Source organism: Enterobacter nematophilus (assembly GCF_026344075.1).
Taxonomy (GTDB): domain Bacteria; phylum Pseudomonadota; class Gammaproteobacteria; order Enterobacterales; family Enterobacteriaceae; genus Enterobacter; species Enterobacter nematophilus.
The window spans coordinates 57,672-173,014 of sequence record NZ_JAPKNE010000005.1 but is presented as its reverse complement, the minus strand read 5'-3'; the positions used below and the strand labels follow the sequence as shown (position 1 = coordinate 173,014).

Sequence of the window (115,343 nt, the reverse complement as noted above, 5' to 3'; positions counted from 1 at the left end):
TCCGCGCCTGGTTCGCGCCGCTCGGGATTGAGGTGGGCTGGCTTGCCGGGAAGCAAAAAGGCAAAGCGCGTCTTGCGCAGCAGGAAGCCATCGCCAGCGGCCAGGTGCAGATGATTGTCGGCACGCACGCTATCTTCCAGGAGCAGGTGCAGTTTAACGGCCTTGCGCTGGTGATTATCGACGAACAGCACCGCTTTGGCGTGCATCAGCGTCTGGCGCTGTGGGAAAAAGGGCTGCAGCAGGGCTTCCACCCGCATCAGCTGATCATGACCGCCACGCCGATCCCGCGTACCCTGGCGATGACCGCCTATGCCGATCTGGATACCTCCACCATCGACGAGCTGCCGCCGGGCCGCACGCCGGTGACAACGGTTGCGATACCGGATACGCGCCGCAGCGATATCATCGATCGCGTGCGCAACGCCTGTACCCATGAAGGGCGCCAGGCCTACTGGGTCTGTACCCTGATTGAAGAGTCTGAGCTGCTGGAAGCGCAGGCCGCCGAAGCGACGTGGGAAGAGCTCAAGCTGGCGCTGCCCGAGCTGAACGTTGGCCTGGTTCACGGCCGCATGAAGCCCGCCGAGAAGCAAGCGGTGATGCAGTCCTTCAAACAGGGGGAGCTGCATTTGCTGGTCGCGACGACGGTCATCGAAGTGGGCGTTGACGTGCCCAACTCCAGCCTGATGATCATCGAAAACCCGGAGCGTCTGGGGCTTGCTCAGCTCCACCAGCTGCGCGGGCGCGTCGGCCGCGCCGCGGTAGCGTCGCACTGCGTGCTGCTTTACAAAGCACCGCTTTCAAAAACCGCCCAGATGCGGCTGCAGGTGCTGCGCGACAGCAACGACGGCTTTGTGATTGCGCAAAAAGACCTGGAGATACGCGGCCCGGGCGAACTGCTGGGCACGCGCCAGACGGGAAATGCGGAATTCAAAGTGGCGGACTTATTGCGCGATCAGGCCATGATCCCCGAAGTTCAGCGCCTTGCGCGCCATATTCATGAACGCTACCCCGAACAGGCGGCAGCGTTAATTGAGCGCTGGATGCCGGAAACCGAACGGTATTCCAACGCCTGATCTCAGGCAAACATCGGCAGCATCAGGTACAGCTTGATCACCAGCGCGTTGACGATATCAATGAAGAATGCGCCAACCATCGGGACCACCAGAAACGCCATATGCGATGGCCCGAACCGTTCGGTGATCGCCTGCATGTTGGCGATAGCCGTTGGGGTAGCCCCCAGACCAAACCCGCAGTGACCCGCCGCCAGCACCGCCGCATCATAGTTTTTCCCCATCATGCGCCAGGTCACGAACATGGCGTACAGCGCCATAAACAGCGCCTGCACCGCCAGAATCGCCACCATCGGCAGCGCCAGCGAGGCCAGCTCCCACAGTTTCAGGCTCATCAGCGCCATCGCCAGGAACAGCGACAGGCAGACGTTGCCGAGCACCGATACCGCGCGGTCAAACACGCGGTAAAAGCCCATCAGCGCCAGACCGTTGCTCAGGATCACCCCGATAAACAGCACGCAGACGAACGTTGGCAGTTCAAATGCAGTGCCCGCCAGCCATTGCGCAACCACTTTGCCTACGGTCAGGCAGATGGCAATCATCGCGATGGTTTCAATCATCACCAGTGAGGTGATGCTGCGGCCAACGTCCGGCTTTTCGAACGCGGTCGGCACCATTTCATCGTCCGGTCTGCCGTTCGGCGTGGTGGAGTGCTTCACCAGATAACGCGCTACCGGGCCGCCAATCAGGCCACCCAGCACCAGGCCAAAGGTCGCGCAGGCCATCGCCACTTCCGTCGCGTTTTCAAACCCGTAGCGTTCGATGAACAGCTTGCTCCACGCCGCGCCGGTACCGTGACCGCCCGAAAGGGTAATTGACCCCGCCAGCAGACCCATCAGCGGATCCAGCCCCAGCAGCGTTGCCATGCCGATGCCGATGGCGTTTTGCATCAGCAACAGCCCCACCACCACAATCAGAAACACGCCGAGCACCTTACCACCCGAGCGCAGGCTTGCCAGGTTGGCGTTCAGGCCGATGGTGGCAAAGAAAGCCAGCATCAGCGGGTCTTTCAGGGACATATCAAAATCAATTTCCCAGCCCATGCTTTTTTTCAGTATCAGCAGGGCCAGCGCCACCAGCAGACCGCCGGCGACAGGTTCAGGAATAGTGTATTTTTTCAGAAAGGAAACGCTGTGGACCAGCTTGCGACCAAGCAGAAGAACCAGCGTTGCGGCAACAAGGGTCGACAACGTATCGAGATGAATCATAAAAGGCTCCTGTTATGCGCGTGTTCCATACACACGCGGCGTTATCCTGGGCCGGGTTGCGCTCGTCATGAGCCCCCGGCGCAAAAAGTGTAATTTTTTTTTCCGATGGGTTGTAAAAAACCTGCTCACATCGGCAGATTTTCTTCCTTTTTTTTGTTGGCAATCGTTTGCTTTTACCAGATGGTCAGATAAAATGCCCGCTTTTCCACCGTGGGATTGCCGCCGATGTCCGTTAACAGCATAGAGTCGCCCGATGCGCAACCGATTGCGCAGAAGCAAAATAGCGAACTGATTTACCGCCTTGAAGACCGCCCGCCGCTGCCGCAGACGCTTTTCGCCGCCTGCCAGCATCTTCTCGCAATGTTTGTTGCGGTAATCACCCCGGCGCTGCTGATTTGCCAGGCGCTCGGATTACCGGCTCAGGACACGCAGCACATTATCAGTATGTCTCTGTTCGCCTCCGGCGTGGCCTCCATTATTCAAATTAAAGCCTGGGGTCCGGTGGGCTCTGGATTATTGTCAATTCAGGGCACCAGCTTTAACTTCGTGGCGCCGCTGATCATGGGCGGTACGGCGCTGAAAACCGGCGGCGCAGATGTCCCGACGATGATGGCAGCGCTGTTCGGCACGCTGATGCTGGCAAGCTGCACGGAGATGGTCATCTCCCGCGTGCTGCACCTGGCTCGCCGCGTGATCACCCCGCTGGTTTCCGGCGTCGTCGTTATGATTATCGGCCTGTCGCTGATTCAGGTGGGCCTCACCTCCATCGGCGGCGGCTACGCGGCAATGAGCGACCACACCTTCGGCGCGCCGAAAAACCTGCTGCTGGCGGGCGTGGTGCTGGCGATCATCATTCTGCTTAACCGTCAGCGTAACCCTTACCTGCGCGTGGCCTCGCTGGTGATCGCCATGGCGGCGGGCTATCTGCTGGCGTGGGCGCTGGGCATGCTGCCGGAGAACACCGCGCCGACCAACAGCGCGCTGATCACCGTCCCAACGCCGCTTTACTACGGCCTGGGCATTGACTGGGGCCTGCTCCTGCCGCTGATGCTGGTCTTTATGATCACCTCTCTGGAAACCATCGGTGATATCACAGCCACCTCCGACGTCTCCGAGCAGCCGGTGTCCGGCCCGCTGTACATGAAGCGCCTGAAAGGCGGCGTGCTGGCGAACGGCCTGAACTCGTTTGTCTCTGCGGTATTCAACACCTTTCCGAACTCCTGCTTCGGCCAGAACAACGGCGTGATCCAGCTGACCGGCGTGGCCAGCCGCTACGTTGGTTTCGTGGTGGCGCTGATGCTGATCGTCCTCGGCCTGTTCCCGGCGGTGAGCGGCTTTGTGCAGCACATCCCTGAGCCGGTGCTGGGCGGCGCAACGCTGGTGATGTTCGGGACTATCGCGGCCTCCGGCGTGCGTATCGTCTCTCGCGAGCCGCTGAACCGCCGCGCGATCATGATTATCGCGCTGTCGCTGGCCGTCGGTCTGGGCGTTTCCCAGCAGCCGCTGATCCTGCAGTTTGCGCCTGACTGGGTGAAAAACCTGCTCTCTTCCGGCATTGCCGCCGGCGGTATCACCGCTATCGTGCTGAACCTCGTTTTCCCGCCTGAGAAGAACTGATCCCCCTCACGGCAGGCAGTCAATGCCTGCCGTGACATCTAATTACACCATTCCCGCCTTGAGCATTGCGCATAAATCGTGCATAACTCCCTTATGTTCGTTTTGCGGGATGGAAGACCATGAAATTTATTGGAAAGCTACTCGTCTATCTTCTGGTAGCCCTGCTTATTGTGCTGCTGGCGTTCTATATTTTGCTCCAGACCCGCTGGGGCGCGGCTCAGGTCAGCAGCTGGATAACGGTGAATACCGACTACGAACTCAGTTTCGATAAGATGAATCACCGCTTTTCGTCGCCTTCCCACCTCATTCTGGAAAATGTCACCTTTGGACGGGACGGTAAACCCGCCACATTAGTTGCCAAAAAAGTCGATATTGGCCTGAGCAGCCGTCAGATCACCGATCCGCTGCATATGGGCACCATCACCCTGTTCGACGGTACGCTGAATCTCTCGCCTCAAACGGCGCCGCTGCCCTTCCAGGCCGATCGTCTGCAGCTGAACAATATGGCCTTTAACAGCCCGAATACCGAATGGGATCTGAGCGCGCAAAAGGTCACGGGCGGCGTCAGCCCATGGCAGCCGGAAGCGGGCAACGTGCTGGGTAAAAACGCGCAGATACAGATGAGCGCGGGCTCGCTCACTCTTAACGGCGTACCGGCCACCAACGTGCTGATCGAAGGCCAGCTGAACGGCAAGGAGGTAGTGCTGAACACCATTGGTGCCGATATGGCCCGTGGCTCGCTCACCGGCTCCGCCCTGCGCAACGCCGACGGAAGCTGGATTATCGACACCATGCGCCTGAACGAGATCCGCCTACAGAGCGACAAAACGCTGAAGGCGTTCTTCGCGCCGCTGGCCACCATTCCCTCTTTACAGATTGGCCGTCTGGAAGTCACCGACGCCCGCCTGCAGGGCCCGGACTGGGCGGTGACCGATCTCGACTTAAGCCTGCGCAACCTGACGTTAAGCAAAGGCGACTGGCAGAGCCAGGAAGGCCGCCTGTCCATGAACGCCAGCGAGTTTATCTACGGCTCGCTGCATCTGTTTGACCCGATCCTGAATGCGGAGTTTTCCCCGCAGGGCATAGCGCTGCGTCAGTTCACCTCCCGCTGGGAAGGCGGCATGGTGCGCACGTCCGGCAACTGGCTGCGCGACGGTAAAGCGCTGGTGCTGGACGATGTTGCCATCGCCGGGCTGGAATACACCCTGCCGCAGAACTGGAAAACGCTGTGGATGGAACCGCTGCCGGAGTGGCTGAACAGCGTCACGCTGCAAAAATTCGGCCTGAGCCGCAACCTGGTGATCGACATCGATCCCGCTTTCCCGTGGCAGATCACCTCTCTGGACGGCTATGGCGCAAACCTGCAGCTGGCGAAAGATCGCCAGTGGGGCGTCTGGGGCGGCAGCGCAACATTAAACGGCGCGGCGGCGACCTTTAACCGCCTGGACGTGCGCCGGCCGTCGCTGGCGCTGAATGCTAACGCCGCCACGGTGAACATTACCGACCTGAGCGCCTTTACCGAGAAAGGGATTCTGGAAGCCACGGCGACGGTTTCACAGCTGCCGCAGCGGCAGACCACGGTGAGCCTGAACGGGCGCGGCGTACCGCTCAACGTGCTGCAGCAGTGGGGCTGGCCTGCGTTACCGATTACGGGCGACGGCAATATTCAGATGACCGCCAGCGGCAGCGTCCAGGCGAATGCCCCGCTTAAGCCGACGGTGAACGGCAAGCTGAACGCGGTGAATATGGATAAACAGCAGGTGCAGCAGACGATGACGGGCGGCGTGGTGTCGACACCACCCTCACCCCAGCCCTCTCCCTGAAAGGGAGAGGGAGTAAACCGTTCCCTCGCCCCTTTGGGGAGAGGGTTAGGGTGAGGGGAATTAAAGGTGAACCACCACCTCATCCCCCTCGGCTTTCACCACTACGCCCCACTCGCTGCCCGCGTGCGAGCCGCCCTTGACGCCGCTCACCTTCTGGACGTTGCGCAAGCATACCGACCAGTTTTGCGCGTCTCCCGCGCCGGTAAAGATCACAATGTCGCCCTGACGTGACGCCTTCAGCGTAAACACCACAGAACCATCCGCCGCAGGCACTTCGCTCACCGCCGTTGCGCCGTCGTCCAGGTTAAACAGCTGGAAGGCCGTCCCCTCGTTCCACGCGTAGTCCGGCTTCTGGTTGTTGCTGCCCAGCGCCAGCAGGGTGTTATCGCGCACGTAGACCGGCAGGCTCATGAAATCATGCCGCTGCTTATGCCAGCGGCTGCCCTGAATTTCGTCGTTGTGCCACAGGTGCGTCCAGCGGCCTTCCGGCAGGTAGAACTGCACGTCGCCCGCCTCGGAGAACACCGGCGCGACCATCACCGAATCCCCCAGCATGTACTGTCGGTCGAGGTAATCGCACGCCGGATCGTCCGGGAACTCCAGCATCATCGCACGCAGCATCGGCGTGCCAAACTCGCGGGCCAGCGCCGCCTGATGGTACAGGTACGGCATCAGCTGGCACTTCAGCTGCGTGAAGTGGCGCACCACGTCGCAGGACTCGTCATCGTACGCCCACGGCACGCGGTAGGATTTGCTGCCGTGCAGGCGGCTGTGGCTGGAGAACAGCCCGAACGCGCACCAGCGCTTGTAGACGTGCGCCGGAGCGGTGTTTTCAAATCCGCCGATATCGTGGCTCCAGAACCCGAAGCCGGACAGGCCAATCGACAGCCCGCCGCGCAGGCTTTCGGCCATCGATTCGTAGTTGGCGTAGCAGTCGCCGCCCCAGTGCACCGGGAACTGCTGCGCGCCGACGGACGCCGAACGGGCAAACAGCACCGCCTCTTCTTCCCCCACCGTCTCTTTCAGCACGTTCCACACCAGTTCGTTGTAGATGTAGGCGTAGTGGTTGTGCATCTTCTGCGGATCGGACCCGTCAAACCACTGCACGTCCGTCGGGATACGCTCGCCGAAGTCGGTCTTGAAGCAGTCGACGCCCATCGCCACCAGGCCTTTCAGCTTGTCGGCATACCACCGGCACGCGTCCGGATTGGTGAAGTCGTAAATCGCCAGGCCCGGCTGCCATTTGTCCCACTGCCACAGGGAGCCATCCGGGCGCTTGAGCAGGTAGCCCTTCTCTTTCAGCTCCTGGAAGATCGGGGATTTCTGGCCGATGTACGGGTTAATCCACACGCAGACTTTGAGCCCTTTCTCTTTCAGGCGGCGGATCATTCCTTCCGGGTCCGGGAAGGTCACCGGGTCCCACTCGAAGTCGCACCACTGGAAGGCCTTCATCCAGAAGCAGTCGAAGTGGAACACGTGCAGCGGCAGGTCGCGCTCGGCCATGCCGTCGATAAAGCTGTTTACCGTCGCTTCGTCATAGTTGGTGGTGAACGAGGTGGTAAGCCACAGGCCGAACGACCAGGCAGGCGGCAGCGCCGGACGCCCGGTGAACTGCGTATAGCGGTTGAGCACCTCTTTCGGCGTCGGGCCGTCGATCACGAAGTACTCGAGATACTCCCCTTCCACGCTGAACTGCACCTTGGAGACCTTTTCGGAGCCCACTTCAAACGAGACGTTTTCCGGGTGATTCACCAGCACGCCGTAGCCGCGGTTGGTCAGATAGAACGGGATATTTTTGTAAGACTGCTCGGTGCTGGTGCCCCCGTCGCGGTTCCAGGTCTCGACCGTCTGGCCGTTGCGCACCAGCGCGGTAAAGCGCTCGCCCAGGCCGTAGACCGTTTCCCCCACGCCGAGATCCAGCCGCTCGAATACGTAATTGCGATCGGTATTGCTGTCCTGTACGTAGCCGTTGTTTTTCAGCTGGCTGCCGGTAATGCGCTGGCCGTTGCGCAGGAAATCCAGCGCCCAGAACTCGCCTTTGGTGACGCGCACGCTGACGCTGCCGCTTTTCAGCTCGGCAAAATCGGCGTTGTTTTCAATCTCAACCTTTACATCCTTCAGAACGTTCAGCGGATAGTGCGGGCCGTTATTCAGCGCGCCCTGGAAGTGCTCGATGCGCACCCCAACTATGCCTTCCTGCGGGGAAAACAGGCGCACCGTGAACATCAACGTGTCAAGCTGCCAGGTGCGTTCGCGCACGTCGCGCGGCGCAACATACACCACCAGATCGTTGCCCTGCTGCTCCACGTCGAACACCTGAACCGGATACGTCACGTTCAGGCCCGGTTGAATGAGCCAGTTTCCATCACTGATTTTCATGCTTTCGTCCTCTTAGTTCTGCAATTCTTTGCTGACCGGCAGGTTTTCAAACTCCTGCTGATTGCGGCGTGCGCCCTGCGCCAGCTCGCCCAGGATTTTGGTCAGGAAGGGGGTTTTCAGCGTGTAGTAGCGTTTGGCGATAATGGCGCTCAGCACGTAGCAGACCGCCGGGGCCAGGGTAAACAGGCCGATGATGATGCTGATGGTCGCGCTGTTCTGGGTTTTGGCTGCCGCGTCGTAGCCGCCGCCTGCCAGCATCCAGCCGATCATCGCTCCGCCCAGCGCCAGGCCGAGCTTCAGCACGAACAGCGTGCCCGCAAAGCTGATCCCGGTCAGGCGCTTGCCGTTGGTCCATTCGCCGTAGTCGACGGTATCGGACATCATCACCCACTGAATCGGCGTCACCAGCTGGTGCAGCACGCCGATGACGAAGATAAAGGCGAACATCAGCACGGTGGCGTGCATCGGCACGAAGAACATCGCCACGCTGACCACCGCCAGCGCGGCGTTGGTCCACCAGAAGATGCTGACCTTGCACTTCCAGTCGGTGAGCGGTTTCGCCAGCGCGGAGCCGATCAGGTTGCCGACGCAGTAGGTGGTGAGGAAGGCGACGAACACCTCCGGCGAGCCCATGATCCAGGTGCAGTAGTACATCATCGCGCCGCCGCGCACGCAGACGGCGAGGATGTTGAGGATGGTGAGCACGCCGACGATGCGCCACTGGTCGTTTTGCCAGATATCACGCAGATCTTCCCGCATGGAGGTGGTGCTCGGCGGCACCTGGATGCGCTCTTTGGTGGTGAAGAAGCAGAACGCCAGCATCAGGAACGCGACCACCGACAGCACGGCGATCCCGCCCTGGAAGCCGAATGCCTTATCGTCGCCGCCAATCAGGTTCACCAGCGGCATCATCAGCACCGTGGAGAGCATGCCGCCCGCCGTCGCCAGCACGAAGCGCCAGGACTGAAGGGAGATACGCTGCGTCGGGTCGTTGGTGATCACGCCGCCCAGCGCGCAGTAGGGGATGTTGACCACGGTATAGAGCAGGGTCAGCAGCGTGTAGGTCACCGCGGCGTAAACCATTTTGCCGTTGAGGCTAAGGTCCGGCGTGGTGTAGGCCAGCACGCAGACGATGCCGAACGGGATGGCGCCGAACAAAATCCACGGACGGAACTTGCCCCAGCGGCTGCGGGTGCGGTCGGCAATCAGCCCCATGCACGGGTCGGAGATCGCATCCAGCGCGCGCGCCAGCAGGAACATGGTGCCGACAAACCCGGCGGGAATGCCGAAAATATCGGTGTAGAAAAACATCATGTATAACATGACGTTATCAAAAATGATGTGGCTGGCGGCGTCTCCCATGCCGTAGCCAATCTTCTCTTTTACAGACAATACTTCGCTCATCTTTTTTTATCCTTCACGCTGTAGGGGGCGCTGAGACCGGTTGCATTGGTTTTAAACCATTGTTTCAAAGGCGGGTATTGCGTTTTCTGGTTAGCAGATTACGTTTCTTGTTTTTTGTGATCGCGGTAAATGTCGGAGAGCACGAAAGGCTAACCTGAGGATTTTCTTAAGAATTAACTGAAACAGGGGTGTACAGGTCAAAAGAGAGGTGAAAAAAGTGTGCGGGGGGATGTGGTAAATGCCTGAAAGTAGCTATAATGCGCCCCGCCTCCATGTAGCAATGCAGGCGCGGAAGATCGTCATCTCCGGTGAGGTGGCTGGACTTCAAATCCAGTTGGGGGCGCCAGCGTTCCCGGGCAGGTTCGACTCCTGTGATCTTCCGCCAAAAATGTCTCTCTTACTCTCCTTAATTCAACAACCTCTAGTAATTACTGAATAAATCGCCACGGATAATCTAGACACTTCTGTGCCGTTGATAATATTGATTTTCATATTCAGTCATGCATCGAATAAATTTTACCGAGCGAGTTTCCGGTCCTTTTCCGGGTTAATGCATAGCCGATTTATCCTTTCGCACCGTAAGCGTCGCCAGTACCTCACTGGCGCTGCTGGTAAAGACGTTATGGTAAATCACCTGCTTTTAACAAGCCGATTGCATGGTCAAGTTGCTTGTAGAGTTTGTGTCTCAAATAATCTAACTCATCATTTTCTCGAATTAGAGGTATTCCATTTTTATGGAGGACAATATCGTTAAATGATCCCATCCCGCCGTAGAGTTTTTTCAATGAGTAAATGGATGATTCACAATCCACATCGAGCTCGATGGCCAGTTTTGCAAATGTTTTTGCCCATGAGTCCTCCTCATTTAAGGATAGTATTTTAATGATGTCGGTTACTGTTTTCTTTATTTCATTTTTCATTTCAAACCACCACTTCCAAGTATCTTAACGCCGGGTATTTTCCACGGTGTAGGTACAACAACTTGCTCAGAGCCACCGGAAAAAAGGTCTGTTTGATAACCTACTTCTCCAACATATACTTTCGTTCCTGCGGGTATTTGGATCTCGTGATAGCTATCAAGAGGGGATTCACTTCCATTAGGCCATTTGGGTAGCAGAGCCTTATCTATCCTGGTTTGGAGCACTCCTTGAGGTCGTTCATATCCGAAAAACTGACCTAATGGTCGTCCCTCAATACCCCCTCTATAAAAACTCGTATCTGTTGATAGAGTGATCTCTTTGTATGTACCACTGGAAAAGGTTTCTGCTAGCTCCTTAGGTAACGGTCCGGGCTTTATCATCGAGTATTCCCCCTCGACTTTTCCCAGAACATGGAGATTGTTAAGTTCACTCGCCGCCCCCAGTCTGCCAAGGCCAAGACCCGCAGCAACAGAAGCACCAGCAATGAGCAGCCCTTTATTGTCCATTACCTGATTGTAACCCGCTGGCGCATCGCCACCGAGCTGCTGTGCGGTCTGATGGAATCCCTCAATATTGCCATTATAGATCCCGCCTGCGGCCAACAACCGACCTGCAGCTTTGCTGTTGATGGTTTTTGCAGCCTGAGCATGCTGCGCAGGTGCCGCCTGGCGGGCGTGATATCTCGGGCGTCTCAGCTGCCGGGACAAGAGATGGCTAAGCCGGTTATGAAGGAAAAGGGGCAGATCGTTACGAAGATCACCGGATGTCGTCAGCACGCCCGAAATAGCATGTCCGGTTATGCCTTTTCTCAGCAGAACGAGTTTCCCGGATTTGATGTCGGCAAGAGTGTCACGGTATGCCATCCATGGATGCTGCCAGTGAAACGGTTGATAGCGGCTGAAAAACCGGGTGTAGCCCTGCGGTAAATTCCACTCCTGGATGATGCGATTGGGCAGTGCAGTTTCTGCGAGATATCCTGCCGCAGTGTCCGGGTGGATAATGTGAGGAATGTCCTCAAGGTAGATGTCGTCCAGTGACATGGCCTGGCTGTGATGAAGCATAGTGCCCCTTTGCGCTGCCGTTATGCGCCCCATTATTGCGCAATCCAGGCAACAGGCAAAGACCCCAATTACTCTCCATGGGTTGATTGAATTGAAAAAAGAAAGCGATGCTTTTTTATCAGGAGACTCCAGTACAGAATGGATTCATCAAGAGCAATACCGTCTCTTATTACTTCGCTGGCGAAAAAGTGCGTGGCGTAATCATCGGGCAAATTACCAGTAACTAGCTTGCAGACTCCCTCTCCTGAGGGAGAGGGCGTTAAGCCTGTCCACCCAACCGCATGTGCAACAACGGAAACGGATTCCCCTGCCCGTCCACTTCCGAGCGTCCGACCTGCTCAAACCCCATATGGCGGTAAAACTCGACGCCCTGCGGATTCTGCTCATTCACGTCAACTTCGTTCACACCGAACTCAGCTATGGCGTGTTGCAGCAGCAATTTCCCGACGCCCTTCCCCCGGCTCGCGTCGTCAACAAACAGCATTTCAATGCGGTTTTCATCCACGCCTAAAAAGCCGTGAATAACGCCTGCGTCATCGCGAGCCATCACGACCTTAAGGTTAGGCAGATAGGCGTTAAGCAATAGCGGGCGCAGCGCCACAATATCGCTTTCCTGTAAAAAGTGATGGGTGGCGCGGACGGAGGATTCCCAGATCGCGACCAGTCGTTCGAAGTGTTTGGGGTGTGCGGTTTCTATTTTCATGGGGGGATCATGTGCGGTTTAGAACGTTAATTCAAGTCACTCCTTGCGCTCTGTCCACCCTCACCCTAACCCTCTCCCACGGGGAGAGGGAACTGAACGTGCGGTTTTTCATCCCCTACCCTAATCTCCATCACCGCGTACACCCCGTCCTTCGGCACTACCACGGTGACGTTTTCCACCGGCACGCCCGCCGCGAGGTGTATATCCTGCAGCTGCTGTAACGACCTCGGGTAAATATCCTCCCAGCCGATGCCCCGCAGCACAAAGTCAATTTGCGGGCTGCTGGTCAGCATATTCGACACAATCAACGCCCCGCCTGGCTTGGCCAGCCGCAGCGCGCGCTGGAGAAAAATCACTGCGTCGGTATCGTTGAAGTATTCGAAAATCCCCAACGCGTCGACCAGTTCGGCCTGATGCTCGCCCAGCTCCAGCAGCAGGTCCTCGTTACGCACCAGCGTATGGAGCAGGTTGCGCCTGAGCAGCGTCAGCTGTTCGCCCACCACGATGCCCTCCTGCGCCGCCATGGTTTCGGCCCAACTGAGCGCCACCGGGTCTTTGTCCACCAGCGTAAGATACACCTGCTGGCCGTCGAGCTTTGCTTCGCGCAGCGCCTCCAGCACCGGGATGGCGGCCCCGCTCGCGAGGCTGATCCAGTTGTTCTCGCTCTCATTATGAATGTACTTTTCCACCAGCGCGGCCAGCACGCGGGCGCGGGAGCGCACGCCGACCGCGTCGTTAGCGTGGATAAACCACTGGCGGCTATCGCTGTCCATTTTAGTTCCGTCAGGCAGGCGATCTTCCAGCGGGTTTTGCACCACAAACAGCGCCAGCGCGGAGGGCACCAGCCGGGTGCGCCACGCGGCGAGCGCCGGACGGTTACGGAAGGCCTGTTCGGAATAGCGGTTCTGGGGGACCAGCATAGCCTGTCCCCCCTCTTCGTATTCCACCCTCGGCGGCCGGAGCGCTGGCTCGGCTTTCAGGGCGCGATCCAGGGTGGCGATTTCACGGGCAGCATCGTCTTTCATTGGCCACTGGTCGCTGACGTCGGGAAAGGACGCACTGAAAATCGTCATATTTTCCGGTACATCGCCGCGAAAAGGCTGCCAGTTCATATCGTCTTCCCTCCGTTAGGCTTTTAACGGAAGTCTATCCAGGCAAGCCAGTAACACCCTACGAAGAAAGCACGAAATCAGCACATCAGTTCTGCGACGTGCGCCATACTCCCGGCGTACAGCCATACTCGGCCTGAAAATGACGAATAAAGTGGGCGCAGTCGCTAAAACGCATCCGTCGCGCAATATCCGTGACGCTTTGATGAGAGTTCTTTAGCAGCCAGCAGGCATAGCGCAGCCTGGCGCTGCGAATAAATTCCCGCGCCGTTTTGCCAAACTCGGCGTGAAACAGGCGGTTGAGCTGACGTTCGCTCAGCCTAACGTCCTGGGCGAGCCTGGCGGCGTTCAGCGGGTAAGTCAGGTATTGTTCGATAATCATCACCGCCCTGCGCAGCCGTGAATCATGGATCATGGCGATATTCGCAGGCCGTGGCGTGGCGGCGTCATGTGGAGGAAGTGACAGACGCCGGGAGGTTATGGCCGCAATGTCATCTCCACCGTGGGCGCGGATCAGCGCCGTTGCCAGGGTGAGCGTTGAGATCCCACCCGGGCAGGTCAGCACATCACCTTCGTCGATAAAATCGAGGCCTTGCTCAGCATAAACCTGCGGGAACCGTTGCGTGAAAACGCCATGATGATGAGGATGGATCGAGGCGCGGCGCTCGTTCAGTAAGCCTTCCTCCGCCAGAATAAAGCTCCCGGTACCAATACCTATCAGAGGAACGTTGCTGTGATGAGCATCCGTGAGAAACGCTCTGTCGCCACGGTGTCCCTGGTGAAGATGCTCCAGACCTCCACCGATCGCTGCAATATAGTCAAAGTCACCGGGCGGCGCATGGGCGGCCTCTGGCCGCACGCTGAGCCCCGAACTGCTGACTACCGGTAAGTCGGAATAAGTGCTTATCAGGCTGAGTTTAAAGCGTATTTTCTGGCTACGCTTCTGGACGCTGGATGCAATACGTAACGCCTCTATCAATCCTGAATATGCCAAAAGAGAGAAATGGGGCCACAGGAGTAAACCAATATGCAGGGATTTATTCCGTGCAGGCGTCATTCTGACGCTATCATCAATTAAAGTTTTCATTAACTTGCCGAAGAATTAATAATTACATTATCGCAACATTATTGTTGCTGTTATATTTTCCTAAGATAGGTCCTGGCTGTTAAATCAAGCATAAATGATGCCCGCAAAAACTTAAAAACATTTCTCCCTGTCGCTATCCGTTTTTTGACGTGTGGCACACATAGGTCGGTAGCGTTCCCAGAATAAATAAATAATTCTCATTCTGCTGTTTCTTAATGCGCATATAAATATTCTTATTCGGATAGATAAAAAATAAGGGTTCGTACTTCTCCAGCCAGCTGTCGCTGATGTTGTCGTCCGGAAATTTCATATTGCGTATGGACGTCAGATTATAGACACTGTCTTTGCGCTCAATCTGAAAGAATACTTTGCGGTTCAACGTTTTCGCTGGGTCACTTTTCACCCGCCCATTCATACTGAGTATTCCGCTGTTACCCTCCACGGTGTAATTCAGCCACAGAGAGAGCGTCTCATCACGGTGATGCTGGATAAAGTTCACCTGACAGGCAAAAGGCTGGATGTAATAGCGATGCCAGAGGTAATACGCCGCCACGACAGCTCCCATTAACAGGCATAGACAGAGCGCAACAAGCGTTTGGCGATAGCGAACCATACTAGCGATCCTCTATAAAATAATCAGACATACAGCGGTTGGGTTCCGTCATCGGCCTGTCACAACGAATGACCGACGCGCGAGGCAGCAGGATGTATCCGCTCACATATATCCAGGGATAGTTCGCGCACTGGTCCTTAAACGGGGTGGCATAGGACAAGGCTTTATCCCGATCGCGTTGCGTTTCTATATCGCGAGAAAAATAGAGCTGACACTCGCCCATCTTCATCGCGAAGCGGTATCCGTCTACGAAATAGCTGTCATGCAGCAGGCTATGGCTGATAACGCTCATACCAGCCAGTACCAGCAATACCACCAGCGCGCCCGGCAGCCAGAAGCGGCGTGCAGAGATAGTCGGGGCGACAGCCTCTTCGCAGACATCCGGAGCAGCACATCCTTCCTCTTCAGCCTGCGGCTGCGTCTCTTTAATGGTGATTTGCGTATCGCTTGCGAGCGTCAGTCCAATGCGCGGGATAGTGACAATCGGATCGGTTTCAAACCCCACCTTCTTCAGCCCTTTACGCAGAATAGAAATGTTCTGGTAATAGGTATTAGGCGAAACCAGCATCCCCCGGCGCTGCCAGACAATATCCATGCACTCCTGTTGGGTCACAATACTTCCGACTCTCTCAATTAATAACAACAAGCAGCGGCCCGCCGGGGAATTTAATACCACCACCTGGTCAGGATTGTTGAGATTCCGTAATGTGCTGGCGGCTGGGTGAAACTCTACCAGGCCATTAATAATGTAATGCTTATGCATAGAATGGGCTAAATACCTCCGGTCAACGCCTGTTGCTCCAGTTGATTCCCTTCATGGTTAACCTGCGTATCCCTCGCCTGTGTAAGGATTAATGTGACGGATAAATGCGCAACTGTATATCCTGGCGCCTGGCGAAAAATCTTATTTTTCCTTTCTGTTTATCTGACTGGCCTGAAGTTTTCTTAACCGCCATTTAAAGCCCTCTTGACACTGACAAAACTCGACAAAGTCACCCGTTGAACGCTTTAGTCATCATTGTCTGAATTATTCAGCGTGCTTAATTTGTTTTTTTAACAAAAAGCAGAGAGGACGCGCTCTGTCAGCGGGTTTCGAAATTACGGCTCATTCGAAAGCTGTCGTCCTGATTAATAATTTCTGCACTAAACTGTTAGCCAGCGTCAGTAACCACCCGCCTCGCATGACGTCCTCAGACTATTTCCTTACAAAACATTTATTAAAGCTAACTTTTCAATAAAAACTACCGGTATGATTATTTACAGGCAGATAAGCAAAAGCCGGTTCAGCGAGGAGAAATTGACGCTACACCTAAACTGCACTTAAAACAAATTAAGATTAATTCAGGTTACCTCTTTTACGCCCTGGGTATAGTGGGCTCACACCGTGCAATGCTTAATTGCTTCGAAAATACAGGCATCGTTCTGCCCGGACGAGTCTCATTACAATTATAAATCGAGGGAATGACATGGCGAATAAGCTCAACAACACACGTCATTTAAATATCGCACTATTGGGTGGGGATCACTTTGCGCGCCAGGGGATCGCTGCGTTATTAAAAAATATTGCCCCGGCTATGCAGATTACAGCATCGATCGATAATTACGCGGAGATCGAAACAATACTCGCGGCAAAACCGGTAGACGTGATTTTCTTATCCGGCACGGAGAAATATCACGCGGGATATGATTGCCTGAAATATATCAGGAAGATGAAAGTCCTCTATCCCGGCGTACTTATTTGCATGTATTCCGCACCGGCAAATTCCTGGCTGTGGATACGTGGCGATATAGACGCCTATATCTCGCTTCAGGACCCGCTTTATCACTGGCGAGCCAGCGTATTAAAAATGGTCGATAGCCGTTATCGCCCAACAAAGAAACCCACGGCGTTATCGCTGACGCCGGGTGAATGGAGGGTATTGAAGGAGCTCCGCAAGGGTCTGGATATGCGTTACATCGCCGAAACAGAGCAGCTTTCTTACCGTCGTGTCAGCGCGTTAAAAAGCTCAGCGATAAGAAAACTTGAGCTCAGGAACAAGACAGATTTGCTGGTCTTTTTAACCAGTTAGACCTGCTGCTTTCAGAGCAAATCTCGACATAACAACATAATGGAATCAGGACAATGAAAGCTCAATTCAATACTAAAACGCTGCTTGCGATCGCTATTGCTGCATTACTGCCAGCAGGCACGGCGCTGGCTGCCGGCACCAGCGGCGGCACGGTGAACTTTAGCGGCAAAGTGGTGACCTCCGCCTGCGCCATCAGCGCAGGAAGCGCCAACATTGACGTGGATATGGGTGAAGTGCGTACCGCGACGCTGGCGAGCCCAGGCAGTGAAGCCAGCACGGCAAAAGCCTTTGCCATCACCCTGGAAGATTGTGAAATCGCCGATACCTCGGCCTCAACGGAAGAGAACCCGATTGCCGCAACAACCGTAGCGGTCACCTTCAGCGGAACGCCGGACGGTTCCGACGTTAATAGCCTGTCCGTCGGAGCAAACGGCAGCGCCAGCTCTGCGCAAAACGTGGCCATTCGCCTTTATGACGAACAGGGCAACGTGGTGAAGCTGGGTGAACCTGCTGCGGCCATTCCTTTGCGTAAGGGTGCCAACACCCTGAACTTCAGCGCGAAATATTACTCGCCGAAGGGCAGCGCTACCGCAGGTGATGCCAGCGCCGTCGCGACCTACACCGTGACCTATTCGTAATTTACAGGCCCGGTCTGCGGGCCGGGCCTGGCTTAGCGTTAAGGAGACGCACTATGCGCGTAAATACATGGATTTGCCTGGCGGGCGCAATATGTTCATCCGCCGTCTCTGCCGGCGGCGTGGGATTGGGCGCAACGCGAATGGTCTACTCCAGCGCCACCAATCAGGCCATGATGCAGGTGAGAAACACCCATCCCGACGCCACGTTCCTGATCCAGTCCTGGATGGAGAACGAGAAAGGCGAACGCACCAACGACTTCGTGATAACACCACCGCTGTACGTCATAAAACCTGCCAGCGAAAGCGCGGTGAAAATCATGTTTAACGGCAAAGCTCTGCCAGAGGATCGGGAGACGCTCTACTGGATGACGGTGAAAGCCATCCCACAGCAGGCTAAAAGCGGCGCCGGAAATACGCTGCAGTTTGCGTCGGCAAACCGCATCAAGGTCTTTTATCGCCCGGCGGGACTCAGTGAGAGCCCGGGAGAAGCGTGGAAAAAACTGGCCGGTGCCTACCGGGCCGGAAAGGTCACGCTCAGCAACCCCACGCCGTACTACCTCACCACCATCAACGTGAAAATTGACGGAATGCCGGTGCAGCCGGTGATGGTGCCCCCGAAAAGCAGCGTGACGCTGGCCGAAACCTTCAGCCATGCGGGCAGCATGAGCTATCAGACCATTAACGATTACGGGGCATGGACGCCCGCCACGCGCGCGTCGTTATCCCACTAATAAAAACAGTAAGGCGTGACCACGTGAAAATAAAAATCCTGTGCGCCACGGCGATCGCCCTGGTGATTCGGCAAGCCGTGGCTGCTGAAAGCGAATTGCGCTTTAACCCCGCGTTCCTCAACGGCGAGAGCGCAAACAGCGCCGATCTCGCCTGGGTCAACGCCGGGAGCGCGCTGCCGCCGGGTGATTACAACCTCAACGTGTACATCAATACCAGCTACGCGTTCACAGGTAACGTCACGTTCCGCCTTGCTGAAGACGGCACGGGTGAAGCGCTGCCCTGCCTCACGCCAGAGCAATTCGACGCGCTGGGCATCGATAGTCATCAGGCGAAGGGCGGCGCGCTGCCGCTGGCGCAACGCTGCATCTTCTTAACGAAGGCGTTTGCGGATGCGCAGTTTGATCTGGACCAGAAGACGCTCACCCTGAGCTTCACCGTACCGCAAAGTGCGATGCGCAATTTGCCGCGCGGGTACATCAGCCCGGAAAGCTGGGAGACGGGCATTCCTGCCGCGTGGCTGAATTATGTGGTCAATGGCTCGAACAATGAGTATCGCGGCGAGACGCGCACGCGGGAACAGCAGCTGTTTGCGAGCCTTAACAGCGGCGTCAACCTGGGCGCGTGGCGGCTGCGTGATTTCACCACGTGGACCAAAGACAGCAATGAGCTCACCCACGTGCAGACCTGGCTACAGCGCGATATCCGCGCCCTGCGCGCGCAGGTGTACGCCGGGGAAACGTATACCTCGGCGCAGGTGTTCGATTCCGTGGGCCTGCGCGGCATCGCCCTGAAAACCGATGACAACATGCTGCCCGCCAGCCTCAGCGGCTACGCGCCTGAAGTTCGCGGCATCGCGCGCAGCAACGCTACCGTAACGGTTCGCCAGAACGGTAACATCATCTATCAAACCTCCGTCCCGCCGGGGGCGTTTGTGCTGAAAGACCTCTACCCGACCTCCTCGGGCGGCGATCTGGCGGTCACCATTCAGGAGAACGACGGCAGCAAAACGCAATACACGCTTCCCTTTGCCAGCGTGCCGAACCTGGTGCGTAACGGACAGGTGAAATATGCCCTGGGCGCCGGGAAATACCGTCCGACGAGCAACCAGGATGCGCCCGCTTTCGCGCAGGGCGAGCTGTTCTACGGCTGGCGATACGGCCTCACGTTTTACGGCGGGGCGCAGTTTGCCGATCGCTATAACGGCCTGGCCTTCGGGTTTGGGCAGAACCTTGGCCGCTTTGGCGCCTACTCCATCGACCTGACCCACGCCCGCAGCCAGCTGGCGGACGATCGGCGCTACACCGGTGATTCGGTGCGCCTGCGCTACAGCAAGCTGCTGAACGATATCGGCACGCGGGTTAACTTCTTCTCGCTGCGCTACTCCACGAAAGGGTTTTATACCCTCAGCGATACCACCTACAAAGGGATGACGGGCGGAGCGCCAAAGCAGACTGTGGAAGACGACGGCACCGTGACCACCCATTACGACACCGTGTACAACCTGCATATGTCGCGCAAAGCAAAAAACCAGCTGCTGCTGTCGCAGCCGATGGGACAATACGGCTCGCTGTCGCTCTCCTGGGACCAGCAGACCTACTGGAACACGCCGAAAACCACGCAAAGCCTGCAGTTTGCGTGGAACGCCACATTTCGCAACGTGTCGCTTGGCGTCAGCGCCCAGCGGAGCTCGAGCCTGTATGACGACAAGAAAGATAACATCCTGTCGATGTCGATTTCTGTCCCGCTGGGCAACCCGGCGCTGTCGACCCGCGCGCGCTTTTCCACAACCCATGCGGACTCAACCGGCACAACCGCCAGTACGGGCGTGAGCGGTTACCTGCCGGGCCAGGAGAATTTGTTCTATAGCGTCAACCAGCGCTACAGCGCACAGCAGCACTACGGCGGGGATGCCAACCTGCAATACGAAGGCGCGTGGGGAGACTACAACCTGGGCTACAGCTACGCCAGCGACTCCCGCAACCTCAGCTACGGCATCAGCGGCGGCGCGGTACTGCATGAAGATGGCCTGACGCTGAGCCAGCCGCTCGGGAACACAAATATTCTGGTGAAAGCCCCGGGGGCCAGCAACGTCGCCGTACTTAACCACAAGGGCATTAAAACGGACAGCCGGGGCTACGCGGTGATCCCGTACGCCACGCCGTACCGCGTCAACCAGGTCGCGCTGGACGTAACGACCGTCGGCAACGACGTGGAGCTGGAAAATGCCATCGCCAACAAAACGCCTACCGACGGCGCCCTGGTACGCGCCACCTTCACCACGCACCGGGGGGCAAAAGCGATGTTTATCGTCCGTCACGGCAACGACGTGCTCCCCTTCGGCACGCTGGTCTCGCTCGATGATGACAAAACCAGCGGCATCGTTGGCGATGGCGGCAGCCTGTATCTCTCCGGTTTGCCCGCGAAGGGCACGCTGAACGCCGAGTGGGGTCGCGGCAGCGGCCAGCGCTGCGCCATTTCCTATGCGTTAAGCAAGCAAAACTATAACGCCCGCATCGGTCTCTATTCTCAGGAGGTGGTATGCCAGTAATGCTTCGAATCGGCTGCATCACGCTGCTGCTGGTTTGCACCCTTCCCGTTCGCGGCTATGACGTGCTGGTCTCCGTCACCGGCAATTTGATCGGCAATACCTGCGTGGTAGCAGAGGGCTCTGAGGAGCAAAACGTGCCGCTGGGGACCATCGGCATTAAGCAGTTCAGCCGGGCCGGGGCCGTAAGCAATATTAAAACGCCCTTTACGCTCAGGCTCGAAGCGTGCGGGCCGACTTTTGCAGGCGTAAAAATTCGCTTCAGCGGCACGCCGAATGACACTAATCCACAGCTGCTAAAAATTGCCGATGGCGGTGCCACCGGCGTGGCGGTGCAGCTCCTCGACAAAGAGAACGTGCTCGTTCCTCTCAACACGCAAACCACCGCGTATGGAACGGCGGGGGATGACAGCGTACAGATGACCTTCTACGCGCAGCTGGTGGCCACCGGCGCACCCGTGAGCGCCGGGGACGTGTCAGCCTTCGCCACCTGGACAACGGAGTATCTATGATGCGTTTACTGTTTTTTATCAGCGGGTTATTTTTCTGCGCCAGCGTGCAGGCGCTGGACTGGAAATCGGACATTACGCTCTCCCCTCAGCCGATGACCTACAGCGGTCCGGCGGATTCGGTTGTGCCGGGCAGCATTATCGGCTCGACCTGGAGCGCCACCGCCAGCGTACAGCAGGTGTTCTGGTGCGGGCTTATTTTTACCTGCAACAAAGGCACGCTGCAGCCCAGCAGCAGCGCCATCACGAGCGGTGCAACGGTCACCGTCGACGGCGTGAACTACACCATTTTTGAGACCGGCGTACCGGGCGTGGGATATATCATCGGACTGAAGGATTTTAAGAGTACAACATACATCCCCCTGCAAACCGGTATCACGCAAAGCTATCCGGCAGAGGGCACCAGTGGGTTTGCCCAGGATCTGGGCTGGTCGGCAAAGGTCACTTTCATTAAAACCGGTGCCGCCCTGAAATCCGGCGTCTATCAAATCCCGACCATCGAAGCCGCGGTATTAACCGCCTATAACAACGAGGTCAAAAAGGCGCAGGTGATTATCAGCCCGACCACCATCACGGTGACCGCCAGCGGGTGCACGGTCGGCAGTAAAAACGCCAGCGTGGCGCTGGGCACCATTGATATTCGTACCCTGCCCACGGTGGGAAGCACGTCGCCATCGGGGACGTTTACCGTTGGCCTGACCTGCGACACGAACGTGGCGGTTCACGCGGTGATGACCGATCAGACCACGCCGTCAAATACGTCGTCGGTGGTGACGCTGACCGGAGACTCCACGGCGTCCGGCGTTGGGGTACAATTTTTCTACAACGGCACCGGCCCGCTGATGATGGGGCCGGACAGCTCGGCAGCGGGCGCGACGGGCCAGTTCTTTATCCAGAGCACTGCCGCAGCACAAACGCTCACCCTGCCGTTCCAGGCGCAGTACATCCGAACCGGAGAACTGGTCCCCGGCTCGGCCAACGCGCTGGCCAGCATTACGTTTTCCTACCAGTAGGGGCTAGTGCTTCACCCACACCAGCTGGTCAACCCGGAAGCCCAGACTGCGCGCGGTGTTCAGGTAATCCTGCTTCACCGCATCCGGGATGGTCGGCGTGCGCGACAGGATCCACAGGTAGTCGCGGTTCGGGCCGCTCACCAGCGCATACTGATACTTATCGTCCAGCTTGATCACGTTATACCCACCGTAGAACGGGCCGAAGAACGACACCTTCAGCGCGGCGGTGGTCGGCTCGCCGGTAAAGTACGCTTTCCCTTCGCTCTCGTTCCACTTGTTCTTCACCGGATCAAAACCCCTATTCAGCACGCTGATGCCGCCGTCGCTGCGCTCGCCGTAGGTCGCCGTCACCTGCTCCAGACCGCGTTCAAAGCGGTTTTCCAGACGAGCGATTTCGTACCATTTGCCGAGATAGCGGCTGGCTTCAAAGTTGGTAATAGGCTGCACGCCTTTCGGCGGCGTGGGGGATTTACAGGCGACCAGCGTCAGGGCAATCGCAACACCGGTCACAACAGGCCATAGCTTCATGAGAATTCCTTTCATTTGCACGGTTGGAAGTTAAGTGTAGTGCACCCTTTCGGCGCTTCATCCCGTTCGGGAAAATTCGTAGTATATTGAGAGTATTCCTCCACTCTGGACACGGACATGGCTTACTCCATCGGCGAATTCGCCAGACTCAGCGGCATCACCGCCACCACCCTGCGGGCGTGGCAGCGTCGCTACGGTTTACTCAAGCCGCAGCGCACGGAAGGCGGCCACCGCCAGTACAGCGATGAGGACGTCCAGCAGGCGCTCAAAATCCTCGACTGGGTAAAAAAAGGCGTCCCGATTGGCCAGGTGAAACCGCTGCTGGAACGTCCGACGCCGGGGCGGACCAACAACTGGCAAACCCTGCAGCAGAGCATGCTGCAACGCCTGCAGGACGGCAAAGTCGAGTCCCTGCGCCAGATGATTTACGACGCCGGACGCGAATATCCAAGACCCGAACTGGTCGCGAACGTACTGCGTCCGCTGCGCAGCCAGGTCTCGGCCAACGTCGCCGCCGCCATGACCCTGCGCGCGATCCTCGACGGCATCATCATCGCCTACACCTCGTTTTGCCTCGAAGGCGATAAAAAAGCGCCGGGTGATAACATTCTGCTCAGCGGCTGGCACCTGAATGACCCGTGCGAGATCTGGCTCGAAGCCTTAACGCGCACCGGGCAGGGCCACCGCATCGACATCCTGCCGGTTCCCCCTGATGCGCTGGCACCGGAGATTTTCCCGGAGCGGAAATGGCTGCTGGTCACCAGCGGCAAGCTCACCGCCGGGCGGAAAAAGCAGGTGGAACAGTGGCAGCAGCAGGTATCGCTTGAAGTGATTATCCTCTGATAATTTTCTCCTGCGGGAATCTTCACGAAAAGTTGAATATTTTCCCGCGCCGCAGATGCTAACGTTTTCCTGTGACGACTAACTCAACAGGAAAACACCATGAAAAAAACTGCCCCTCTGCTGATCCTGGCCTCAATGGCCTTTGCCCCTGCCGCCTTTAGCGCCCCTGCCGGCACGCTAAGCGTCCACATTCTTGACCAGCAAACCGGAATGCCGCCATCAGACGTTACCGTTACGCTGGAAAAGCAGCAGCAGGAAAAATGGACTCAGGTCGCCAGCGGCAAAACCGACCACGATGGCCGTATCAAATCGCTCTATCCGCAGGATCAGGACATGCAGCCCGGCGTGTATAAAGTGACCTTCAAAACCGCAGAGTACTTCCACGGCAAAAAGCTGGATTCCTTCTTCCCGGAGATCCCGGTGCTGTTTACCGTGACCCGCACCAACGAGAAGCTACACATCCCGCTTCTGCTTAGTCAGTACGGTTACTCGACCTACAAGGGCAGTTAAGACGCATTGATTTTAAAGGATTATAAAAAATAGTTCCGCGAATACTTGGACAAATTAGTCATGTTGTGTAAGTTTTAGTTATATGAACGGGAGGACTACACCATGACAACGAAACCTGTGCTCGGTATTAGCGGATGTTTGACCGGATCCGCCGTTCGCTTTGACGGCGGACACAAACGCATGGGCTTCGTCATGGATGAGCTGGCCCAGTGGGTGAATTTCAGGCCCGTCTGCCCGGAGATGGCCATCGGCCTGCCTACGCCTCGTCCGGCACTGCGTCTGATCGTCACGACAGACGGTGAAACGCAGATGCGCTTCAGCCACGCGCCTCACGAAGACGTTACGCAGAAAATAGCTAACTTTGCGGCAGATTATTTGCCGAAAATCGGCGATCTCGCAGGCTTTGTTGTCTGTGCAAAATCCCCAAGCTGCGGCATGGAACGCGTGCGGCTGTACGAAGAAAACGGCAACCGGGGCCGCAAGGAGGGGGTCGGGCTGTTCACCGCCGCCCTCCTTGAAACCTTGCCGTGGCTGCCCGTGGAAGAAGACGGACGCCTGCACGATCCGGTGCTGCGGGAAAACTTCGTCGAGCGCGTTTTTGCGCTGCACGAACTGAACACGCTGCGTAAAAATGGCCTCACGCGCCGCGCGCTGCTGGACTTCCACAGCCGCTATAAGCTTCAGCTGCTGGCGCACCACCAGGCGGGTTACCGTGAAATCGGTCCGTTCGTTGCCTCGCTGCACGAGTGGGAAGACCTGGACGCCTTCTTTGTGGCGTACCGGGAAAAGCTGATGACCATCCTGAAAAAACCTGCTTCACGGAAGAATCACACCAACGTGCTGATGCATATTCAGGGGTATTTCCGTAACCAGCTGAACAGCCGCCAGCGCGGCGAGCTGCGCGACGTGATCCTGCACTATCGCAACGGACAGTTGCCTATCCTCGCACCGATCACGCTGCTGAAGCACTACCTGGCCGAATACCCCGACCGGTATCTGATGACGCAAAACTACTTTGATCCCTATCCTGATGATTTGGGTCTGCGTCTGGCAGTTAAGTGATCATAAAAATGCGAAGGCCCCATTGACCCGTAGAGGCCCAAAGCAGTACCCCGTTTAGACGACATCCTCACTGTCGTCTCTTTTTTGCATTTCATCTCAAAGACTGTGATTATATACAGGCTTATTCTGCAAAAGGGGCCTGCCTGTGATCAACACCCTGCACATTCAAAACTACCGCTCCATCCGCGAGATGTCGCTGGAGCTGGAGCAGCTCAACATCGTCTTCGGGCCGAACGGCACCGGAAAATCCAATATTTACAAGGCGATACACCTGATGCACAGCGCCGCCCAGGGGCAGTTTTCCCAGGCGCTGGCGAACGAGGGCGGCATTCTGAAGGTGTTCTGGGCAGGCAAAACCCGCAGCGACCAGCTGCGGCGGATGAATCTGGCGGTGGAAACCGAATCCTACGAATACGAGCTGCAGGTCGGTTTTGTGGAGAAGCTGCCCTATCCCTCGCAGTTTCAGCTCGACCCGGTGATCAAAGAGGAGTCCATCTGGCTGAGCGGCCAGCACCGTCGGCCTTCGTCACAGCTGATGAAGCGCAGGAATCAGGCCGTGTTTCTGAACAACGTGCATCATGAAAAAGTGACCCACAGCGGCACGCTGTACGAGAACGAATCGGTATTCGGGCAGCTCGGCGAACCGCATCTTTACCCGGAAGTGTCGCAGATGCGCGAGTCCCTGCGTAACTGGCGCTTTTATCATGAGTTTTCCGTCTCATCCGGCTCGGCGATGCGCGCCCCGCAGGTTGGCTTCCGCTCTCCGGTACTGGCCAGCGACGGCGCTAACCTGGCGGCGGCGTTTCAGACCATCGTGGAGATTGGCGACGAGCTGCTGCTGATGCGCATTCTCGACCAGGCCTTCCCCGGCTGCGTGTTTTATAGCGACAATACCGGCGGACGTTTTCGCATGATGATGCAGCGCGAGGGGCTAAGCAGGCCGCTGGAACCGGCGGAGTTCTCCGACGGCACCCTGCGCTTTCTGTGCCTGGCGGTGGCGCTGTTAAGCCCGCGTCCACCGGCGTTTATCGCGTTGAACGAACCGGAAAACAGCCTGCACCCGCAGATGCTGCCCGCGCTGGCGAGCTTAATCGCCGAGGCCAGCCGCTACTCGCAGATTTGGCTCACCAGCCACTCGCCGGAGCTGGCGAAGCTGATTGAGAAGCAGAGATCGTTCTCGCTGTATCAGCTGTCGATGGCGGAGGGGGAGACGAGGGTGGAGAGGCTGGGGTAGTCGGTAAGAAAAAATCGTCAGGAAGATCTCGTTTGTAGCGAAGTTATGCCTGGAAAGAACGTTTCCCAGGCATATCAAATGTCCATACAACCCGGATGGGCCTGTCAATTAGTGGCGATCTATTGAAGATGATTTTCTGGCTTTGCGTTCATCTACCTTTGCAAAGAGCCATACTCTGGCACCTGCGGCGACGCCAACAATAGCGCTCACCACAGACAAATAACTTAATGATTTTGATGAAAAATCAATCTTTCCAGAGCTTATAAACTCGATCAGCACATTGTTTACAATAAAAATAAGCGCAAAAAAACATACGCCGTAATAAAGGGTACTAAGCAGAAAAACCAAAAACGTAGCCCGATGAAACGTCTTTTTATTTGCCATTAACTTTATCCTTAACTTTATCGCCGATTAACTCCCCTCCCAAACCACCAATCAGATCATTAACTTCCCCAGGGAAAGGTGCCAGCTCACCGAATTTACCGCCAGCCCATGAACCTAATGCTGAACCAATAAGCGATCCCGTATCTGGGCCATCAGTAAAGAATGCCCCGCCCATAGCTATGCCGACGTTTTGCCAGGTATTCCTTCCCGGAGCAAGCATTCCTCCTACGCCAGCACTAATGCTGCTTTTATAATCCCATGATTTATTTTCATTGCCAGGCTGACTAAGACTAAACCACTGGTACCCTCCGTTAGCGATTTCCGCAATCACTCCCCCGCCAACAACTTTACCCACGGACGCTGCAGGTCCTAAATACCAGGCAGCTCCGATCATTACCCCATCCTGGTAACCTTCGACAATCACTTTTGTGATGTTAGCGCCCTCAGGTAAGTCGCCTTTCGCCAGTTTATCCAGACCGGCCTGTTTTTCTTCTACAGATAAGCCCTGGCTTTCAGCATATTGATTCCATGACCCCACGGCATTCATGTAGTTATCAAGGCCGGAGGGGAGCGGAATGGAGGTTGCATTATTCTCAGCCGCGTTCTTTCCCCCTTGCGCTCCAGCAGTTGCCGAAGCCGTACTACCTCCCGCCAATCCACCCGCCATCCCCGCCGATACTGAAGCAAGCGTAATGACCGTCTGCTTTTGATCTTCGCTCAGTTTCGACAGGTCTTTCACTTCCGGATAGAGCACGCTGGCTATAGCATGCGCAGCCAGCTCCCCTGACGCGGCCCCCGCAGCTCCCGCGGCAGCGCTGTTCCCCTGGAGAGCCGCCACAGCGCCGCCCAGAATAGCGTGCGCAACGGTATTGACGGTCGGATCGCCTTCGGTAGATTTAAGCATATGCGCCAGCTCCGGTGCCGATGCCCCCGCCAGCGCACCGGCAATATTGCCACCCGCCAGACCCTGCAGCGCTGCCGTGGCCGCCTGGATGCCGCGCTGCAGATCGCTGCCGGTTCCGTACGTCACCATCACATCTTTGTATGTCTGGGTATCACGCAGCTTCGCAAGATAGTTCTGGCGCTGTTCCTCTGTCGCATTTTCGGGAAGTGTCTCACCGGATGCTTTCTGTGCCGCCTTAAGCGCGTTCAGGTCACCCTGGGTTTTGGCAATATCCGCCACCTGGCTGCCAATATCGCTGATCATCCCAACTGCGTTCAGGCGGTTCTGCTCTTTCTCCTTGTCGAAGATCGGGCTGATGCTGTCGTTGGCATGTTCGGTGTCGCGGCTCAGATCGGCCACGTCCTGCTTCTGGTTTGCCTTGTCGCGGATGGTGAGGGAGCCCTCCGCCACAGCGGCCTGCGTGGTGCCCTCCTTATGGCCTTTATTACCCGCAGCGGAGATCATGCCGCCCGGCAGGTTGCCCTGGAATTTATCCCCGAAGCTGCCGCCGCCGCTCAGGCTGATACCGGAGTGCGAGGTTTTAAAGTCCGCCTCGTTGTGGATATCGCTGAAGCCCAGCGTCCCGGTGTCGAGGCTGTTTTTGTCCGGCGTGGCGGTAGAGGCGATAACCGCGCCATCAAGCTGGGTATGATGCCCCACGGTGATGTCGAATCCGCCGTCCCCGGCATACAGCCCGGTCTGTTCGGCCACCGAATCAAAGCGGCTCTTCATCTTGTCCTGGCTGGCGTTGATATAGCCTGACCCGGACATAGTGCCGAAGGTGAAGCTGCCCCCCGCCGCGACGCTGGTCTGCTTGCTGTCGTAGTCGCTGTTGTCCTGCTGGCTGCGCATCAGCAGATCGTGACCAACATCTGCCACGATTTTATCGCCGTTAACCTGAGCGCCATCAAGCACGGTGTCATGCCCGCTTTTAAGGGAGACGGTTTTGCCGCTGTCGATGGTGGTTTCGGTCCAGTCGGTCCCGTTGCCTTTATCCTTACCGTGCGCGGCGTTGACGTTGGCAAACACGCTGATACCCGCGCCGCTGCCTCCGGCGCCGATGCTCACGCCAATACCGCCACCGCTGCTGCTGTTCTTGCCGCTGGTTTTTTGGGTATTCGCCGCGCCGGACAGCAGAATGTCGTTCTGTGCATCCAGCGTGGTGTCGCCCCCGGCTTTCAGCTGGCTGCCCGCAATCACGATGTCACCGCTGTTCACGCCGTTGTTTTTGCCGTTCGCGGTGATGGAGAGATTATTGCCTGCGTTCAGCGTGCTGCCTGCCACCGCATCACTCTCAGCATGCTGCTGTGATTTCGACTTCTGGGTCGTCAGCGAGAGGCTCACCCCCATTGCGTTCGGGTCGCCGGTGGTTGCCGCCATATCCGCTGCCTGCCCGGCCTGCACGCCGGACAGCACCGTTTTGGTGGCCTGAAGGGCTTTCAGACGGCCGTCACTCTGCTCTTTGGTCTCCTGCGCCGCGCTCACGGCATTGTTAATAGCGCTGCCGACGGTGCCGGAGAGCGCCACGGTAAGCCCGCTTTTCTTCTGCTCGAAGGTCTCATCCCGGGTGCGCTTGTCGTGCCCCGGCTCGATGATGACGCTGTCGCCGCTGAGGCTTAAATCCTTCCCGGCGATAAGATCCGCACCGCCGACATGGGCCTGGTTTCCGGCAGAAATCGCGACGTTACCGCCCGTCGAGCCCACCGTACTAAAGCTCTGGCTCTGGGTGGTGCCCTTCTCACGGAGATCGTGCGTGCTTTTGCTGCTGCCGATGGTGAAGCCAATCCCGCCCGAGCCCATCAGGCCGGATTTCTTCTCTTCCTTAAAGCGCCAGGAGGTGTCGGTGTTGGTGGCTGCAACGATATCAACGTTGTTGCCCGCCTTAAGCTGCACGTCGCCATCGCCCGCCACGGCGGAGCCTGACACCCGCAGGTTATTGCCCGCCACCACCTGCACGTTGTCGCCGCTCAGCAATGAGCCGGATTCACGCGTCGCGCTGTTCTCCTCGATGGTATGGGTGGTTTTCTTGCTCAGGAAACCTTTTTTAGTTTTGGTCTCCTCTTTGTAGTGATAATCGCTTTCGGTTGCGGTATCGAGACTGACGTCGCGGCCTGCCGCCACGCCGATATCGTCCTTTGCCGTCACCTGCGCGGCTTCGGTGGTGACATCGCGTCCGGCGAGAATAAGCGTATTCGCCCCGCTGGCGATCTCCGTTCCCTGCTGGCGCACGGACTGGTTGATCTCGACTTTTTTCTTCGCGCTGTATTTATCGCTGGTTGTAGACTCTGCCGCCAGCAGATCGATATCCCGCCCAGCCTGCAGCCCCACGCGCTCCTGTGCGGCAAGCGCTGCGGCGTTACTGCGCAGATCGCGGCCTGCGGCCAGCGTCAGATCGTCGCCAGCGCTAATGACCGTACGCGTATTATCCGTCTTCAGGGAGTCCGTTTTCGCGGTCTGGCTGTGGCGGCTATTCTGCGCCACATCCAGCACCAGATCGTTGCCCGCCCAAAGCGCAGCGCTGCCTCCGGCCGTCAGATTGCTGCCCGTAACGTTCAGATCGTGCCCCGCCTGCAGTCCAAGGTTGCCCCCGCTGTTTACCGTACTGCCCTGGTTGGTGACGGTCTCATTAAGATTGCGGCCAAAACGATCGCGCGTCACCAGCTGATTCCCGGTAATAGAGATATCATCAAGCGCTTTTAACAACATATCGCCACCCGCGCTGAGGTTAGCGCCGGTATTGATGATATCTTTCCCGGCGCTCAGGGTCAGGCTGTCCGTCGCGTTGATGGAAGCAAGTGCGCCCAGGTCGGTTTGCGTCAGCGAGACGGCCTGGCTGTTCCATCCGTTCGTGGCGCCCGAGATAGTCCACTGGTTGGTCAGCGTCTGGTTAATAATGCTGCCCCCCACGCTCTCAAGGCTAACCTTCTGCCCGCTGATGGTTGACCCCACGTTATTGATATCGCCCAGGGCGCTAAGCTGCAGGCTTCCGCTGGAACCGATCAGGCCGCCATTGATGTTATTGATTGTGCTCTGGCTGCTGGCTGCCAGCAGGCTTTTACCCTGCAGCGTACTGCCGTCATTCGTGATGCTGCCGGCATTAAGGATCACCTGGTTCCCGGCGATAATGCTCCCTTTGTTAAACGCCACATCCTTCGCCGACAGGTACAGCCTTGGCACGAGGACATTTTGCCCCTCGATCACCGTGTTTTCCCACCACAGGATACTGGAATCCAGCGAGGCAACCTGCTCTTCCGACAGGCTGACGCCGAGCTGTAACCCCAGCTTGTCCCGGGCCTGAGCGGCGCGATCGATCAGATACTGCATCTGCTCAAGGTCGGAGCCCACGCCGTTAACGTAGCGGCTACCGGTCTCGTTCAGGATCTGATTGCTGACGTAGCGGGTGTCAAAGGCCGCATCGCCCAGGAAACGGTAATCATATTCCGGACGCAGATTCAGACGCGCCAGGAAATAATCCGACCCCAGGAACTGCGTGGCATCGGTATAGGTTGTACGGGTTTCCTGCGGCGCCGAAGGCGGCGTCGTCCCGGCGAGCTTGTACAAATCATTAAACAGGCTGCTGTCCAGCTGACCTAAACCCGCCAGTTTCGGGTTGGTAACAATGAGATACGGGCTTTTCGGATCGCGGTTTGCCACAAAATAGCCGTTATTATTGGCCGGTAGCGGATAGTCGCTCAGCTTAATCGGCGAACCATTGCGGGTCAGCGCTGGGGCAACTGACGAGATATCGGTAAGCGAAATAGGACGGTAGTTATAACCCGGTGGCGGAGGCGTTTTCCCGCCGCTGGAAAGCGAAATGATCTGAGCCGTTACCGCAGCGATTTCACCGATCTTATCGCGGGAAGCCAGAGAGGATGTCCCGCTTGTCCCCGTCTGCTGCTGCCCCGCCAGCGCCACGGCATCGCTGGCAATAGTCGTATGCTTGCCGCCCGCGCTGCCGGGAACCACCAGGGCTGCACCGGTCCCGTTCAAATCAACCGGCGTGCCGTTCGCACCGTTCTGGGTGGTTAAACCCGTTGCCTGCAGGTGAACGTCAGCCAGCTTGCCGCCGGACTGACCAAAATCACCGATGCTCTGGGGACGGTTATCAATCGATGCCAGACCGTTATTGCCGGCATTGCGACTGGTGAGCGCTTCCGCATTACCTATGCCATTCCCACCGCCGGGCAGGTTAATGGTTGCCTGCGGTGCAGTAACGCTCTGGTTGGTTGCCGCACCGAGTCCGGTGGCCTTAGCGCCAGACGCAACCGTCGGGCCGCCCGACAGGTTCAACCCGGGGGCACTGAGCTCAGGCTTATAGCCCGGAGCGTTCGCCGTGGTGGAGGTATTGCTTATATTGTTGCTGAAGCTGGCGACTACCGCACCGCCGGCCTGGATAACGGCGCGATAAACGTCTCCGCTGGTCCCTTCAGTGGTCACACTGTCAAGAACATAGCTAATCGATTTTGATACCAGCTTGTCATAGCTTCGCGTGGTCTCATCAGGTCTGGGGGCATATTTATTGCCTACCCCATAGCGATAAACGTTATAGACCGTCGACGTGCCGTTTAGCCATGACTGGTTATTTAAGGTACTTCCTGAAAGCTGAATATTTCTGTTCGCCAGAATCGACGACGCCATATTTTCAACGTTATCAGACCGGGCGATGATGTCTCTGCCGGACGCAATGCGGGACTGCTGCCCCTTCGCGCTCACGGAAACCGAAACAGTTTTAACGGCAACTTTTTGAACATCCGCGTCTTCATAAGGCGCATAGTTGCCAAGCATTTGGTACCAGTCGTCACCGTGGCCGTGAAAACGCTGTCCTTCCGTCACATACATACCGTACTTGCCGGTACCGGAAGACGAAATCCAGTCCACTGGAATATCCGCCGTTCCCCCCTTAACCCAGGACGGCGCGATATTCGTTTCGCTCTGCACAGCATTGAGCCCATCCCGCTCGTTTACTAAATGCCCGGTCAGAATCGAAATGTCGCCACGCTGGGTTTCAATACTGCCTGAAGTATTCACGACCTCCGCGCTAGCGTTACCTGCGCTGTCGCGCTGCATCCACAGGCTGTTGCCGGCCAGAATATCGCCGCGCGCGTTACGGATGCTGTTCGCCAGCAGGCTCATATTATTGCCCGCGTACAGCAGGGCGCTATTCAGCAGCGTGCTTCCGGCGCTGGCAATCAGATCGCCTGCGGTTCCGACAAACCCTGCGTTATTAATACCGTTCAGGCTGCTCAGGCGCAGCGTACCGCCCGTCTCGACGCTGCCTGTACCATTCAGGTTTAGCTGCCCTGCGCTGAGCTGGCTTTCACCATAGCCCGCCCGCAGCTGGCCGTTATTATTCAGCGTACCCGCAGCGGAAAGCTGTATCCCCTTGCCCTGCATCAGGCCATTGGTCGTGATATCGCCCTGGCTGGTGACGGACAACGTATTCCCCGCGGCCAGCGTAGTCAGCTGATTATAGGAAGCCTTGCTCGCGAGGGAGAGGTCCCCCAGCGCCACAACCTGCCCCTGCAGGCTGGTATTCCCGGCGTTAATCGCCAGGCTACCCTGGCTCAGCATCCGGGCTGCAGCAGCGTTATTGACCTGCGAGGCAGCGATCCCCAGATTCTGGGTGGCATACACCGTACCGTTATTATCGAGCCGACCCGGATTAACCGTCAGGCTCGCGCCCTGCAGCATACCGTTGTTTACAATATCATTGCCGCCCAGCGTTCCCTGCTGCTGCGCCAGCACCGTACCGCTGTTATTCAGCGAACCGGCATTGAGCCACAGGGCAAAACCCTGCACCCAGCCGCTGTTGCTCAACCCCGGCGTATTCAGCGTCAGCGTTGCGCCACTGAGTAACTGCCCCTGATTACTGCCGCGTTCGCGCAGGTCGAGCTGCGTATTACCGTTCCCCTGTAGCGTACCGTCATTATTCAGCGTCTGTGCGCCCAGCTGGAACGAGCCCTGACTCAGCATCACGGCATTGCGTCCGTTATCGACGTTACCGCGCAGCGTGGCGTTGAGCGCGGTATTGGCCTCCATGCGGCCCTGGTTATTCAGGCTTCCGGCATTCAGCGTCAGGATGTTCCCCTGAATATGGCCGAGGTTGGTCAGGATATTGGCGCCCACGCTGAGCAGGCCGTTGCTTAACAGCTTCGCACCCGTCATCTGGTCAAGATCGCCGCTGAGCGTGACGCCAAGGCCGTCAGCACCGCTGATGTTGCCGCTGTTACTGAGCGAACCGCCCGACAGCGACATCTTCTTCGCCAGCATTTGTCCCTGGTTTTTCAGCGTTGGGGCCCCGAACGTGGCCGTCCCGTTCGCCACCATTGAGCCCGTATTGATCAGTGAAGCGGTCAGCGCGAGATCCATATTTCCCGCGCTTTGCAGCGTGCCGTTGTTCTGTAACTGCCGCGCGTTAACCTTCAGGTATTGCGACTGCCACAGACCATCATTCGTGATGCTCTGTCCACCCGCCAGCAGCGTTCCCTGGGTTTTCATCGACGCACTGGCCCGGTTGGTTAGCCCCTGAAGAGGTTGAAGCGTAAGGGCGTTCAGACCAATCACGGAACCGGCGTTATCGACCGTGCCGCTATTTACCGTCAGGGTAGTGCCCTGAAGACTGCCCCCGTTTGACAGGCTGCCGCCGTCCAGTATCAGATCACCGTCAACCAGCAGCGAGCCCTGGTTATTCAGCGTCCCCGCAGTGACGCGCGTACTCCCCTGGCCAAGCAGGCGACCCGTGTTGGTCAACTGGTTATCAACCTGCGCGGTCACTCCGTCGATACCGAGCGCGCTGCCGCTGTTGTTCCAGCCACTCGCGTTCACGCCGAGCCGTTGCCCCTGCATTATCCCGCCATTCGCGAGCTGACCGGCCTTAAGCGTCAGCTGTCCGCCGGTCAGCAGTTTCGCGCCCGTCAGGTTGTTCAGCGTCGGTGCGGTAATCGACAGCCCGCCGTCGCCCTGAAGCACGCCGCGGTTATTCAGGATCTTGACTGCCAGCGTGGCATTACTCGCCGCCAGCTGACCTGCGTTATCCAGCCGTGCGGCCGTCAGAGTCACCCCCTGCTGAGCGAGCAGTCGTCCACTTTGCTGGTTCGTCAGCAGGTTGACGATGTTCAGGCCCAGATCGCGCGCCTGCACAATACCCTGGTTGTCGAGATTATCGAGATTAAGCGTGAGCCCCTGCTGCGAAAGCAGCAGCCCCTGGTTGGTCAACTGCGGCAAAGAGAGCGTCAGCGCCCCGCCGGTAATAATTTGCCCGCTGGTTTTATTGTTAATCGCCAGGGTGGATGGCGTGAGGGCGTTCAGCGCCAGCGCGCTGTTGCCCTGCAGCAAGCCGACGTTGGTCAACAGGTTGGTGATGATATTCACCGACTCTCCCGCTAACGTACCCTGGTTATTAAGACTGGCCGCGCTCAGGGTGAGATCTTTTTGTGCCACCAGGCGCGCATTACTGCGGTTCACGACGTCGCCGGAGAAGTTTAGCCCCACGCGGCTCCCTTGCAGCGTGCCCTGGTTATCCAGGGTAGCCCCGGATAGGATCAGCGCCTCTTTTACAGACATCAGCCCCTGGTTGACCATCTGCGGGATGGAGAGATTCAGCGAGCTGCCGCTAATAATTTGCCCATTCGTAAGGTTGTTGAGCCGCGGCGTGTGCAGCCCCAGCGCGCTGTCTCCCTGCAGAATACCGTTGTTGTCGATCTGGCCGCTGGTGAGATCGACACTCTTTGCGGCAAGCACGCCGTTATTCGTCAGGCCGGCGCTCTGGCTGCTTAGCTGACGGGCCGCCAGCAGCTTGCCCCCGCTCTGGTTATTTAGCTGTTGCGCAACGTTAAGGTTTAATGCCCCGGCAGACAACGTGCCCAGGTTGTTAAAGCTGCCGGTCGTCAGCGTCATGTCCTGGCTCGCCTGAACGAGCCCGCCGTTGGTAAACTGCGGCAGATCGAGATTGAGCGATCCGCCGGACAGAATTTGTCCACCGGTAAAGTTATCCAGAGCCCGGGTATTGAACGTCAACGCCGCGCTGCCTTGCAATAAACCGCTGTTGCTGATGCTGTCCGATTGCAGGTTAAGCGTGCCAGCCGCCAGCTGACCGCGGTTATCTAAAGCGCCAGCTTGAATATCAAACCCGGCCTGGCTGAGTAGCGTTCCGCTGTTTGCCAGCGTGCTGCTGACGTTCAGGCTCGCGCCTTGCTGGCCGAGCAATGTCCCCTCGTTATTCCAGCTTCCGGCCTTAACGTTCAGCGTCCGGCCCTGTAGCGTGCCGGCGTTGTCACCCTTATCCGCGGCAAGCGTTAAATCACCGCCGCTTAACAGCTGTCCGCCAATCAGGTTATTAATCACTCTGGCAGCAGGCGTCTGTGCGACGTTGGCACTTTTCAGACCCGAGGTCTGCGCCGCTTGTCCCTGGATCGCCAGCCCGCTGTTACCCTGCACCAGGCCGCTATTATTCAGGATCCCGAGAGCCAGACGCGCATTATCTGCCGCCAGCGTGCCGCTGTTGGTTAACGTATTGCCGTCAAAAGCCAGCGCCTGGGTTGCAAGCACTTTGCCCGTGTCCCGGTTGGTTAGCGCATTTTTTACCGCGAGGGTAAGCGTGTCGCCCTGAATCACGCCGCTGTTCGTCAGCATTGCGCTCGTGAGATTCAGCGCCTGTTTGGCCAGAAGCGTACCAACGTTGTTGAACGCGTCCGCCACGAGATCCAGGGCACCATTACTTTGCAGCGTCCCGGTATTGTTCAGCTCCCCGGTGCTCACGCTCACCGCATTCGCCGCCAGAATACCGCTATTATCAAGATGATTCGCAGCAAGCTGTAGAGTGCCCTGGCTCAGCATTTGTCCGGTGACGATCGCGGTATTATCCACGTTCAGCGTCAGATCGCCTTTGCCCGTCAGCGAACCCGCATTAGTGAAATCCGCGCCGTGCAGAAGCGTGCTCTGCCCCTGCATCAGACCATTGTTATTCAGCTCGTGGCCAGTGATATCCAGCAGCCCGCCGCTGACTATCTTGCCTGCTCTATCGTTATCGAGTCCGGTAACGGTAAGTTTAAGGCCGGTATCGCCCTGCAACAGGCCGCTATTTTGCCCCTGCCCGGACGTAATAATGACGTTGTTGCCGATAAGCTGTCCGTCGTTACGCCAGCTTCCGGCGTTAAGCGTCAGCAGGTCGTCAGCAAAAAGATGCCCCTCAGGCCGGTTGTTTACCTGACCGGACAGATTCAGCTGCACGTTCAGGGCTTCCAGGCCACCGCGGTTATCAAGAGACGTCCCGTCGAGACGCAGGTTTTTTCCCGTCGAAATCAGACCGTCATTGATTAGCGAAGGTGCCGTGAGCGCTATATCATCGCCTGCCACCAGCGAACCGCTCTTCTGGTTGGACAAGGAGGCGGCGGCGAAGCTGAGCCTGCCGTCGGCCTGAATTAACCCGCTGTTTTTTGCCTGCGCCGCCGCGCTGTCGACGTCAATCGTCGCGGCAGCAATGACGCCGGTATTCGTAACCCCTCCGCTTTTCAGGCTGAGGTTACTCTGGCTGATAAGGCGCCCGTCGTTGTTGAACGCTCCGGCGAACAGGATATTCAGCGCCTCGCGGCCCAGCATTTGTCCGCGGTTAACCCCGCCAGACTGTCCGCCCGTGAGCGTCAGTTTTTTCCCCTGAACCCGACCAGCATTCTCCAGGCGGGCAACGTTAAGCCCGACATCGCCATCGCTCAGCAATTGGCCGCTGGCAATGTTGTTAAGCTGGCTGCCCTGCATCCCGAGGGACTGGTTGCCCTGAATCAGCCCGCTGTTTGTTAAGCTGCTCACCGCAAGACGCGCGTTGCTGCTGATAAGCTTCCCGGCGTTATCACCGCTGGCGGCGTCAAGCGAGAGGGTATTGTCCGCCAGCAGTACGCCACTGGCCTGGTTATTCAGCATCTGTACCGACGTTAACGTCAGATTGCCCGCTTCAATATTGCCGCCATTCGTTAGCGTCAGCGCGTCGATAGCCAGCCCCTGGCTGACCGAGATCAGTCCGGCGTTGACCAACTGCTCAACATGTAAACTGCCCCCACTGCCGCTCATTTCTGCGCCAGCAGTATTATTCAACTCCCCGGCGGTGAGCGACAGGTCGTTGATAGCAAGCACCTGGCCGCTGTTATCCAGCCGCTCCGCATCAACCTGAACCGTATCCCCCTGCAGGCGACCGGCGTTTTTTCCCAGCACGGTATTCAGGGTCAGCGCACCGCCGCTCAGGAGTTGCCCCTCTGAAAGGTTATCCAGCGTCTGGCTGCTGACGGAAAGCCCCTGGTTTCCCTGCAGTAACCCCGCATTTGACAGGGTATCGGCAATTATCGTGCCTGAGCGGCTAATCAGCTGCCCCTGGTTGGTGAATACAGGCGTCGACAGATGAAGCGTATCATCCGCCAGCAGCACACCTTTCGCCTGGTTATTCAGCTGCTGGCGCAGCGTCAGCCTTAAATCCTTCGCCTCGATGTTCCCGGCGTTGTCCAGCGTCGCGGCCTCGATAGCCAGCCCCTGAATGACCGAAATCAAACCAGCGTTAACCAGGTCGGGAATGGCAAGCCTGAGCCCGCTGCCGCTGATAATGCTGCCCTGCTTCTGGTTATGGAGTGAGGAGGCGGTAAAACCAAACAGCTGGTCACCCTGAAGCAAACCGTTATTGGTCATCTGCCGGGTGTTGATATTCAGCTCGGGCGCCGCGATCTGCCCCTGGTTATCCAGCTGCTCGCTCGTAAGGCTCAGTTTGCCTTTGCTGAGCAAATTACCGCTATTGGTGAGGCTTTCGGTTCCGCTCAGGCTAAGTGCAGATAATCCCAGCAACTGGCCACTGTTATCCGCCTTTCTGGTATTCAGACCAATAGTCTCGCCCTGCACCTTACCGGCGTTGCTGAACCGCTGGGTCTCATTGAACGTAAGCGTACCGCCGCTGACGACTTCGCCTTCAGAAGCATTGTTAAACTGCTCACCGTCAGCGACAAGTGCCGCGCTCCCCTGCAGCAAACCCTTATTGACGAGCGTCTTCGCGTTCAGCGTCGCGCTTTCCGACATCAGACGTCCGTCGTTACTGAGCTGCGGCGTCGCGAGCTTCAGGCTACGCTGGGCCAGGAGGATCCCCTCAGCCAGGTTATTCAGCTTTTCGCGCAGCGTCAGTTGCAGATCCTGAGCTTCAATCCGCCCGTTGTTATCCAGCGTTAACGCATCAAGAGCAGCGCCTTGCTGAGCGGAGATCGCGCCAGCATTAACCAGCTGCTGTACGGTAACGGCCAGGCCGCTGCCTGCCTGAAGAGTGCCGGAAAGCCGGTTAGCCAGTGCGCCGACATTCAGATCCAGCGCCCCGCCGCTTTGCAACCAGCCGTCGTTAGTCAGGCTGTTGCCGCTAATGCGCAGATTGTCTGCCGTGACGCCGCCGAAATTAGCAAACCGCCCGGCGTTCACGCGGCCAGCCTGCTGGCTAACAAGCCGCCCGTCGGCGAGGTTAGTAAACGTATCGCGGACATTGACCGACAGATCGTCCAGCCCCGAAACCTGCCCCCCGTTGCTCCACTCCCTGGCGTCAATCGTCAGCGTTTTACCCTGAACGCTGCCCGCGTTATCAAACTCCGGGCTGCTCAACGCCAGCGACGCTTCTGCCAGCAGTACGCCGCCTTGCTGATTACTTAATTTCTGCCCCGCTTTCAGCGCCATTGACTGGGCTTCAAGATTGCCGCTGTTCGTCAGCATCAGGCTTTCAATGGTGAGCCCCTGCTTCACCGAAATCAGCCCGGCATTCACCAGCTGTGGGAGATTCAGCGTCAGCCCGCTGCCGCTGATGATTTTCCCCTCGCTCTGGTTAGCCAGCCTTTCGGAAGCGAGCTGCAACGTTTGCCCGCCCTGCAGCAGGCCGCTATTGTCGAGGGTATTCGCATTCAGGTTCAGAGCGGATGAGGCCACTCTCCCGGCGTTATTGAGTACCGGAGCGGTCAGGTCGAGCGTATTTTCGGCGAGCACGCTGCCGGAGGCCGTGTTAGTAAGGGCGTTATTCAGCGTCAGCGCCAGCGCGCTTGCAGCCAGCTGGCCGTCGTTAGTTAAGGTATTTCCCGTCAGCGTGAGTCCGTTGCGGGCCGTCATTTTGCCGCTCGCGTGGTTATCCGTATGCCCGGTAATGGCAAGCGCTAAGGCATCGCTATCCAGAGAGCCACCGTTGGTCAACTGGCTGGCATTAATCTGCAGCGCTTTCTGCGCCAGCAGCGCCCCTCCGGCCTGCTGAACAATGGTTTCGGCGCTCAGCGCCATGGCATTATCCGCCTGCAGGGTGCCGCTGGTGTCAATCTGGTTAGCCTGCAGAGAAACGTTGCTGCCGCGGCTCGTACCGCGATGCGTTAAGCTGCCGGTAGCGAGCGTCAGGTTGCCTTTTGCAGCCTGGACACCGTCCAGCCCGGCGGCGCTATGCGCTTGCAACAGCATATCGCCCTGCGACTGAAGCTGCCCGCTCGCCAGCGTCGTAAGCCGGTCACCGCTGAAGGACAGGCCGCCCTGGGCCAGAACCTCCCCGGCGATCTGCGCATCACCCGCATTGAGCTGCAGGCTACCCCCGCTGGTCAGCGTGCTCCCCTGAAGAGCGCTAAATTGACGGCTGGTGAGCGCGAGATTTTGTTTCCCACTGACCAGCCCGTTGTTTATGACGCTGTCAGACTGCAGTCCGAGCCTGCCGGTGGATAGCAATTGCCCGTTTTGCCCGATATTCAGCGCGCCGGTACCGCTAACGCTCAGATCGCTCTCGCTGCTGAGCATGCCGTCAATCCAGGCATCCCCCGTTGAGATCCCCAGCACACCGCCGGCCAGCAGCTGACCTGTATGGTTAAACGAGCCCAGATCGAGCCGGGTATTTTTCTGCGCCTGTACCGCACCGCTATTGGTAAAACCTCCCGCCTTCACGTTCAGATCGCCATTCGCGGTCATTTTCCCGCTGTTGGCGAGCTGGCCTGCGGAAAGGGTGATACCGCTGCCTGCCGCCATCTTACCCGCATGGTTTGCAGCACCTGCGACGTTAGCCTGAATGGCGCCAGCCGCATTAACCTCACTGGTGGTATCTGCGGTAAGCGAACCAGAGGTCAGGTTAATGTCTTTACCCGCCGTTAACGTACCGTTAGCGACGCTCAGCTTTCCATTTCCGGCAAGCGTAATATCCCCGTCGCTAACCAGTTTGCCGTTCGTCACCGCCACGTCTGAACGGCTGTTGATCAGCATCGCTCCCGTACTTTTATGATCGCCGCTGAGGACAACGCTATCCGCCTTCGCCGTCAGGCTACCGCTTGCAAGGCTGTTATTCACCACCAACTTACCGTTGGTATCCAGCGTGATATCCCCCTGGCGAGCGTTAAGATCCCCGAGGTTAACCCCGACGCCTTTTTCACTGGAAACAAGATGGATACGGTTGGCGTACATCCCCCCCAGCGCGCCAGTGTCCACAGAAACCTGAGGAGCGGCGCCTTCCCCTGCGACAGGCGTGACGCTGCCGTCGGCGGCAACCCGGTTGGCGCCCACGGTTACCGTGAGATCTTTCGCGTGAATTGCGGCGTTCACTTCCGTTGCGCGCGCAATAATCGACAGCGCGTCGCTCTTGCTGGCGTCCAGCCCCTGGCCTTCAACCGTGATGGCCCCTTTCGTCACGTCCAGCGCCAGCAGGTTACCGTTAGCGTCAAACTGCGGTTTACCCGTGGTCAGCGTGGCGTTGGGGGTGTTGATAAACCCGCATCCGTTACAGGTGATACCGTACGGGTTGGCCACCATGACGTTTGCCGCCTTACCGGCGACTTCCGTATAGCCCTGCAGCTGGGAGCGGCTGGCTCCCGTGACTTCGTTGATGATGCCTTTCGCTTCCCGCCCGGCCTGCAGGTTGGGGTTGTTCTGGATAAGCCCGCCCAGCTGGGTCTGGGTTAAGCGGTCCGTGCCGTTGTTGAGGATAAGCCCCTCTTTGCCGACGTTGTAATCCTGGAACTGGTTATGCGAAATGCCTGCCTGGTTTGGCGTGGCGATGTTGATGACCGGCACTCCGTTCCCCGCCTGGTCCATCTGGGTACCTGGCGTCACCGGGTTGATGGATGCAGCCACTGCAGGAAAGACTGGCTGCCCTGCCACCAGAAACATGACCAGATAACTAATCAGACGCTTCGCTAATCCAACGGGATGCTTATCCATGCCTTTACCTTAAATCATCAACCCAATACGGTAATAAATGTCGAGGTGCTCAGGTGCCAAATCGCCCGGATAATAAAGCCAGGCGCCCTGCCCGATATTAAGCAGGCGGCGAATATCACGTTCAGTCAGGAGAAAGAGATGCGGTATTGCCGAGGCAGCAATACAATAACGAACAACGAAAGATAGCCGGACTATAATTACGCATAAGCAGAGAGAATTTTTTTAGTTTTCTTCAGTATGCCACCCCTACCATAAATAGGAATAGTCCCAAAGGAAGCACTACCAAAATTAGTAGCGATATTTAGGTTAAGGGTAAAAAAACATTAAAAATATGTGATATCGATGGGCATCGGCGCTGGAAATGGCATTATTTCGCTTGTCTAACTTCGCTATTTAAATAGAGATGGGGGTCGACTGCTCTAATTTTTGATATGTAAGACAATTGCAAGTTTTTGCTGAGGGGGCGTGGTTTTTATGTGGGGAGGGGATGGTTCTGGTGGCTCAAGGCATTGGGGGTGCTGAACGATACCGGCGATATACCCGCGTACAAACGGAGTAATGGGCATCTTTAGTAAGATTAGATAAACCGATCCCGGCTCTATGGCCGGGATCTTCTTATGCAGACAAGTTATTTTTTGCTTGCTCTATCAGAAAGTTAAATTCATCAAACTCAAAACTCCAGCTTCTGCCATTTGGACAATTAAAAATCTCTATACTCATTCCTGCATCTGGTTCATTGGATATCTCTGCTACCTGATCTTTATCTAAATAGATTTCGTAAACCACATTTTCCCGATCTGGTAAGCTCGCTATTTGAGCATGAAGTTTTTTTTTCATTTTGGTGGTTCCAAAAAGCCTATAAGTTTTCCTTGAGCATCATAACGCAGTCCTTGCCCGTTAGACGAGAATATATCCGTTACTTGGCCATAACGGCCAGTGTTGCTTTGAATAACGGTTTTATTAGGATCATTCAAAATTCTCTCTACTATTGTTTGCCCCTGCTCATTTATTGCCGCTGGATTCCCCTTCGCTGAAGGGAAAGCACTTCCCGGACGACTTCCATGCTTTTGCAATGTCCTCCCAGCCAGTGTCAGATCACCCTTTTTAGACGCTGGATCTGTATATTTTGCTCCATTTGATAGCTCATCAACTGACCACTTACCAATCTTATCAGTATTATTCGAGGGCGTATTATCTCGTGCATTTTCCTCATCATGCGGTTCCCAGCCTCCCGGCGTGCCTGAGCCCGCACCACCCAGTTCTGCTTTCCCATCATCCGTGATGAGCCTTGCCGATATTCGGATTCGAAGCACTCCCAGAACCGCACTTATCCTGAAGCGAGTTGAGATACTTACTGGTGATCTCATCATTACCCATCATTTCCAGGGTAACCAGATGCTCCAGTTCATCGGAGGTCATTTTGTCGGCCATATCCTTGACCGCTGCCCCGGTAAGACCAGCGAGGCCCGCTTTCGCTCCAATTTCAAGCAACTGCTCAGCAACTTTCGTCCGGCAGGGCGCTGCAACCGCACAGCCTCTGACAAGCAGCCCCAGAGAGTTATTCTCAACCTCCACCTTCGCCGTTTCCGACGCCATCGCCGCCATGGAGACACTGCCATCCGTCACCGCAGCACCCGCCAGTATTCCCGCAGCTGCGCTGCCCTTCGTCCAGAAGTCACTCCCCGGACCGTATTCGGTATTCTGATATCCGGGCTGCGTCTTCAGGAATGCCCACTGAAACAGACGCCAGCGTAATCACGATTTGCTACTGGTCTTCAGCCTTGATTCGCAGATTGGATGAGCCTGACGCTACACTTTAACAAACTCGAGGAGATATATTATTTTTCATTTAGTTATATACACCTAAAAAAACATTGACACTTGGTCCTCATCACACGTAATCCCTCTTGTGGCTTATCATGAGGCGTACCCTTTGTTGACCAATAGCGAAGATTCGGTATGTTGTCTTCAATTGATTGACGTAATTCAGGGGTCAATCTTCCAGACATCTCAATTACCTGATTCATCTTTGACCATCCAGTAGACACATTCTCAACGTGATACCCAACTGATAAAGCCAGCGCTACGGCATGTTCGATGGAAGGGGACATAATCATTCTCAATGCTCCAGATCTATCTTATCGATCAATCGTAAATTATCTCGGTAATCCTTGATAAAATATTGCGTTGCGCCTCCCGGGCCAAGTAATGGGTTTTCTTTCACAATACCTGATGGAATTGTAATATCATGGAGTACCTCATAAACACCCATTTGCGGACGATATCCGAATTCAGGATGCGGTGATACCTGCAGGCTCTGAAATATACTTGTTCGACTGTAATTTCCGTTTATGAGTGTATCCAATGAAGTGTAGTAAGACGATTGCCCAAGTAACTTTTTAAACCTTCAATATCCTTTTTTGTATTATTCACATTTATCATTTGAATGCTCTCGTATTAACCATTGAAAGTCTTCTCGTGCCATCAGGTAATATTGTCCACGTAGCATAAACCATTACGTTACCGTTAGCCCCTGATACAACAGATGTTTGTCTATTTGCAGACGTAGCACCTTATTTTTTAACACTTCCATTCCTTTAACATTATTTGGATCTTTTGCAAATTATTTTGGCTGCTAATTTTTGCATCTTTTAAAGAGTTATATTCTGTTTGCACTAATTTTGCTTCGCTGCTTGGAACTCCATTGTATATTATCTCAGCAGCTTTTTGAGGCGTCATTTGCTCATTTGAGAGAACAACATCTAACGGAACCCCGAAAAAGTCCCCCCATACAGAAAGTAAGCCTATAACAGGATTTTGTCCTTCCGGCGTCTGTTCTTGGGCATTTTTCACTAAGGCCACCGTAATTTCATCAGGAGAAGCTCCAGCCTGAATCATTGACCCTCCCAGCAATCCTTGAGAGTTGATAACATCCGTAAACCCTTTTGACAGGTTCTCCCAGCCGCTGAGACTGTTATTCTCAACAATAATCTCCGCAATAAAGCAGAGATTACTAAAATCCTTTTAATTTAAATAAACGGAACAAGACTATACCGATACCTAACACTCCTCCGCCGACAGAACCAATTTTAATGCTGCGTAAAATCTCATACAAAGGTAAATCAAATTTACCATCTGACAACCACACCAAAAGTGAAAATGTGAATTTCATTGCAAAAGATGCAATAGCAAACCCAATAATACTGAATAAAAAAATACACGCAGATATAACAATGTGACCAATTAAGACTCTTGATGAATATTTCATTTCTTCTGATCCTCTAGTAAATCAAGTCCTTTCTCCGTCACTTTGCCACCAATTTCTGAACCAATAGAACCTCCAACATCACCGGCAGAGCTTGGAATATTACTTGGTTTTAACTCTTCTCGAATAATACTATTTCGGTTTACTTCTGTATATTTTATCCATGTTGGATCATATTTGGGATCCCATCCATCTGTGACCCATTTACCGACAGCATTAGTGACCTTGCCTGTAGCCAAAGAAATCCCTGAACCAACGACCTAACCAAACCCAGCACCAATACCATTTGTAATTGCGCCAGAAACAGGATTGTCACCATTTATCCAGTTTGCAGTCGCTCCACCTGCGGCATTCCAGCCAACAGATGACCAGAATCCGCTTCCCATCGTAATAACATTAGTCCAGCCAGCAACCACGGCATTTGTCGGATCAATGGTACCATCTGCCAGATAACTGATTCCCGCATTCGCACTAGCACCGAGTCCCCACATGGCCTGAGCGCCACCAGGCAGCAAAGCAACAGTACCTGTCGCTAATGCTCCGGCATAAGCTTTATTAACTGCTTCGCCTCGCTTACAGGCTTCACCGGAAGGATTATCGGCACAAGACAGCACATCGGCACCATGTGCCTGCGCAGCTTTAACCTGATCGATTTCAGTTCCGAGCAGATTATTCTCAGCACTATTCTTCCCTGCACTGCCCCCAGCCGCAGCACCAGCCGTATTTCCCGCGGCAATCCCGCCAGCCATGCCCGCTGAAACAGACGCCAGCGTGCTCACGGTCTGCTTCTGCTCTTCCGTCAGCATCGACGGGTCTGTGTCCGGATAGAGCTGTCTGGCAATCGCTGTCGCAACCAGTTCGCCGGATGCCGCCCCTGCTGCGCCCGCAGCCGCACTGTTGCCCTGAAGGGCGGCGGTTACGCCGCCGAGGATGGCATGGGCAATCGCTTTTGCCGCCGTGTTGTCATCAATACCTGCATGGTGGCCGATGGTGTTCGCCAGCTCCGGTGCCGACGCGCCCGCCAGCGCCCCTCCGATATTGCCGCCCGCCAGTCCCTGCAGCGCTGCCGTGGCCGCCGGGATGCCGCGCTGCATATTGCTGCCCGTACCATACTTTTCCTGCGTCTCTTTGTATTCCGGTGTATCACGCAGTTTCGCAAGTTTCACACGAGTATCAATGCCATCTGTAGCAGGCTTTGTTGGCTGACCATTTTTTTAACCGATATCCAGAAGCCATTTTCTAATCCAGGAAAAGAGTCGATCCTGGCGGCACCAATCTGATATATGAGCTTCCTTGACTGCTTGGGTCAGTATTTGATGGATAGTAAATTGTACTTCCAGGTGTTCTACCAAGCTTACTAACTAAACTCAGCGTGATAACAGATCCCTGAGCAGGGTTTGTAAAAGTCTGTAGTTTTTGGGGGTACTTTAACAATTGAAGCTTTCAACATTCCATTCCCTTGAATGTCACCATCAGCATCCACAACTCCCGGTTTCAGCCAGCCCGGACGGAGATCTATATATCGGAAGTTTTTGTCCTTATCTCCCAACGCATTATTCTCGACAGTAACTCGCTCCGATGCACTCATTGAGAATGAAAGAATTTTTTCCTTTTTTAAGTCATAGAGTTACAGGCCATGACGCTTAAACATTTTGTCCCTGCCAACTTTTTACCCCGACGCGCTTTCCTGGCCCGGAGACGCTACCGCCCAGCCGTGACACAAGGTCTATCGCAGCACCATCATATAAGCAAACTTCAGCATCAATTAGGATGCTGAAATCTTGGATTTATATTTCAACTAAGAAGTTCCTTTGATACGTTGCCAGTATCAAAAAACTCTTTTAAGATCTTTACAATAAATTCAGAGTCTTTTGTAAGCTGAGTCTCTGGCCAGTAATCTCCAAGAATCAATATTCCTGTATCAGGTTTAGATGAATCCCAGTACGTTCTTACTTGGTATTCATCCTCAACAATTTCACCTAATGTTATCAAATAGTAACCATTCTCCGTTCTAATCTGAAGCATTTCAGCGCTATCATCGCTACTATTCAGTATATCAAGAGTAAGGGTTCCTTTTTTCCCCTGAATTTGTTTAAACTGATTTAATACCATATCCAAATTTTGGATCTGTTTATTGCCACCAATTTCGTCCAGTGTCCAACTCATTTTGAAATTCATTTTAATCCCTAACCTTGAGAGATTTCATGCCAGGCTGCCAGAAGAGGACTGTTCCTGTAGCCTCTTCATAAATTGTTAAAGATTTTAGCCCCGCTTTATCAGCCATAGCTGCTATATCACCGCGGCAATAACCACATACAGGCTCTTTAGATACACTCATTGTCATCTCACGCCCTTGAGACATCCCTTTTTCAAAAGCTTGCTGTATAACACCTACTTCTGCATGAGCTGTAGCCATATTGCCGTTAGGAAGAGGCTTGTTTTGCTTATCTATTTTAGCCTGGATTCGTCCATCGATGAGTGTTGGCTTATTCACATCTGCTAAGTTAGAAGGTCTTGCCCCCTGATTAGTATCAGTGAACTTAGCTCCATCAACATTACCTTTTGCCACGACCTTAAGACTAGCATCAACGATTTTACTTAATTGTTTTGCTGCAGCAGAACCCAAAATTGGTGTTACTGAAGTCGCAATGATCTCCAGACCCTGCTTCGTTTCGGTGTAGCTTTCTGCGGTCTGACGATCAACCCCTTTGGTGACCATGAAATAGTTAATCATGGCATCTTTCACCTGCTGCTGATTCTGTGCATCAACACTAGTGATATCAAGGAGATTGACTATCTGCCCATACGCATCAGAGTACTGTTGGCTATATTTCGAGTTATACGGGCCATCTTCATACCCCTCTTTTGTCGCAATGACTTTTAGTCTTGCACCTGCACACGCTGAGCTACCCGCATTACCATTTCCGCAGGCATCAATAACGTCTTTATCACTGGCAATGTCTTTCTCGCGCAGAGCGTCATATTTCTGTTTCGCTAACTCACGCTCTTTTGGATCTTTGCTGTTCTGGAGAGTCTGTTTCGCCAGCTCAAGCTCTGTCTTTTCAGACACGCTAAGATAGTTATTCTCCACAGTATTCTTCCCTGCACTGGCTCCAGCCGCCGCACCAGCAGTATTTCCCCCGGCAATCCCGCCTGCCATACCCGCTGAAACAGACGCCAGCGTACTCACGGTTTGCTTCTGGTCTTCCGTCAGCTTCGACGGATCTGTGTCCGGATAGAGCTGTCTGGCAATCGCTGTCGCAATCAGTTCGCCGGATGCGGCCCCCACAGCACCCGCTGCGGCACTGTTGCCCTGAAGGGCGGCGGTTACGCCGCCGAGGATGGCATGGGCAATCGCTTTTGCCGCCGTATCGTCGTTAATGCCTGCACGGTGGCCGATGATGTACGCCAGCTCCGGTGCTGATGCCCCCGCCAGCGCACCCGCAATATTGCCGCCCGCCAGTCCCTGCAGCGCTGCCGTGGCCGCCTGGATACCGCGCTGCAGATCGCTGCCGGTACCATATTTTTCCTGCGTCTCTTTATACTCCGGCGTAGCACGCAGTTTCGCCAGATAATCCTGGCGCTCTTTTTCTGTCGCGTTAGCCGGAATATCACCGTATTTATCCTTTGCCGCCTTCAGCGCGTTAAGATCACCCTGGGCTTTGGCAATATCCGCCACCTGGCTGCCAATGTCGCTGATCATCCCGATTGCATTCAGGCGGTTCTGCTCTTTCTCCTTGTCGAAGATCGGGCTGATGCTGTCGTTGGCATGCTCGATGTCGCGGCTCAGATCGGCCACGTCCTGCTTCTGGTTTGCCTTGTCGCGGATGGTGAGGGAGCCCTCCGCCACGGCGGCCTGCGTGGTACCTTCCTTATGGCCTTTATTACCCGCAGCGGAGATCATGCCCCCCGGCAGGTTGCCCTGGAATGTATCCCCGAAGCTGCCGCCGCCGCTCAGGCTGATACCGGAGTGCGAGGTTTTAAAGTCCGCCTCGTTGTGGATATCGCTGAAGCCCAGCGTCCCGGTGTCAAGGCTGTTTTTGTCCGGCGTGGCGGTAGAGGCGATAACCGCGCCATCAAGCTGGGTGTGATGCCCCACGGTGATGTCGAACCCGCCGTCCCCGGCATACAGCCCGGTCTGTTCGGCCACCGAATCAAAGCGGCTCTTCATCTTGTCCTGGCTGGCGTTGATATAGCCTGAACCGGACATGGTGCCGAAGGTGAAGCTGCCCCCCGCCGCAACGCTGGTCTGCTTGCTGTCGTAGTCGCTGTTGTCCTGCTGGCTGCGCATCAGCAGATCGTGACCAACATCTGCCACGATTTTATCGCCGTTAACCTGGGCCCCGTTGAGCACGGTGTCGTGCCCGCTTTTAAGGGTGACGGTTTTGCCGCTGTCGATGGTGGTTTCGGTCCAGTCGGTACCGTTGCCTTTATCCTTGCCGTGCGCGGCGTTGACGTTGGCAAACACGCTGATACCCGCGCCGCTACCTCCGGCACCGATGCTCACGCCGATACCGCCACCGCTGCTGCTGTTCTTGCCGCTGGTTTTTTGGGTGTTCGCCGCGCCGGACAGCAGAATGTCGTTCTGTGCATCCAGCGTGGTGTCGCCCCCGGCTTTCAGCTGGCTGCCCGCAATCACGATGTCACCGCTGTTCACGCCGTTGTTTTTGCCGTTCGCGGTGATGGAGAGATTATTGCCTGCGTTCAGCGTGCTGCCTGCCACCGCATCACTCTCAGCATGCTGCTGTGATTTTGACTTCTGGGTCGTCAGCGAGAGGCTCACCCCCATTGCGTTCGGGTCGCCGGTGGTTGCCGCCATATCCGCTGCCTGCCCGGCCTGCACGCCGGACAGCACCGTTTTGGTGGCCTGAAGGGCTTTCAGACGGCCGTCACTCTGCTCTTTGGTCTCCTGCGCCGCGCTCACGGCATTGTTAATAGCGCTGCCGACGGTGCCGGAGAGCGCCACGGTAAGCCCGCTTTTCTTCTGCTCGAAGGTCTCATCCCGGGTTCGCTTGTCGTGCCCCGGCTCAATGATGACGCTGTCGCCGCTGAGGCTTAAATCCTTCCCGGCGATAAGATCCGCACCGCCGACATGGGCCTGGTTTCCGGCAGAAATCGCGACGTTACCGCCTGTCGAGCCCACCGTACTGAAGCTCTGGCTCTGGGTGGTGCCCTTCTCACGGAGATCGTGCGTGCTTTTGCTGCTGCCGATGGTGAAGCCAATCCCGCCCGAGCCCATCAGGCCGGATTTTTTCTCTTCCTTAAAGCGCCATGAGGTGTCGCTGTTGGTGGCCGCCACGATATCGACGTTGTTGCCCGCCTTAAGCTGCACGTCGCCATCGCCCGCCACGGCGGAGCCTGACACCCCCAGGTTATTGCCCGCCACCACCTGCACGTTGTCGCCGCTCAGCAATGAGCCGGATTCACGCGTCGCGCTGTTCTCCTCGATGGTGTGGGTGGTTTTCTTGCTCAGGAAACCTTTTTTAGTTTTGGTCTCCTCTTTATAGTGATAATCGCTTTCGGTTGCGGTATCGAGGCTGACGTCGCGGCCTGCTGCCACGCCGATATCGCCCTTCGCCGTCACCTGCGCGGCTTCAGTGGTGACATCGCGCCCGGCAAGAATAAGCGTATTCGCCCCGCTGGCGATCTCCGTTCCCTGCTGACGCACCGACTCGTTAATAACGGTTTTCTTGCCTGACCTGTAGCTGTCGCCCTGCGTAGTCTCTTCCGCAACCAGATTCACGTCGCGCCCCGCCTGCAGCCCGACGTTTTTCTCCGCCGCCAGCGCGGCGGCCTGCGCGTTGATATCCTGCCCGGCCTTCAGCACCAGGTTATCGCCTGCGGAAATCGTAGTGCGGTCGATCCCGGTACTGTGGGATTCGCTTTTCCCTTTCCGGCTGCTTTCGCTGGTCTGTGCCGCGTTCAGGTTGAGGTCGTTGCCCGCGCTCAGTCCCGCGCTGCCGCCCGCCTTCAGGTCGCTGGCGGTCACGTCAAGGTTGTGCCCGGCATTCACCAGCAGGTTGCCGCCCGCGGTGACGTTGCTGCCCTGATACGTGACGGACGAGCGGCCGGTTTTCTCCCGGCTGGAGCTGTACGCGTCGTTGAACTGGTTCGCGTTGACGGCAATATCGCCCCACGCGTTCAGCAGCATATCCCCGCCGGAGGCCAGGTTCGCCCCGGTCACGGTGATGTTTTTCCCCGCCTCAAGCGACAGGCCATCCTGCGCGGTAATGGACGCCGTGTTGCCCAGAAGCGTGTCTTTCAGGCTGATGTTGCCGTATTTCCCTGTGGCATTGATATCAATCTGCTCAACCTGGGTCAGGTTGTTGATGCTGCCGTCCAGGCTCTCCAGCGCGACCGTTTTACCGCTGATGGTGGAGCTGATGTTATTGATATCGCCGATGGCGCTCAGGTTCAGGCCGCCGCCCGCTTTCATCAGGCCGTTGTTGAGGTTGCTGATGCTGTTCTGGCTGTCGAGCGTCAGGCTGTTATTCGCCAGCAGCGAACTGCCGCTGTTGATGATGCTGCCGCCCTTCAGGGTGACGTTGTTGCCCACGATCACGCTGCCGTTATTGACGGTGACGTCCTTCGGCGACAGATAGAGTTTCGGCACCATCACCGTTTCGCCGTTGACGGTGGCTTTCTCCCACCACAGAAGGCTGTGGTCGAGCGCGGCAATCTGATCCGCAGTCAGCGAGACGCCAAACTGCAGGCCCAGCGACTGCTGCGCCGCCGCGGCGTTGTCCATCAGATAGCGCATCTGATCCAGATCGGAGCCGATGCCGTTGAGGTAGCGGTTGCCGGTCTGGTTGAGCACCACGTTGGAGACATAGCGGGTATCGAACGCCGCATCGCCGAGGAAGCGGTAATCGTAGTCCGGGTTCAGGTTGAGGCGGCCCAGCATGTAAGACGAGCCGAGGAACTGCTTCTCGTCGGTAAACGCCAGCCGCGTCTCCTGCGGCGCAGTGGACGACGGCTTGACCCCGAGCATCGCGTTCAGGTCGGCAAACAGGGCGGGATCGAGCTGTCCGAGGCTGTTCAGTTTCGGGTTGATGTTGATCAGGTACGGGCTTTTCGGATTGTCGTTGAAGACAAAATAGCCGCTGTTGCCCGACGGCAGCGGGTAAGCGCTGGTATCGACGCGCTGGCCCTGATAATGCCCAACGGCACCGCCCTGAGCGGTGTTGAGATCGGCGGTGGTGGCCCCGGCGTTAGCCAGTGCGCCCAGTTGGCCGAGGCTGGCGTTGCCTTTCTGCGTGGTAGCAATGTTGCTGAGAGAGGTGCCAGACGCGCCGCTGTTTTCCAGCGCGCCACCGCCGTTAAGCTGCTGCAGCGCATCCTGTAGCTGATCGTTCCACTGCGGGGAATTCACCGCCACGGTGCCGGTATTGCTCAGCCCCTGTTTTTGCACCCCGCTGCCGATGGTCTGGTTGCTGAGGCTGTTCAGGGACGGCGTGGAGATAACGGTGCTAACGCCGCCCGCGCTGGCGGTGGTATTGGTGTTGCTGATATTGCTGGTGAAGTTTGCAGTGACGTTGCCGCCCGCCTGGATGACGGCGCGATAGAGTTCACCCGGTTGGAATTCTGTTTCATGCCCAACCAGATTGTACTCAATAGTATCATTCTTGAATTTTATATTCTTACTACCAGCCGTGCCTAACTGACTTGTTGCGTAACCAACAGACGCAGATAACGGTTTATACTCATAAATCAGGTAGTCAACCTCGCTGCCTGCCTGCCAGCTCTGGTTATTTAATTGGTTTCCTGACAGGTGAATATCACCGTTTGCCAATATATTGCTGGCATTATTATCAAGCCTGGAAGCCTGAATAGTCAGGTCGCTACCTGAAGCGATACGCCCTACTGGAGAATCGCCCCCTGTAATAACAGTTGTGCTGTATCTTCCGGAAAAACGCTGCCTGACTGTATTTTTAAAAGGAGCCAGATAATAGTATGTGGAGCGATGGATATTACATGCACTATTAGCTCCACAGTTACCAGCACCCGGACCAGTAATGACTTCCCGCGAATAAAAACCATAACTTCCATCTGGCAGAGCCGTAACAGGCACATCTATTGTTGACTCACCTGTCATCCAGTCATCAACTGGTTGTACCTGACTCTCAGTTGACGCTTTAAGCCCTTCCCGCTCATTTCGTAAGTTGATGGTTTTAATATTAAGACTTCCACCCTGCGTCTCAATATTCCCCGACGTATTCACCACCTGGCTGTTTGCATTCCCCGCTGCATCCCGCTGCATCCACAGGTTGTTCCCCGCCATGATGTCGCCGCGCTGGTTGGTGATGCTGTCGGCAAACAGCGCCAGGTTATTCGCCGCGTACAGCAGCGCGGTATTAACGATGGAGCCCGGCGCGCTGAGGGTCAGCGAGCCGCGCGTGCCGGTGAAGCCGTCGACGGTAATATTGCCCCGGCTGGCAACAGTAATGTCGCCCCCGCCCTGCACCGAGCCCGCGGCGTTTAGCGCCACATTGCTGCCGGAGAGCGTACTGGCACCGCCGCCGGTGGTGATTTGTCCGTTATTGCTGAGCTGCCCGCCCGCATTGAGGTTGACCGCCTGCCCCTGCAGCACGCTGCGGTTATCGATGTCGCCACCGCTATTAATGGTCAGGGTTCTGCCCGCCGCCACGGCGGTTTTGTTGGTATATGCGTTCGTCAACTGCAGCGTTAAATCACCGAGAGAGACCAGCTGACCAACAACGTCCAGCCCCTTGCTTTGCAGCCACAGGTTGCCACCGCTCAGGAGCTTGCCGCCCGCGCTCTGGGTCACCTGGTCGGCATTAATATTCAGCTGCGCGTTGCCGAGCAGCGTACCGCTGTTGTTCAGCTGGCCGTAGTTGACCGTCAGCTCTCCCGCCTGGGTGGTGCCCTTGCTGGCAAGCGTGGTACCGGTCAGCGTGGCGCGGTCGGCCACCCACGTGCCGCCGTTAGTGGCGTTCGCCGCATTGAGGATCAGGTCGGTGGCCTGCAGCCAGCCGGTGCTGGTGAACTGCGGCGTGCCGAGCGTCAGGCGCGCGCCGGAAAGCAGCCTGCCGTCATTACGCGCCTGCGAGGAGGCGGTCACGCGCGTCTCGCCGCCGCCCTGGATCAGGCCGTAGTTAAATAATGTGGCCGTGGTCAGCGTCAGGCCATCGCGGCTGACGATTTCGCCCCCGCCGTTGTTGGTCAGCGTGCCGCTGAGAGCCAGCGTCGCGCCGTTATCGCCCTGCAGACGTCCGCCGTTGGTGAGCGCCCCGGTGGTGATACCGAGCGTGCTCCCCTGAATCTTCCCGTCGCTGGTAACGGACGCCGCCGTGACGTTCAGCGCCCCACCGGAGAGCATAGTGCCGGATGACTGCTGGCTCACCGCGCCGGTCTGGCTGAGGGTCAAACCGTTCACGCCGCTGATGGCGCCGCTGTTGCTGAGCGTGCCGCTTTTCAGCGTCAGGTTTTTCGCCGCCCACTGCCCCTGGTTCGCCAGCGTGGCGGCCTGCAGCGTCGCGCTGCCCAGCGCGGTGATCTTGCTGCCTGCGGTCCCGGTGAGCGCGTCGGCCAGCGTCATCTGCAGCGCGTCGGCGCTCTGCACCGCACCGCTGTTGGTGAGCGACTGGGCGTTAAGCAGAATGTTTTGTGCCTGCCAGCTACCGGCGTTGGTTACCGCACCGGACGCTATCGTCAGGGTGCCCTGGGTGAGCAGCTTGCCGCCTGCGCCGTTAATGAGTTCCTGCTGCGGCGCGGCCATCGCCATGCGTGCCATCAGCCGCTGTTGCCCCTGCAGGGTCAGGCTCTGCAGACCGGTTAAGGTGCCCTGGTTGTTGATGCTGCTCTGGCCCAGCGTGAGGCTGTTCCCCTGCACGGTGCCGCTGTTTTTGAGCGTGCTGCCGCCGAGCGTGACGTTATCCTCGCTGAGAAGCTGCCCGCGGTTATCCAGCGTCCGGGCGGTGATATCCGCTCCGCCCTGGCTCATCAGCGAGCCGGTTGAGGTCAGCGTGCCGCCTGCATTTGCCGTCAGCGTTCCCTGACTGAGCAGCGACCCGCCGTGCGACCATTCGGTAGCGCCGATCTCTGCGCCGTTCCCCTGCAGCGTGCCCTGGGTGGTCAGCTGGCCTGCATCCAGCGTCAGCATGCCGCCGGAAAGCGTGCGCGAATTCGTGCCCGTGGTCAGCGTGGTGCCGGTGAGCGCCAGGCCGTTCGTTCCCTGCATCAGCCCGCCGTTGTTGAGATCGCGAGCATTGAGGGACAGCGTGCCGCCCATGATGCGCCCCGGGTTCGCCAGGGTGTCCGCGGTGAAGGTGGTTGCGCCGCCGCTCTGCAGCAGCCCGGTATTCGTTAACGCCCCGCTAAAGGTGCCGCTGAGTCCCGTCAGCCCGTTCACCGTGCCGCTGTTGGTCAGGGTGCTGCCCGTCATGCCCAGCGTCGCGCCCTGCAGCGTACCAGCGTTCGTCACCTGCCCGCCCTTCAGCGTGAAGCCGCCGCCGGAGAGCCATTTGCCGTTCAGATCGTTAATAAAGCGATCGGCGGTGGCGTTAACGGCGTTGCTACCCTGCATCAGGCCGCTGTTGCGTAGCTCCGCTGCGCCTGCGGTCAGCGTTTTGCCCGCCGCCGTGCCGCTGTTGGTCAGCGTCTTTGCGTTAAGCGCGGCATCGTCAGTGGCAACGAGGTTCCCCGTATTTGTCAGGGTGTTGCTCAGGCCAAGATCCAGGCTCTGCGCCTGAATATCGCCCTGGTTCGTCAGGCCACTTCCCCGGAGGGCGAACCCGCCGTCCACCAGCAGCAGACCGGCGTTATCAAGCGTATCGAGGGACACGTTCAGGCCGCTTCCGCTCACCAGCTGTCCGGTGGCGCCGTTGCTCAGCGTGCGGGTGGTCAGCGCCAGCGCGTCGTTACCCTGCAGAATGCCGGTGTTGCTCAGCTGCGCGGCGTTCACCGCCAGCGACTTCCCGGCCAGCTGGCCGTCGTTAAACAGCTGCGCCGCCGTCAGCGTAAACAGGTTCTGGCTGAGCAGAGCCCCTTTGTTGTCCAGCCTGCCGGTCGTGGAAAGCGTCAGGGCATCCAGCGTCTGAACGCTGCCCTGGTTGCTCAGGTTTTCTGCGCCAAGCGTCGCGCTGCGCCCTTGCAGGCTGCCCGCATTGCTGAGGTTTTTTCCGCTCAGGGTCAGGGTCTCGCCGCCCGTCACCTGCCCCTGAGTCTGGTTCGCGAAGGTATCGCCGGACCAGGCCAGCGTGCTGCTGCCCTGAAGCAGGCCGCTGTTCTGCAGATCGCCCCGCAGGGTCAGCACTTTCGCCAGCAGCTGGCCCCGGTTATCAGTGCTGCCGGCCTGCACGTCCAGCGCCTGCTGGCTGAGCACCTTGCCGCTGTTGGTCAGCGCGCCGGTTACCGCCGCCGTCACGCCCGCTTCCCCTAGCGCGTTACCGGTGTTGATCCACTCGCCGGTGGCCAGGTTTAGCGTTTTGCCCTGCAACAGCCCGGCGTTGTTTAACGTGGTGTGGTGGAGTTCGAGCGCGCCACCGGAGAGCAGCATGCCCGCCTGCTGGTTGCTGAGCTGCGCCCCCGTCGCCGTCAGGGAATGGGTTCCCTGCAGCGTGCCGCCGTTGGTGACCGCCGCGCTGTTGATCTGCGCGTCGGTACCGGCCATCAGCCCGCCGTTCGTCAGGCTGGCAGCGGTCAGGGTCAGGCCGTCCCGGGCAATCACCCGCCCGTCGGCATCGTTGCTGGCCTGGCGGGTCAGGTTCAGCAGCAGCGCGGTGGCGCTGAGCTCGCCGCTGTTGGCAAGCGTGTCGCCGTTAAGCGTCAGCGTTCCGCTGCTGCGCAGCGCGCCACGGTTACTGATGCCTGCCACGCCGAGCGTCAGGGTATCTTCCCCCTGAACGGTGCCCTGGTTTTGCAGGCTGTTCGCCGTCACGTGCAGGTCGCTGGCCGCAATATTGCCCGCGTTAACCAGCGTGGTGCCGTTCAGCGCGATCCGCTCGTCCGCCAGCAGGCGTCCGCTGTTGCGCAGGTTGAGATAATCGCTGCTCAGACTGACGCCGTTGATTTCACCCTGGTTTGTCAGCGTGTCGCCTTTGACGCGCAGCGTGCCGTCGGTGGTGATAAGCCCGCTGTTAGCCAGCACGGGTATGTTCAGCGTTAAATCCTGCGCGCTGTAGACCGATCCCCCGGTCAGGTTCGCGAGCGATCCGGTCTTCAGATTGAGCAAGGTGGTTCCCTGCAGCAGCCCGCCGTTCTCTACCGACGCACCGTCCAGCGACAGGCTATCGGCTACCAGCGAACCGCGGGTGGTGATGCGGTCGGCAGCCGTCAGGGTCATGCGGCCCGCTTTTGCGACGCCGGACTGAAAGATGTTCTCTCCGCTGAGGCCGATCGTACCGGCGGAAAGTTCCCCGCTGCTGGTCAGGTGGTTGGTCGCGTTAAAACTCAGGGTGTTAGCAGTGGATTTCCCGGCATGCGCCAGCGTGCCCGCCGTCACCGACAGCGCCCCTTTCGCCGCCTGGGTGCCGTTCAGCGTCGCATTCTGCGCCTGAAGGGTGAGCGCCTGCCCGCTCTGCAGGCGGGCATCCCGACCGGTGATCAGGTCGCTGGTGGAAACGGTTAATGCCCCCGCAGCGTCCGTCTGCCCGTTCAGGCTGGCGCTACGGGTCGCGGTAAGCTGGACGTTGCCCTGGCTGGTGGTACGGGATGCCTGACCGCTGGTCAGGGTATCGGCCTGCGCCGTCAGCGCCGTCGCGCCGGACAGGGTGCCATTCTGTTCAAGGGTGCCTGCGGTCACGTTCATCGCGCCGTCAGCCAGCAGGCTGCCGCCGTTACGCAGGGTTTGCCGCGCCGTAACGTTCGCATCCCCTTTCGCGCTCAGCGTGCCCTGCTGCTCCAGGGTATCGGCGTTTAACGCCAGCGTTCCCGCGCTCTGCAAAGTACCGCTATTGGTGACCGTCTGCCCCCGTAAAGTAACGTCGCTACCCTGCGCCGTGCCGCCGTTCGTCAGGTCTCCGGCGTTCACATCCAGATGGCCTTTCGCCGCCAGCTGGCCGCCGTTTGACACCCTGTCGCCGGAGAGCGCAGCGTCGCGCCCCGCATTCACCTGGCCCTGGTTACTGACGGTGCTGCCCGTCAGGCGGATATCGCCCGAGGCATCGGCCCGGCTCTGGCCGTCCAGCACCAGCTGTCCGCCGCTCAGCGCCAGGTTCTCGCCTGCCGAGATCGCACTGCCCGTGGCTGACAGCGTGCCGCCGCCGGTCAGCGTGGTGCGGGTATCGCTTCCGCTGCGGGTATGGGTCAGCGCGATATCCTTTCCGGCCGCCACGCTGAGCGCGCCTTTACTGGTCACGCTGCCGCCCGCGATCTGCACTTTCCCCTCACCGGAAAGGCGCATGTCGCCGCTGCTGGCGAGCGTGCTGTTATTGAGTTCCACATCCTGCGAGCTGGTCACGTTCAGCGCGCCACCGGCCTGATGGCTGCCGTTGAGGGCCACCCCCGCGCCATTCGCGGCGATCGATCCGCTGGCCACGCTGTTCGTGACCGTCAGTTTCCCGCCCGCATCAAGCTGAATATCCCCCTGGCGCGCGGTGAGGTTGCCGAGGTTTACTCCAACCCCCTTTTCGCTGGAAACCAGGCGGATACGGTTGGCATACATCCCACCGAGCGCGCCGGTATCCACGGCCACCACGGGTGCGGCCCCCTCACCGGTAATCGGCTTAACGCTTCCATCTGCGCCAACGCGGTTCGCTCCTGCCGTCACCTTCAGGTCGTTCGCGTGAATCGCGGCGTTCACTTCCGTTGCGCGCGCAATAATCGACAGCGCGTCGCTCTTGCTGGCGTCCAGCCCCTGGCCTTCAACCGTGATGGCCCCTTTCGTCACGTCCAGCGCCAGCAGGTTACCGTTAGCGTCAAACTGCGGTTTACCCGTGGTCAGCGTGGCGTTGGGGGTGTTGATGAACCCGCATCCGTTACAGGTGATACCGTACGGGTTAGCCACCATGACGTTTGCCGCCTTGCCGGCGACTTCCGTGTAGCCCTGCAGCTGGGAGCGGCTGGCTCCCGTGACTTCGTTGATGATGCCTTTCGCTTCCCGCCCGGCCTGCAGGTTGGGGTTGTTCTGGATAAGCCCGCCCAGCTGGGTCTGGGTTAAGCGGTCCGTGCCGTTGTTGAGGATAAGCCCCTCTTTGCCGACGTTGTAATCCTGGAACTGGTTATGCGAAATGCCCGCCCCGTTCGGCGTGGCGATATTGATGACCGGAACCCCGTTCCCCGCCTGGTCCACCGTGGTCTGCCCGGTCGGCGTGAGCGCCGCCGCGACGGCAGGTGCCATCGGTTGCCAGACCATTAAGCCGCAGACAATCCAGCTGATCAGACGCTGCGAGAAACGAACGGGTGGGTGACGGGTATCCATAGTCGTAGAGTCTCTTAAAGCATGAAGGCAATGCGCCAGTTAACGCTTACATGATCCGGGCCGAGCCAGTCGGGGTAGTGCAGCGGCGTGCCGACTGAAACCTGGCTGCTGTACCAGCGCCCTGCGCCGCTCAGCCCCACAGAGGCACCCCATAACGTGCCGGAGGCAAAGCGGTCCTGGCTGTCTTTTTCCAGCCAGCCGCCGTCAACGGCGACCGTGGCGCTCACCGCACCAATCACCGGGAGGGTGAAGAGGGAATATCCCAGCTCGTTACGCCAGTAGCCGCCGTTATCCCCGGACAGATACTGCTCTTTAAAACCGCGCACGGAGCTTTCCCCGCCGAGCGTCAGGCGCTCGGAGCCGTACAGCCGGTCTGGCGACCACTGGCCGTAGGCGCTGGTCAGCCACCAGGCATCACGGGCGACAGGACGCTGGAAGCTGGCGTTCAGGCTCCATTTGCGGAACTCTGCGCGCGGCATATCGCCGGATTTATCTTCGTCGGTTTCGGCATTGAACCACGGCATGCCGTGGCTCCAGGTCGGGTTAAAGGTCGCCACGCCGCCCAGCATTTTTTGCGTGTGGGTAATCCCGAGGATCAGGCTGGAGAGATTGCGCGTGCTGCTCTGAAGCGGCGCGTCGTTAAGCCAGTTGCGGCTTGAACGCTGAACCACGCCTGCCGCGATGCCGGTTTTCACATCTCCGTTGCGGAAAACCACCCACGACGCGTTGACGCGGTGGGTTTTGGTATCGCCCGTGGAGAGCCAGTTGAACCCCTGATTATTGATGGTGGTTCGGTAATTGCTCCAGGCGTAGCTGTAGTCCAGCAGGCCATAGCCGAACGGCACGCTGACGCCCGCCTGGAAATTCTGCGCATCGTACGCGCTGGCAAAATCGCTGCTGCGCCCGCCGCTGACAAACCATTTATCCGCCAGCCCCAGTATATTATTGGCGGTGAGTACGCCGTTAAGCTGGTTTTCACCGGTGCTCTTCTGTCCGCTATTATCCAGGCTTACGGATGCACTTAAGGGAAATTCCGGTTTTGCCGTGAGATTAACAATCGAATATCCGGCCTGCGTCCCCGGCAGAATTTCAATCTGAACCGGCTCGGCGCGCAAACGGTTTATTTGCTCCATGCCCTGTTCGATGTCGCGTAAATTAAGGATGCGCCCCACCCGTCCCGGAAACGCCATTTTCAGCATCCGCGGCGTTTCACCTTCCAGGCGAATCGCTTCCAGCCGGCCTTCCAGCACAACTATATTCAGCTGACCGCCGGAGAGATCCTGCTCGGTAAGAAAGGCGCGGCTGGTGATATATCCCCGGCTGATATACCAGTCAGAAATATGGGCCAGAAGCTCCGTTATTTTCGCCATATCCAGACACTGGCCCTGCCACGGCGCAACAAGGCTATGCTGGGTTTTTGGGGAGATTAAGGTCGCGCCGGAAAGCGTAATGTTGTTAATGGTGAAACAAGGCCCGGAGCCGGTAACAGGCCGCGGTCTGGCGGGTTCGGGAAGGGGAATACTCCGCTCGAGCTCTTCGCGCTGCTGCTGGTTTTGAAGTAAAAGCTGCTGCTGTTGCTGTTGAATAGCATCACGATCCGCTGGCGATAGCGGCGCTGCGTGAGCGCTCGCTGAAAAAAGCGCAACCAATAAGATAGCAACGGCATAATTTACAAACGAAATTATTCTAATTTTTATTTCTGAGCTATTCATCCATGCCACAAGGTTATTTCGCAATTATTATTGCCGCAATATAAGAGCATTCTTAATGCGAGTATATGTAATTTACGTTATGGCACATTAAAAAGAATATTATTTCAGAAAATTGAGGGCTCGATTAAGAAAATTTGAGAGATGTTTAACTTACCCTTCAATCAAGAGTTAGCCGTAATAAATTACATATGCAGACGGAACGTTTTACGCCATTCAGCAGGGCTCACCCCAAAGCGCGCCTTAAACTGCTGTCGCCAGGTGACGGCGGAATTAAATCCTACCAGCTCCGCCACGCTCTCAACGGGCATATTTCCGGCTTCAAGTAAAATCTGGCTGCGCCGCAGGCGTTCGGCGGTAAGCCAGTCGGCGACGCTCATCCCCGTGGCTTTAATAAAATGGCGGGTCAGCGTGCGGCGGCTCATCGAAACCACCTCCGCCAGCGAGTCCAGACTATGGGGTTCGGTGATGTGCTGCTGCAGGTAGTCGATCAGGCTGTTAATACGTGCGTCACGGGTATCTTTTGGAACCGGCTGGGCGATGAACTGCGCCTGCCCACCCTCACGGTGCGGCGGCACAATCATCCGACGGGCAATCTGGTTGGCGACCACGCTGCCAAAGCGCTGGCGAATGATGTACAGACAGCAGTCCAGCGCAGCCGCGGTACCGGCAGAGGTGATGATATTGCCGTCATCCACGTAGAGGGCATTGATATCCAGCTGGACGTTCGGAAAGAGCGACTGGAAGTGATGTTCAAACTCCCAGTGGGTGGCCGCGCGTTTACCGTCGAGGATCCCCGCATAGGCCAGCACAAACGACCCCAGACACAGCCCGACGATTTCCGCGCCGTTATCTCTCGCCTGCACCAGGCTGTCGAGCAGCGACTGAGGCGGCCGTTCAAGGACGTGCTGCCAGTAGGGAACGACGACTATATCGGCCTGACCAATGGCGGTGTAGTCCTGCGTGGCGTTGAGGGCGAACCCGTCTTTTGAGGTAAGAAACCCCGGCGTTTCGGCGCAGATCGTCACGTTAAAGCGCTTTTCGCCGGAGACCGAATCACCAAACAGAATGCAGGGAACGGAGTAGTGGAACGGGCTGAACCCGTCTACCGCGACGATCGCGACGTTGATTAGCGACATCTGTCTCTCCTTTCCCTTTAACGCACTCAGAATATAACGGTTTCGCCATCCTGGGGAATGCTCACCGCATCGCTCACCTGGTTGGCCTCAACGTACTCACGCAGCGCGCTGCGGGTCAACAGGCAGTGGTTAATCGCCTCCATGTGGCTCGCGACGATTTTAGCCTGCGGCAGCAGGAAGTGGACGTTGAGCACATCCTCCTGCCCCATAATAATGGGCCCAAAGCCGATGACGTGGGCATACCCGGCGTTCAGTACCACCACGTCCGGCTGGTGCTTTTGCAGATCGGCTGCCACCTCTTCGCGCCAGATGGTATCCCCGGCAAGATAGAGCGTCTTCTCATCAGGATGACGCAGCACCACGCCACAGGCCTCGCCCAGCCGCTCCGCCAGCTCCGGCACGGCGTAAGCGCGGTCGGTACCGTGTTGGCCGCCGTGGGTTTTCGCAATCTGAATCTCGCCGAAGGTGGTCTCTTCGGTCACGATCGTCAGGTTGGTAAATCCCTGGCCGCGCAGCAGCGCGGCGTCACGATCGTTTTGCACGTAGATCGGTTTGTCTTTGGCGATCAGCTCTGCCGCGGTGCAATCCCAGTGATCATCATGGGTATGGGTGACGATCACCGCGTCGGCGTCCAGCAGCGTGTTGACGTCAACGGGGAGTTCGACCGTCGGGTTGCGGATATCGGCATGCGCCGTGCCGGGAAAGCCCGGATAAGCGCCTTTCGGGGCCAGCATCGGGTCGATTAAAAGACGTTTTCCGGCGTAGGTAATCAGCTGGGTGGCGTTACGAATGTGGGTAATGTTCATGGGCTATCCTCCGGTTGGTGTGATAAGGAGGATAGCCAGCCGCCGCGGGCAACGCTGTGGGTTAAAGGGCGATTACCGATGAAATCGGGCCAATTTCATCACCGCGTTTTCTGCCGATGCCTTTACCAGCCCGGCACCGCCCCGCCGTTAAAGATCGTCTCCGCCGCTTTCGCCACTTCCGGTGACTGATAGGACTGGATAAACGCCTTCACGTTCTCCGCGTCTTTGTTGTCTTCGCGCGTCACCACGATGTTCACGTACGGCGAGTTTTTATCTTCAATAAAGACGCTGTCATGCACTGGCGATAGCCCGGTTTGCTGAATATAGGTGGTGCTGATGATGGCGACATCCACTTTCGGGTCGTCCAGCACGCGCGGCAGCTGCGCCCCTTCCAGCTCCATGATTTTCAGCTGCTTAGGGTTGGCGGTAATATCCAGCGCCGTCGGCAGCAGCCCGGTGTCCGGCTTCAGGGTGATGAGCTTCTCTTTTTGTAGCAGCAGCAGCGCGCGGCCAAGGTTGGTCGGATCGTTTGGAATGGCGATAGTCGCCCCGTCCTTCAGGTCAGACACGGATTTGATTTTGCGGGAATAGCCGGCCATCGGGAAAACAAAGGTGTTCGCCACGGCCACCAGCTTGTAGCCATGCGCCTTGTTATCTTCTGCAAGGAACGGGCGGTGCTGGAAGACGTTGGCATCCAGTTCCCCCTGATTGGTGGCATCGTTAGGCAACAGAGAGCCGCTGAACCCCACCAGCTCCACGTCAAGGCCATATTTTTCTTTCGCCACCTTTTTGGCGACTTCCGCCACGTCCTGTTCAGCGCCGTTGATGACGCCCACTTTTATGTGTTTGGCATCGCTGCCACTTTGATCGCACCCTGCCAGCAGCAGGCCAGCGAGTACCAGAGCACCCAATCGACGTTTCACGAGACAGTTCCTTTTGCTGAATGTTGTAGTGACTATATCGACAACGAGGAGGCGAATAAAAAACGAAAAAGAATCAATAAGAAGGATAAGTTATATGCGGGCATCGCCGGGTGGCGCTGCGCTTACCCGGCATCAGGGATCACGACGTTGTCGTCCAGTCCTCAACGGCAAGTTCCTGCACCATTCTAAATGCACGGTCGTTAGTCACAATCGTTGTCCCCCGGCTGATAGCATGCGCGGCGATCAGCTGGTCGAGATCGCCCATCACTTTGCCTTTTTTCTCCATTGCGGCACGGAGTTCACCGTACGTTGCAGCGGCGTCACTGTCCCAGTCGCAAATCGTGATGGTTTTAAGAAATTCCAGTATGGTTTTTTGTAAAGTGTCGTTTTGCTTTTTGGCTATCCCATAGAGCAATTCAGCCTCCGTCACGCTTGAAATACACATTTTTTCGGTCGGGGTGCGAGAATATTGTTCCAACACCCCAGGATGCTGCCTAACGAGATGGCTTACCATGTTTGTATCCAGCATATGCAGCATATTCTAGAGCCCTTCAAATGGATCTCTTGTTGTATAGCTCTGATTACGTTCCTCTTTGCTCAGGAATGAATCTGGAACATGGGTCTGCTTCAGTAAACGTAAAAAGTTATCTCTATGACGCTCTTTCTCCGATCTCGCAGTTAAAACGACATTCCCCTCCTCATCCCGCCGGATGTAGACGCTCTCCGTATCAAACGCGAAATCATCAGGCAGCATCACGGCCTGATTCCGCCCCTTTTTGAAGAGTTTTGCTGTCCGTTCCATTGACATCTCCATGCTTTATTTGACCAGGCCAAAGCATGCGCCAGGGCCTGAAAAGAAGACAAGCAGCATGCTTCAAATTAGGAAAGCGACTCGCAATAAATAGCAGAATCCATAATCACCGCAGCGGACTTAAAGCGCTTTCGCCAGGTAGTGTCGCTGCATGCCCGGATAAGGATAATCCTGCAAAGACATTTGCAGCTGGTACCCCTGTTTTTCATAGAACGGGCGCGCCTGGAAGCTAGCGGTATCGACCAGCGCGTGCTTGCAGCCTTTGCGTCTGGCTTCCTCTTCTGCCGTTTTGATGAGCTTGCTGCCCACGCCGGTTCCCCGCACGGTGTCGCTCACCCAGAGATAATCGATATTCAGCCAGTCGCCTTTACGCACGCCGATTAACCCGCCCAGCATTGCGCCATTATCGTCACGCACGTAAACGCCAATATCGCCGCTAAAGGTCGCCATATCCAAAAATTGCCCGTTATAGGCTCTTAACCCCACAAATAACTCTTCTTTTTCAGCGGGCGTTACATTATCTGTTATGCTCAGGTGCATATTTCTCTCCTTATTTTCTATGCAATCTGAATATCTCACAGCTTAACCTTCACAAAAACTCCTAATTCCCTCCATTTTTTAAATACAGAAACATTCCCTCAATATCTAAATAAAAAAGGCCTTTCCAATACGCACCCAAAACGTATACTGAGAACGATCATTCTCACTTTCACACGGTAGCCGACGATGAGTACGAAACTGGAAGAACGTCAAAAACAACGTCAGGACGAGATCATCACCGCCGCGCGTCGCTGCTTTCGCGCCAGCGGATTTCACGCCGCCAGCATGTCGCAGATCGCCAGCGAGGCGAAGCTCAGCGTCGGGCAAATCTACCGTTATTTCAGTAATAAAGATGCGATTATTGAAGAGATGATCCGCCGCATCATTGACTCACGCATCGAGGGAATGCAGGACAAAACGGTGGTGGAAGGGATGCCGCAGGCGCTCGCCTGGCGTAAGACGATCAATGCAGATGACGATGCGCTGATGCTCGAGATGTCCGCCGAAGCGACGCGTAATCCGCAGGTAGCCGCCATGTTAACCGCAGCCGAGGCCCGAATGTTTACCAACGCCTGTGCGCACCTGAAAAAACAGTTTCCGCACCTGAGCGATGAACATGTTCGCTGCTGCGTGGAGATAACTGCGGTGATGATAGAAGGTACGATTTACCGTCGACTCACGCCGTTAAAAGTGCCCTCAGAACAATTAGAGCCCATTTATCAGAATATTTTAAATATGCTTTTCTCTGCGAAGTAGTCGCATGTGAATAATTAGCGGGAATAAGTAATTCCCCATTTTTACATTTCTGGCTCAGCCAGAGATGCGGTATCGCTGTGCCTTTAACTAGCCCTCCTCCCTGTTAAGCGATTAACAGGGCAGGCATCGTTCACCCTGGAAAAAGATTATGAAAACCATAACAACCTCCATCGCGGCATTACTCCTCCTGACAGGGTGCGATAATGCGCAAACATCTGCTCCCCAGCGTCCTCTTCCGGAAGTAGGGATTGTCACCCTCATGAGCCAGCCGGTTTCCGTCGTCAGCGAACTGACGGGTCGCACTACCGCGGCCATGAGCGCCGAAGTGCGCCCGCAGGTGGGCGGCATTATCCAGAAGCGGCTGTTCACCGAAGGCGATACCGTGAAAGCCGGACAGGCACTGTATCAAATTGACCCTTCCAGCTACCGCGCGGCGTTTGATGAGGCCGCCGCGGCGCTGAAGCAGGCCCAGGCGCTGGTAGCGGCCGACTGCCAGAAGGCCCGGCGCTATGCGCAGCTGGTGAAAGACGACGGCGTATCGCGTCAGGACGCGGAGGACGCACATTCCACCTGCGCGCAGGACAAGGCCAGCGTCGAGTCAAAGAAAGCTGCGCAGGAGAGCGCGCGCATTAACCTCAACTGGACCACCGTGACCGCGCCGATTGCCGGGCGCATCGGCATCTCCTCCGTCACCCCCGGCGCGCTGGTGACCGCCCAGCAGGATACCGCGCTCGCCACCGTTCGCGGGCTGGACAGCATGTACGTCGATCTCACGCGTTCCAGCGCCGATCTGCTGCGTTTACGCAAGCAAACCCTCGCCACCAATAGCGATACGCTAAGCGTGTCGTTAATCCTCGAAGATGGCAGCACCTACAGCGAGAAAGGCCGCCTGGCGTTAACCGAAGTGGCGGTGGATGAATCAACCGGCTCCGTCACGCTGCGCGCCGTCTTTCCGAACCCCCAGCATCAGCTTTTACCGGGAATGTTCGTCCGCGCCAGAGTGGACGAGGGCATCATGGATGACGCGATCCTGGCACCTCAGCAGGGCATCACCCGCGATGCCAAAGGCGCCGCCACCGCGCTGGTGGTGAATGCCAGCAACAAGGTTGAGCTGCGCAAGCTGGAGACAGGCGATACCTACGGCGACAAATGGCTGGTGCTGAGCGGCCTGAAGGCAGGCGATAAGCTGATTGTGGAAGGCACTGACAAAGTGACCGCCGGGCAGGAAGTGAAGGCCGAAGAGATGAAAGCCATCGGGGGGAACGCCTGATGTTTTCCCGTTTCTTCGTGCGTCGCCCGGTCTTTGCCTGGGTCATCGCCATTCTTATCATGCTTGCCGGGATGCTGGCGATCCGCTCGCTGCCGGTGGCGCAGTACCCGGACGTCGCCCCGCCGTCGATAAAGATCTCCGCCACCTACACCGGCGCCTCCGCGCAAACGCTGGAAAACAGCGTGACGCAGGTGATCGAGCAGCAGCTCACAGGGCTGGATAACCTGCTCTACTTCACCTCCACCAGCAGCTCGGACGGGTCGGTGAGCATCAACGTTACCTTCGAACAGGGAACCGATCCGGATACCGCCCAGGTGCAGGTGCAGAACAAGGTCCAGCAGGCGGAATCGCGCCTGCCGACCGAGGTGCAGCAGTCCGGCATTACCGTCGAGAAATCGCAGAGCAACTTCCTGCTGATCATGGGCGTGTACGATAAAACCGACACCGCCAGCAGCTCGGATATCGCCGACTGGCTGGTAAGCAATATGCAGGACCCTCTGGCGCGCGTGGAGGGCGTCGGCAGCCTGCAGGTGTTCGGGGCGGAATACGCGATGCGCATCTGGCTCGACCCGGCGAAGCTGGCCTCCTACTCGCTGATGCCGTCCGACGTGCAGAGCGCGATTGAAGCGCAGAACGTGCAGGTCTCTGCCGGTAAAATCGGCGCGCTGCCCTCGTCGAACGCTCAGCAGCTGACGGCCACCGTGCGCGCCCAGTCGCGTCTGCAAACGGTGGATCAGTTCAAAAAAATCATCGTGAAAAGCCAGTCCAACGGCGCGGTGGTGCGCATCAGCGACGTCGCCCGCGTGGAGATGGGGAGCGAAGATTACACCTCCACCGCGAAGCTCAACGGGCACCCGGCGGCGGGGATGGCAGTCATGCTCTCGCCGGGTGCAAACGCGCTCAACACCGCCACGGCAGTGAAAGACAAGATCGCCGAGTTTAAAAAGTCGATGCCGGAAGGCTACGACGTGGCCTACCCGAAAGACAGCACCGAGTTCATCAAGATCTCCGTTGAGGACGTGATTCAGACCCTGTTCGAAGCCATTATCCTCGTGGTGGTGGTGATGTACCTGTTCCTGCAAAACATCCGCGCGACGCTGATCCCGGCGCTGGCGGTGCCGGTGGTGGTGCTGGGCACCTTCGGCGTGCTGGCGCTGTTCGGCTACTCCATCAACACCCTGACGCTGTTTGCGATGGTGCTGGCGATTGGCCTTCTGGTGGATGACGCCATCGTGGTGGTGGAAAACGTCGAGCGTATTATGCGCGACGAGGGGCTGCCTGCCCGGGAAGCCACCGAGAAATCGATGGGCGAAATCTCCGGCGCGCTGGTCGCCATTGCGCTGGTGCTCTCTGCAGTATTCCTGCCGATGGCCTTCTTCGGCGGCTCCACCGGGGTGATCTACCGTCAGTTCTCGGTCACCATCATTTCGGCGATGTTCCTCTCCGTAGTGGTGGCGTTGACCCTGACGCCCGCGCTCTGCGGCTCGATTTTGAGCCACACTACGCCGCACAAAAAGGGCTTCTTCGGCGCGTTTAACCGTTTCTACAGCAAGACCGAGCATGGCTATCAGAACAAGGTGCTGCGCGCCCTGCGCCGTTCCGGCGGCATGCTGGTCATCTACGCCCTGCTCTGCGGCGCGATGGGCTTCGCCATGCTTAAGCTGCCGGGCAGCTTCCTGCCGACGGAAGACCAGGGCGAAATCATGGTGCAGTACACCCTGCCAGCCGGCGCGACGACGGTACGTACCGCCGAAGTCAGCCGCCAGGTACGCGAATGGTTCCTCACGAAAGAGAAAGCCAACACCAACGTTATCTTCACCATTGAAGGCTTCAGCTTCAGCGGCAGCGGCCAGAACGCCGGGATGGCATTTGTCTCCCTGAAAAACTGGTCCGAACGTAAAGGCGATGAGAATACCGCTCAGGCCATTGCCCTGCGCGCCACGCAGGAGCTGAGCACCATTCGCGATGCGACCATCTTTGCCATGACGCCGCCTGCGGTGGACGGCCTGGGCCAGAGCAACGGCTTTACCTTTGAGCTAATGGCCAGCGGCGGCACCGACCGCGACGCGCTGCTGAAGCTGCGTAACCAGCTGATTGGCGAAGCCAATCAGGACGGTTCGCTGCACGCCGTGCGCGCCAACGATCTGCCGCAGATGCCGCAGCTTCAGGTGGATATCGATAACAACAAGGCCGTGTCGCTGGGGCTGTCCCTGAGCGACGTCACCGACACACTCTCCAGCGCCTGGGGCGGCACCTACGTGAACGATTTTATCGATCGCGGTCGCGTGAAGAAGGTCTACATTCAGGGCGACAGCGACACCCGCGCCGTACCGTCGGACCTCAACAAATGGTTTGTGCGCGGCAGCGACAGCACCATGACCCCGTTCTCCGCCTTCGCTACCACCCGCTGGGAGTACGGCCCGGAAAGCCTGGTGCGCTATAACGGCTCGGCGGCGTATGAAATTCAGGGCGAGAACGCCAGCGGCGCAAGCTCCGGCACGGCGATGAGCAAAATGGAGCAGCTGGCGAATAACCTGCCGTCCGGCAGCACCTGGGCGTGGAGCGGTTTGTCGTTGCAGGAAAAACTGGCGAGCGGTCAGGCGATGAGCCTCTATGCCCTCTCGATTCTGGTGGTGTTCCTGTGCCTGGCGGCGCTGTATGAGAGCTGGTCGGTGCCGATTTCGGTCATCCTGGTGATCCCGCTTGGCGTGCTGGGCGCTGCCGTGGCGGCCTCCCTGCGCGGCCTGAACAACGACGTCTACTTCCAGGTGGCGCTGCTGACCACCATTGGTCTGTCGTCGAAGAACGCCATCCTGATTGTCGAATTTGCCGAAGCCAAAGTGGCGGAAGGGTACTCCCTGACGCGCGCCGCACTGCGTGCCGCCCAGACGCGCCTTCGTCCGATCATCATGACCTCGCTGGCGTTTATCGCAGGGGTGACGCCGCTGGCGATTGCCACGGGTGCCGGGGCCAACAGCCGCGTGGCAATTGGTACCGGTATTATCGGCGGGACGCTGGCCGCGACGCTGCTGGCAATCTTCTTCGTTCCCTTATTCTTTGTACTGGTGAAACGTCTGTTCTCCGGTAAGCACGCAAACCGGAGGTCATAATGTTTCGTGTATCTATTTTAGCGTTAGCCCTGCTGAGCGCAGGCTGTGTGTCGTTAGATCCAACGTATCAACGCCCGGACGCCCCCGTCCCGGCGACCTTGCCCGGCGCGCACGGTGAAGCCACCGCCGTGGTGAGCCAGTGGCAGCAGGTGATGAACGACGCGCGGCTGAAAAGCGTGGTGACGATGGCGCTGAACAGCAACCGCGACGTGCAAAAAGCGATTGCGGATATCGACGCCGCCCGCGCCCAGTACGGTGAAACGCGCTCGTCCCTGTTCCCGACGGTGAGCGCCGAGCTGAGCCACACCCGCAGCCGCACGCTGGCAAGCGGTGTCGCGACCAGCGATGAGGCCAACGGCGCGGTCTCCAGCTTCGAGCTGGATCTGTTTGGCCGCAACCAGAGCCTCTCCCGCGCCGCGCGCGAAACCTGGCTTGCCAGCGAGTTCACCGCGCAGAATACGCGCCTGACGATGGTCAGCGAGCTGACCACGGCCTGGGTGACGCTGGCGGCGGATAACAGCAACCTGGCGCTGGCGAAATCCACGATGGAGAGCGCCGCGAACTCGCTGAAGATTGTGAAGCGCCAGCAGGAAGTGGGCGTGGCGGCGGCGACGGACGTCAGTGAAGCGATGGCCGTTTACCAGCAGGCGCGCGCCAGCTTGGCGAGCTACCGGACGCTGGTAATGCAGGACAAAAATGCCCTCAATCTGCTGGCGGGCGATACGGTGCCGGAGAACCTGCTGCCCGGCACGCTGGAGAGCCTGAGCGACAACGCCATCACGCTGGTCCCGGCGGGCGTCAGCTCCAGCGCGCTGCTGCGCCGCCCGGACATTCAGGAGGCGGAACATAACCTGCTGAGCGCTAACGCCAATATCGGCGCGGCGCGCGCCAACTTCTTCCCGACCATTTCGCTGACCGCCAGCGCGGGCGTCGGCAGCGATTCGCTCTCATCTCTCTTCAGCCACGGCATGAAGGTCTGGTCGTTCGCGCCGTCGATCACCCTGCCGCTGTTCAGCGGCGGGAACAATCTGGCGCAGCTTCGCTACGCGGAAGCGGAGAAAAAGGGGCTGATCGCCACCTATGAGAAAACCATCCAGAGCGCGTTTAAGGACGTGGCCGACGCGCTGGCGCGACGCCAAACCCTGAGCGAGCAGCTTGATGCCCAGCGTGAATACGTGGCGGCGGAGCAAAAAACGCTGGATGTGGCGACGCGCAGCTACAGGGCGGGCGCGGGGGATTATCTGACGGTACTGACAGCGCAGCGGTCGCTGTGGTCGGCGCAGGAATCGCTGATTGCGCTCCAGCAAACCGACCTGGAAAACCGCATTACGCTGTGGCAGTCGCTGGGCGGCGGTATTCAGTAGCGCTTGCAGGGAATCATGACAGACGGTGAAGAGAAAATTCATACTTTCGACTGGCGTCGCGACACTCAGTGTAACGATATATTTCATGGGAAGCCTGTGACTTCTCAAGGGGGTTTTGATGAAAGCTGCGCACCTGGTCTGCCTGCTGGTTTGTCTGCTCTTCGCCGCGTTTGTCCATGCACAGGAAAAGGACGCCCCAGCGAAAGAGGCGCAAATAAAACAGCAGGTTCTGAAAGATATTAAGAAAGCCTGTACGCCGCAGAAAAAGCAGAGCGACAAGGCATGGCAGGAGATGATTTTGTCGTCCGAGGCCAACCAGCTGCTGATAAAAAATGCCGTTACCGCCGTGAAGCGCGATAACCTGGACGCCTACTGGGATGCAGTAAGTCAGGTGGATTGTATGGAGGATTATTGAGTTCTCGCCGGGCGGCGCTGCGCTCACCCGGCCTGGAAAACATTTTTAACGCTTCCGCACGTCCGGAATAATCAAATCCCCGCGCAGAACGTAGGAACCGAGCATCTGCGTTTTCTCGGTCAGCCAGCTCACGATACGCGCCGCCATGGCATCCATTGAATATTCGATTGCCGGGATCACCGGAATCCCCGGCAGGTGCAGCGATCCGGCAAGGCTGAAGACCATGATGTCTTCCGGCACGGATTTATTAAACGCCTGCAGCTGCGGGATCACCCGCTGGGCTTCCTGCTCGTCCGCCACCAGCAGCGCGTTGAAATTCAGGGTGCTGGCGTTGTTGAGCAGCTCCTGCAGCGCAACGGACGAGGAGGTCGCGTCCATAAAGACGAGGTTACGATTAAAGGGCAGGAAGTTTTTCTCCAGCGCGTGCTTGTAGCCGAGCAGCACCTGGTCGGCAAACCCGCTGCCGTGCGGGTGGATCAGCGCAATATGGCGTCGCCCCTGGCTGGTGAGATAGTTACAGGCGGTTTCGGCGGCAAAGGCGTGGTCGAACTGGATGCTGTTGGAATTATCCGCCTCCATGCAGTCCACCAGGATGACGTTTTCCATATCCACGTCCAGCGGGAAACGGGCGCCAATCACCAGGATGTCATCACACAGGCCGCAGGAGAGTTCTTCGAGCGCGTTCATCACTTCCGCTTTGCTATGGGCGAAGCGCAGCAGCAGGTGTTTTTGATGCTGGCTGAGCTGTTTTTCCAGCGCGTACAGGTATCCGGTGGTCTGGTTAATGTTTTCCTGCGCGCAAATCACCCCAATGCAGCCCGTCGACTGGCTCAGCAGCGACTGGGCAATCACGTTGGGACGGTAGTTCAGCTCATCCACCGCCTTCAGCACGGCCTGACGGCTGGCTTCCTTAACGCCACGTGACCCACTCAACACTCGCGATACCGTGGCTTTAGACACCCCGGCCAGACGTGATACATCATTGATTGTCGACATCTCTTTCCCCTGGCAGGCTAACCTCGCGCCTGCAAATTCCATAACCGCTACGGCTCACATTATAGCCAGAACGGAGTATATCCGTTTCCGTTTTTCATGGAAACCGATTTTCCGTTTCCACTCAAAATGACGTAAATACAGCCAAATTATGTGACCCACATCCGGTTAATTAGCCTCATAAGTAAGGGATCTTGATGGTTGTCACACTTCTGTCTTTTATGAATGGAAACCGGTTTCCGTATCATGTCCAATCATCCTCGCAATAACTTTTTACATTTAGAGGATGGTTGTCGATGTTCAAGATTATGCTGTGCTGCTCTGCCGGGATGTCCACCAGCCTGTTGGTCAGCAAAATGGTCGATGTCGCGAAAGAACGTGGTGTGCCGGTGAAGATTGATGCGTACGGTGTTTCCGAATTTGATACGCAGTTTCCGCAATACCAGGTGGTACTTCTCGGACCGCAAGTGAAATACATGTTAAAGACACTCTCAGACAAGGCGGCTACGCATGGCATTCCGGTGCAGCCCATCGACATGATGGACTACGGCATGCAGCGTGGCGATAAAGTACTGGACTATGCTCTGTCGCTCATCGAAGCGGCACACTAAAAGGTGTTCACATGAGTTCGTTATATCAATCCATGGTCGCGGTGATTGAGCAGTCAATTACCCCGCTGGCCGCAAAGCTGGGCCAGCAAAAGTATGTGATTGCCATCCGCGACGGCTTTACCGCCGCGCTGCCGTTCATGATCATCGGCTCGTTTATGCTGGTGTTCATCTTCCCGCCGTTCTCGGCGGATACCACCAACAGCTTCGCCCGCGGCTGGCTGGATTTTTCCGAGACCTATCGCGAACAGCTGATGCTGCCGTTTAACCTCAGCATGGGCGTGATGACTTTCTTCATCTCGGTGGGGATTGGAGCAAGCCTGGGGCGTCAGTTTAACCTCGACCCGGTGATGTCCGGCCTGCTGGCCTTTATGGCCTTCCTGCTGGTCGCCGCGCCGTATGCCGACGGCAAAATCTCGACCCAGTACCTCTCCGGCCAGGGCATCTTTACCGCGCTGATTACCGCAATCTACTCCACCCGCGTCTATGCATGGCTGAAGCAGAACAACGTGACCATCCGCCTGCCGAAGGAAGTGCCAACCGGCGTGGCGCGCTCGTTCGAGATCCTGATCCCGGTGATGGTGGTGATCGGTACGCTGCACCCGCTGAACCTGTTCATTGAAGCGCAGACCGGGATGATTATCCCGCAGGCGATCATGCACCTGCTGGAGCCGCTGGTGTCCGCGTCTGACTCCCTGCCCGCGATTCTGCTCTCCGTGCTGCTGTGCCAGATCTTCTGGTTTGCCGGTATTCACGGCTCGCTGATTGTCACCGGCATCATGAACCCGTTCTGGATGGCGAACCTCTCGGCAAACCAGGCGGCGCTCGCCGCAGGCGCGGCGCTGCCGCACGTTTACCTGCAGGGCTTCTGGGATCACTACCTGCTGATTGGCGGCGTAGGCTCCACGCTGCCGCTGGCGTTCCTGCTGCTGCGCAGCCGCGCCACGCACCTGCGCACCATCGGCAAAATGGGCATTGTGCCGAGCTTCTTTAACATCAATGAGCCGATTCTGTTCGGCGCGCCGATCATCATGAACCCGATGCTGTTTATCCCGTTCGTGTTCGTTCCGCTGGTCAACGCCTGCCTGGCGTACGGCGCAACGAAGCTCGGCTGGCTGGCTCAGGTGGTGTCATTAACCCCGTGGACCACCCCGGCGCCGATTGGTGCCTCATGGGCGGCAAACTGGGCGCTCAGTCCGGTGATCATGTGCCTGGTCTGCATGGTGATGTCCGCGCTGATGTACCTGCCGTTCCTGCGCGCCTATGAGCGTACGCTGATGAAAAACGAAGAGCAGAAAGCCCAGGCAACCGTCGGTACCGCCGAAGCCGCAAGCAATTAAGTCAAAGAGGAAAGGACATGAAATACGCATTTCCCGATAACTTCTGGTGGGGCAGCGCAAGCTCCGCTCTCCAGACCGAAGGGGCAAGAGAAGGGGAAACCACGTGGGATTACTGGTTTGCCCGCGAGCCGAACCGTTTTCACAACGGCGTGGGGCCGCAGCACACCTCCACGTTTTATCAGCACTGGAAAACGGACATTCAGCTGTTAAAGCAGCTGAACCACAACAGCTTTCGTACCTCGATTAGCTGGGCGCGCCTGATCCCCGACGGTATCGGTGAAGTGAACCCGGAAGCGGTCGATTTTTACAATCAGGTCATTGATGAGCTGAATGAACAGGGCATCACGCCGTTTATGACTCTGTTCCACTTCGACATGCCGATGGCGATGCAGGAGATAGGCGGCTGGGAAAACCGCGACGTGGTGGAAGCTTACGCCCGCTATGCGCAGATCTGCTTCGAGCTGTTCGGCGATCGCGTGCTGCACTGGTTTACCTTCAACGAGCCAATTGTCCCGGTGGAAGGCGGTTATCTGTACGACTTCCACTACCCGAACGTGGTGGATTTTCGTCGGGCAGCCACCGTGGCGTATCACACCGTGCTGGCCCATGCGAAGGCGGTTCAGGCCTACCGCGCCGGACATTACGCGGGGGAAATTGGCATCGTGCTAAACCTGACGCCGTCCTATCCGCGCTCGCAGAACCCGGCGGACGTGAAGGCGGCGCACATCGCGGACCTGATGTTTAACCGCAGCTTCCTCGATCCGGTCCTGCGCGGCGAATACCCGGCGGACCTGGTGGCACTGCTGAAGGCGTACGATCAGCTGCCTGCCTGCAGGCCGGAAGACAGCGCCCTGATTGCGGAAGGGAAAATCGACCTGCTCGGCGTGAACTACTATCAGCCGCGTCGCGTGAAGTGTCGCGACAGCGCGGTGAACCCGCAGGCGCCGTTTATGCCGGAGTGGTTCTTTGATAGCTACGAGATGCCGGGCCGCAAGATGAACCCGTACCGCGGCTGGGAAATCTACGAGCCGGGTATTTACGATATTCTGGTCAATCTTCGCGACAATTACGGCAACCCACGCTGCTTTATTTCGGAAAACGGCATGGGCGTCGAAAATGAACAGCGCTTTATTGAAAATGGCCAGATTAACGATCAATACCGCATTGAATTTATTTCGGAGCATTTAACGTGGCTGCATAAAGGGATTAGCGAAGGGTGCAATTGTCTTGGCTACCATATGTGGACGTTTATTGATAACTGGTCATGGTGCAATGCCTATAAAAATCGCTACGGATTTATCCAGCTCGATTTAAAAACGCAGCAGCGCACCATTAAGAAAAGCGGAGAGTGGTTTGCCGCCACCGCCTTAAATAATAGTTTTGAAAAAGAGTAATAATGATGATCGCATTAGAAGAAGCCGTAATGGAAATTATCGTCAATGCCGGACAGTCCCGCAGCCTGTGCTTTGAAGCGCTGCACGCGGCGCGTCAGGGCAACTTTGACGAGGCCAAAAGCCTGCTGCGCGAAGCCGACGGCTACTCGCGCCAGGCGCACAAGATGCAGACCAAGCTGATCGAGCAGGATGCAGGCGAAGGCCGCCAGCCGATGACGTTAATCATGGTGCACGCGCAGGATCATTTAATGAATTCTTTATTAGCGCGTGAATTGTCTGAAGAAATTATTCATTTATATCAGAGATAGTCTATGGCGAAATAAAGTTAATGTAATACCTCTGTACCCTAAATAGAGATCCACTTGTTCTGATGATAGCGACATACTCTGTCAGATCGGAGCGGGATGGTTATTGTCTGAATAAAATTAAACTATATTGAGATAACCATGAATACGATTAAAAAACTTCCATTAACCATGGCGGTTATCGCCGCGCTTTGCCCAATTTCCGTACTCGCACAAGAATTTACCCAGGAGCAAATCGACGCCATTGTGGCGAAAGCGGTAGATAAAGCTCTGGCCGAGCGTCAGGCCAAAATGGATGCGGCGGTTGCGAAAAAAGCTGACGTGGTGACCGAGCCGCAAAGCGCGGCGCAATCCCCGGATATGGCGATCCCGTTCGGCGTGAAATTTACCGGCTACGCCCGCTACGGCGCGCACTTCCAGGCCGCCGATCAGAAATACGTGGCGGTAGACGGCTCCTACAACGGCGCGTCCGCGATTGGTCGTCTGGGTAACGAAGGCAACGGCGGGGAATTCCAGCTCTCCAAGGCCTTCAAGGGTGACAACGGCGCCATCTGGGACATCAACGTGATGATCGACCACTGGGGCGACGAGGTTAACCTGAAAAAAGCCTACGCCGGGGTGACCAACATTATGGCCTCCAACCCGAACGCCTACTTCTGGGCCGGTCGTGACTTCCACCAGCGTCCGCAGCAGGGCATCAACGATTACTTCTGGATGAACCACGACGGCCAGGGCGCCGGGGTGAAGAACTTCGACATCGGCGGCGTGCAGTTTGACGTCGCTGCCGTGGCGGCGGTGGAATCCTGTAGCCCGGAAGTGATGGAAGACGAAGCCAACCCGTCGCGCATCACCTGTACCGGCGGTTCCGGCACGGGCGACAAAGGCAACTACGCCGCGACATCAAAAATCCACGGCATGAAGCTCGGCCCGATCGACATGGAGCTGTACGCCAACTACGGCTTTGACTCGAAAGCGGTGGAGAGCGATGAACGTCTGAACGCGTGGCAGGGCGGCGTAGTGCTGAGCCACACCAACGACAGCGGCGTGAACAAGGTAATTGCACGCTACTCCGATAACGCGGACAACAGCGTGTTCAACAAAACCGAGGACCTGACCACGGTCTACGCCAGCTTCGAAGGGCTGTACAAATTCACCCAGGCCACGCAGGTGGAGTACATCCTCGCCTTCCACGACTACGACAACAGCCGCGATAAGACCGACAACCGCAAGAACTACAACGCCATCGTGCGTCCGATGCACTGGTGGAACGACGTTCACTCCACCTGGCTGGAAGCGGGCTGGCAGCACGTTGATTACGACAACGGCGGCGACAACAAGGGCTGGAAGCTGACCCTGTCGCAGAACATGTCTATCGCCATGGGGCCGGAGTTCCGTCCGATGCTGCGCTTCTACGTGACAGGCGGCAAGGTAGACAACGAACGCACCGCGCGCGTGAACAACACCAAAGACGAAACACTCGACGACTTCAACGTCGGCGCGATGTGGGAGGCGTGGTTCTAAGCAAGGTAAAAGCAAAACGGTGTTTCCCCCTCTCCCCGTGGGAGAGGGTCGGGGTGAGGGCATCAGGCCGCACACAACCATGCTATGCTGTTGACCGAATTAACGACAACATAACAGGGGAGAACATGGGTTCCACACGCAAAGGGATGCTGAACGTCCTGATCGCCGCCGTTTTATGGGGCAGCTCGGGGGTTTGCGCGCAGTACATCATGGAGAAAAGCCACATTTCTTCGCCTTACCTGACCATGGTTCGCCTGCTGTTTACCGGCGTGATCCTCCTGACGCTCTCCTTCGTTCACGGCGACAAGATTTTCTCGGTCATCAAGCATCGCAAAGACGCCCTCAGCCTGCTGTTTTTCTCGCTGGTCGGCGCGCTCACCGTGCAGCTCACCTTCCTGCTGACGATTGAAAAATCCAACGCCGCCACCGCTACCGTGCTGCAGTTCCTGTCGCCGACCATTATCGTGGCGTGGTTCGCCCTGGCGCGGAAAAAGCGTCCCGGCGTGTTTGTCCTGTCAGCGATTTTCACGTCGTTGATCGGCACCTTCCTGCTGGTCACCCACGGCGACCCGACCTCGCTCTCCATCTCCCCTGCGGCGCTGTTCTTCGGCATCGCCTCGGCGTTTGCCGCCGCGTTTTATACCACCTATCCGTCGACGCTGATCGCCCGCTACGGCACGCTGCCGATTGTCGGCTGGAGCATGTTGATTGCCGGATTGATGCTGACGCCGTTCTATGCCGGGCGCGGCACCACCTTTGCGATTGACGGCGGCCTGCTGCTGGCGTTTTTCTACCTGGTGGTGATTGGTACGGCGCTGACGTTCAGCCTGTATCTGAAGGGCGCGCAGATGATTGGCGGGCCGAAGGCGAGCATTCTGAGCTGCGCCGAGCCGCTGAGCAGCGCGCTGCTGTCGGTGGCGTTGCTGGGCGTGGCGTTCACCCTGCCGGACTGGCTGGGGACGCTGCTGATTGTTTCGTCGGTGGTGCTGATTTCGATGGATTCGCGCAGAAGGGTTAAGGCATCGGCGTAGTTTGATTGCCCCCCTCACCCTAACCCTCTCCCCACAGGGGAGAGGGGACGGCTCGGTGCGGTCTTTTCACCCTCGCCCCTGTGGGGAGAGGGCCGGGGTGAGGGGTGGGAAAATTTACTACTTCGCCTTAACCTTCCCCGCCACCAGCAGCGCCGTCAGCAGCATCAGCGTACCGGAAATCACCAGCGGTGACGTCAGCCCCAGGTGGTCAAGCGCCACGCCGCCAATGGCCGCGCCGCAGGTGTTCGCCAGCTGGATCACCGCCACCTGAATCGACCCGGCTTTTTCCGCCTGATCGGCAAGCGTTCGGGTGATCCACGTCGACCAGCCCACCGGCACCAGCGCAAAGGCAAAGCCCCAGATAATCGCAATCGCCGAGGCAACCCACTTGTCGTTGCCCCACAGCACCAGCACCGCGGCGCTCGCCGCCAGCACCAGCGGCGCGCCCGCCAGCGCCACCTTCAGGGAGCGCTTCAGGAACTGGGACGACAGCGACGTGCCGACAAAGCTGGCGATACCGAAGCTCAGCAGCACCAGCGTCAGGCCGTCGACGTCAAAACCCGCCATGGTCATATACACCGGGCGGATATAGGTGAAGAAGGCAAACTGTCCGGCGAAAGCCATGAAAATCGCGGTCATCCCCGCCAGCACGCCCGGGCGCTTCAGCAGCGCGAACATGTTCTGCTTATGATGCGCCGCTTCGCCCGGCAGGGACGGCAGCGCCTTCCACACCCAGATAATGCAGAGCACGCCCATCACCGCCGCCGCGTTAAACACGTTACGCCAGCCGATAATCCCGCCGAGGAAGCTGCCCAGCGGCGCGGCGATCACCAGCGCGATAGAGACCGCGCCGAAGATAACGGACAGCGCTTTTGGCACCGTGCGCGCGGGCACCAGGCGCATGGTGAGCGAGGCCGACATCGCCCAAAATCCGCCGAGTCCAAGACCCAGACAGGCGCGCCCCAGCAACAGCAGGGTGAAGCTTTCCGCGAAGGAGACCAGCAGGCAGGAGAGCGTCAGCAGCACGCTGAACAGAATGACCACTTTACGGCGGTCAATCGAGCCAATCACCTGAGTGATGAACAGGCTCGCAAACATCGCCACAAAGGCGGTGACGGTAACGGATTGCCCCGCCACGCCTTCGGAAATGCCCAGATCCTGCGCCATCGGCGTCAGCAGGCTCACCGGCAGAAACTCAACGGTAATCAGGCAGGCGACGCAGAACGCCACGGAAAAAACCGCCGACCAGTTGGGGCGCGAAACCTCTTTGGTCTGCGGTCTGGTCGTGGGCTGGATATGTTCTGTCATGGCGTCACCTGAAGATAAAAACGTGCGGAAAAGTCGCGCAGTTTATCATCAAAAGTGTGACGAATTTAACGTTTGGACAACTTTTCTTGCATCGCCGCATTCGCCAGCCCGACGATCCACTCCTGATGTCCGTTAATCATCGGGTTCGGTACGGTGCGAGCAAGTTCCTGCGCCGGTACGCCTTTCTGCGATTCCTGAGTCAGAATGCGCACTCGGTTTCCGGGCAGGTCTTCAAACAGCCAGGCGTGGATCACATCCAGACGAGAATTCGCATCCCCTTCCACCCAGCCGTGCCACGCGATACGTGCAGCCTCACCGTCCACAGGTGGAACATACTCCGTTACCTGCGCCTCAACCGGAAAGCCAAAGGTGGTGAAGCGAAAGCGAGCGTTAGCACTCAGCGCCGGGCCGCTGCCGTCATGGAAACGGATATCCTCGGCGTTACTGTAATAAGACGGCCACAGGGTAGTGTCGTTGAGCTGCGCCCAGATCTCTTTCGCGCTCAGCCCGGCGACGATGATTTCGTTAGATGCAAAGTTATCGGTGGTGCCTGGCAGGTAGTCGTTCGGCCAGATAATGGCGGATTGTTTCATGTTTCACCTCATCGTTTAGTGGATGAGGTGATGGTGCGCCCGTGAGTGGTATAAATCTAATGACGATGCTTTATACTCTTCATCACGGTTCGTGATATCAGTGCAGGTAAAACACGCCCTCTTCCGGCAGGAAGAGCTGGTTATAACGCAGTTGAAAGGCGTTCAGCTCCTGCGGGTCAGGCTCCATCTCGCGCATAAAGCCGAGGGCGAGGCGGATTTGTGCATCGGTGATCGGCGCGGCCAGGCGGGCTTTACGCAGCATACGGTGCCAGGTATGCAAATTCTCTTCGCTACCGTCGACAATGCAGACCTGCCAGATGAGCAACACCTGAGCGGCGTTTTGCAGATGCGCCTCGTCAGGTCGCTCAAGGTAGCGGATAAACTCATTGCCCGGCGTTTTACCGAACTGGTCAATCATCGACTCTACCGGCATCGGGGTGCTCCCCAGACGCTCGCTTAAACGTTTGATGGCGCGGCGGGAATCTGAGGTCAGGACACGAAACCCAACCACAAACACCACGGCAAGCGTTGCCAGCATTATCCAGACCATGCGTTCTCCTTAGACTAGCCGCTCATCATAGCGGGAAACGCAGCGCGTCGACAGCGGGCAGCGCCATAATAGTGAACGGAAAAGAGGTGGAAAAACGTCATGAAAGCGGATCTGCGCACGCTGGATCTTAACCTGCTGAAAACGCTCGACGCCCTGCTGGATGAACGCAGCGTCACCCGCGCGGCGGCGCGTCTTGCCCTGACTCAGCCCGCCGTAAGCGGCATGCTCAACCGCCTGCGGGATTACTTCGACGATCCGCTCTTCATCCGCGCCCCGCATGGGATGGTGCCAACCACGCGCGCCGAAGCGTTAGCCGCTCCGGTGAAGCGCATTCTCGCTGATATCGACGTGCTGCTGCAGCCCGTGGCTTTTGACCCGATCACCGCAACGCTCACCTTTACCCTCGCCGCGACCGACTACGCCCTGCGCGCGGTGGTGGTGCCGTTTATCGCAGTTCTTAAGGTGCAGGCGCCTGGCATTCGCGTGCGCGTGGTGCCCGTGGAATCGGGTCACCTGGTCAGCCAGCTTGAACAGGGCAGCGTTGACGTGGCGCTGATCACCCCGCATACCACGCCAGATGAGCTTCACAGCCGGGCGCTTTATGATGAACGGTACGTTTGCATGATGCGCGCCGACCACCCGGATGCAGGAAAGACCATGACCTTAGACCGATTTTGCGCGCTGGAGCATGTGCTGGTCTCTTACGAAGGCGACGGTTTTCGTGGCGTTACCGATGGCGCGCTGGAGAAAATTGGCCGCATGCGGCACGTGGGGCTTTCAGTGAGCAACTTTTTGGTGCTGCCGGACGTGCTGGCCCTCAGCGATATGATTGCCGTCGTGCCGTCACGCATAGCGGAAAACCAGACGGGAATGTTCGTCTGCGAGACGCCCGTTCCCGTGCCCGGCTTTACTAAAAGCATGGCCTGGCACGGCAGAACGCACCGTAATCCCGCGCAGGCGTGGCTGCGCGGGCTGTTGCTGGAAACCAGTCAGCGCGCCTGAAGCCCCTTCAGCAGCGCCTCGTGGAAGCGTACGGGGTCCTGCATCTGCGGCGCGTGGCCCATGTCGTTAAATTCCACCAGCGTCGCGTGCGGAATGCGTTTCGCCGTCTCTTTACCCAGCACCGCATAGTTGCCGAGCGTCTTGCGGATCTCCGGCGGGGCTAGATCTTTCCCGATGGCGGTGTTGTCCTTCGTGCCGATCATCAATAATACCGGCATCTTCAGGTCGCTAAATTCGTAGATCACCGGCTGGGTGTAAATCATGTCGTAGAGCAGCGCCGAGTTCCAGGCCACGCGTTCTTTACCCGGCCCGTTGTTCAGCCCGGCAAGCATGGTCACCCAGCGCTCGTATTCCGGCTTCCACTCCCCGGCGTAGTAGGTGTTTTTCTCGTACTGGCGAATGCCGTCGGCGCTGACCTTCAGCTCGCGCTGGTACCACTGATCGACCGTAATATGCGGCACGCCGCGCGCTTTCCAGTCTTCGAGGCCTATCGGATTGACCATCACCAGCTGTTCCACCTGCTGCGGCCACATCAGCGCGTAGCGGGTCGCCAGCATGCCGCCGGTCGAGTGGCCAATGACCGTCACGCGATCGACGCCGAGCGATTTCAGCAGCGCGTGGGTGTTATCCGCCAGCTGCTGGAAGGTGTACTGATACCGCTCCGGCTTGGTGGATTTACAGAAGCCGATCTGGTCGGGGGCAATCACCCGATACCCGCTGGCTGAAAGCGCGCGGATCGTACCGTCCCATGTACCGGCGCAGAAGTTTTTGCCGTGCATCAGCACCACGGAGCGGCCGTTGGGGTTTTCCGGCTTAACGTCCAGGTATGCCATATCCAGAGGCTGGTTTTGCGAGGTAAAGGTAAAGTGTTTTACCGGCCAGCCGTAGTCAAAACCTTCCAGCTTCTCGCCGTAGGTGGGGGCATCCGCAGCCATTGCGGGGGAGGCCAGCGCCATCAGCAGCGCCAGGCAGGACAATCGTCGGGTCAACATGCAGGTTCTCCGTTCTAAGGCTGCACGAAAGGCGGCAGCAAAAAAAACTGTAGAGCATGGAGAGGGGCGGGTGTGTAAAGCGGGGTAAAGGCGTAACGTACGAAATAAAAAAGCCCGGCATCACACACCGGGCAAAGAAGTTACCTGCACACTCAGGCCGCTTTTAATTTCTGCTTCTGCGCACGATTCTCACGGCGGATCTTACGTTCTTCCAGCACCGCCACCATCGCCATCAGGACGATACAGCCGATCGCCGCGGCATCCAGCGCTGCGAAGGTGCCCGCCCAGCCGGTGAGGCCGAAAATCGGCGTGCCGTCGGCGATCATCCCCAGGCCCAGCTTGGCGAAGCTGTCGCCGATCAGGTAGGCGAAGGTACCTTTAATCCCATCGGCGGCGCCGATCGCTTTTTTCGGCACGAAGCCAACCGCCGCCACGCCGATCAGCAGCTGCGGGCCAAACACCAGGAAGCCGAGCGCGAACAGGGATGCCAGGTAAACGTACTGGTTGCTGGCGTGCTGGTAGATGCCGAGCGTGGCGATAATCAGCGCCAGCGCGACGCAGGCCACCAGCGCGCGACGGCCGTTGGCGAGGTCGGAGAGCCAGCCCCACAGCAGCGTGCCGACCAGCGCGCCCACTTCAAACAGGGTGAAGCCCTGAATCGCCACTTCTTTCGAGAGCTTCAGCTCCTGGAAGGCATACACCGTCGACCACTGGTCGATGCCGATGCGCACCACGTACAGGAAGATGTTTGAGAAGCACAGCAGCCAGATCACTTTGTTTTTCAGCACGTACTCAACAAAGATCTGCCATTTGGACATCTCGTTCTCTTCGGTCTCTTTGTCCTCTTCGCTGATCTCCTCGCCGAACAGCTCTTCGGCTTTACCGAGGCCGTAGGACTCCGGGGAGTCGCTGCCGAAGCGCAGGCCGATAAAGCCGACAATCAGGGCGATAATCGACGGGAAGATAAACATGCCGATCACGTGGCCGTCGAACAGGTAGTTCGCGCCAAACAGCGCCACGCCTGCCGCACCCGCCCCACCGAGGTTGTGGGAAATGTTCCACATGCCGAGGTACGAACCACGCTTGCGGCGCGGGGTCCATTTGGTGATGGTGGAGTAGCTGCACGACCCGCCGGTACTCTGGAAGAAGCCGCTCAGGGCGTAGAAGGCGATCATCAGGAACAGGCTGACGGAGCCCGCGCCCATGCTGGCGCTGAAGCCGAGCATACAGATGGCGGAGAGGATCAGCATAAACGGCAGGAACTGCTTGGTGTTTTTACCGTCCGCGTAGTAAGACACGACGGTTTTCCCCACGCCGTAGGTGATGGAAAAGCCCAGGCCAATCATCCCCAGCTGCGTCATGCTCAGCCCGTAGGTCGAGATCATGTCGTTCTGCGCGATGTTAAAGTTTTTGCGGATCAGGTACATGGTCAGGTAGCCGATGAAGACCACCAGATAGGACTGCATGAACGGTTTGAACCACATCTTGCGCCGCACGTCGAGCGGCAGATCCAGAGTCGGCTTGCGCACCTGGTTTAGGAAGGCCAGCATGGTTGGTTTACTCCTGAGCTGATTTTTGCAGCATTGTAAAAATCAGCCGGGAGAGATGCCTGAGACAGCGTCCAGGTAAAACCGGGAAAATTTCTTAGTTTTGCGCCACTCGGGGCGAAAAGGTGAGGCGCATCACATCATGCTGGCTTCGCGCGGGGCCTGCGCGTGCAGGAAGGGCAGCAGCAGCAGGGCGGAAATCCCCGCCGCGATGGCGATCACCGCGAAGAAACCGCTCCAGTGCCAGACGTCGATCACCCGCGCCAGCGGCCAGCCGGAGAGCGATGCACCGAGGTAGGCAAACAGCCCGACAAACCCCGTTGCCGCGCCTGCCGCCTCTTTATGGGAACACTCCGCCGCCGCCATGCCGATCAGCATCTGCGGGCCAAACACGAAAAAGCCGATGGTGAAGAAGCACGCCGCCTGCATCACGTAGCTGGCGAACGGCATCAGCCACAGCGAGCCGACGGAGAGCAAAATCCCGGCGGCGAAAATCAGGTTCATCGGACCGCGGTTGCCGTTGAACAGCTTATCCGAGCCCCAGCCCGCCACCAGCGCGCCGATAAACCCGCCCAGCTCGAACATGGTCACCGCGGAGTTAGCGGTCACCAGGTCCACGCCGAGCGTCTCGGACATGTACAGGTTGCCCCAGTCGTTGATCGCCGCGCGCACCACGTAGACCAGCACGTAGCAGAGCGACAGCAGCCAGATGTAAGGGTTTTTCAGCACGTATCGGGTGAGGATCTCCCTGCGGGTCAGCCCCGCGCCCTCCTGCTGCTGGGCAATTTCCATCTCGTCGTGCCGCCAGTCGCCCACCGCAGGCAGGCCGACGGTTTGCGGCCTGTCCCGCAGGCGCCAGCAGAGGAACAGCCCGGCGACAATCGCCAGGCCACCGGCAATCATCATCCCCGCGCGCCAGCCGTAGTGCAGCGCTGCGGCCCCCACCACCATCGGGATCAGCGCCCCGCCGACGTTATGCGCGGTGTTCCAGATTGCCCACCAGCCGCCGCGCTCGTTGCGCGAGTACCAGGCAGTGAGCAGGCGGGAGCAGACCGGCGCGCCCCAGCCCTGGAAAAAGGCGTTCAGCGCCCACAGCAGGGCGAAGGCCCACAGCGACGTGGAGAAGCCGAACAGGATGTTCACCACGCCGGTGGCGATCAGCCCAACGCCCATAAAGTAGCGCGCGTTGGAGCGATCGCTGGCGATGCCCGAGAAGAACTTCGACAGGCCGTAGGTGATGTAAAACAGCGTTGCCAGCAGGCCGATATCGGTGCGCGTCATCACGCCGCTGGCGAGGATTTCCGGCGCGGCGGCGTTGAAGCTTTTGCGGGTGAAGTAGAACAGCGCGTAACCGAGCCAGATGGTGATCAGGATATGGCGACGCCAGTAGCGGTAGCGGGCGTCGATTTCCGCTTTGTCGCGCAACGGAGCCGCGCTGGTTGGGGTTTTAAACATGAGACGTCCTTAACGGCAAACTAACGCTGACGCGCGTCCCGTGAGTGCAGGAGAGGGTCAGCGTGCCGCCCAGCGCCTTCACGCGCTCGCGCATGCCCGCCAGGCCAAAACCCTGCTGGCCGGAGCCCGGCGGCAGGCCGCAGCCGTCGTCTTCAATCACCAGCATCAGGCGCTCGTCCTGCTGCCAGCCCTGGATCGTGACCGCGCTGGCGCTGGCGTGTTTGACGATGTTGTTCAGCCCCTCCTGACAGACGCGGAACAGCGTCACGCGCTGGCCTTCGCTGAGCGAAGATTCGTTAATGCGCCAGTCGAGATGGCTGACAATGCCGCGGCTTTCCAGCTCCATCTCGCGCATCAGGGAACGCACCGCCTGCTCGAGCGAGAGATCGTCGAGCTGGCGAGGGCGTAGCCGTCCTAACAGGCGACGAACGGAATCATAGACGCCCAGCGAAAGCTGTTCGATATGCGCCCCGCCCTGCTTCACCACCGCGTTTTCCGCCGCAAGGCGCTGGACAATGCCCGCCTGGGTGCGGATAGCGGTGATGGTCTGGCCGATATCGTCGTGCAGCTCGCGGGCCACCTCCTGCCGCACGCTCTCTTCCGTCTCCAGCAGACGCTCCGCCAGACGGCGGTTGCGGGCCAGTTCGGTTTGCAGGGACTGGTTCAGCTCGCGCAGGCGCTGAATGCCCGCGCCGAGCAGCAGCCCGGTCAGGCTCTGGGCCAGCAGGGAGAGCAGTAAATCAACAGGATGATCGTGCCAGGTCTGGCTGGCAATCAGCGCGATGGCGTTCATCAGCGTGGCGATCAGCGCCCCCTGCCAGCCGTAGTGCCAGGCCAGGGCGATAATCGGCAGCGCCAGGCAAAACGGCGTGAAGCGTGAAAGCTCGGCGGGCAGGCCAAGCTGCAGCCACAGGCTCACCACAAACAGCAGCAGATACCAGATGAGGTGCCGGGCGCGCCAGTTCACCGGTTGGGAAACCAGCGCGGGGCCGAGCGGCTGCCAGACGGTGCTGGTGAGATAGTGCCAGATCACCAGACAGGTCGGCGCCAGCGTCAGACCACCGGTAAGGGTCAGAAGCAGGGCGTTAAGCATCTCCTTCTCGCCGATCCACGGCAGGGATTGTAACAACGCGGCGGCAATCAGCGCCGCCCCCTGACGCAGCAGCGTGCGCCAGTCGCGCTGGTGGCGGTAGCGGGAAATGAGCGCAACCGGGAGAAGCGTGAGCAGGCTTCCGGTCATCAATAAGGGCAGGTGCGCGAGGGCCACTTCCTGCGCCAGCCAGACCAGCATGAGCCATTCTGCGCCGAGCAAAACCAGCCAGTAGCCGCGCGGGCACTGGAGCATTAGCCCCAGACGCAGGCCGAAGGGAAACAGCAGCACCGCCAGTTCAGGGCGCTCGACAAGATGCAGGCTGATGCTCCACAGGCAGAACCACGCAGCGGAGAAGATAAAAAAGCTGGCGACAACGGCGATCAGCCGTGAAAAGGCGGAACTCATTGCCAGCTGTCGAACATGCGGCGCGCCAGCTCGACGTCGTTGCTGACGTTGAGTTTTTCCATCAGGTTGGCGCGGTGGACGTGCACGGTTTTCGGCGACAGTTCAAGCTCGGCGGCAATCTCTTTTACCGACATGCCCTGCGCGAGTTTTTCCGCAACCTGACGCTCGCGTCTGGTGAGCGGATCCTGCCTTCCGGCCGCCAGCTTGATGGCGATATCCGGCGTCAGGTAGCAGCCGCCGGTGGAGACGGTGCGCACGGCGGCGATCAGTTCGTCCGGGCTACAGCGTTTGGAGAGGAAGCCGCGCGCGCCCGCGTTGAGCGCCTGCTCGACCAGCGCCGGGCTGTCGTGAACCGACAGCATAATCGTCGCCATGCCCTTCGGCAGCTGGCTCAACAGCTCCAGCCCGGAGAGATCCGGCATCGAAATATCGCAGATACAGACCTGCACCCCGCGCCCCGGCAGGCCCGCCAGCGCCTCGCGACCGGAGCCAAACTCGGCCACGACCTGAAAATCCGGTTCGAGGTTAAGAAGCTGGGCAAAGCCGGAGCGGACGATAAGATGGTCGTCGATGAGAGCGATGGTGGTCATGTGTGTTCCTGCGGTCTGAAAAAGCCGGATGGCGCTACGCTTATCCGGCCTACAAGAGCGAAAGACGCTTACCTTAAGCGATTTACTCGAAAAACACCGCAATTTTGTTAAACATGGTGGGATCGGACTGGTTGCGCGCCACTTTGGTGACATCTTCCAGCTTATCGATCTGCGCCATCATCTGCTCCAGACGCTGATCGTCGTTGACCAGCAGCCAGATGCGGCTGTGCTCGCTGCCCTGAATCGGCAGGCAGAGAATGCCTTCCACGTTAAACGCCCGGCGGGCAAAGAGCCCGCAGACGTGGGTCATAACGCCTGGGTGGTTGCGGACGGTGAGTTCCAGAATGACGTTATCATGTTGTTTCTGCATGGCTTATTCTCCCACCATCTCAGTATTTGCCGCACCCGGCGGCACCATCGGATACACTTTTTGTTCAGGGTCGATACGCACGTGGATCAGCGCCGGGCCGGGGCAAGAAATCGCCGCCTGCAGCGCCGCGTGGGCGTCTTCTTCCGCGTTCAGATCGCAGGTGTGCAGGCCAAAGCCGGCGGCAATCTGCATAAAGTTAATCATCCCTGGATAGGTCGCCGCAAACACGCCCTGCTTGTAGAACAGGCTCTGCTGCTGGTGCACTAAGCCCAGCGCCTCGTTGTTCATCAGGATGATTTTCACGTCTAACTGGTTTTCGGCCGCGGTCGCCATTTCCTGAATGTTCATCATCAGGCTGCCGTCGCCGGAGAAGCAGATAACCTTGCGGTCCGGGTTGGCAAGCGCAGCGCCTACTGCCGCTGGCAGGCCGAAGCCCATGGTGCCGAGGCCACCGGAGGTCAGCCACTGGCGCGGCCGGTTCAGCGGATACGCCTGCGCGGTCCACATCTGATGCTGGCCCACGTCAGTGGTGATAATCGCGCTGTCGTCCACGCAGGCGGCCACGGCGTTGATCAGGCCATAGTGGCTCAGCGGGTCGCCCTCGGTTGGGATGGCGCCCGGGAACTCGCGCTGCAGATCCGCCACCAGCTGGCGCCAGTCGGCGCGGTCGGCTGCGTCCGTCTGCGGGATCAGCTGCGCCAGCACTTCGGCCACGTCGCCCTGAATCGCCACGTGCGGCTGCTTGATTTTACCCAGCTCGGCGCGGTCGATATCCACGTGAATGATTTTCGCGTTCGGGCAGAACTGCTCGGTTTTGCCAATCGCCCGGTCATCAAAACGCGCGCCCATAACAATCAGCAAATCAGCCTCTTGCAGGATGTAGTTGGTGCTGCGCGCGCCGTGCATGCCCAGCATGCCCAATGACAGCGGATGCGCTTTAGGCAGCATCCCCAGCGCCATCAGGGTCATCGTGGTCGGCAGGTTGGCTTTTTCGGCAAACTGGCGGATTTCATCCGCGGCGTTGATTGCCCCGCCGCCCAGATAGAGCACCGGGCGTTTGGCTGCGTTAATCATGGCGGCGGCGTCGCGCACGCTCTCAGCGCTGAATTCCGGCGCGGGGGCACGCTCGCCCGGCTCCGGCAGGACGTCGATCTCGATCTCTGCGGTCTGGACATCCTTAGGAATGTCTATCCACACCGGGCCCGGGCGGCCAGACTGCGCAATGCGGAACGCATCGCTGATAACCTGAGGCAGCTCGCTGATATCGCGAACTAAATAGTTATGTTTGGTGATGGGGATAGAGATGCCGTAGGTGTCCACTTCCTGGAACGCGTCGGTGCCGATCATCGAGGACGGCACCTGCCCGGTAATGCAGATCAGCGGAATGGAGTCGAGGCGCGCGTCGGCGATGGCGGTCACCAGGTTGGTTGCCCCCGGGCCGCTGCAGGCCATGCAGACCGCCGGTTTGCCCTGCGTACGCGCCATGCCCTGAGCGATAAAGCCTGCCCCCTGCTCGTGGCGCGCCAGCACGTGGCGGATCTGCGTGCTTTGGCTTAACGCATCGTACAGCGGCAGCACCGTGCCGCCCGGGATGCCCGCAACCGTGGTGATGCCCTGCCGTTCCAGCAAATGAACGATCAGCTGCGCGCCGGTGAAACGCGTCTTGGTGGATGTTGTGCCCGAACTTGCCATGCTCCAGTCCTTTTCTTCTGGGCCGACGTTCCGGGGAGGGGTCCTAAACGAAAAACCCCGCCCGGTTTGCGCCGGCGGGGTTTTGGATTCGTGTGTTGATCCAGTCCCTACGGCGCATTGCCGACGACCACCACCACACGCACGACGACCACTGCGGCAGGTTGCGCAGTTTTTAGTAGGGTCGAAGTGAAGATGGATGAAGTCATTGGGGACCTGTGTTTGGAATCATTGATTGAATTTATACAAACACAGGTTTTAGGGCGTGACAATGGAAATATTTTCATCTGAGTAAAAATGCGTCAGGGATCACGTTTTGTTTGTTGAGTTTACTCTTCATTTTCACGTCCCAGATTTGCCCTAAATGCTATTAGGTTCAGTTACATACTAATTCCTTATGAAAATCTGAAAATAGCGGTTCAATGATGTTATGACATGCTTTGTGTGGTTATTATTTCTTCGAGCCTAAGTACAACTACAAAATACTAAAGCGTGCCGAGGGATACAGGCAGGTGTTAAGGAAAACAGCATGAATAAGTTCTACACAATGCTTTTCACGGCTTTGCTTTTACTGACGGGGTGCGACCAGCCCGTAAAAACGGAACCAGCCCCGCCCGGTGGGGGTGGAACCATTGAAGCTATTAACCACACCAGCTGGGCCATCAACCGCTTCAGCGTGAACGGGCAGTCCGGCTTCGACATTATCGGCCCGTATTCGGGTGGCGGTGGGGGTTGCTGCTTTGGCGTGAGCGGGCCGTGGACGCCCGGAATGACGGTGCAGGTTGACTGGGAAACGGGCGTCGCGTTTGCCAGCGATGTGCCGGAGATCCTGCAGCCTGAGCGGCCAAATACCAAAGGAATGGATGAGCAAGACTATTACAAGGCATGGCAGGCTTATTCGGATAAAAAGGAGGAGTGGTACCAAAAAATCAAGGCACTAAATAAAAAACATACTCAAACCATTCCGCTCCCCGATTACACCGGCCAGAAAACCTGCGGTATCACCGTTCACTTCCTGCCCTGTGACCAGGTGAAGGTCACTACTAGCTGTGCCGACTATGGCAACCCTGATTATCCCGTCAAAGACCCCGTGCATATGGAGAAGCCGACAGTATGTTCCCAGTGATTGCAGCATGTCGTACCCGCATTTTGCTGGCCGCAGCCCTGCTGCTGGCCGGGTGCGATCAGCCCATTAAAACGGAATCTGCCCCGCCCGGCGGGGGCGGAACGATTGAAGCCATTAACCATACTAACTGGGCCATCAACCGCTTCAGCGTGAACGGGCAGTCCGGCCTCGATATTATCGGCCCGTATTCGGGTGGCGGTGGGGGCTGCTGCTTTGGCGTGAGCGGGCCGTGGACGCCAGGAATGACGGTGCAGGTTGACTGGGAAACGGGCGTCGCGTTTGCCAGCGATGTGCCGGAGATCCCTGAACCCAAAAGGCCAAATTTAAGTAATTTAAGTGAAGAAGATGCGAATTTAAGAGCTGAGCGGTATGACGAGATGTACCACGAATGGTTCAGCAAAATTAAAGCCATCAGTAAAACACATTCCCTAACGGTGCCTGTCCCCGATTACACCGGCCAGAAAACCTGCGGTATTACCGTTCACTTCCTGCCCTGTGACCAGGTGAAGGTCACTACCAGCTGTGCCGACTACGGCAGCCCTGATTATCCCGTCAAAGACCCCGTGCATATGGAGAAGCCGACAGTATGTCCCCAGTGATTGCAGCATGGCGTACCCGCATTTTGCTGGCCGCAGCCCTGCTGCTGGCCGGGTGCGACCAGCCCATTAAAACGGAATCTGCCCCGCCCGGCGGGGGCGGAACCATTGAAGCCATTAACCACACCAGCTGGGCCATCAACCGCTTCAGCGTGAACGGGCAGTCCGGCCTCGACATTATCGGCCCGTATTCGGGTGGCGGTGGAGGCTGCTGCTTTGGCGTGAGCGGGCCATGGAAGCCAGGAATGACGGTGCAGGTTGACTGGGAAACGGGCGTCGCATTTGCCAGCGATGTGCCGGAGATCCCGCAGCCTGAGCGGCCAAATACCAAAGGAATGGATGAGCAGGATTATTACAAAGCATGGCAGGCTTACTCAGATAAATATCACGACTGGTACGAAAAAATTAAAGCCATCAGTAAAACACATTCCCGAACGGTGCCTGTCCCCGATTATACCGGACAAAAAACCTGCGGTATCACCGTTCACTTTCTGCCCTGTGACCAGGTGAAGGTCACTACCAGCTGCGCCGACTATGGCAGCCCTAATTATCCCATCAAGTACCCCGTGCATATGGAGAAGCCGAAAGTATGTCCAAAATAAATCCTGATAGAGTCTGGTTTCCACCGATATTTCCTGGTGAAGGGAGACTTCCAACCGAAAAATCGCATTTTGGGCAAAACTGCAGGCCACAAAGCAGTCTGGAAACGACATATCACAACCAGCTTTGCATGGCCGCCAACCGACGCGTCTTACCTCCCTGCTGTAAGACGCTGCATATCAGCCTTTTCTTTGACGGTACGGGCAACAACCTGAATCATGATCTCTATGAGTCGACCCCGCCTCATCCAACCAATATCGCTCGCCTGTTCCGTGCCACCATAGGACAAGGCTATGCCGGGGGAACCGGCGCGCATAACGCAGAACTGGTCGATCAGGACGGCGTCGCGCACAACCAGTATTACAAATACTATATTCCCGGCGTGGGAACACCTTTTCCGGAAGTGCTGGATCTCGACTTCAGCGATGCAGGGCTAAAATATGCTGCTTATGGCGAGGAGCGCATCAACTGGGGTCTGCTTCGGCTGGTTGATGCCCTGCAGCGTACGCTTGGGCTTGGGAAACTAGGCGATGATGAAAACTGGCACTCCATTCAGGCGATGAACTCCAGCTATTCTCAATCCAACGCTCATGGAGAATACCTCCGTTGTACAGAGCTTTTCCGGCTGTTAAACGGGTTGGGGAAAACACTGGAAACCGCGTTAACGCAGCCAACGCCGGGCACCTCTAAGCTGCTGGGAATCAAACTCTATGTTTACGGTTTCTCTCGCGGAGCGGCCTCCGCCCGGGCCTTTGTTAACTGGCTTAACGCCATGCTTTCTCCTTCCCGGGAAGGGGCCTTACAACCTTTTTGCCTGGCGACAAAGCAGGGTGAAATCCCGATAAGCATTGAATTTCTGGGTCTGCTGGATACGGTCGCTTCCGTTGGGATTGCCCATATTGCCCCGGTTGCGGAAGGTCATATGGGCTGGGCCGACGGAACGATGGAATTGCCGGACAATGCGCTGATTAAGCGCTGCGTGCATCTGGTTTCGGCTCACGACCAGCGGTTGTGCTTCCCACTCGATTCAATCTGTCGTGCTGACGGGCGGTATCCTGAATACGCCGTAGAGGTGGTTTATCCTGGGATGCATTCTGATATTGGGGGCGGGTATCCACCAGGGGATCAGGGTAAAGCGACCGGTAATGATGATCGTTTTTTACTGTCGCAAATACCATTAAATGAGATGTTTTCAGCGGCTTTTAATGCAGGCGCACCATTAAAAATACTTGAAGAATCCCTCCCAGATGAGATGAAAAAAGATGTATGGCGCATCATGCCTACCAGTTTAAGAGATGAATTTTATGTTGAAACCTCAATAGTCCAACGCTTCAACGCCTGGCGCCAGCTCACTCTTAATTTACCTCTTTCCGAAACTGGCATTCCCGATGAACAGGCAACCCACTACTCCCCCGTTCGCGCTCGAGTCAATATCATCGAAGCGCTTGAAAACCAGATCGGCTGGATAACCGCCTGGCGCATCAATCGCTACGCCCAGGAAACATTCCGGAGCCAGCGCTTTTATCTCGACGCCGCAGCCAATAATCAAAATCAGGATAACGATCCTGGTAAAAGGGCGGAACGGGAAAGAGAACGCGAAAAACTACAAAAAGATGCAGAAAGAGAGCGAATTAAACAGCTCGGTAGCCACCCGCAGGGTCAGTTTGTCATGTTTAAGACAGGCCCAAAAGACTTTGATGCGTTGCTCGGGCAGACGCAGCTTTTACAGGCAGCATTAGAGTTTAAAGAAGACTATCAGGGCGTTTCTCGTACTCAGGCAAAAAGCACAACCTACGCCGTACTGGATTACTTCAAAGGCTTTGTTTTCGCCTTTAACCAGGATGATATTCCCGTTGAGTTTAAAAAGATCAAAGAGGCAGGGAAACAACATCTGGAAACACTGTTTCCACCACAAGGCGAACAGAGCAATGCCAATGACCCCTCAGGGCTGACAAGAGCGCTTTTTGATGACCAAATCCATGATTCCCGCGCCTGGTTTATGCACAGCGCGTTGGGCTCGCGCGAACCCTGGGGCAGTTATTTTATTTATCGTATGATCTATTTCGGCGAAGCGACGAGTAAACAGGTTAAGCCACTCTCCATGCTGGGCTATGTTGCAGGTCTGGGTTACCCCATCTCAACGCACGAGGTCCAGTTTCTTATTGAATTGCAAAATACCGGGCAGGGTCCATCAGCATCCGTCGAACAACGCATTTCTGTCCTTGATGCCAGCACGGGATATCCGCTGGGGATATTGCAGGATAAAACCCGGCAAATCCCCTGCGTTCACTACCCTGCCGCAGCCCTGGCAGAGTGTCAAAAAGCGGAGGAAATGGCTTTTGAACAAAAGAGAGCCGCAATACGGTCTTACATTGAAAATATGAATTATTCAGACTGACAGAAAACAAAAAACCCCGCCTAAGCGAGGTTTTTATCAGGGTTTTGCGGTTGGTTGCCGCAGAACACACTGTGTTACGTCAACGCAAAAAGTATACGCGATCGAACACGAACGCGCAATTCCGGCACGGATTTTGACGTTTTTGAGTATGGATCACCTTCCGATTTTTGTCCAAAAAATACTGTTCATGCATACAGTATTTATCTATACTGAGGGTGTTCGCAGTGAGCGAGGGGGCCGCAGTTCTACCGGCGCAACGAAGTCCTGGCTGAAACGGGTGGTGCCGTCAGTGCCTTAACCCCTGAAGTGAGCACACTGTGTTACGTCAATCCAGGTGCTGGCAACAGGCGGCGGAAAGGTACGCCAGCATCGTGCTCCTTTTAACCAAAAGGAGACGCGTATGAGCGTAGTGGATATGGTGATACTTATCCTCAAACTCATTGTTGCAGTACTGCAACTGCTTGATGCTGTCCTGAAATACGTTCGGTAATTCAGGTTCAAGTCGCACCTGAGAGGGGCGGGCAACCGCCCCTCTTTAATAACGAGGGAATGCTATGTCGCGTCTGTTAATTGAGCCTGTCACACCGGATGAGCCGGGGTATATCGCCCTGAAGGCGGAAAGTATCGCATTGAATTTCAACATGCTGCGCAGGCTGGAAGAAAACTGGCTGCGGGGTGAAAACCGCTTTAACGCGCCGGGTGAAAAGCTGCTGGGCGCGTTTCTTAACGGCAGGCTGGTGGGCGTGTGCGGCCTCAACCGCGATCCATTCAGCCAGCAGCCGCGTGCCGGGCGCATTCGCCATCTCTACGTCAGCGAGAAGTGTCGCGGGCTGGGCATTGGCAAACAGCTTTTAACCGTGGTGATGGCCGATGCCAGCATCTGGTTTGATTTCCTGAATACCCACGCGCCGGACAGCGCGTACGGATTTTACAATCGAGCCGGTTTTACGCTGGTCTCGGACGAACCGCGGGTGACGCACCGCCTTTTTTGTGCGGTGTAACCGGCTGGCGGCATCAGGATGTGAATGTTACAGTTGAGTGACAATTCATCACCCGATACGCCATGACCATCACCGTTTTCTGCATTTTGCTTTTCGCCGCACTGCTGCATGCCAGCTGGAACGCCATCGTTAAAGCCGGAACGGATAAGCTCTACTCTGCGATCGGCGTTAGCGGCTCAGCCGCGATTATGGCCCTGATTTTACTACCCTTCTCACCACAGCCATCCGCGGCAAGCTGGCCGTTTTTGATCGTCTCCTGCGCCTTACAGGTGGTCTACACCGTGCTGGTGGCGAAGACCTATCAGGTCTCTGACATGAGCCAGACCTATCCGCTGATGCGCGGCACCGCCCCGCTGCTGGTGGCGACGATCAGCGTGCTGGCGCTCGGCGACCATCTCTCCTTGCTCGCCTGGTCCGGCATCGGGGTTATTTGCCTGTCGATTCTGGCGATGGCGATGAATGGCCGCATGCAGTCACGCAGGGGGATCTGGCTGGCGCTGCTGAACGCCTGTTTTATCGCCGGGTATACGTTGGTGGACGGCACCGGCGTGCGGCTGTCGGACACCGCGCTGGGCTACACGCTCTGGACCTTCTTTATGAACGGCTTCTGCCTGCTGGGCTGGGCGATGGTGGCGCGTCGGCGCGAGGCGTCCAGCTACCTGCGCCTGCACTGGAAAAAGGGGCTCCTTGGCGGCGTGGGAACCATGGGCTCTTACGGTCTGGCGCTGTGGGCGATGACGCAAGCGCCGCTGGCGGTGGTCGCCGCGCTGCGTGAAACCTCGATTCTTTTCGGGGCGCTGATCGCTTTTGTGCTTTTAAAAGAGAAGGTTGCGGGCCTGCGAATCGCGGCGGCGCTGGGTATTGCTGCCGGCGCTATTCTGCTGCGCCTGGCGTAAATTACTGGCAACATTAGTTGCCGTTCTTGTTTACAAATCCTGCCTTTCCCGGTTTTTTCATTCACCGCGACAATGCTTAAATTGTCATCTGTCTGTGGTAGATTCCTCGCGCATTTATGGGAATGCGTAGTCAGTTATTCTTCATTTTTCTCTTTTGGCAAAAGTATTCAGCGACATGAAAAAACAAAGGAACGTTAACTTATTGTTGATGCTGGTGTTACTGGTGGCCGTCGGTCAGATGGCGCAAACCATCTACATTCCGGCGATCGCCGACATGGCAAAGGAACTGAACGTCCGCGAGGGCGCGGTGCAAAGCGTGATGGCAGCGTACCTGCTGACCTACGGCGTTTCGCAGCTCTTCTACGGCCCGCTGTCTGACCGCGTCGGGCGTCGCCCGGTGATCCTGGTAGGCATGAGCATTTTCATGGTGGCGACGGTGATTGCCATTACCACTCATAGCCTGACCGTACTGATTGCCGCCAGCGCCCTGCAGGGCGTTGGGACGGGCGTCGGCGGGGTAATGGCGCGAACTTTACCGCGCGATATGTATCAGGGCACCCAGCTCCGCCACGCCAACAGCCTGTTAAATATGGGCATTCTGGTCAGCCCGCTTCTCGCTCCGCTGATTGGCGGCCTGCTGGATACGATGTGGTCCTGGCGCGCCTGCTACGCCTTCCTGCTGGTGCTCTGCGTGATTGTCACCTTCAGCATGGCGCGCTGGATGCCGGAAACCCGCCCAAAAGACGCGCCGCGCACGAAGCTTCTTACAAGCTATAAGACTCTGTTCGGCAACGGCGCGTTTACCTGCTACCTGCTGATGCTGATCGGCGGCCTGGCGGGCATTGCGGTGTTCGAAGCCTGTTCCGGCGTGCTGCTGGGCGCGGGTCTTGGCCTGAGCAGCATGGTGGTGAGCATTCTGTTTATTCTGCCGATCCCGGCGGCGTTTTTCGGCGCGTGGTTTGCCGGGCGTCAGAACAAGCGCTTTTCAACCCTGATGTGGCAGGCCGTGATTAGCTGCCTGCTGGCGGGTCTGATGATGTGGATCCCGGGGCTGTTTGGCGTGATGACCGTCTGGACGCTGCTCATCCCGGCGGCGCTGTTCTTCTTCGGCGCGGGAATGCTGTTCCCGCTCGCCACCAGCGGCGCGATGGAGCCGTTCCCGTTCCTCGCAGGCACGGCGGGCGCGCTGGTGGGCGGTTTGCAGAACATCGGTTCCGGCGCGCTGGCCTGGCTCTCGGCCATGATGCCGCAGACCGGGCAGGCTAGTTTGGGCCTGCTGATGACGCTGATGGGGCTGCTGATTTTACTGTGCTGGCTGCCGCTGGCGTCGCGCGTTCCGCATCACGAGCAGCCTGTTTAACCGCATGATGGCCCGGCTTCTGGCCGGGCTTTTCACAGACGGGCGCAATCATCGCCTGCAATAGCGGCTCCGGCGCTGGCCGCCAGGCTCCCTCTTCCCCGTCGTAAAACTGGAAATCCGCGTTCAGCGCATACGGAATTTTCGCCTTTTGCAGCTCGCAGGCCATAAAGGTGGCGAAGGCCATTTGCGAGGCGGTGGGCGTAAGACGGCTTGACTCCCCTACGCCCCAGCCCCCGACCCAGCTGACGTGCCCGGTTTTTTGCTGCCAGCGCAGCGCGGTATTGATGCGGTTACGGATAGCCGCCTTCTCCGCCGCCGTGCCGGACGTCCAAGGGTATTTACCGCTATTTTTCAGCGGCCCCCACGGGAAAATATGCCACTCCGCCAGCAGGTAGTTTTGACTGTGCGCGGGCAGCTTCAGGCTGGATAAATCCTCCGGCGCGGCGCGCAGGCGCGGCGCGATGAAAATCATGCGCTGCGGATCGATATCGTGGATCGCTTTAATGGTTTTTTCATATACGCGGTTTAGCGACGCGAGGTTGTGATTAAGCTTGTCGGCGGGCTCATAAATGAGATCAAAACCCAGCAGCGGGTAGCTCTGGCCGAAATAGTGCGCCACAGCAATCCACCAGTTGATTGTCTCTTTCTCGTTATCGGCCTTCGGGTCGTTTTTATATTCATCAGCTTGATAAGCGATTATCGGGATCACGCCATACTGCTCACAGGCTTCCACCAGCTTGCGCAGGTGGATCAGCCGCGCTTCCGTCGGCTCACCGGCCACGCGAATGCGCACGTGGGTAATGCCTTTTGCGCGAAAATCGCGTACCACCAGCGGGTCGAACTCGCGAATGCCGCGCTCGGTGCGCGCCCAGTCCACATCCATCCCGACGCCCAGCTGCTGCGCATAATGAGCAGCCGTCAGCGGCGGCTCGGCGGCAATCGCCCAGCCGGAAGAGATCAGTAACGCGGTAGCAATAAAAGGCTTTAGCACGGTTTACCCTGGATAAATCAAAAGCATTACCTGTATTTAGCACGCTTTTTCGCATTTGGTGTAGCGTCAAAGCGTAATAATTCTTCAACCCGCCAGTTCTCTCAGCCAGCCGATAAAGGCGTCTATTTTCGGCCACTGGCGGCCAGGAAGCGTTGAAATGTAATAGTGCTGATGGCACTTCAGGGTCTTTTCCCCAAACGGGGCGATCAGCTCGCCCCGTTCGAGCCGTTTCTGCACCAGCCGCTTTCTGCCCATCGCAACGCCCACGTGGTTGATGGCTGCAATAATCGCTAAATCGGAACGATCGAAACCGATACCCGACGATGGCGTCATATTCACCGCAAAATGCTGCGCCCAGCTCAGCCACTCATCCGTACCGGAATCGTTGCTCCAGGCCTGACGGTCGTGCAGTAACGTGCAGTGGCTGAGGTTATGGGAGTTTTTCAGCAGTTCATGCTCGCGGGCATATTGCGGGGAGCAGACGGGCAAAATTTCTTCGTCCATCAGGAAGTGATGAGAGAGGTGCTTTGGCGGCGTATCGTCGAAATAGAGCGCCAGATCGACCCCCGTTCGCTGCATATTGACGTAATCATTGCCGGTCAGAATGGTAAGTGAAATCGACGGGTAGCGGCGGGTAAAGTCCCCCAGCATAGGCACCAGCCAGCACTGGGCGATCGACGGGCGGGAGTAAACCGTCAGCGTGCCGGAGAGCGCCTGGTTTTTGATGTCCAGGATCTCCTGATTCAGGGTATCGAGGGACGATTTTAGCGTCCAGTAAACGCGCTTTCCTTCCTGCGTCAGCTCGACTTTACGGTGCGAGCGAACAAACAGCTGAATACCCAGTTCCTCTTCGAGCAGGTTGATGCGGTGGCTCACCGCGCTGGGGCTGAGCGACAGCTCCTCCGCCGCCAGTGCGAAGGACTCATGCCGGGCGGCCACTTCAAAGGTGTACATTTTCGACAGCTGCCAGCCATTTAAAAGCCGGTTTCTGGCTTCATTCGCATCGGTCATCACAATTCTCACGCGTGGTTTCTGCGCTCAGCATACCGCTCAAGAGTGAATTTATGTGAACCTAATACGGATTAAGTGCACTTTTTAGAGCGCAGTCACTCAGTTGATCCAATCTGGCTCATCTGAACGCCAATTTTTATCGTTTGTCAGCTCACGCCGTTTTTTCGTCCAATACCCCCAGATGACATAAGGGTGAGGTGAAATATGGGATCGCCGGTCTGGGTTGTGATAACGCTGCTGGTCAGCATTGTGTTGATTGTTTTAACCATCGTTAAGCTGAAGTTTCACCCGTTCCTCGCGCTGCTGCTGGCGAGCTTTTTCGTTGGTGCAATGATGGGTATGAGCCCGCTGGATATGGTGAACGCCATCGAGAGCGGAATTGGCGGCACGCTGGGCTTCCTGGCGGCGGTGATTGGTCTTGGCACCATTCTCGGCAAAATGATGGAAGTCTCCGGCGCGGCCGAGCGCATTGGGATCGCACTGCAGCGCTGCCGCTGGCTGTCGGCGGACGTGATTATGGTTCTGGTAGGCCTTATCTGCGGCATTACGCTGTTCGTGGAAGTGGGCGTGGTACTGCTGATCCCGCTGGCGTTTTCCATCGCCAAAAAGACCAACACGTCGCTGCTCAAGCTGGCCATTCCGCTCTGTACCGCGCTGATGGCGGTGCACTGTGTGGTGCCGCCGCATCCGGCCGCGCTGTTTGTGACGAATAAATTAGGCGCGGACGTCGGTACGGTCATTGTCTATGGTTTGATGGTGGGCCTGATGGCGTCTCTGGTCGGTGGCCCGCTGTTCCTGAAGCTGCTCGGCAATCGCCTGCCGTTTAAACCGGTTCCGGCGGAATTTTCAGACCTGAAGGTGCGAGAAGAACACACCCTGCCGTCGCTGGGCGCCACGCTGTTCACGGTGCTCCTGCCGATTGCCCTGATGCTGGTAAAAACCATCGCCGAGCTGAATATGTCGAAAGAAGGCATGCTGTATACGCTGCTGGAGTTTATCGGCAACCCGATCACCGCCATGTTTATCGCCGTGTTTGTCGCCTACTACCTGCTGGGGATCCGCCAGCATATGGGCATGGGCACGATGCTGACGCACACCGAGCACGGCTTCGGCTCTATCGCCAACATTTTGCTGATTATCGGCGCGGGCGGCGCGTTTAACGCCATCCTGAAAACAAGCGGGCTGGCGGACTCGCTGGCGCATATTCTCTCGAACCTGCACATGCACCCTATCCTGCTCGCCTGGCTGGTGGCGCTGGTGCTGCATGCCGCCGTCGGCTCCGCAACGGTGGCGATGATGGGTGCGACAGCGATAGTCGCGCCGATGCTGCCGCTCTATCCGAACGTGAGCCCGGAGATCATCACCATTGCCATCGGTTCCGGCGCCATTGGCTGCACGATCGTGACCGATTCTCTGTTCTGGCTGGTGAAGCAATACTGCGGCGCGACCCTAAATGAGACCTTCAAATACTATACGACGGCGACGTTTATCGCCTCGGTGCTTGCACTTGGCGGCACATTCCTGCTTTCTTTCATTATCTGAGCGCGAAGAGACGTATTATGGAAAACGCAACTATCACCACTTTAACCGCACAGTTTCCTCTGGTTGAGGATCTGATTGCCCTGAAAGAAACCACCTGGCTTAACCCGCGCACCACCACGCTGGCTGAGGGGTTGCCCTATGTCGGGCTGACCAAAGCCGACGTGGACGATGCCCACGCGCGCCTCAACCGCTTCGCGCCGTATCTGGCGAAAGCCTTCCCGGAAACGGCGGCAACGGGCGGGATTATTGAATCTGAACTGGTCGCCATTCCGGCAATGCAGGCGCGGCTGGAGAAAGAATCTGGCAAATCCATTCCCGGCACGCTGCTGCTGAAAAAAGACAGCCATCTGCCGATTTCCGGCTCGATTAAAGCGCGCGGCGGCATCTATGAAGTGCTGGCCCACGCGGAGAAGCTGGCGCTGGAAGCCGGATTGCTGACCACCGAAGACGACTACAGCATTCTGCTGGAGCCGCGCTTTAAGGACTTCTTCAGCCAGTACAGCATTGCGGTAGGCTCAACCGGCAACCTCGGGATGTCCATCGGCATTATGAGCGCACGCATCGGCTTTAAGGTGACGGTCCATATGTCCGCCGACGCCCGCGAGTGGAAGAAAGCCAAACTGCGCAGCCACGGCGTCATCGTCGTGGAATACGAGCAGGATTACGGCGTGGCGGTGGAGCAGGGGCGCAAAGCGGCGGAAAGCGATCCGAACTGCTTCTTTATTGACGACGAGAATTCCCGCACCCTGTTCCTGGGCTACGCCGTTGCTGGCGAGCGGCTGAAGGCGCAGTTTGCCGAACAGGGCCGCGTGGTGGATGCGGATCATCCGCTGTACGTCTACCTGCCGTGCGGCGTCGGCGGCGGACCCGGCGGGGTGGCGTTTGGCCTGAAGCTGGCCTTTGGCGACAACGTTCACTGCTTCTTTGCGGAGCCAACGCACTCGCCGTGCATGCTGCTGGGCGTTCACACCGGCCTGCACGATGAGATTGCGGTGCAGGATCTGGGCATTGATAACGTGACGGCGGCGGACGGTCTGGCGGTAGGACGCGCGTCCGGCTTCGTGGGTCGCGCGATGGAGCGTCTGCTCGACGGGTTCTATACGCTTTCCGACCAGAGCATGTATGACATGCTCGGCTGGCTGGCGCAGGAGGAAGGGATCCGCCTGGAGCCGTCGGCGCTGGCGGGGATGGCCGGGCCGGTGCGCGGTCATTCGGATGCCAGCGTTACCCACCTTGTGTGGGCAACCGGCGGCGGCATGGTGCCGGAAGACGAGATGGCGAAGTATCTGGCTAAAGGGAAGTAATTAAGCCGCCACCCGGCTTACAGGCTCAAAATTTGCTGAATATGGGTTACCGCAAACAGCAGCGACAGCGAGAGAACAGCGAGTGCGATCAGGAACTTATCCCGCACCGCTTTCGGCTGCACAAAGTCGTCCTGCGCCACGTCCATCAGGTTACGGCTGCGGGTATAGCGCCATAAAATGATGGCCACCAGCGCCAGCACAATAATAGAGATCCAGAATGGCACCCCGGTTCGGTGCCAGTTGTGCTTAATCGCCAGGGCAATCAGCGCGCCATACCCCAGCAGCGTGCGCAGCCAGGCCAGCGACGTCCGCTCCGGCTGCAGGCCGGGGTCCGCTTCGCGTCGCGCTTTGCGGCTATCCGCCATAGAACACCAGCACCATCACTACGCCCGCCACCGTCAGCAGAATCGCGCTGATGATAAGTAACCCGCGCGTATAGGGGAGATCCTGCTTCAGGCGCATCGCCTTTTCATTGCGCAGCCAGCGCAGGTAGCCGTAAATCGCCAGCACGCCCGCGAACAGGCACAGCAGCAGCGCCAGCACTTCGCGGATCAGCGGCGTGGCGAAATCAGGCGCGAGCTGATCGAGACCGACCCCTGCGGCAAGAAAGCCCAGCGCGGTGCGGATCCACGCTAAAAAAGTGCGTTCATTAGCCAGAGAGAAGCGGTAGTCCGGCGCTTCGCCGAGGCGGGAAATTTTCATGGAAGTTCCTTGTCGTGCTACGGGCAGGCTTCAGCATAGCGTAAATCGACAGGGACAAGGAGACCGGCATCGGGCGATGCCGGTCAGGACGATTAGTGCAACTCTGGCCAGTACTCCTTGTTGGCCTCGATCAGATCATCCAGAATCGCCTTCGCGACGGACGCGCTCGGTACGGTTTTCGACAGGGTAATGGCCTGCCAGAGCTTCTGGTACGAGCGCTGCTCCCAGGCGTCCACCACCAGTTTTTCCACAGCCACCTGCTGGCTCATCAGCCCTTTCTGGAAGTGTGGAATATCGCCTACCGTAAGCGGCTCCGGCCCGTTATGGCCCACCAGGCACGGGATCTCCACCATCGCATCGGCATCAAAGTTATGGATGGCACCGTTGTTTGGCACAATCAGCAGCATCCGTTCCTGGGTGTTGAAGGCAATCGCGGTCGCCAGATCGACGATGTACGACGCATGTTCGTCGATTTCCAGCTCACCGGCGGCGGAGTTGCCGGCTTCGATAATCGCCCGACAGGAACTGAACACATGCTTCTCACGGTGATCCATCACTTCATTGGCGCGGGTGCGTTCCGGGTTGGAATGCGCGACCACGTAGTCCGGGAACAGGTAATACTTCAGGTAGGTGTTCGGCATGGTGTCCGGATCCAGCGCCTGCACGTCTTTTGCTTTGGCAAAGGTATCGTTCCAGCTCGCTTCGGTATGCGCGTCTTCTGAAGGCGGGACATAGCCGTTTTTCGCCACGTATTCGCGCAGTTTTGGCATCAGATCGTTGCCGTTCAGATCTTCAATCGACGTCCACCAGCCGAAGTGGTTCAGGCCGTAGTAGCGCACGCGCATCTCTTTGCGGTCCTTGAGCCCGACAATCTGCGCCATGCGCCCTTCAATGCCGATCGGCATATCGCAGATGTTGAGGATTTTAGCGTTCGGACGCAGGCGGCGCGTGGCTTCCGCTACAATCGCCGCCGGGTTGGAGTAGTTCAGCATCCACGCGTTCGGGGAGTACTGCTCCATGTAATCCACCAGTTCCAGCACGCCGCCGATAGAGCGCATGCCGTAAGAGATGCCGCCCGGTCCGCAGGTTTCCTGGCCCAGCACGCCGTGGCGCAGCGGGATTTTTTCATCTTTCTCGCGCATCGGGTATTTGCCCACGCGGATATGCGCCATTACGAAATCCACATCGGTAAACGCCGCTTTAGGATCGGTGGTGTAGCTGAACTCAATCTCCGGGGCCTGCTCCTTAAGGATGATTCTGCACGCTTCGGCGATGGTCTCCTGACGTGCGCCGTCGTTGTCATAGAACTTCAGCGCGCGCAGCGGGAAGCGGTCACGGTTGGCTAACAGCATCAGGACGATACCAGGCGTAAAGGTGCTGCCGCCGCCTGCAATGACAACTGAGAATTTTTTCATGATATAGCCTCTGTCAGGGTGGTTTGTTCATTCGTTAAAGGAGTTTTCATCAGCGATTCCAGCTGGTCGCGTACCTGAGGAACGTGCAGGCCAACAATCACCTGAATGCCGTTGCCGCGTCGCACCACGCCGTGGGCGCCGAGGGCTTTAAAGACATCGTCGCTTTGGGTTTTCGCCATATCCACCAGCGCGATACGCAAGCGGGTGGCGCAGTTGTTGATGCTTTCGATATTTGCTGCGCCGCCGAGCGCCTGCAGGAATCCGGCGGCTTGCCCAACCTGCTGGCTGGCCGCCGCCGGGGCGGTGGTTTGCCCGCGCGCCGCCTTATAGTCGGCCTTGCTGTAGAGTTTGATTTCGCTCTCTTCCCGGCCCGGCGTTTTCAGGTTCAGCCGCTCAATCAGCGTCCTGAAGACCACGAAGTAGATGCCGGTGAAGCAGACGCCAATGCCGATCTGGGTGAATACCGTCGAGGCGTGGTTATGGAACATCGGGATCCAGTTTTGCGGCAGGAACTGGTCCAGCAGGCCGCCGCCCATATTCCCGACCACGCCGAAGGCGTACATCACCGTCGCCATGGTGGCCGCCAGCACGGCGTGCACGGCAAACAGCAGCGGCGAGATAAACAGGAAGGTGAACTCAAGCGGTTCGGTAATACCCACCAGCACGGCGGTGAGCGTGGCCGGAACCAGCAGGCCCGCCACTTTGACGCGGTTTTCTGGCGACGCGGTGTACCAGATAGCCAAGGCAATCCCGACCGAGCCAAACACTTTTGAGTTGCCGTGCAGCGCGAACCCGCCTTCCGGGAAGAGGGTTTTCAGCGGCAGGGTGCTCTGGCTGAATTCCTGCAGATGCTGCGCCCAGTACACCTGAATACCGCCCTCCACCGCCGCCGGGCCGAAGATGAACGGACCGTAGACAAAGTGGTGCAATCCGGTTGGGATCAGAATGCGTTCCAGGAAGGTATACACCCACACGCCCAGCGCGCCGGCAGAGCGCAGGAAAGCCTGCAGGGACTCAATGCCCATCTGCACTTTCGGCCAGCCCAGCAGCGTCAGCCAGGCGCAGGGGATCATGACGAAGAACGCGAGGATAACGACAAACGAGCTGCCCTGGAAAATCCCCAGAAAGACCGGCAGCGGCTTGTCGAAATAGCGGTTGTGGATGGCGGTGACGATACCTGAAATCACAATGGCCCCGATGATGCTGGTATCGAGCGTTTTGATCCCGGCAATCATCGCCAGCCCGCTTCCCGCTGTCGGTTCGGCGGAGAAGTCGACGCCAAAGAAGTGGCCCCAGGTCATCCCCATCGCGTTAATGAAGTAGTTCCAGGTCAGGAAGCTAATCAGCACGGCCAGACAGGCGCGGCCCTGCGCCTGCTTCGCCAGGCCAATCGGTAAGCCGACGGCAAAAATCAGCGGCATATTACGAAACACCGCCCAACCGCCCTCCTCAATGATGTGAACGATTTGCGCGAAAAGATGATCGGGGGCGGTTAAGGCTTCGCCGACAAACAGCGGGTTGCGAAGCATGATGGCGATTCCCACCACGATCCCGGCAAACGGAAACAGCAATACCGGGGTAAACATGGCGCCGCCAAAACGTTGTATTTGACTGAGCATTTTTAAATCCTCACGTAACAACATGTAGGGGTAGAGGCCTTTATGGTTTTGTGCTGGCCTGAGGTGAGCATAAGAACTTACTGATGCGCGAACATGGCGTGCCGCTGCGATTCGTGATCGCATTCATGGTTTTATTTTGACCAGTCAGGTCTACTTCTTGCGGTAAATATGGACATGTCAGGACACAATCCACGCCCTGATAAGGGCAGAGAGGTCTACTGGTGATCTACAAATCGATTGCCGACAGGTTGCGGCTGCGGCTGAATTCGTCGGACTACAACATCGGCAGCCCGCTACCCGGCGAAAAAGCGCTGGCGCAGGAGTTTGGCGTGGCGCGCATGACCATCCGCAAGGCGCTGGATCTGCTGGTGAGCTGGGGGCTGGTTGAGCGCCGACACGGCAGCGGAACGTTTGTCTCGCGCAAAGACGTTCACCACGAGACCACTAACCTGACCGGGCTGGTGGAGGTGCTGCGTCAGCAGGGAAAAGAGGTGCAGAGCAAGGTGCTGCAGTTCGAAGTGATGCCCGCCCCGCCCGCCATCGCCAGCCAGCTGCGGATCCAGGTGGATGAGCGGATCTACTTTTCACGGCGGGTGCGCTACGTGGACGGAAAGCCGCTGATGCTGGAGGACAGCTTTATGCCGGTGAAGCTGTTCCGCAACCTGTCGCTGGCGCATCTTGAGGGGTCTAAGTTTGATTACATCGAGAAGGAGTGCGGGATCACCATCAGCGGCAACTACGAGAGCCTGACGCCGGTGCTGGCAGATAAACAGCTGGCCGGTTATATGAACCTGCCGGAACAGACGCCGCTGCTGCGCATTACCTCTCTCTCCTACAGCGACAGCGGCGAATTTCTCAATTATTCCGTAATGTTCCGAAATACCAGCGATTACCAGGTGGACTACCATCTGCGGCGCATCCACCCGGACGACCTGCTAGCCTATCCCCCAGAACAGCACCGCCAGTAGCTGCGGGGTGATGATGCGCAGGAACATCACCAGCGGGTAGACGGTGGCATAGGAGAGCGCGGCCGCGCCGCTGGTGGCGTGCAGGTTGTTGGCAAAAGCGAGCGCTGGCGGGTCGGTCATGGAGCCCGCCAGCATGCCGCACAGCGTCAGGTAGTTCATTTTGGCGAACATCCGTGCCAGAATTGCCACCGTCAGCAGCGGGATCGCCGTGATAAAGATGCCGTAGCCGACCCAACTCATCCCTTCACCCTTGACCAGGGTATCGACAAAATCCCCGCCGGATTTCAGTCCGACAACCGCCAGGAACAGCACGATGCCCAGCTCGCGCAGCGCCAGGTTAGCGCTCGGCGGCATAAACCAGTAGAGCTTCCCGATACAGCCGATACGTCCGAGGATCAGCGCCATAATCAGCGGCCCGCCCGCCAGGCCGAGCTTGAGCGCCACCGGGAAGCCCGGTATGTAGAGTGGAATTGAGCCGAGCAGCACGCCAAGCCCGATGCCGATAAACACCGGCAGCATCTGCACCTGCTGCAGTTTTTGCTGGGCGTTACCCACCATATCCGCCACGGCGTCGATGGACGACGGGCGCCCGACCAGGTTGAGGATATCCCCGAACTGCAGGCTGGCCTCCGGGCTGGCGACCAGTTCGACGCCCGCACGGTTGAGGCGGGAAATTACCACGTCGTAGCGCTCTTTTACCTGCAGATCGCGTATTTTCTTGCCCAAAACGTGCTCGTTAGTCACCACAACGCGCTCCACGCGCATGTCGGTGCCGCGGGTTGAGAGCGAGGTATCCACTTCCTGACCAATCACCAGCCGCGCGTTGTTTAAATCTCCCGGCTGGCCGACCAGGTGCAGCAGGTCACCCTGCTGGATCATCGTGCCGGGCGCGGGCACCATCAGCACGTCGTCGCGCTTAAGACGGGAGCAGATAATATTGGCGCTGTTCAGGATCGGCACGTCCTGAATCGCCATATTGTTCAGGTTGGGGTTATCGACGCGAATGTTGATGGTTTTGATCGGCATGTGGCCGTTGGTGAGCGTGGTTTCGTGATCTTTTGCCTCTGTCTCGACGTTAACGCGAAACAGCACGCGTACCAGCCACATAGAGAGGAGAATGCCGCAGATCCCAAACGGATAGGCCATGGCGTAGCTCATCCCCATCTGGTCGACAATGCCGGGTTCAATGCCCAAATCGCGAAGGATTTGCTGCCCGGCACCGAGCGCCGGCGTGTTGGTGACCGCCCCAGAGAAGATGCCCAGCACCACGGGCAGCGGGATAGCAAAGATTTTGTGCAGAACCGCGGTGACCAACCCGCCCATCACCACAATGCCGAGGGCAAACAGATTGAGCCGTAGCCCGGAGACGCGCAGGGAAGCGAAAAAGCCCGGACCTACCTGAATCCCGATGGTATAGACGAAGAGGATCAGGCCGAACTCCTGAATAAAATGGAGCATATCGGCGCTGAGAACCAGCCCGAGCTTGTCAGCAAAATGCCCGACAAAGATGCCGCCAAACAGCACCCCGCCAATACCAAACCCGACGCCGCGGATTTTGATGTTGCCAATCCATAGCCCCACAACCGCGACCAGGGCCAACACGCTTACGGTTAACGCGATATCACTCATGATCTACATCCTTGGCATAACCTTAGTTATAACAAGGATTTTCTCAGAGCCGGATGCGGATGTATGGGCGATGGCGCACAAAAAAGCCCTGCCGGAGCAGGGCGTTATCTTTTCATCCTCTCCCCGTGGGCTGAGGAATCCCCAGTAATTTATAAGCAGAAGCAATAACGTTGTTTCAGAACGAGTTAAAGCTTTCAGCGACGCCCTGGTCCGGCTGTAAATCGCCGAAGCGTTTCCATAAGGCCGGGGCGAGGCGCACGGATGCGCCGAGAGGGCGTGGCCTGCAGGGATGCAGGCTCATGCCCGACCCGATAGCCTGAAGGAATAAGCTGAGGGCACCGCGAAGCGGCGATTTACCGCCGGGAGCCGGGGTCGCCAGGGCGGTGGCGATTGAGCCGCCCTGGCACGTTCACCGGTCATGTCCTCACAGAGTAGCAAGGAACGTGAAGTGAACGGAATGACCACCAGAGCCGTATGTTCCCCCTCACCCCAGCCCTCTCCCTCAAGGGAGAGGGGGTCGTCCGTGCTGGCATTATTTTGTGGGGAACCCTCAGCCCTGTGGGAGAGGGCCATGGTGAGGGCACCAGCCCGCACACTATCAGCTATTCAGCGCCGGCCGCTCGCTAATAGCGATACGCTGCGGCGCGATGGCTTCCGGCACGTTACGGATCAGGTCGATATTCAACAACCCATTGGTAAACGTCGCACCGGACACTTCCATATGGTCTGCCAGGGTAAAGCTCAGGCTAAACGGCTGATTCACCAGCCCCTGATGCAGCCACCGGGTTTCGGTCTCTTGTTTTTCCGGCGTACCCTTCACGGTCAGGCGCGTGCCTTCAAGCTGGATATCCAGATCTTCCTGGCGGAACCCGGCCAGCGCGAGGGTGATGCGATAGTGGTTATCGTCGCTTTTTTCGATGTTGTACGGCGGAAACGTCTGTTGCTCGGTGGTGCTTTGCAGGGCGTTAGCCAGCTTGTCAAAACCAATCCACTGACGCAGCAGGGGGGATAAATCATAGTTACGCATACTAAATCTCCTTCTGAGAAGCGAGTTCGGCACAGTTTAATTTTGTGCGCAGTTGTTCCTGCAAATCCTTATGGATTCGCATATGCTCCCGTTACGGCAAGCAAGTCTGGGTGGGCCGCTCGCGCGACCCGCATAATTAGTTAATTTCGATACGGCGCGGTTTTTTCTCTTCCGGAATCACGCGTTCCAGTTCGATAAACAGCAGGCCGTTAACCAGGTTCGCGCCTTTAACGTGAATGTTCTCGGCTAACTGGAACTTGCGTTCAAAGTTGCGCTCGGCGATGCCCTGGTAAAGGTAGGTACGTTCTTTCTGCTCGGCCGTATGGGAACCTTTCACCACCAGCAGGTTGTCCTGCGCGGTGATTTCCAGCTCGTTTTCTGCAAAACCGGCGACGGCAATGGCGATGCGGTAGTGGTTTTCGTCAACCAGCTCAACATTGTATGGAGGGTAGCCGTTGCTCTGGCTTTGGTTATTTTCTAAATGGTTAAACAGGCGGTCAAAACCAATTGCAGAACGGTATAGCGGAGAAAGATCGAAGTTACGCATAAATAAAACTCCTGAAATCAGCGAGAAATTGTAGCCTTCCACCATGGACAGGCCTTTACGCCCCCGAACACCCATCAGGCGTGTTCGTTATCGGGTCACAATCTTAAAATGGGTCTGGAACCGGGCTTTTCAAGACTATTTAGTCGAGATTTTTTTGCACTTTGCTGGTTGTCGCATAGACTCTGGGACAACAGCACAAAGGGTTAAATTGCGATGGCTGCCACAGTGCGGGGTTATCGGGCTATTCATTTCGGATAAGGCTCGCTATAACCGGAGTTGCAGGTCTATGCAGTGCCATTAACGATGACTGAGTGATGATGAAAAATGTTCTGATAAAGCTGACGACGTTCAGCGGGGTGGTTTTACTTTGCGGGTGTTCGAGCGTGATGTCTCACACCGGCGGTAAAGAAGGAACATATCCGGGGACGCGCGCCAGCGCGGCGATGATCTCCGATGACGATACGAACTGGGGCACCAAATCCCTGGTTATCCTGGATATGCCCTTTACAGCAGTGGCGGATACGCTTCTGCTGCCGTGGGATGTATTCCGTAAGGACGACTCCGTGCGCTCACGGGTAGAGAAAAGCGAGCAGGAAAATCTGGCGACAAACGCCGTCATCCCGCCCGCAGAGATGCCGCCGCGCTAGTTCTGCGCGGTTTCCGTTACCCAAAGCTGACGGAAACCGCCCGTCTCTTCCATCCACGCAATAAAGCGCCCGTCCGGGGAAAACACGACCGCATCAGCAGACGGCGGGTTGCCATGATCGGACGTCAAAAACGTCACTTCTCCAGTCTGTGCGTCACAGCAGGCGATCCGATTTTCGAGCACGAAAGCCAGTCGGTCTCCCGCAGGATGCCAGTTAAATGCAGACTGAATACCGCTCCCGGTCCGCGTCAGCTGGCGCGGTTCGCCGCCCTCGGACGAGATCAGCCACTGCTGCACAATGCCGTTATCATCCCGCATCAGAAACGCGATTTGCGTCCCCTGGGGGTTACTGCGCACCCAGTGACGCGGCACGTTCACCAGCCCCGGGTATGCCTTCTGATGGGTAAAGGTCAGACGACGCTGCTTCACCCCGGCAGGCGGCGCTGGCATGGCTTCAGCGGTGCCCTGCAGCGGCGCATCGCCCGCCCGTTTCCAGCCCTGCTCGTCTTTCGGAAGGTTAACAATAAACAGTTCAGGCACTTTTTCGCCCTGCGCGGAGAGGGTATCGCCGATAAACGCCAGCCTGTCGTTGCCCACCCAGCCCTCTTCGTAGGCGCGGTTGATTTCATCGCTGCCCGGCTGCGGGTTGGGCGTCGTGCGGCTGACCAGCACGCTCCAGAACGAGCCTGAATATTCACGCGGATGGTTCCCCTGCGGGTTCACCGGGCCGTAAGGCGCCGCCACGCCGACGTTGCGTAAATCGAGCTTCGGATCGCGCTCATGTAAAACATGGTCGTTATAGGTAAAGCTGACGAGCTGCCCGTTCGGGCTGAAGACGTGCACGTGGCTTCCGCCGCGCAGCGCGCCCGCGGTATAAGGCGCGGTGATATCCATCGCGTCCAGGTTGCTCACCAGATCGAGATGCGCAATTACACCCTGACGATGATGAAAATCGTAGTGCCAGTCTGCGTCCGGTTTTTTCGGGCCGTGGATAAAGACGTATTTGTCCTGTGCCGGATGAACGGTCACCACGCCGACATGCGCCCCGTCAGTGGCGCGATAAATCACCTCCACCTCACCCGTAGCGACGTTGACCCGCTCAATGGTTTCACCGGTGAACGACGCCCCGGACGGGCGCACGTCGTAGACCAGCCACTGGCTGTCCGGCGTCCAGGTATTGATATTGGTCAGCTGGTGGTTGCGGGAAGCGAAGGTGATTTGTTTCATGAGGATACCCTGATGCACGGTGAGTGCATCAGGGTAAAACATCCGCAGGGATTAGCCTACTCGTTTCACATCGCCCACCAGCAGGATGTAGGAGAGTGCCCCGATCAGCGCCACGGCAGAGATGTAGACCAGCGCCGGGCCGAAGCCGTAGTCCTGCGCCAGGTAGCCGATGACCAGCGGTACGGTGATGCCACCCAACCCGCCGACAAAGTTGAACACGCCGCCGGTCAGGCCAATCAGCCGCATCGGCGCAAGGGACGACACCAGCGACCAGGTGATAGAGGCGAAGCCGTTACCAAAGAACGCCACCGCCATCAGGGTCATAATCCACACCGGATCGTTAGTGTAGTTGGCGCCCATGATGCAGGTTGAGATCAGCAGCCCGCAGATAATCGGCGTTTTACGCGCCACGCCCAGCGAGCATCCTCTTTTGACCAGCTTATCGGCCAGCCAGCCGGAGAGCAGCACGCCGAAGAACGCCGCAAGAAACGGCACGGTTGTCATAAAGCCCGCCTTCAGCGCCGTGATCCCCTTTTCCTGGGTCAGGTAGTTCGGGAACCAGGTGAGGAAGAACCACAGCGTAGAAGTCACCGCGAACTGGCCCAGATAAACGCCCACCAGCTTACGATGGAAGACCAGCTTCCAGTCCGCTTTGGTCATCGGCTGGCGCGCCTCTTTTTTCACCGGCGCATCGCCGTCCACCAGGCCACCGCCGTCGCGGATGTAGTCCAGTTCAGCTTTGGTGATGCTTTTGGTCAGACGCGGCGGCTGATAAACCTTAAACCAGATCAGCGACCAGATAATACCAATCCCGCCGGTCACGATGAACACCCAGTGCCAGCTCAGCAGCTCCTGGATCCAGATCAGCAGCGGCGTCAGGAACGCCAGACCGACAAACTGCCCGGAGGTGTAAAAGCCCACCGCAGAGGCACGCTCATGCTCCGGGAACCAGCTGGTGACCATTCGGTTGTTGGTGGGGAACGCAGGCGCCTCGAAAACGCCGGTGATGGCACGCAGGCCAATCAGCGACATCAGCCCGGTCGCGAACCCCTGGAACAGGGTCGCCACGGACCAGCCTAAAATGGCGATAAAATAGGTCAAACGTGAACCCACGCGGTCAAGGAACCAGCCGCCGGGGATCTGGCAGAGCGTATAAAGCCAGGCAAACGCCGAAAAGACGTAGCCCATTTCCGCTTTGGTAATGCCAAACTCTTCCTGAATATGGGCCGATGCCACGGCAAGGTTGGCGCGGTCAACATAGCAAATGACCACGGTAATAAAG

At 57.6% G+C, this 115,343-nt stretch carries 87 protein-coding genes, 1 tRNA gene, 3 pseudogenes and 1 other annotated feature (2 of these 92 cut by a window edge); of the genes and pseudogenes, 38 read left to right on the top strand and 53 right to left on the bottom strand.

What is annotated here, in order from left to right:
- Nucleotides 1-1,073, top strand: the 3' portion of a protein-coding gene (gene recG / locus OSH03_RS15165; protein ID WP_266179487.1) for an ATP-dependent DNA helicase RecG. Its footprint begins 1,009 nt before the window's first position; the window shows 1,073 of its 2,082 coding nt (coding positions 1,010-2,082); the start codon falls outside the window, past its left edge; the stop codon is at nucleotides 1,071-1,073.
- A 2-nt stretch (nucleotides 1,074-1,075) separates the two neighbouring features.
- Here recG and gltS read toward each other — a convergent pair whose 3' ends face one another.
- Entirely contained in the window at nucleotides 1,076-2,278 is a 1,203-nt protein-coding gene (gene gltS, locus OSH03_RS15160; RefSeq protein WP_061096645.1) for a sodium/glutamate symporter, read from the bottom strand.
- 225 nt (nucleotides 2,279-2,503) lie between these two features.
- Between gltS and xanP the strand changes: the two genes are divergently transcribed.
- Nucleotides 2,504-3,895, top strand: a complete 1,392-nt coding sequence (xanP, locus tag OSH03_RS15155; protein WP_014830139.1) for a xanthine/proton symporter XanP — start codon at nucleotides 2,504-2,506, stop codon at nucleotides 3,893-3,895.
- A 119-nt stretch (nucleotides 3,896-4,014) separates the two neighbouring features.
- Complete coding sequence (locus OSH03_RS15150; RefSeq protein WP_266179486.1) at nucleotides 4,015-5,718, top strand: AsmA family protein; 1,704 nt, start codon at nucleotides 4,015-4,017, stop codon at nucleotides 5,716-5,718.
- Between the two features lie 60 nt (nucleotides 5,719-5,778).
- Here OSH03_RS15150 and yicI read toward each other — a convergent pair whose 3' ends face one another.
- Both yicI and OSH03_RS15140 read right to left on the bottom strand, forming a co-directional pair.
- Entirely contained in the window at nucleotides 5,779-8,097 is a 2,319-nt protein-coding gene (gene yicI / locus OSH03_RS15145; RefSeq protein ID WP_266179485.1) for an alpha-xylosidase, read from the bottom strand.
- Between the two features lie 12 nt (nucleotides 8,098-8,109).
- Nucleotides 8,110-9,501, bottom strand: coding sequence for a glycoside-pentoside-hexuronide family transporter (locus tag OSH03_RS15140; RefSeq protein ID WP_266179483.1), 1,392 nt, complete (start codon nucleotides 9,499-9,501; stop codon nucleotides 8,110-8,112).
- A gap of 290 nt (nucleotides 9,502-9,791) precedes the next feature.
- Here OSH03_RS15140 and OSH03_RS15135 point away from each other — a divergent pair.
- Nucleotides 9,792-9,886 (top strand) — tRNA-Sec (locus OSH03_RS15135).
- A gap of 235 nt (nucleotides 9,887-10,121) precedes the next feature.
- Here the strand turns inward: OSH03_RS15135 and OSH03_RS15130 are convergent.
- From OSH03_RS15130 to OSH03_RS15100, 7 genes are all read right to left on the bottom strand, one after another.
- A complete protein-coding gene (locus OSH03_RS15130) occupies nucleotides 10,122-10,421 on the bottom strand; it encodes a DUF6966 domain-containing protein (protein ID WP_266179482.1) in 300 nt (99 codons plus the stop codon).
- Nucleotides 10,418-11,482 carry a hypothetical protein gene (locus tag OSH03_RS15125; protein ID WP_266179481.1) on the bottom strand — a complete coding sequence of 355 codons (1,065 nt, stop codon included), beginning with the start codon at nucleotides 11,480-11,482 and terminating at the stop codon, nucleotides 10,418-10,420. Before OSH03_RS15125 ends, OSH03_RS15130 begins: the two co-directional genes overlap by 4 nt.
- A 259-nt stretch (nucleotides 11,483-11,741) precedes the next feature.
- A complete protein-coding gene (locus tag OSH03_RS15120; protein WP_266179480.1) occupies nucleotides 11,742-12,185 on the bottom strand; it encodes an acetyltransferase in 444 nt (147 codons plus the stop codon).
- Between the two features lie 65 nt (nucleotides 12,186-12,250).
- On the bottom strand, nucleotides 12,251-13,297 hold the full coding sequence (locus tag OSH03_RS15115; RefSeq protein WP_266179479.1) for a class I SAM-dependent methyltransferase: 1,047 nt from the start codon (nucleotides 13,295-13,297) through the stop codon (nucleotides 12,251-12,253).
- An 85-nt stretch (nucleotides 13,298-13,382) separates the two neighbouring features.
- Nucleotides 13,383-14,273 carry a GlxA family transcriptional regulator gene (locus tag OSH03_RS15110; RefSeq protein ID WP_266179530.1) on the bottom strand — a complete coding sequence of 297 codons (891 nt, stop codon included), beginning with the start codon at nucleotides 14,271-14,273 and terminating at the stop codon, nucleotides 13,383-13,385.
- 241 nt (nucleotides 14,274-14,514) lie between these two features.
- Nucleotides 14,515-14,994, bottom strand: coding sequence for a hypothetical protein (locus tag OSH03_RS15105; RefSeq protein ID WP_266179478.1), 480 nt, complete (start codon nucleotides 14,992-14,994; stop codon nucleotides 14,515-14,517).
- A 1-nt stretch (nucleotide 14,995) separates the two neighbouring features.
- Nucleotides 14,996-15,757, bottom strand: a complete 762-nt coding sequence (locus OSH03_RS15100; RefSeq protein ID WP_061096654.1) for a winged helix-turn-helix domain-containing protein — start codon at nucleotides 15,755-15,757, stop codon at nucleotides 14,996-14,998.
- A gap of 703 nt (nucleotides 15,758-16,460) precedes the next feature.
- On the opposite strand from OSH03_RS15100, the gene OSH03_RS15095 reads away from it, so the two are divergent.
- Genes OSH03_RS15095 through OSH03_RS15070 form a run of 6 tightly spaced genes read left to right on the top strand, consistent with a single transcriptional unit; the run spans nucleotide 16,461 to nucleotide 22,500 of the window.
- On the top strand, nucleotides 16,461-17,063 hold the full coding sequence (locus tag OSH03_RS15095) for a LuxR C-terminal-related transcriptional regulator (RefSeq protein ID WP_266179476.1): 603 nt from the start codon (nucleotides 16,461-16,463) through the stop codon (nucleotides 17,061-17,063).
- Nucleotides 17,064-17,116: 53 nt separating this feature from the next.
- Entirely contained in the window at nucleotides 17,117-17,701 is a 585-nt protein-coding gene (locus OSH03_RS15090) for a fimbrial protein (protein WP_061096656.1), read from the top strand.
- A 53-nt stretch (nucleotides 17,702-17,754) separates the two neighbouring features.
- The gene (locus tag OSH03_RS15085; RefSeq protein WP_266179475.1) at nucleotides 17,755-18,432 is read left to right on the top strand and encodes a fimbrial biogenesis chaperone; all 678 of its coding nucleotides are present in this window, start codon (nucleotides 17,755-17,757) and stop codon (nucleotides 18,430-18,432) included.
- Between the two features lie 23 nt (nucleotides 18,433-18,455).
- The gene (locus tag OSH03_RS15080) at nucleotides 18,456-20,981 is read left to right on the top strand and encodes a fimbria/pilus outer membrane usher protein (protein WP_266179474.1); all 2,526 of its coding nucleotides are present in this window, start codon (nucleotides 18,456-18,458) and stop codon (nucleotides 20,979-20,981) included.
- Nucleotides 20,972-21,490 (top strand): fimbrial protein, encoded by a 519-nt coding sequence (locus OSH03_RS15075; RefSeq protein ID WP_266179473.1) that lies wholly within the window; start codon nucleotides 20,972-20,974, stop codon nucleotides 21,488-21,490. Before OSH03_RS15080 ends, OSH03_RS15075 begins: the two co-directional genes overlap by 10 nt.
- On the top strand, nucleotides 21,490-22,500 hold the full coding sequence (locus OSH03_RS15070) for a fimbrial protein (protein WP_266179529.1): 1,011 nt from the start codon (nucleotides 21,490-21,492) through the stop codon (nucleotides 22,498-22,500). The genes OSH03_RS15075 and OSH03_RS15070 overlap by 1 nt, the downstream gene beginning before the upstream one ends.
- A 3-nt stretch (nucleotides 22,501-22,503) precedes the next feature.
- On the opposite strand, the gene OSH03_RS15065 is transcribed toward OSH03_RS15070, so the two are convergent.
- Complete coding sequence (locus tag OSH03_RS15065) at nucleotides 22,504-23,028, bottom strand: lipocalin family protein (RefSeq protein WP_266179472.1); 525 nt, start codon at nucleotides 23,026-23,028, stop codon at nucleotides 22,504-22,506.
- 117 nt (nucleotides 23,029-23,145) lie between these two features.
- Here OSH03_RS15065 and OSH03_RS15060 point away from each other — a divergent pair, with 117 nt between their 5' ends.
- The 4 genes from OSH03_RS15060 (at nucleotide 23,146) to OSH03_RS15045 (ending at nucleotide 26,677) form a co-directional block, all read left to right on the top strand.
- Nucleotides 23,146-23,871: a MerR family transcriptional regulator gene (locus OSH03_RS15060; RefSeq protein ID WP_028014996.1), complete on the top strand. Its 726-nt coding sequence runs from the start codon at nucleotides 23,146-23,148 to the stop codon at nucleotides 23,869-23,871.
- A 99-nt stretch (nucleotides 23,872-23,970) separates the two neighbouring features.
- Nucleotides 23,971-24,381, top strand: coding sequence for a hydroxyisourate hydrolase (gene uraH / locus OSH03_RS15055; RefSeq protein ID WP_061096663.1), 411 nt, complete (start codon nucleotides 23,971-23,973; stop codon nucleotides 24,379-24,381).
- 102 nt (nucleotides 24,382-24,483) lie between these two features.
- Entirely contained in the window at nucleotides 24,484-25,443 is a 960-nt protein-coding gene (locus OSH03_RS15050) for a YbgA family protein (RefSeq protein ID WP_266179471.1), read from the top strand.
- 145 nt (nucleotides 25,444-25,588) lie between these two features.
- On the top strand, nucleotides 25,589-26,677 hold the full coding sequence (locus OSH03_RS15045; protein ID WP_266179470.1) for an AAA family ATPase: 1,089 nt from the start codon (nucleotides 25,589-25,591) through the stop codon (nucleotides 26,675-26,677).
- Between the two features lie 108 nt (nucleotides 26,678-26,785).
- On the opposite strand, the gene OSH03_RS15040 is transcribed toward OSH03_RS15045, so the two are convergent.
- The 19 genes and pseudogenes from OSH03_RS15040 to OSH03_RS14950 all read right to left on the bottom strand — a co-directional run bounded on the left by OSH03_RS15040 (nucleotide 26,786) and on the right by OSH03_RS14950 (nucleotide 65,755).
- On the bottom strand, nucleotides 26,786-27,061 hold the full coding sequence (locus tag OSH03_RS15040; protein WP_266179469.1) for a hypothetical protein: 276 nt from the start codon (nucleotides 27,059-27,061) through the stop codon (nucleotides 26,786-26,788).
- Nucleotides 27,051-31,694, bottom strand: a pseudogene (locus tag OSH03_RS15035) (hemagglutinin repeat-containing protein); the annotation flags it as partial. The gene OSH03_RS15040 and the pseudogene OSH03_RS15035, both read right to left, overlap by 11 nt.
- Nucleotides 31,695-33,596: 1,902 nt before the next feature.
- A pseudogene (locus tag OSH03_RS15030) lies at nucleotides 33,597-42,131 on the bottom strand (two-partner secretion domain-containing protein); the annotation flags it as partial.
- A gap of 666 nt (nucleotides 42,132-42,797) precedes the next feature.
- The gene (locus OSH03_RS15025; protein ID WP_266179468.1) at nucleotides 42,798-43,019 is read right to left on the bottom strand and encodes a hypothetical protein; all 222 of its coding nucleotides are present in this window, start codon (nucleotides 43,017-43,019) and stop codon (nucleotides 42,798-42,800) included.
- Entirely contained in the window at nucleotides 43,016-43,495 is a 480-nt protein-coding gene (locus OSH03_RS15020; RefSeq protein WP_266179467.1) for a hypothetical protein, read from the bottom strand. Before OSH03_RS15020 ends, OSH03_RS15025 begins: the two co-directional genes overlap by 4 nt.
- Entirely contained in the window at nucleotides 43,455-43,808 is a 354-nt protein-coding gene (locus tag OSH03_RS15015; RefSeq protein ID WP_266179466.1) for a hypothetical protein, read from the bottom strand. The genes OSH03_RS15020 and OSH03_RS15015 overlap by 41 nt, the downstream gene beginning before the upstream one ends.
- A gap of 954 nt (nucleotides 43,809-44,762) precedes the next feature.
- Nucleotides 44,763-45,080 carry a hypothetical protein gene (locus OSH03_RS15010; protein ID WP_266179465.1) on the bottom strand — a complete coding sequence of 106 codons (318 nt, stop codon included), beginning with the start codon at nucleotides 45,078-45,080 and terminating at the stop codon, nucleotides 44,763-44,765.
- Nucleotides 45,081-45,195: 115 nt separating this feature from the next.
- A complete protein-coding gene (locus OSH03_RS15005) occupies nucleotides 45,196-45,450 on the bottom strand; it encodes a hypothetical protein (RefSeq protein WP_266179464.1) in 255 nt (84 codons plus the stop codon).
- Complete coding sequence (locus OSH03_RS15000; RefSeq protein ID WP_266179463.1) at nucleotides 45,447-45,686, bottom strand: adenylate cyclase; 240 nt, start codon at nucleotides 45,684-45,686, stop codon at nucleotides 45,447-45,449. Before OSH03_RS15000 ends, OSH03_RS15005 begins: the two co-directional genes overlap by 4 nt.
- A gap of 423 nt (nucleotides 45,687-46,109) precedes the next feature.
- Nucleotides 46,110-46,607 (bottom strand): annotated as a pseudogene (locus tag OSH03_RS22205) (VENN motif pre-toxin domain-containing protein); the annotation flags it as partial.
- Nucleotides 46,608-47,241: 634 nt separating this feature from the next.
- Nucleotides 47,242-47,613 carry a DUF6911 family protein gene (locus OSH03_RS14990; RefSeq protein WP_266179461.1) on the bottom strand — a complete coding sequence of 124 codons (372 nt, stop codon included), beginning with the start codon at nucleotides 47,611-47,613 and terminating at the stop codon, nucleotides 47,242-47,244.
- 13 nt (nucleotides 47,614-47,626) lie between these two features.
- Entirely contained in the window at nucleotides 47,627-59,827 is a 12,201-nt protein-coding gene (locus tag OSH03_RS14985) for a hemagglutinin repeat-containing protein (protein WP_266179460.1), read from the bottom strand.
- A 14-nt stretch (nucleotides 59,828-59,841) separates the two neighbouring features.
- Nucleotides 59,842-61,539 (bottom strand): ShlB/FhaC/HecB family hemolysin secretion/activation protein, encoded by a 1,698-nt coding sequence (locus OSH03_RS14980; RefSeq protein WP_266179459.1) that lies wholly within the window; start codon nucleotides 61,537-61,539, stop codon nucleotides 59,842-59,844.
- Between the two features lie 182 nt (nucleotides 61,540-61,721).
- A complete protein-coding gene (locus OSH03_RS14975; RefSeq protein ID WP_266179458.1) occupies nucleotides 61,722-62,675 on the bottom strand; it encodes a GlxA family transcriptional regulator in 954 nt (317 codons plus the stop codon).
- Between the two features lie 26 nt (nucleotides 62,676-62,701).
- Nucleotides 62,702-63,481 carry an MBL fold metallo-hydrolase gene (locus tag OSH03_RS14970; RefSeq protein WP_266179457.1) on the bottom strand — a complete coding sequence of 260 codons (780 nt, stop codon included), beginning with the start codon at nucleotides 63,479-63,481 and terminating at the stop codon, nucleotides 62,702-62,704.
- A 122-nt stretch (nucleotides 63,482-63,603) separates the two neighbouring features.
- Nucleotides 63,604-64,404, bottom strand: coding sequence for a lipoprotein NlpA (gene nlpA, locus OSH03_RS14965; protein ID WP_028014989.1), 801 nt, complete (start codon nucleotides 64,402-64,404; stop codon nucleotides 63,604-63,606).
- Nucleotides 64,405-64,543: 139 nt separating this feature from the next.
- Nucleotides 64,544-64,942: a type II toxin-antitoxin system VapC family toxin gene (locus OSH03_RS14960; RefSeq protein ID WP_253540185.1), complete on the bottom strand. Its 399-nt coding sequence runs from the start codon at nucleotides 64,940-64,942 to the stop codon at nucleotides 64,544-64,546.
- 3 nt (nucleotides 64,943-64,945) lie between these two features.
- Nucleotides 64,946-65,206, bottom strand: coding sequence for an antitoxin (locus tag OSH03_RS14955; RefSeq protein ID WP_061096672.1), 261 nt, complete (start codon nucleotides 65,204-65,206; stop codon nucleotides 64,946-64,948).
- A 129-nt stretch (nucleotides 65,207-65,335) separates the two neighbouring features.
- Nucleotides 65,336-65,755, bottom strand: coding sequence for a GNAT family N-acetyltransferase (locus OSH03_RS14950; RefSeq protein WP_151412307.1), 420 nt, complete (start codon nucleotides 65,753-65,755; stop codon nucleotides 65,336-65,338).
- 186 nt (nucleotides 65,756-65,941) lie between these two features.
- Here OSH03_RS14950 and OSH03_RS14945 point away from each other — a divergent pair, with 186 nt between their 5' ends.
- From OSH03_RS14945 to OSH03_RS14925, 5 genes are all read left to right on the top strand, one after another.
- On the top strand, nucleotides 65,942-66,511 hold the full coding sequence (locus OSH03_RS14945; protein WP_266179456.1) for a TetR/AcrR family transcriptional regulator: 570 nt from the start codon (nucleotides 65,942-65,944) through the stop codon (nucleotides 66,509-66,511).
- Between the two features lie 148 nt (nucleotides 66,512-66,659).
- Entirely contained in the window at nucleotides 66,660-67,781 is a 1,122-nt protein-coding gene (locus OSH03_RS14940) for an efflux RND transporter periplasmic adaptor subunit (protein WP_266179455.1), read from the top strand.
- Nucleotides 67,781-70,891: an efflux RND transporter permease subunit gene (locus OSH03_RS14935; RefSeq protein WP_266179454.1), complete on the top strand. Its 3,111-nt coding sequence runs from the start codon at nucleotides 67,781-67,783 to the stop codon at nucleotides 70,889-70,891. Before OSH03_RS14940 ends, OSH03_RS14935 begins: the two co-directional genes overlap by 1 nt.
- The gene (locus OSH03_RS14930) at nucleotides 70,891-72,255 is read left to right on the top strand and encodes an efflux transporter outer membrane subunit (protein ID WP_266179453.1); all 1,365 of its coding nucleotides are present in this window, start codon (nucleotides 70,891-70,893) and stop codon (nucleotides 72,253-72,255) included. Before OSH03_RS14935 ends, OSH03_RS14930 begins: the two co-directional genes overlap by 1 nt.
- Before the next feature lie 118 nt (nucleotides 72,256-72,373).
- A complete protein-coding gene (locus OSH03_RS14925) occupies nucleotides 72,374-72,670 on the top strand; it encodes a YicS family protein (RefSeq protein ID WP_151412304.1) in 297 nt (98 codons plus the stop codon).
- 45 nt (nucleotides 72,671-72,715) lie between these two features.
- Here OSH03_RS14925 and OSH03_RS14920 read toward each other — a convergent pair whose 3' ends face one another.
- Nucleotides 72,716-73,666, bottom strand: a complete 951-nt coding sequence (locus tag OSH03_RS14920) for a LacI family DNA-binding transcriptional regulator (protein WP_266179452.1) — start codon at nucleotides 73,664-73,666, stop codon at nucleotides 72,716-72,718.
- 293 nt (nucleotides 73,667-73,959) lie between these two features.
- On the opposite strand from OSH03_RS14920, the gene OSH03_RS14915 reads away from it, so the two are divergent.
- The 6 genes from OSH03_RS14915 (at nucleotide 73,960) to OSH03_RS14890 (ending at nucleotide 79,862) form a co-directional block, all read left to right on the top strand.
- Nucleotides 73,960-74,274 carry a PTS sugar transporter subunit IIB gene (locus OSH03_RS14915; protein WP_151412303.1) on the top strand — a complete coding sequence of 105 codons (315 nt, stop codon included), beginning with the start codon at nucleotides 73,960-73,962 and terminating at the stop codon, nucleotides 74,272-74,274.
- 11 nt (nucleotides 74,275-74,285) lie between these two features.
- The gene (locus OSH03_RS14910) at nucleotides 74,286-75,611 is read left to right on the top strand and encodes a PTS sugar transporter subunit IIC (RefSeq protein ID WP_061096677.1); all 1,326 of its coding nucleotides are present in this window, start codon (nucleotides 74,286-74,288) and stop codon (nucleotides 75,609-75,611) included.
- A 17-nt stretch (nucleotides 75,612-75,628) separates the two neighbouring features.
- Nucleotides 75,629-77,005, top strand: coding sequence for a glycoside hydrolase family 1 protein (locus OSH03_RS14905; protein WP_253540160.1), 1,377 nt, complete (start codon nucleotides 75,629-75,631; stop codon nucleotides 77,003-77,005).
- 5 nt (nucleotides 77,006-77,010) lie between these two features.
- Nucleotides 77,011-77,313: a PTS lactose/cellobiose transporter subunit IIA gene (locus OSH03_RS14900; RefSeq protein WP_192845932.1), complete on the top strand. Its 303-nt coding sequence runs from the start codon at nucleotides 77,011-77,013 to the stop codon at nucleotides 77,311-77,313.
- 138 nt (nucleotides 77,314-77,451) lie between these two features.
- Entirely contained in the window at nucleotides 77,452-78,831 is a 1,380-nt protein-coding gene (locus OSH03_RS14895; RefSeq protein ID WP_014881942.1) for a carbohydrate porin, read from the top strand.
- Nucleotides 78,832-78,956: 125 nt separating this feature from the next.
- Nucleotides 78,957-79,862: an EamA family transporter gene (locus OSH03_RS14890; RefSeq protein WP_266179451.1), complete on the top strand. Its 906-nt coding sequence runs from the start codon at nucleotides 78,957-78,959 to the stop codon at nucleotides 79,860-79,862.
- A 117-nt stretch (nucleotides 79,863-79,979) separates the two neighbouring features.
- Here the strand turns inward: OSH03_RS14890 and nepI are convergent, their stop codons facing one another.
- From nepI to OSH03_RS14875, 3 genes are all read right to left on the bottom strand, one after another.
- The gene (gene nepI / locus OSH03_RS14885; RefSeq protein ID WP_266179450.1) at nucleotides 79,980-81,170 is read right to left on the bottom strand and encodes a purine ribonucleoside efflux pump NepI; all 1,191 of its coding nucleotides are present in this window, start codon (nucleotides 81,168-81,170) and stop codon (nucleotides 79,980-79,982) included.
- 65 nt (nucleotides 81,171-81,235) lie between these two features.
- Nucleotides 81,236-81,763 carry an SRPBCC domain-containing protein gene (locus OSH03_RS14880; protein ID WP_061096682.1) on the bottom strand — a complete coding sequence of 176 codons (528 nt, stop codon included), beginning with the start codon at nucleotides 81,761-81,763 and terminating at the stop codon, nucleotides 81,236-81,238.
- 97 nt (nucleotides 81,764-81,860) lie between these two features.
- A complete protein-coding gene (locus tag OSH03_RS14875; RefSeq protein ID WP_266179449.1) occupies nucleotides 81,861-82,313 on the bottom strand; it encodes a DUF1198 domain-containing protein in 453 nt (150 codons plus the stop codon).
- 99 nt (nucleotides 82,314-82,412) lie between these two features.
- Here OSH03_RS14875 and OSH03_RS14870 point away from each other — a divergent pair, with 99 nt between their 5' ends.
- Complete coding sequence (locus OSH03_RS14870; protein WP_266179448.1) at nucleotides 82,413-83,315, top strand: LysR family transcriptional regulator; 903 nt, start codon at nucleotides 82,413-82,415, stop codon at nucleotides 83,313-83,315.
- On the opposite strand, the gene OSH03_RS14865 is transcribed toward OSH03_RS14870, so the two are convergent.
- From OSH03_RS14865 to ivbL, 8 genes are all read right to left on the bottom strand, one after another.
- Nucleotides 83,303-84,307, bottom strand: coding sequence for an alpha/beta fold hydrolase (locus tag OSH03_RS14865; protein WP_266179447.1), 1,005 nt, complete (start codon nucleotides 84,305-84,307; stop codon nucleotides 83,303-83,305). The two genes, OSH03_RS14870 and OSH03_RS14865, sit on opposite strands and share 13 nt — an antisense overlap.
- 152 nt (nucleotides 84,308-84,459) lie before the next feature.
- Nucleotides 84,460-85,857: a hexose-6-phosphate:phosphate antiporter gene (gene uhpT / locus OSH03_RS14860; RefSeq protein ID WP_061096685.1), complete on the bottom strand. Its 1,398-nt coding sequence runs from the start codon at nucleotides 85,855-85,857 to the stop codon at nucleotides 84,460-84,462.
- Nucleotides 85,858-85,989: 132 nt separating this feature from the next.
- Nucleotides 85,990-87,309 carry an MFS transporter gene (uhpC, locus tag OSH03_RS14855; RefSeq protein ID WP_266179446.1) on the bottom strand — a complete coding sequence of 440 codons (1,320 nt, stop codon included), beginning with the start codon at nucleotides 87,307-87,309 and terminating at the stop codon, nucleotides 85,990-85,992.
- Nucleotides 87,302-88,807, bottom strand: a complete 1,506-nt coding sequence (gene uhpB / locus OSH03_RS14850; protein WP_266179445.1) for a signal transduction histidine-protein kinase/phosphatase UhpB — start codon at nucleotides 88,805-88,807, stop codon at nucleotides 87,302-87,304. Before uhpB ends, uhpC begins: the two co-directional genes overlap by 8 nt.
- Nucleotides 88,804-89,397: a response regulator transcription factor UhpA gene (gene uhpA, locus OSH03_RS14845; RefSeq protein WP_032626676.1), complete on the bottom strand. Its 594-nt coding sequence runs from the start codon at nucleotides 89,395-89,397 to the stop codon at nucleotides 88,804-88,806. Before uhpA ends, uhpB begins: the two co-directional genes overlap by 4 nt.
- 82 nt (nucleotides 89,398-89,479) lie before the next feature.
- Entirely contained in the window at nucleotides 89,480-89,767 is a 288-nt protein-coding gene (gene ilvN / locus OSH03_RS14840; protein WP_010426528.1) for an acetolactate synthase small subunit, read from the bottom strand.
- Between the two features lie 3 nt (nucleotides 89,768-89,770).
- Nucleotides 89,771-91,459, bottom strand: a complete 1,689-nt coding sequence (gene ilvB, locus OSH03_RS14835) for an acetolactate synthase large subunit (RefSeq protein ID WP_266179444.1) — start codon at nucleotides 91,457-91,459, stop codon at nucleotides 89,771-89,773.
- Nucleotides 91,460-91,566: 107 nt separating this feature from the next.
- Entirely contained in the window at nucleotides 91,567-91,665 is a 99-nt protein-coding gene (gene ivbL / locus OSH03_RS14830) for an ilvB operon leader peptide IvbL (protein ID WP_057979964.1), read from the bottom strand.
- Between the two features lie 320 nt (nucleotides 91,666-91,985).
- Between ivbL and OSH03_RS14825 the strand changes: the two genes are divergently transcribed.
- The 8 genes from OSH03_RS14825 to emrD all read left to right on the top strand — a co-directional run bounded on the left by OSH03_RS14825 (nucleotide 91,986) and on the right by emrD (nucleotide 99,433).
- Nucleotides 91,986-92,582: a DUF3304 domain-containing protein gene (locus OSH03_RS14825; RefSeq protein WP_266179443.1), complete on the top strand. Its 597-nt coding sequence runs from the start codon at nucleotides 91,986-91,988 to the stop codon at nucleotides 92,580-92,582.
- Nucleotides 92,570-93,181, top strand: a complete 612-nt coding sequence (locus OSH03_RS14820) for a Tli1a family immunity protein (protein ID WP_266179442.1) — start codon at nucleotides 92,570-92,572, stop codon at nucleotides 93,179-93,181. The genes OSH03_RS14825 and OSH03_RS14820 overlap by 13 nt, the downstream gene beginning before the upstream one ends.
- Entirely contained in the window at nucleotides 93,169-93,780 is a 612-nt protein-coding gene (locus tag OSH03_RS14815; RefSeq protein ID WP_266179441.1) for a Tli1a family immunity protein, read from the top strand. Before OSH03_RS14820 ends, OSH03_RS14815 begins: the two co-directional genes overlap by 13 nt.
- Entirely contained in the window at nucleotides 93,768-96,176 is a 2,409-nt protein-coding gene (locus OSH03_RS14810; RefSeq protein WP_266179440.1) for a T6SS phospholipase effector Tle1-like catalytic domain-containing protein, read from the top strand. The genes OSH03_RS14815 and OSH03_RS14810 overlap by 13 nt, the downstream gene beginning before the upstream one ends.
- Before the next feature lie 400 nt (nucleotides 96,177-96,576).
- Nucleotides 96,577-96,666 carry a type I toxin-antitoxin system toxin TisB gene (gene tisB / locus OSH03_RS14805; protein ID WP_045260836.1) on the top strand — a complete coding sequence of 30 codons (90 nt, stop codon included), beginning with the start codon at nucleotides 96,577-96,579 and terminating at the stop codon, nucleotides 96,664-96,666.
- A 64-nt stretch (nucleotides 96,667-96,730) separates the two neighbouring features.
- Nucleotides 96,731-97,177 (top strand): GNAT family N-acetyltransferase, encoded by a 447-nt coding sequence (locus OSH03_RS14800; protein WP_061096693.1) that lies wholly within the window; start codon nucleotides 96,731-96,733, stop codon nucleotides 97,175-97,177.
- 62 nt (nucleotides 97,178-97,239) lie between these two features.
- Nucleotides 97,240-98,073: an EamA family transporter gene (locus OSH03_RS14795; RefSeq protein WP_266179439.1), complete on the top strand. Its 834-nt coding sequence runs from the start codon at nucleotides 97,240-97,242 to the stop codon at nucleotides 98,071-98,073.
- Nucleotides 98,074-98,248: 175 nt separating this feature from the next.
- Complete coding sequence (gene emrD / locus OSH03_RS14790) at nucleotides 98,249-99,433, top strand: multidrug efflux MFS transporter EmrD (protein ID WP_049137210.1); 1,185 nt, start codon at nucleotides 98,249-98,251, stop codon at nucleotides 99,431-99,433.
- Here emrD and OSH03_RS14785 read toward each other — a convergent pair.
- Nucleotides 99,336-100,424 carry a glycoside hydrolase family 5 protein gene (locus OSH03_RS14785; protein WP_266179438.1) on the bottom strand — a complete coding sequence of 363 codons (1,089 nt, stop codon included), beginning with the start codon at nucleotides 100,422-100,424 and terminating at the stop codon, nucleotides 99,336-99,338. The two genes, emrD and OSH03_RS14785, sit on opposite strands and share 98 nt — an antisense overlap.
- An 84-nt stretch (nucleotides 100,425-100,508) precedes the next feature.
- A complete protein-coding gene (gene dsdC / locus OSH03_RS14780) occupies nucleotides 100,509-101,435 on the bottom strand; it encodes a DNA-binding transcriptional regulator DsdC (RefSeq protein ID WP_266179437.1) in 927 nt (308 codons plus the stop codon).
- 204 nt (nucleotides 101,436-101,639) lie between these two features.
- On the opposite strand from dsdC, the gene dsdX reads away from it, so the two are divergent.
- The gene (gene dsdX / locus OSH03_RS14775; RefSeq protein WP_266179436.1) at nucleotides 101,640-102,977 is read left to right on the top strand and encodes a D-serine transporter DsdX; all 1,338 of its coding nucleotides are present in this window, start codon (nucleotides 101,640-101,642) and stop codon (nucleotides 102,975-102,977) included.
- Nucleotides 102,978-102,994: 17 nt separating this feature from the next.
- Nucleotides 102,995-104,281 carry a D-serine ammonia-lyase gene (dsdA, locus tag OSH03_RS14770; protein ID WP_266179435.1) on the top strand — a complete coding sequence of 429 codons (1,287 nt, stop codon included), beginning with the start codon at nucleotides 102,995-102,997 and terminating at the stop codon, nucleotides 104,279-104,281.
- A gap of 17 nt (nucleotides 104,282-104,298) precedes the next feature.
- On the opposite strand, the gene OSH03_RS14765 is transcribed toward dsdA, so the two are convergent.
- The 4 genes from OSH03_RS14765 to OSH03_RS14750 form a co-directional block, all read right to left on the bottom strand.
- On the bottom strand, nucleotides 104,299-104,646 hold the full coding sequence (locus OSH03_RS14765) for a DUF202 domain-containing protein (RefSeq protein WP_151412290.1): 348 nt from the start codon (nucleotides 104,644-104,646) through the stop codon (nucleotides 104,299-104,301).
- Entirely contained in the window at nucleotides 104,636-104,983 is a 348-nt protein-coding gene (locus OSH03_RS14760; RefSeq protein WP_014068263.1) for a YidH family protein, read from the bottom strand. The genes OSH03_RS14765 and OSH03_RS14760 overlap by 11 nt, the downstream gene beginning before the upstream one ends.
- A gap of 92 nt (nucleotides 104,984-105,075) precedes the next feature.
- Nucleotides 105,076-106,398, bottom strand: coding sequence for a 6-phospho-alpha-glucosidase (locus tag OSH03_RS14755; protein ID WP_045260840.1), 1,323 nt, complete (start codon nucleotides 106,396-106,398; stop codon nucleotides 105,076-105,078).
- The gene (locus OSH03_RS14750; RefSeq protein ID WP_266179434.1) at nucleotides 106,395-108,017 is read right to left on the bottom strand and encodes an alpha-glucoside-specific PTS transporter subunit IIBC; all 1,623 of its coding nucleotides are present in this window, start codon (nucleotides 108,015-108,017) and stop codon (nucleotides 106,395-106,397) included. The genes OSH03_RS14755 and OSH03_RS14750 overlap by 4 nt, the downstream gene beginning before the upstream one ends.
- Before the next feature lie 221 nt (nucleotides 108,018-108,238).
- Here OSH03_RS14750 and OSH03_RS14745 point away from each other — a divergent pair, with 221 nt between their 5' ends.
- A complete protein-coding gene (locus OSH03_RS14745; protein WP_059311580.1) occupies nucleotides 108,239-108,985 on the top strand; it encodes a GntR family transcriptional regulator in 747 nt (248 codons plus the stop codon).
- On the opposite strand, the gene OSH03_RS14740 is transcribed toward OSH03_RS14745, so the two are convergent.
- The 3 genes from OSH03_RS14740 to ibpA all read right to left on the bottom strand — a co-directional run bounded on the left by OSH03_RS14740 (nucleotide 108,953) and on the right by ibpA (nucleotide 112,188).
- The gene (locus tag OSH03_RS14740; protein WP_266179433.1) at nucleotides 108,953-110,614 is read right to left on the bottom strand and encodes a putative transporter; all 1,662 of its coding nucleotides are present in this window, start codon (nucleotides 110,612-110,614) and stop codon (nucleotides 108,953-108,955) included. The two genes, OSH03_RS14745 and OSH03_RS14740, sit on opposite strands and share 33 nt — an antisense overlap.
- Nucleotides 110,615-111,212: 598 nt before the next feature.
- Nucleotides 111,213-111,641 (bottom strand): small heat shock chaperone IbpB, encoded by a 429-nt coding sequence (gene ibpB / locus OSH03_RS14735; RefSeq protein ID WP_061096708.1) that lies wholly within the window; start codon nucleotides 111,639-111,641, stop codon nucleotides 111,213-111,215.
- A 136-nt stretch (nucleotides 111,642-111,777) separates the two neighbouring features.
- Entirely contained in the window at nucleotides 111,778-112,188 is a 411-nt protein-coding gene (ibpA, locus tag OSH03_RS14730) for a small heat shock chaperone IbpA (RefSeq protein ID WP_008500162.1), read from the bottom strand.
- Nucleotides 112,182-112,253: a sequence feature (ROSE (Repression Of Heat Shock gene Expression) occurs in the 5'-region of heat shock genes and acts as an RNA thermometer to modulate expression.), on the bottom strand. It overlaps the preceding gene by 7 nt.
- Nucleotides 112,254-112,502: 249 nt before the next feature.
- Between ibpA and OSH03_RS14725 the strand changes: the two genes are divergently transcribed.
- Entirely contained in the window at nucleotides 112,503-112,835 is a 333-nt protein-coding gene (locus OSH03_RS14725; RefSeq protein WP_014881914.1) for a YceK/YidQ family lipoprotein, read from the top strand.
- Here the strand turns inward: OSH03_RS14725 and OSH03_RS14720 are convergent.
- Entirely contained in the window at nucleotides 112,832-114,061 is a 1,230-nt protein-coding gene (locus OSH03_RS14720; RefSeq protein ID WP_266179432.1) for a YidR family protein, read from the bottom strand. The genes OSH03_RS14725 and OSH03_RS14720 overlap by 4 nt on opposite strands.
- Nucleotides 114,062-114,112: 51 nt before the next feature.
- On the bottom strand, nucleotides 114,113-115,343 hold the 3' portion of the coding sequence (locus tag OSH03_RS14715; RefSeq protein WP_266179431.1) for an MFS transporter. The gene runs 107 nt beyond the window's last position; the window shows 1,231 of its 1,338 coding nt (coding positions 108-1,338); its start codon lies beyond the right edge, outside the window; the stop codon is at nucleotides 114,113-114,115.

Bases quoted from the DNA above. Each gene is read 5' to 3' on its own strand.
- OSH03_RS15085 (WP_266179475.1), top strand. From the start codon at position 17,755: ATGCGCGTAAATACATGGATTTGCCTGGCGGGCGCAATATGTTCATCC.
- OSH03_RS15025 (WP_266179468.1), bottom strand. From the start codon at position 43,019: ATGAAAAAAAAACTTCATGCTCAAATAGCGAGCTTACCAGATCGGGAA.
- dsdX (WP_266179436.1), top strand. From the start codon at position 101,640: ATGGGATCGCCGGTCTGGGTTGTGATAACGCTGCTGGTCAGCATTGTG.
- OSH03_RS14760 (WP_014068263.1), bottom strand. From the start codon at position 104,983: ATGAAAATTTCCCGCCTCGGCGAAGCGCCGGACTACCGCTTCTCTCTG.
- OSH03_RS15065 (WP_266179472.1), bottom strand. From the start codon at position 23,028: ATGAAGCTATGGCCTGTTGTGACCGGTGTTGCGATTGCCCTGACGCTG.
- OSH03_RS15005 (WP_266179464.1), bottom strand. From the start codon at position 45,450: ATGAAATATTCATCAAGAGTCTTAATTGGTCACATTGTTATATCTGCG.
- uhpA (WP_032626676.1), bottom strand. From the start codon at position 89,397: ATGACCACCATCGCTCTCATCGACGACCATCTTATCGTCCGCTCCGGC.
- OSH03_RS14985 (WP_266179460.1), bottom strand. From the start codon at position 59,827: ATGGATACCCGTCACCCACCCGTTCGTTTCTCGCAGCGTCTGATCAGC.
- xanP (WP_014830139.1), top strand. From the start codon at position 2,504: ATGTCCGTTAACAGCATAGAGTCGCCCGATGCGCAACCGATTGCGCAG.
- OSH03_RS14800 (WP_061096693.1), top strand. From the start codon at position 96,731: ATGTCGCGTCTGTTAATTGAGCCTGTCACACCGGATGAGCCGGGGTAT.
- dsdC (WP_266179437.1), bottom strand. From the start codon at position 101,435: ATGACCGATGCGAATGAAGCCAGAAACCGGCTTTTAAATGGCTGGCAG.
- nepI (WP_266179450.1), bottom strand. From the start codon at position 81,170: ATGACAGAACATATCCAGCCCACGACCAGACCGCAGACCAAAGAGGTT.
- dsdA (WP_266179435.1), top strand. From the start codon at position 102,995: ATGGAAAACGCAACTATCACCACTTTAACCGCACAGTTTCCTCTGGTT.
- OSH03_RS14925 (WP_151412304.1), top strand. From the start codon at position 72,374: ATGAAAGCTGCGCACCTGGTCTGCCTGCTGGTTTGTCTGCTCTTCGCC.
- OSH03_RS15070 (WP_266179529.1), top strand. From the start codon at position 21,490: ATGCGTTTACTGTTTTTTATCAGCGGGTTATTTTTCTGCGCCAGCGTG.
- uhpB (WP_266179445.1), bottom strand. From the start codon at position 88,807: ATGAGTTCCGCCTTTTCACGGCTGATCGCCGTTGTCGCCAGCTTTTTT.
- OSH03_RS15130 (WP_266179482.1), bottom strand. From the start codon at position 10,421: ATGAAAAATGAAATAAAGAAAACAGTAACCGACATCATTAAAATACTA.
- OSH03_RS14980 (WP_266179459.1), bottom strand. From the start codon at position 61,539: ATGAATAGCTCAGAAATAAAAATTAGAATAATTTCGTTTGTAAATTAT.
- yicI (WP_266179485.1), bottom strand. From the start codon at position 8,097: ATGAAAATCAGTGATGGAAACTGGCTCATTCAACCGGGCCTGAACGTG.
- OSH03_RS14820 (WP_266179442.1), top strand. From the start codon at position 92,570: ATGTTCCCAGTGATTGCAGCATGTCGTACCCGCATTTTGCTGGCCGCA.
- OSH03_RS15060 (WP_028014996.1), top strand. From the start codon at position 23,146: ATGGCTTACTCCATCGGCGAATTCGCCAGACTCAGCGGCATCACCGCC.
- OSH03_RS14725 (WP_014881914.1), top strand. From the start codon at position 112,503: ATGATGAAAAATGTTCTGATAAAGCTGACGACGTTCAGCGGGGTGGTT.
- OSH03_RS14940 (WP_266179455.1), top strand. From the start codon at position 66,660: ATGAAAACCATAACAACCTCCATCGCGGCATTACTCCTCCTGACAGGG.
- uhpT (WP_061096685.1), bottom strand. From the start codon at position 85,857: ATGCTGGCCTTCCTAAACCAGGTGCGCAAGCCGACTCTGGATCTGCCG.
- OSH03_RS15115 (WP_266179479.1), bottom strand. From the start codon at position 13,297: ATGAACTGGCAGCCTTTTCGCGGCGATGTACCGGAAAATATGACGATT.
- OSH03_RS14960 (WP_253540185.1), bottom strand. From the start codon at position 64,942: ATGCTGCATATGCTGGATACAAACATGGTAAGCCATCTCGTTAGGCAG.
- OSH03_RS14870 (WP_266179448.1), top strand. From the start codon at position 82,413: ATGAAAGCGGATCTGCGCACGCTGGATCTTAACCTGCTGAAAACGCTC.
- OSH03_RS14990 (WP_266179461.1), bottom strand. From the start codon at position 47,613: ATGAGTTGGACACTGGACGAAATTGGTGGCAATAAACAGATCCAAAAT.
- OSH03_RS14865 (WP_266179447.1), bottom strand. From the start codon at position 84,307: ATGTTGACCCGACGATTGTCCTGCCTGGCGCTGCTGATGGCGCTGGCC.
- OSH03_RS14740 (WP_266179433.1), bottom strand. From the start codon at position 110,614: ATGAGTGATATCGCGTTAACCGTAAGCGTGTTGGCCCTGGTCGCGGTT.
- uraH (WP_061096663.1), top strand. From the start codon at position 23,971: ATGAAAAAAACTGCCCCTCTGCTGATCCTGGCCTCAATGGCCTTTGCC.
- uhpC (WP_266179446.1), bottom strand. From the start codon at position 87,309: ATGTTTAAAACCCCAACCAGCGCGGCTCCGTTGCGCGACAAAGCGGAA.
- OSH03_RS15095 (WP_266179476.1), top strand. From the start codon at position 16,461: ATGGCGAATAAGCTCAACAACACACGTCATTTAAATATCGCACTATTG.
- OSH03_RS14930 (WP_266179453.1), top strand. From the start codon at position 70,891: ATGTTTCGTGTATCTATTTTAGCGTTAGCCCTGCTGAGCGCAGGCTGT.
- ibpA (WP_008500162.1), bottom strand. From the start codon at position 112,188: ATGCGTAACTTCGATCTTTCTCCGCTATACCGTTCTGCAATTGGTTTT.
- OSH03_RS14875 (WP_266179449.1), bottom strand. From the start codon at position 82,313: ATGGTCTGGATAATGCTGGCAACGCTTGCCGTGGTGTTTGTGGTTGGG.
- OSH03_RS14810 (WP_266179440.1), top strand. From the start codon at position 93,768: ATGTCCAAAATAAATCCTGATAGAGTCTGGTTTCCACCGATATTTCCT.
- OSH03_RS15075 (WP_266179473.1), top strand. From the start codon at position 20,972: ATGCCAGTAATGCTTCGAATCGGCTGCATCACGCTGCTGCTGGTTTGC.
- OSH03_RS14900 (WP_192845932.1), top strand. From the start codon at position 77,011: ATGATCGCATTAGAAGAAGCCGTAATGGAAATTATCGTCAATGCCGGA.
- OSH03_RS15105 (WP_266179478.1), bottom strand. From the start codon at position 14,994: ATGGTTCGCTATCGCCAAACGCTTGTTGCGCTCTGTCTATGCCTGTTA.
- OSH03_RS14890 (WP_266179451.1), top strand. From the start codon at position 78,957: ATGGGTTCCACACGCAAAGGGATGCTGAACGTCCTGATCGCCGCCGTT.
- OSH03_RS15140 (WP_266179483.1), bottom strand. From the start codon at position 9,501: ATGAGCGAAGTATTGTCTGTAAAAGAGAAGATTGGCTACGGCATGGGA.
- OSH03_RS14825 (WP_266179443.1), top strand. From the start codon at position 91,986: ATGAATAAGTTCTACACAATGCTTTTCACGGCTTTGCTTTTACTGACG.
- OSH03_RS14945 (WP_266179456.1), top strand. From the start codon at position 65,942: ATGAGTACGAAACTGGAAGAACGTCAAAAACAACGTCAGGACGAGATC.
- OSH03_RS14720 (WP_266179432.1), bottom strand. From the start codon at position 114,061: ATGAAACAAATCACCTTCGCTTCCCGCAACCACCAGCTGACCAATATC.
- OSH03_RS14910 (WP_061096677.1), top strand. From the start codon at position 74,286: ATGAGTTCGTTATATCAATCCATGGTCGCGGTGATTGAGCAGTCAATT.
- OSH03_RS14765 (WP_151412290.1), bottom strand. From the start codon at position 104,646: ATGGCGGATAGCCGCAAAGCGCGACGCGAAGCGGACCCCGGCCTGCAG.
- ilvB (WP_266179444.1), bottom strand. From the start codon at position 91,459: ATGGCAAGTTCGGGCACAACATCCACCAAGACGCGTTTCACCGGCGCG.
- OSH03_RS14750 (WP_266179434.1), bottom strand. From the start codon at position 108,017: ATGCTCAGTCAAATACAACGTTTTGGCGGCGCCATGTTTACCCCGGTA.
- ivbL (WP_057979964.1), bottom strand. From the start codon at position 91,665: ATGACTTCATCCATCTTCACTTCGACCCTACTAAAAACTGCGCAACCT.
- OSH03_RS15040 (WP_266179469.1), bottom strand. From the start codon at position 27,061: ATGGCAAATAAAAAGACGTTTCATCGGGCTACGTTTTTGGTTTTTCTG.
- OSH03_RS15090 (WP_061096656.1), top strand. From the start codon at position 17,117: ATGAAAGCTCAATTCAATACTAAAACGCTGCTTGCGATCGCTATTGCT.
- ibpB (WP_061096708.1), bottom strand. From the start codon at position 111,641: ATGCGTAACTATGATTTATCCCCCCTGCTGCGTCAGTGGATTGGTTTT.
- OSH03_RS15050 (WP_266179471.1), top strand. From the start codon at position 24,484: ATGACAACGAAACCTGTGCTCGGTATTAGCGGATGTTTGACCGGATCC.
- OSH03_RS15150 (WP_266179486.1), top strand. From the start codon at position 4,015: ATGAAATTTATTGGAAAGCTACTCGTCTATCTTCTGGTAGCCCTGCTT.
- OSH03_RS15125 (WP_266179481.1), bottom strand. From the start codon at position 11,482: ATGCTTCATCACAGCCAGGCCATGTCACTGGACGACATCTACCTTGAG.
- OSH03_RS14970 (WP_266179457.1), bottom strand. From the start codon at position 63,481: ATGAACATTACCCACATTCGTAACGCCACCCAGCTGATTACCTACGCC.
- OSH03_RS14755 (WP_045260840.1), bottom strand. From the start codon at position 106,398: ATGAAAAAATTCTCAGTTGTCATTGCAGGCGGCGGCAGCACCTTTACG.
- OSH03_RS14915 (WP_151412303.1), top strand. From the start codon at position 73,960: ATGTTCAAGATTATGCTGTGCTGCTCTGCCGGGATGTCCACCAGCCTG.
- tisB (WP_045260836.1), top strand. From the start codon at position 96,577: ATGAGCGTAGTGGATATGGTGATACTTATCCTCAAACTCATTGTTGCA.
- OSH03_RS14920 (WP_266179452.1), bottom strand. From the start codon at position 73,666: ATGTCGACAATCAATGATGTATCACGTCTGGCCGGGGTGTCTAAAGCC.
- OSH03_RS14950 (WP_151412307.1), bottom strand. From the start codon at position 65,755: ATGCACCTGAGCATAACAGATAATGTAACGCCCGCTGAAAAAGAAGAG.
- OSH03_RS14880 (WP_061096682.1), bottom strand. From the start codon at position 81,763: ATGAAACAATCCGCCATTATCTGGCCGAACGACTACCTGCCAGGCACC.
- OSH03_RS15010 (WP_266179465.1), bottom strand. From the start codon at position 45,080: ATGATTCAGGCTGGAGCTTCTCCTGATGAAATTACGGTGGCCTTAGTG.
- ilvN (WP_010426528.1), bottom strand. From the start codon at position 89,767: ATGCAGAAACAACATGATAACGTCATTCTGGAACTCACCGTCCGCAAC.
- emrD (WP_049137210.1), top strand. From the start codon at position 98,249: ATGAAAAAACAAAGGAACGTTAACTTATTGTTGATGCTGGTGTTACTG.
- OSH03_RS15100 (WP_061096654.1), bottom strand. From the start codon at position 15,757: ATGCATAAGCATTACATTATTAATGGCCTGGTAGAGTTTCACCCAGCC.
- OSH03_RS14935 (WP_266179454.1), top strand. From the start codon at position 67,781: ATGTTTTCCCGTTTCTTCGTGCGTCGCCCGGTCTTTGCCTGGGTCATC.
- OSH03_RS14955 (WP_061096672.1), bottom strand. From the start codon at position 65,206: ATGGAACGGACAGCAAAACTCTTCAAAAAGGGGCGGAATCAGGCCGTG.
- OSH03_RS14975 (WP_266179458.1), bottom strand. From the start codon at position 62,675: ATGTCGCTAATCAACGTCGCGATCGTCGCGGTAGACGGGTTCAGCCCG.
- OSH03_RS14815 (WP_266179441.1), top strand. From the start codon at position 93,169: ATGTCCCCAGTGATTGCAGCATGGCGTACCCGCATTTTGCTGGCCGCA.
- gltS (WP_061096645.1), bottom strand. From the start codon at position 2,278: ATGATTCATCTCGATACGTTGTCGACCCTTGTTGCCGCAACGCTGGTT.
- OSH03_RS14905 (WP_253540160.1), top strand. From the start codon at position 75,629: ATGAAATACGCATTTCCCGATAACTTCTGGTGGGGCAGCGCAAGCTCC.
- OSH03_RS15120 (WP_266179480.1), bottom strand. From the start codon at position 12,185: ATGAAAATAGAAACCGCACACCCCAAACACTTCGAACGACTGGTCGCG.
- OSH03_RS14795 (WP_266179439.1), top strand. From the start codon at position 97,240: ATGACCATCACCGTTTTCTGCATTTTGCTTTTCGCCGCACTGCTGCAT.
- OSH03_RS14895 (WP_014881942.1), top strand. From the start codon at position 77,452: ATGAATACGATTAAAAAACTTCCATTAACCATGGCGGTTATCGCCGCG.